The 115343-nt window shown below is 32.8% G+C and carries 98 protein-coding genes, 1 pseudogene and 1 riboswitch (1 of these 100 running past the window's edge); of the genes and pseudogenes, 23 read left to right on the forward strand and 76 right to left on the reverse strand.

The genetic code is table 11. From position 1 onward, the window contains the following. The 4 genes from CN692_RS04395 to CN692_RS04410 all read right to left on the reverse strand — a co-directional run. Positions 1–473, reverse strand: a 473-nt coding sequence (locus CN692_RS04395; protein ID WP_179865426.1) for a substrate-binding domain-containing protein, incomplete at its 3' end; no start/stop codon positions are given. 248 nt (positions 474–721) lie between these two features. Next, entirely contained in the window at positions 722–1948 is a 1227-nt protein-coding gene (locus tag CN692_RS04400; protein WP_098117933.1) for a Zn-dependent hydrolase, read from the reverse strand. A gap of 208 nt (positions 1949–2156) precedes the next feature. Continuing rightward, positions 2157–2624, reverse strand: coding sequence for a toxin-antitoxin system TumE family protein (locus CN692_RS04405; RefSeq protein ID WP_098117934.1), 468 nt, complete (start codon positions 2622–2624; stop codon positions 2157–2159). After that, positions 2621–3379 carry a helix-turn-helix domain-containing protein gene (locus CN692_RS04410; RefSeq protein ID WP_098117935.1) on the reverse strand — a complete coding sequence of 253 codons (759 nt, stop codon included), beginning with the start codon at positions 3377–3379 and terminating at the stop codon, positions 2621–2623. Before CN692_RS04410 ends, CN692_RS04405 begins: the two co-directional genes overlap by 4 nt. A gap of 390 nt (positions 3380–3769) precedes the next feature. Between CN692_RS04410 and CN692_RS04415 the strand changes: the two genes are divergently transcribed. Beyond that, a complete protein-coding gene (locus CN692_RS04415; RefSeq protein ID WP_098117936.1) occupies positions 3770–8194 on the forward strand; it encodes a pullulanase X25 domain-containing protein in 4425 nt (1474 codons plus the stop codon). A 205-nt stretch (positions 8195–8399) separates the two neighbouring features. On the opposite strand, the gene CN692_RS04420 is transcribed toward CN692_RS04415, so the two are convergent. From CN692_RS04420 to CN692_RS04430, 3 genes are all read right to left on the reverse strand, one after another. After that, positions 8400–9374, reverse strand: a complete 975-nt coding sequence (locus CN692_RS04420) for a tRNA dihydrouridine synthase (protein ID WP_098118156.1) — start codon at positions 9372–9374, stop codon at positions 8400–8402. Between the two features lie 264 nt (positions 9375–9638). Continuing rightward, on the reverse strand, positions 9639–11027 hold the full coding sequence (rlmD, locus tag CN692_RS04425) for a 23S rRNA (uracil(1939)-C(5))-methyltransferase RlmD (protein WP_098117937.1): 1389 nt from the start codon (positions 11025–11027) through the stop codon (positions 9639–9641). 13 nt (positions 11028–11040) lie between these two features. Then, positions 11041–11901 (reverse strand): DNA-3-methyladenine glycosylase family protein, encoded by an 861-nt coding sequence (locus CN692_RS04430; RefSeq protein ID WP_098117938.1) that lies wholly within the window; start codon positions 11899–11901, stop codon positions 11041–11043. 556 nt (positions 11902–12457) lie between these two features. Between CN692_RS04430 and CN692_RS04435 the strand changes: the two genes are divergently transcribed. Next, positions 12458–15187: a CDP-glycerol:glycerophosphate glycerophosphotransferase gene (locus CN692_RS04435; RefSeq protein ID WP_098117939.1), complete on the forward strand. Its 2730-nt coding sequence runs from the start codon at positions 12458–12460 to the stop codon at positions 15185–15187. 93 nt (positions 15188–15280) lie between these two features. On the opposite strand, the gene pdaA is transcribed toward CN692_RS04435, so the two are convergent. The 4 genes from pdaA to CN692_RS26010 all read right to left on the reverse strand — a co-directional run bounded on the left by pdaA (position 15281) and on the right by CN692_RS26010 (position 18847). After that, entirely contained in the window at positions 15281–16081 is an 801-nt protein-coding gene (gene pdaA / locus CN692_RS04440) for a delta-lactam-biosynthetic de-N-acetylase (protein WP_257131600.1), read from the reverse strand. 188 nt (positions 16082–16269) lie between these two features. After that, positions 16270–16479, reverse strand: coding sequence for a hypothetical protein (locus CN692_RS04445; RefSeq protein WP_098117940.1), 210 nt, complete (start codon positions 16477–16479; stop codon positions 16270–16272). A 514-nt stretch (positions 16480–16993) separates the two neighbouring features. Then, positions 16994–18517 carry a fumarate hydratase gene (locus tag CN692_RS04450; protein ID WP_098117941.1) on the reverse strand — a complete coding sequence of 508 codons (1524 nt, stop codon included), beginning with the start codon at positions 18515–18517 and terminating at the stop codon, positions 16994–16996. A 162-nt stretch (positions 18518–18679) separates the two neighbouring features. Further along, the gene (locus CN692_RS26010) at positions 18680–18847 is read right to left on the reverse strand and encodes an SE1561 family protein (protein WP_098117942.1); all 168 of its coding nucleotides are present in this window, start codon (positions 18845–18847) and stop codon (positions 18680–18682) included. 199 nt (positions 18848–19046) lie between these two features. On the opposite strand from CN692_RS26010, the gene yfkAB reads away from it, so the two are divergent. Next, positions 19047–20162: a radical SAM/CxCxxxxC motif protein YfkAB gene (gene yfkAB / locus CN692_RS04460; RefSeq protein ID WP_098117943.1), complete on the forward strand. Its 1116-nt coding sequence runs from the start codon at positions 19047–19049 to the stop codon at positions 20160–20162. Between the two features lie 84 nt (positions 20163–20246). Further along, positions 20247–20567 (forward strand): hypothetical protein, encoded by a 321-nt coding sequence (locus CN692_RS26590; protein WP_257143966.1) that lies wholly within the window; start codon positions 20247–20249, stop codon positions 20565–20567. 48 nt (positions 20568–20615) lie between these two features. Here CN692_RS26590 and CN692_RS04465 read toward each other — a convergent pair whose 3' ends face one another. From CN692_RS04465 to cax, 3 genes are all read right to left on the reverse strand, one after another. Further along, positions 20616–21419 (reverse strand): YfkD famly protein, encoded by an 804-nt coding sequence (locus tag CN692_RS04465; RefSeq protein WP_098117944.1) that lies wholly within the window; start codon positions 21417–21419, stop codon positions 20616–20618. Between the two features lie 90 nt (positions 21420–21509). Further along, a complete protein-coding gene (locus CN692_RS04470; protein WP_306659813.1) occupies positions 21510–22118 on the reverse strand; it encodes a YczE/YyaS/YitT family protein in 609 nt (202 codons plus the stop codon). 25 nt (positions 22119–22143) lie between these two features. Then, positions 22144–23202, reverse strand: coding sequence for a calcium/proton exchanger (cax, locus tag CN692_RS04475; protein ID WP_098117945.1), 1059 nt, complete (start codon positions 23200–23202; stop codon positions 22144–22146). A 245-nt stretch (positions 23203–23447) separates the two neighbouring features. Here cax and CN692_RS04480 point away from each other — a divergent pair, with 245 nt between their 5' ends. Beyond that, the gene (locus CN692_RS04480) at positions 23448–23858 is read left to right on the forward strand and encodes a pyridoxamine 5'-phosphate oxidase family protein (RefSeq protein WP_098117946.1); all 411 of its coding nucleotides are present in this window, start codon (positions 23448–23450) and stop codon (positions 23856–23858) included. A gap of 1204 nt (positions 23859–25062) precedes the next feature. On the opposite strand, the gene CN692_RS04485 is transcribed toward CN692_RS04480, so the two are convergent. From CN692_RS04485 to CN692_RS04525, 9 genes and pseudogenes are all read right to left on the reverse strand, one after another. After that, on the reverse strand, positions 25063–25590 hold the full coding sequence (locus CN692_RS04485) for a VanZ family protein (protein ID WP_098117947.1): 528 nt from the start codon (positions 25588–25590) through the stop codon (positions 25063–25065). 22 nt (positions 25591–25612) lie between these two features. Further along, the gene (gene galU, locus CN692_RS04490) at positions 25613–26488 is read right to left on the reverse strand and encodes a UTP--glucose-1-phosphate uridylyltransferase GalU (protein ID WP_142317494.1); all 876 of its coding nucleotides are present in this window, start codon (positions 26486–26488) and stop codon (positions 25613–25615) included. Positions 26489–26623: 135 nt separating this feature from the next. Further along, positions 26624–27328, reverse strand: a pseudogene (locus CN692_RS04495) (ATP-binding cassette domain-containing protein); the annotation flags it as partial. Positions 27329–27456: 128 nt separating this feature from the next. Next, the gene (locus CN692_RS04500) at positions 27457–28257 is read right to left on the reverse strand and encodes an ABC transporter permease (protein ID WP_098117950.1); all 801 of its coding nucleotides are present in this window, start codon (positions 28255–28257) and stop codon (positions 27457–27459) included. Next, complete coding sequence (locus CN692_RS04505; RefSeq protein WP_098117951.1) at positions 28254–29537, reverse strand: nucleotide sugar dehydrogenase; 1284 nt, start codon at positions 29535–29537, stop codon at positions 28254–28256. The genes CN692_RS04500 and CN692_RS04505 overlap by 4 nt, the downstream gene beginning before the upstream one ends. A gap of 85 nt (positions 29538–29622) precedes the next feature. Continuing rightward, complete coding sequence (locus CN692_RS04510; RefSeq protein ID WP_098117952.1) at positions 29623–31671, reverse strand: CDP-glycerol glycerophosphotransferase family protein; 2049 nt, start codon at positions 31669–31671, stop codon at positions 29623–29625. A 33-nt stretch (positions 31672–31704) separates the two neighbouring features. Beyond that, the gene (locus tag CN692_RS04515) at positions 31705–34443 is read right to left on the reverse strand and encodes a bifunctional glycosyltransferase/CDP-glycerol:glycerophosphate glycerophosphotransferase (protein WP_098117953.1); all 2739 of its coding nucleotides are present in this window, start codon (positions 34441–34443) and stop codon (positions 31705–31707) included. A gap of 47 nt (positions 34444–34490) precedes the next feature. Next, positions 34491–35816: a glycosyltransferase gene (locus CN692_RS04520; RefSeq protein ID WP_098117954.1), complete on the reverse strand. Its 1326-nt coding sequence runs from the start codon at positions 35814–35816 to the stop codon at positions 34491–34493. Continuing rightward, positions 35809–37023, reverse strand: coding sequence for a glycosyltransferase family 4 protein (locus CN692_RS04525; RefSeq protein ID WP_098117955.1), 1215 nt, complete (start codon positions 37021–37023; stop codon positions 35809–35811). The genes CN692_RS04520 and CN692_RS04525 overlap by 8 nt, the downstream gene beginning before the upstream one ends. 268 nt (positions 37024–37291) lie before the next feature. Here CN692_RS04525 and CN692_RS04530 point away from each other — a divergent pair, with 268 nt between their 5' ends. Continuing rightward, complete coding sequence (locus tag CN692_RS04530) at positions 37292–39922, forward strand: CDP-glycerol glycerophosphotransferase family protein (RefSeq protein WP_098117956.1); 2631 nt, start codon at positions 37292–37294, stop codon at positions 39920–39922. A 47-nt stretch (positions 39923–39969) separates the two neighbouring features. Here the strand turns inward: CN692_RS04530 and CN692_RS04535 are convergent, their stop codons facing one another. The 8 genes from CN692_RS04535 to CN692_RS04570 all read right to left on the reverse strand — a co-directional run bounded on the left by CN692_RS04535 (position 39970) and on the right by CN692_RS04570 (position 52341). Then, positions 39970–41994 carry a DUF6270 domain-containing protein gene (locus CN692_RS04535; RefSeq protein WP_098117957.1) on the reverse strand — a complete coding sequence of 675 codons (2025 nt, stop codon included), beginning with the start codon at positions 41992–41994 and terminating at the stop codon, positions 39970–39972. 55 nt (positions 41995–42049) lie between these two features. Continuing rightward, positions 42050–44704: a CDP-glycerol glycerophosphotransferase family protein gene (locus CN692_RS04540; RefSeq protein WP_098117958.1), complete on the reverse strand. Its 2655-nt coding sequence runs from the start codon at positions 44702–44704 to the stop codon at positions 42050–42052. A gap of 319 nt (positions 44705–45023) precedes the next feature. Beyond that, positions 45024–46010, reverse strand: coding sequence for a UDP-glucose 4-epimerase GalE (gene galE / locus CN692_RS04545; protein ID WP_098117959.1), 987 nt, complete (start codon positions 46008–46010; stop codon positions 45024–45026). 39 nt (positions 46011–46049) lie between these two features. Then, positions 46050–47036, reverse strand: coding sequence for a UDP-glucose 4-epimerase GalE (galE, locus tag CN692_RS04550; protein ID WP_098117960.1), 987 nt, complete (start codon positions 47034–47036; stop codon positions 46050–46052). Between the two features lie 244 nt (positions 47037–47280). Further along, positions 47281–48384: a non-hydrolyzing UDP-N-acetylglucosamine 2-epimerase gene (gene wecB, locus CN692_RS04555; protein ID WP_373604953.1), complete on the reverse strand. Its 1104-nt coding sequence runs from the start codon at positions 48382–48384 to the stop codon at positions 47281–47283. 416 nt (positions 48385–48800) lie between these two features. Next, positions 48801–49784: a glycosyltransferase gene (locus tag CN692_RS04560; RefSeq protein WP_098117962.1), complete on the reverse strand. Its 984-nt coding sequence runs from the start codon at positions 49782–49784 to the stop codon at positions 48801–48803. Between the two features lie 12 nt (positions 49785–49796). Beyond that, positions 49797–51914: a CgeB family protein gene (locus CN692_RS04565; RefSeq protein ID WP_098117963.1), complete on the reverse strand. Its 2118-nt coding sequence runs from the start codon at positions 51912–51914 to the stop codon at positions 49797–49799. A gap of 10 nt (positions 51915–51924) precedes the next feature. Beyond that, positions 51925–52341, reverse strand: coding sequence for a hypothetical protein (locus CN692_RS04570; protein ID WP_098117964.1), 417 nt, complete (start codon positions 52339–52341; stop codon positions 51925–51927). A gap of 242 nt (positions 52342–52583) precedes the next feature. On the opposite strand from CN692_RS04570, the gene CN692_RS04575 reads away from it, so the two are divergent. Next, complete coding sequence (locus tag CN692_RS04575; protein WP_098117965.1) at positions 52584–52940, forward strand: hypothetical protein; 357 nt, start codon at positions 52584–52586, stop codon at positions 52938–52940. Positions 52941–53060: 120 nt separating this feature from the next. Here the strand turns inward: CN692_RS04575 and CN692_RS04580 are convergent, their stop codons facing one another. The 21 genes from CN692_RS04580 to CN692_RS04680 all read right to left on the reverse strand — a co-directional run bounded on the left by CN692_RS04580 (position 53061) and on the right by CN692_RS04680 (position 74930). Beyond that, positions 53061–55238: a CDP-glycerol glycerophosphotransferase family protein gene (locus tag CN692_RS04580; protein ID WP_098117966.1), complete on the reverse strand. Its 2178-nt coding sequence runs from the start codon at positions 55236–55238 to the stop codon at positions 53061–53063. Between the two features lies 1 nt (position 55239). Continuing rightward, positions 55240–56376, reverse strand: a complete 1137-nt coding sequence (locus CN692_RS04585) for a glycosyltransferase family 2 protein (RefSeq protein ID WP_257143967.1) — start codon at positions 56374–56376, stop codon at positions 55240–55242. A 423-nt stretch (positions 56377–56799) separates the two neighbouring features. Continuing rightward, positions 56800–57813 (reverse strand): dTDP-glucose 4,6-dehydratase, encoded by a 1014-nt coding sequence (gene rfbB, locus CN692_RS04590; protein WP_098117967.1) that lies wholly within the window; start codon positions 57811–57813, stop codon positions 56800–56802. 3 nt (positions 57814–57816) lie between these two features. Continuing rightward, positions 57817–58686 (reverse strand): dTDP-4-dehydrorhamnose reductase, encoded by an 870-nt coding sequence (gene rfbD, locus CN692_RS04595; RefSeq protein WP_098117968.1) that lies wholly within the window; start codon positions 58684–58686, stop codon positions 57817–57819. A 1-nt stretch (position 58687) separates the two neighbouring features. Beyond that, a complete protein-coding gene (gene rfbC / locus CN692_RS04600) occupies positions 58688–59251 on the reverse strand; it encodes a dTDP-4-dehydrorhamnose 3,5-epimerase (protein WP_098117969.1) in 564 nt (187 codons plus the stop codon). A 13-nt stretch (positions 59252–59264) separates the two neighbouring features. Beyond that, positions 59265–60143 (reverse strand): glucose-1-phosphate thymidylyltransferase RfbA, encoded by an 879-nt coding sequence (gene rfbA, locus CN692_RS04605; RefSeq protein ID WP_098118160.1) that lies wholly within the window; start codon positions 60141–60143, stop codon positions 59265–59267. Positions 60144–60378: 235 nt separating this feature from the next. Then, positions 60379–61311, reverse strand: a complete 933-nt coding sequence (locus CN692_RS04610; protein WP_306659891.1) for an LCP family glycopolymer transferase — start codon at positions 61309–61311, stop codon at positions 60379–60381. A gap of 362 nt (positions 61312–61673) precedes the next feature. Further along, positions 61674–61865 (reverse strand): hypothetical protein, encoded by a 192-nt coding sequence (locus CN692_RS27115; RefSeq protein ID WP_098117970.1) that lies wholly within the window; start codon positions 61863–61865, stop codon positions 61674–61676. A gap of 83 nt (positions 61866–61948) precedes the next feature. Further along, positions 61949–63115, reverse strand: a complete 1167-nt coding sequence (locus CN692_RS04620) for a nucleotide sugar dehydrogenase (protein WP_098117971.1) — start codon at positions 63113–63115, stop codon at positions 61949–61951. Positions 63116–63327: 212 nt separating this feature from the next. Then, entirely contained in the window at positions 63328–64404 is a 1077-nt protein-coding gene (locus tag CN692_RS04625; RefSeq protein WP_098117972.1) for a glycosyltransferase, read from the reverse strand. 395 nt (positions 64405–64799) lie between these two features. Then, positions 64800–66209, reverse strand: coding sequence for an oligosaccharide flippase family protein (locus CN692_RS04630; protein ID WP_098117973.1), 1410 nt, complete (start codon positions 66207–66209; stop codon positions 64800–64802). After that, complete coding sequence (locus CN692_RS04635) at positions 66196–67329, reverse strand: polysaccharide pyruvyl transferase family protein (protein ID WP_098117974.1); 1134 nt, start codon at positions 67327–67329, stop codon at positions 66196–66198. The genes CN692_RS04630 and CN692_RS04635 overlap by 14 nt, the downstream gene beginning before the upstream one ends. A 17-nt stretch (positions 67330–67346) precedes the next feature. Continuing rightward, complete coding sequence (locus CN692_RS04640) at positions 67347–68276, reverse strand: glycosyltransferase (protein WP_098117975.1); 930 nt, start codon at positions 68274–68276, stop codon at positions 67347–67349. A gap of 4 nt (positions 68277–68280) precedes the next feature. After that, positions 68281–69558, reverse strand: a complete 1278-nt coding sequence (locus tag CN692_RS04645) for an O-antigen ligase family protein (RefSeq protein WP_098117976.1) — start codon at positions 69556–69558, stop codon at positions 68281–68283. 211 nt (positions 69559–69769) lie between these two features. Then, positions 69770–70255 carry a PssE/Cps14G family polysaccharide biosynthesis glycosyltransferase gene (gene pssE, locus CN692_RS04650; protein ID WP_098117977.1) on the reverse strand — a complete coding sequence of 162 codons (486 nt, stop codon included), beginning with the start codon at positions 70253–70255 and terminating at the stop codon, positions 69770–69772. Then, positions 70252–70707, reverse strand: a complete 456-nt coding sequence (pssD, locus tag CN692_RS04655; protein ID WP_098117978.1) for a PssD/Cps14F family polysaccharide biosynthesis glycosyltransferase — start codon at positions 70705–70707, stop codon at positions 70252–70254. The genes pssE and pssD overlap by 4 nt, the downstream gene beginning before the upstream one ends. Before the next feature lie 113 nt (positions 70708–70820). Continuing rightward, positions 70821–71501 (reverse strand): sugar transferase, encoded by a 681-nt coding sequence (locus tag CN692_RS04660; protein ID WP_373605020.1) that lies wholly within the window; start codon positions 71499–71501, stop codon positions 70821–70823. A gap of 15 nt (positions 71502–71516) precedes the next feature. Continuing rightward, positions 71517–72392: a UTP--glucose-1-phosphate uridylyltransferase GalU gene (gene galU, locus CN692_RS04665; protein ID WP_098117979.1), complete on the reverse strand. Its 876-nt coding sequence runs from the start codon at positions 72390–72392 to the stop codon at positions 71517–71519. Positions 72393–72734: 342 nt separating this feature from the next. Further along, positions 72735–73508: a tyrosine-protein phosphatase gene (locus CN692_RS04670; RefSeq protein WP_098117980.1), complete on the reverse strand. Its 774-nt coding sequence runs from the start codon at positions 73506–73508 to the stop codon at positions 72735–72737. Beyond that, the gene (locus CN692_RS04675; protein WP_098117981.1) at positions 73505–74200 is read right to left on the reverse strand and encodes a CpsD/CapB family tyrosine-protein kinase; all 696 of its coding nucleotides are present in this window, start codon (positions 74198–74200) and stop codon (positions 73505–73507) included. The genes CN692_RS04670 and CN692_RS04675 overlap by 4 nt, the downstream gene beginning before the upstream one ends. Position 74201: 1 nt before the next feature. Beyond that, positions 74202–74930, reverse strand: coding sequence for a YveK family protein (locus CN692_RS04680; protein ID WP_098117982.1), 729 nt, complete (start codon positions 74928–74930; stop codon positions 74202–74204). Positions 74931–75354: 424 nt separating this feature from the next. Here CN692_RS04680 and CN692_RS04685 point away from each other — a divergent pair, with 424 nt between their 5' ends. Then, positions 75355–75504, forward strand: coding sequence for a BH0509 family protein (locus CN692_RS04685; protein ID WP_172446925.1), 150 nt, complete (start codon positions 75355–75357; stop codon positions 75502–75504). Between the two features lie 257 nt (positions 75505–75761). Here CN692_RS04685 and CN692_RS04690 read toward each other — a convergent pair whose 3' ends face one another. From CN692_RS04690 to CN692_RS04725, 8 genes are all read right to left on the reverse strand, one after another. After that, positions 75762–76451, reverse strand: a complete 690-nt coding sequence (locus tag CN692_RS04690) for a winged helix-turn-helix domain-containing protein (protein ID WP_098117983.1) — start codon at positions 76449–76451, stop codon at positions 75762–75764. A 302-nt stretch (positions 76452–76753) separates the two neighbouring features. Continuing rightward, the gene (locus CN692_RS04695) at positions 76754–77716 is read right to left on the reverse strand and encodes a phosphotransferase enzyme family protein (protein WP_098117984.1); all 963 of its coding nucleotides are present in this window, start codon (positions 77714–77716) and stop codon (positions 76754–76756) included. A gap of 92 nt (positions 77717–77808) precedes the next feature. Next, the gene (locus CN692_RS04700) at positions 77809–79359 is read right to left on the reverse strand and encodes a response regulator transcription factor (RefSeq protein WP_098117985.1); all 1551 of its coding nucleotides are present in this window, start codon (positions 79357–79359) and stop codon (positions 77809–77811) included. Next, the gene (locus CN692_RS04705) at positions 79337–81166 is read right to left on the reverse strand and encodes a sensor histidine kinase (RefSeq protein ID WP_098117986.1); all 1830 of its coding nucleotides are present in this window, start codon (positions 81164–81166) and stop codon (positions 79337–79339) included. Before CN692_RS04705 ends, CN692_RS04700 begins: the two co-directional genes overlap by 23 nt. Positions 81167–81287: 121 nt before the next feature. Further along, positions 81288–81806, reverse strand: coding sequence for a hypothetical protein (locus CN692_RS04710; RefSeq protein WP_098117987.1), 519 nt, complete (start codon positions 81804–81806; stop codon positions 81288–81290). A 154-nt stretch (positions 81807–81960) separates the two neighbouring features. Beyond that, positions 81961–83232, reverse strand: a complete 1272-nt coding sequence (locus CN692_RS04715) for an ABC transporter substrate-binding protein (protein ID WP_098117988.1) — start codon at positions 83230–83232, stop codon at positions 81961–81963. Positions 83233–83361: 129 nt separating this feature from the next. After that, on the reverse strand, positions 83362–84192 hold the full coding sequence (locus tag CN692_RS04720; RefSeq protein WP_098117989.1) for a carbohydrate ABC transporter permease: 831 nt from the start codon (positions 84190–84192) through the stop codon (positions 83362–83364). Then, positions 84192–85130: a carbohydrate ABC transporter permease gene (locus tag CN692_RS04725; RefSeq protein WP_257131602.1), complete on the reverse strand. Its 939-nt coding sequence runs from the start codon at positions 85128–85130 to the stop codon at positions 84192–84194. The genes CN692_RS04720 and CN692_RS04725 overlap by 1 nt, the downstream gene beginning before the upstream one ends. Positions 85131–85690: 560 nt before the next feature. Here CN692_RS04725 and CN692_RS04735 point away from each other — a divergent pair. The 3 genes from CN692_RS04735 (at position 85691) to CN692_RS04740 (ending at position 86886) form a co-directional block, all read left to right on the forward strand. Next, positions 85691–85873 (forward strand): hypothetical protein, encoded by a 183-nt coding sequence (locus CN692_RS04735; RefSeq protein ID WP_098117992.1) that lies wholly within the window; start codon positions 85691–85693, stop codon positions 85871–85873. Between the two features lie 227 nt (positions 85874–86100). Further along, positions 86101–86274 carry a hypothetical protein gene (locus CN692_RS26020; RefSeq protein WP_179865430.1) on the forward strand — a complete coding sequence of 58 codons (174 nt, stop codon included), beginning with the start codon at positions 86101–86103 and terminating at the stop codon, positions 86272–86274. A gap of 264 nt (positions 86275–86538) precedes the next feature. Continuing rightward, entirely contained in the window at positions 86539–86886 is a 348-nt protein-coding gene (locus tag CN692_RS04740; RefSeq protein ID WP_098117993.1) for a hypothetical protein, read from the forward strand. An 81-nt stretch (positions 86887–86967) separates the two neighbouring features. Here the strand turns inward: CN692_RS04740 and CN692_RS04745 are convergent, their stop codons facing one another. Beyond that, a complete protein-coding gene (locus CN692_RS04745; protein WP_098117994.1) occupies positions 86968–87312 on the reverse strand; it encodes a DUF805 domain-containing protein in 345 nt (114 codons plus the stop codon). Positions 87313–87590: 278 nt separating this feature from the next. On the opposite strand from CN692_RS04745, the gene CN692_RS04750 reads away from it, so the two are divergent. Further along, positions 87591–88007, forward strand: a complete 417-nt coding sequence (locus CN692_RS04750; RefSeq protein WP_179874370.1) for a VanZ family protein — start codon at positions 87591–87593, stop codon at positions 88005–88007. Between the two features lie 41 nt (positions 88008–88048). On the opposite strand, the gene CN692_RS04755 is transcribed toward CN692_RS04750, so the two are convergent. From CN692_RS04755 to CN692_RS04780, 6 genes are all read right to left on the reverse strand, one after another. Then, positions 88049–88411: a DUF805 domain-containing protein gene (locus tag CN692_RS04755; protein WP_098117996.1), complete on the reverse strand. Its 363-nt coding sequence runs from the start codon at positions 88409–88411 to the stop codon at positions 88049–88051. Positions 88412–88728: 317 nt separating this feature from the next. Then, positions 88729–89775, reverse strand: coding sequence for a LysM peptidoglycan-binding domain-containing protein (locus CN692_RS04760; protein WP_098117997.1), 1047 nt, complete (start codon positions 89773–89775; stop codon positions 88729–88731). A 203-nt stretch (positions 89776–89978) separates the two neighbouring features. Beyond that, positions 89979–91250, reverse strand: a complete 1272-nt coding sequence (locus CN692_RS04765; protein ID WP_098117998.1) for an ABC transporter substrate-binding protein — start codon at positions 91248–91250, stop codon at positions 89979–89981. A 9-nt stretch (positions 91251–91259) separates the two neighbouring features. After that, positions 91260–92090: a carbohydrate ABC transporter permease gene (locus CN692_RS04770; protein ID WP_098117999.1), complete on the reverse strand. Its 831-nt coding sequence runs from the start codon at positions 92088–92090 to the stop codon at positions 91260–91262. Next, positions 92090–93022, reverse strand: coding sequence for a carbohydrate ABC transporter permease (locus CN692_RS04775; protein WP_098118164.1), 933 nt, complete (start codon positions 93020–93022; stop codon positions 92090–92092). The genes CN692_RS04770 and CN692_RS04775 overlap by 1 nt, the downstream gene beginning before the upstream one ends. Before the next feature lie 88 nt (positions 93023–93110). Next, positions 93111–94055 (reverse strand): DMT family transporter, encoded by a 945-nt coding sequence (locus tag CN692_RS04780; RefSeq protein WP_098118000.1) that lies wholly within the window; start codon positions 94053–94055, stop codon positions 93111–93113. A 121-nt stretch (positions 94056–94176) separates the two neighbouring features. Between CN692_RS04780 and CN692_RS26025 the strand changes: the two genes are divergently transcribed. Further along, complete coding sequence (locus tag CN692_RS26025; protein ID WP_179874371.1) at positions 94177–94329, forward strand: hypothetical protein; 153 nt, start codon at positions 94177–94179, stop codon at positions 94327–94329. A gap of 144 nt (positions 94330–94473) precedes the next feature. Here CN692_RS26025 and CN692_RS04785 read toward each other — a convergent pair whose 3' ends face one another. After that, positions 94474–94710 (reverse strand): hypothetical protein, encoded by a 237-nt coding sequence (locus CN692_RS04785; protein ID WP_098118001.1) that lies wholly within the window; start codon positions 94708–94710, stop codon positions 94474–94476. A gap of 63 nt (positions 94711–94773) precedes the next feature. Then, positions 94774–95439, reverse strand: coding sequence for a nuclease-related domain-containing protein (locus tag CN692_RS04790; RefSeq protein WP_098118002.1), 666 nt, complete (start codon positions 95437–95439; stop codon positions 94774–94776). Between the two features lie 555 nt (positions 95440–95994). On the opposite strand from CN692_RS04790, the gene CN692_RS04795 reads away from it, so the two are divergent. Then, positions 95995–97914, forward strand: coding sequence for a heavy metal translocating P-type ATPase (locus CN692_RS04795; RefSeq protein WP_098118003.1), 1920 nt, complete (start codon positions 95995–95997; stop codon positions 97912–97914). A gap of 312 nt (positions 97915–98226) precedes the next feature. On the opposite strand, the gene CN692_RS04800 is transcribed toward CN692_RS04795, so the two are convergent. The 3 genes from CN692_RS04800 to CN692_RS04810 are packed head-to-tail and all read right to left on the reverse strand — an operon-like array spanning position 98227 to position 100155. Then, positions 98227–99108 carry a YihY/virulence factor BrkB family protein gene (locus CN692_RS04800; protein WP_257143968.1) on the reverse strand — a complete coding sequence of 294 codons (882 nt, stop codon included), beginning with the start codon at positions 99106–99108 and terminating at the stop codon, positions 98227–98229. A 17-nt stretch (positions 99109–99125) separates the two neighbouring features. Beyond that, the gene (locus CN692_RS04805) at positions 99126–99665 is read right to left on the reverse strand and encodes a hypothetical protein (protein WP_098118004.1); all 540 of its coding nucleotides are present in this window, start codon (positions 99663–99665) and stop codon (positions 99126–99128) included. A 13-nt stretch (positions 99666–99678) separates the two neighbouring features. Then, positions 99679–100155, reverse strand: coding sequence for a low molecular weight protein-tyrosine-phosphatase (locus tag CN692_RS04810; RefSeq protein ID WP_098118005.1), 477 nt, complete (start codon positions 100153–100155; stop codon positions 99679–99681). 289 nt (positions 100156–100444) lie between these two features. After that, positions 100445–100549, forward strand: a riboswitch (TPP riboswitch). 131 nt (positions 100550–100680) lie between these two features. Here CN692_RS04810 and thiT point away from each other — a divergent pair. Together thiT and CN692_RS26030 are read left to right on the forward strand one after the other, a co-directional pair. Next, positions 100681–101262: an energy-coupled thiamine transporter ThiT gene (gene thiT, locus CN692_RS04815; RefSeq protein ID WP_098118006.1), complete on the forward strand. Its 582-nt coding sequence runs from the start codon at positions 100681–100683 to the stop codon at positions 101260–101262. A gap of 748 nt (positions 101263–102010) precedes the next feature. Further along, on the forward strand, positions 102011–102166 hold the full coding sequence (locus tag CN692_RS26030; protein ID WP_179865431.1) for a hypothetical protein: 156 nt from the start codon (positions 102011–102013) through the stop codon (positions 102164–102166). Positions 102167–102593: 427 nt separating this feature from the next. Here the strand turns inward: CN692_RS26030 and CN692_RS04825 are convergent, their stop codons facing one another. Next, entirely contained in the window at positions 102594–102824 is a 231-nt protein-coding gene (locus tag CN692_RS04825) for a hypothetical protein (protein WP_098118008.1), read from the reverse strand. Between the two features lie 202 nt (positions 102825–103026). Between CN692_RS04825 and CN692_RS04830 the strand changes: the two genes are divergently transcribed. The 7 genes from CN692_RS04830 (at position 103027) to opp4A (ending at position 110353) form a co-directional block, all read left to right on the forward strand. After that, positions 103027–103458, forward strand: coding sequence for a hypothetical protein (locus CN692_RS04830; RefSeq protein ID WP_098118009.1), 432 nt, complete (start codon positions 103027–103029; stop codon positions 103456–103458). Positions 103459–103698: 240 nt separating this feature from the next. Then, on the forward strand, positions 103699–104151 hold the full coding sequence (locus CN692_RS04835; protein WP_142317496.1) for a Dps family protein: 453 nt from the start codon (positions 103699–103701) through the stop codon (positions 104149–104151). A 564-nt stretch (positions 104152–104715) separates the two neighbouring features. After that, complete coding sequence (locus CN692_RS04840; protein WP_098118010.1) at positions 104716–105741, forward strand: ABC transporter ATP-binding protein; 1026 nt, start codon at positions 104716–104718, stop codon at positions 105739–105741. Continuing rightward, on the forward strand, positions 105722–106648 hold the full coding sequence (locus CN692_RS04845) for an ABC transporter ATP-binding protein (protein ID WP_098118011.1): 927 nt from the start codon (positions 105722–105724) through the stop codon (positions 106646–106648). The genes CN692_RS04840 and CN692_RS04845 overlap by 20 nt, the downstream gene beginning before the upstream one ends. 15 nt (positions 106649–106663) lie before the next feature. Then, positions 106664–107629 carry an oligopeptide ABC transporter permease gene (gene opp4B / locus CN692_RS04850; RefSeq protein WP_098118012.1) on the forward strand — a complete coding sequence of 322 codons (966 nt, stop codon included), beginning with the start codon at positions 106664–106666 and terminating at the stop codon, positions 107627–107629. Between the two features lie 14 nt (positions 107630–107643). Further along, positions 107644–108549: an ABC transporter permease gene (locus tag CN692_RS04855; protein WP_098118013.1), complete on the forward strand. Its 906-nt coding sequence runs from the start codon at positions 107644–107646 to the stop codon at positions 108547–108549. A 25-nt stretch (positions 108550–108574) separates the two neighbouring features. After that, positions 108575–110353, forward strand: coding sequence for an oligopeptide ABC transporter substrate-binding protein (gene opp4A / locus CN692_RS04860; protein WP_098118014.1), 1779 nt, complete (start codon positions 108575–108577; stop codon positions 110351–110353). Between the two features lie 1092 nt (positions 110354–111445). On the opposite strand, the gene CN692_RS04870 is transcribed toward opp4A, so the two are convergent. The 3 genes from CN692_RS04870 to CN692_RS04880 form a co-directional block, all read right to left on the reverse strand. Then, complete coding sequence (locus CN692_RS04870) at positions 111446–112852, reverse strand: amino acid permease (protein WP_098118016.1); 1407 nt, start codon at positions 112850–112852, stop codon at positions 111446–111448. Between the two features lie 264 nt (positions 112853–113116). Then, complete coding sequence (locus CN692_RS04875) at positions 113117–114403, reverse strand: Glu/Leu/Phe/Val family dehydrogenase (RefSeq protein ID WP_098118017.1); 1287 nt, start codon at positions 114401–114403, stop codon at positions 113117–113119. Between the two features lie 15 nt (positions 114404–114418). Next, positions 114419–115343 carry the 3' portion of an ornithine--oxo-acid transaminase gene (locus tag CN692_RS04880; protein WP_098118018.1) on the reverse strand. 287 nt of this gene lie beyond the right edge of the window, so 925 of the gene's 1212 nt are visible here — the last part of the coding sequence; the start codon falls outside the window, past its right edge; the stop codon is at positions 114419–114421.

Below are 115343 nucleotides of genomic sequence, written 5' to 3' on the forward strand. Positions count from 1 at the left end.
CCGCCAACTTCTTTCCAGTTCGTTACTTTTCCAGCGAAAATATCTTCAATTTGTTGAAGTGTAAGTGAATCTACACCAACATCTTTATTTGTTACCATTGAATAACCAACACCAGCAACTTTTGTTTCTACTAAAGCACTTGCTTTTGATTTGTCTTCTAATTTTTCTGCAGCTGGTACGTCTGAGTTACCAATTTGAATAGCACCAGTAGATACTTGATTTACTCCAGTTCCACTACCGCCACCTTGTACTGTAACTGACACTTGTGGGAACTTAGACATAAATTCTGTAGCAGCTTCGTCAGCTAGTGGTTGTAACGCTGTTGATCCTGCAGCACTAATTGTACCTGTTAGTTCAATCTTTTTATCATCTGTGCTTGCTTTACCAGTAGTCTTGTCATCTTTATTATTACATCCTGCTAGCATACCTGTAACGACCATTGCTGCAAATGTTAATTTTAATCCACGTTTCATTATTGTTTGTCCTCCTAAGGAAAATTATTATTTTCTACATCTCTAACTATAAAAAAGAATAATTAACCTAGTTTTAAAGGATTGTAAATAATTCGTAAAGTTGGGATAGGAGGATAAATTAATGATAAAAATAAGACTCTCTATTTACTTTTAGATTTCCTTTAGAATTTATACAAAAAAATGAAAATAAACGAATTCATTCGCCCATTTTCATTTAAACTACTTCTTAACTGTTTTAAATTACAACACTATTTGTTCACTTTCTCAAAGCATAATTTCAATACAGCATTAAGCAAAACGTCAGCCCCTTTAGCACAATCCTCATATGAAGTTAATTCATCCTCTCGATGACTATATCCATTTATACTTGGAACAAAAATCATTGCCGTTGGGATATAAGAAGCGATGAATTGAGCATCATGTCCAGCACCACTGTACATGCGATTTTCTTTATACCCTAACTCTTTGCAAGCAGAATCAACTGCGTTTATTACTGTTTTATCAAAATCAACGGTATCTCGATCCCATAAGCGTGTAGATTTGATTGGGCAGCCATTTAGATTAACAGGCAGTTCTTCCACCATTCTTGTTACTTCCGCAATGACCCCAGGGTCCTTATGTCTTGCTTCTAAAGTAAAGGTTACGTCGGAAGGAATGACTGTATGAATATTTGGATATGCATTTATACGACCGATTGTGTAAACAAGATCTGAATCTAGGCTCTGTAGTTGCTTTTGTAAATCTACCACCACATTAGCAGCAGTAAACATTGGATCTTTGCGCATGCTAATTGGCGTCGTACCTGCATGATTCGATTCGCCAAAAATTGAAATTTCATAGCATACCATTCCTAATACACCTTCTACTACTCCAATATCTAAGTTTTTCCGCTCCAAAACTGGACCTTGCTCAATATGTAGTTCGATATATGCGCTGCCCTCTACTAATCGATTTGTTTCAGAACCTTCAAAGCCGCTTTCCGTTAATGCTTGAGCGAATGACGTTCCATTTTTATCTGTTGAAGCAATCATTTTCTTTTTATCAAATTTACCAGACAACACACCTGAAGACATAAGCGATGGCTCAAATCGAGCTCCTTCTTCGTTCGTAAAATTGACAATCATAATCGGATAATCTAATTCGATATTTTTTTCTTTTATTGTATAAACAGTCTCTAAAGCTGTAAGTACGCCTAGCACACCATCAAACCTCCCCCCTTTAATGACGGAGTCCAAGTGAGAACCTATTACGATTGGTGGCAAGTTTTGTTTACCTGGTAATGTTGCATACATATTTCCCATGTCATCATACTTTACTGTCATTTCAGCCTCTTCACATAAAGCTTGAAATCTCTTTCGTGCCGCAATATCTTCGGCGGATAATGCAAGTCTAGTCACACCATTATTTTCTGTTTTTCCGTACTCACTAAATATTTCAAGTAAATTTTGAAGCCGATTAGCATTTGTTTTAATCATCTCAGGGGCCTCCCTTTAACTATCAACGAATGTGTTAATGATTAAACTTACGCTAACAATTACGAGAATATTAATACCGATTGCTATAAAGCCAATGTTTATATCATTTATTTAACTTGGAATAATTGAGAAACTATTTAAAGGTAGTCATTGTATTAATTAATACGTGAGAAACTCTAGTTATAATACTTGCTATTGTATATTTGATTTATAAAGGAGTAGTGTGCGGAGTAGAACTTGATGTTGAATTAAGAATAGGGGATCGGTATTTTTTACCGGTTAATATGTAGCTTGATACAAAATCTAAAAAATCTTCAACTGAACGAACATTATAGTTATTGTCATAAGGTTTTCGGTCATTAAGCACTGGGTGAGTATGGTGTGGATCTGTTTCTACGCCATGATTATGTTCATTTTCAAAGGAACATATATTTCCCGGAGGATCTCTTTTTTCTTCCCAACAATAGCGATATTGTATTAATTGTCCATTCGAATTATACCACTCTCTAATTCTGGCCTTCGATTTTCCAAACTGAGGATGTGGTATTAAGTCTATATTAAGTTGAACCTTCATGACTCCATCATTAAGAGGGACAAGATTTAACATCGGAGGAGAAGTTCGAAAAGCCCCTTCATATTTGATAAACAATGTGTTGAACTTTAAAGGATTAATCATTCTTTTCCTCCCTTTCGCTTCATTAATAAATTACGCTTTTCTTCCTCTAACTCTTTCCAATCAAATATATCAACGGATTCCGATGAACGATCAATATCTTCATCAGTATAGCTTCCGAAAAGTTTGTAAAAATTATCTCCAAATTGTTCTTCATATTCATAGATTAGTTCATTTATCATTTCGATGCGTTCGTCAATTGTTTGAGTTCTGATTCGTTTCATTTGATAGTTCCATTGAATTTGAAAAGCCATTACAGGATTTTTCCAAGCTTCAATAGCATGTTTAGGTATTTTTTGTTGCCCTTTTTCACCAACCGCTTCTAAGCCTCTTTCAATATATTTGTAGACCATTTGACGTGATACAGCTAACTCTTTTGACGCTTGAGTAATCGTCATCAATTCTCTTAAATCATAATCAAAGACTAATATGCCTTCTGAAGTAATCTGATAAAACCACGTATCAAATTTAATTTTCACATTATTAAAATCCATTTTTTCTTCATGAATTTTTGTTGAGATTTCCATCATTTCTTTCAAAAGTGTAATTGATTCTTCTTTTTTAATTAAATCTGGCCCTAAATTAAATTTAACCTTCTTTGGCATAACGTATCGTAGAATGTCATCATAAACTTCACTCATACTAACAGCCAAGTTATTCATTAAAAACAATGATTCTTTCTCGTATCTTACTACATCTTGTTCATGAATCGCTTGCTCAAGTTGTTCCTCTGTCAATTTTAATGTCATTGTACTCATTCTCATTTCACCTCACGCTCCTATCATAGCATGGTTTACACTTATCGCATATTGTATACTTAACGATTTTAAAATATTGTCACATTTTGTGCAACTTTAATAATTTTATTCCAGTTGTTTTTTAACAGTGAAGCAATGTAGACATTTAATCTTCTTGCTCGTCTTCTAAAATTTGAAACTCTATCTTAAATGAACATCAATTGTATTTAATTCAGAAAATTTGTATTATTTTGCCATTTACCATTGATTTGTGTTGATAAAAAGTTATAATTATTTTGAAAACAATTTATGCAAACGGTTGCAATAGATTAGCATTACCTACATACATATTTTTATTGCATCTTTTGTATAAACGTTTTCCTAATTTAGAAAGAGGAAAGGGGTTTATTCATGAGGAGAAAACAAAGATCAATATTATCGCTGGTAACTGTATTAGGATTAGTACTCCAGATGTTTCCGGGACTAATTACAAATGGATCTGCAAAAGCAGCAGAAACGGTAGCTAAACAAGTTGTACTTGTTGGTAGCATTCAAAGCTTGTTAGGCAATCCAAGCGATTGGGACCCAGCTTCGGCCAAAACGGAAATGGTGTACAAAGGTAATGGTCTCTATACTTTTACTGGTACTTTACCGGCCGGTGAATATGAGTATAAAATCGCCATTGGTGGAAACTGGTCGGAAAATTACGGTGAAGGCGGAAATCCAGGTGGCAACAACATTAAACTAGTACTTTCCGAACAAAAAGATGTCACTTTCTACTATAATGATAACACTCATTCAATTTCAGACAGCACTCATTACACTCCTTTAGCAGATGAAAGACAACCACGTCTTGTTGGAACGATCCAGCCTGCAATTAATGCAGGGGCAGCTTGGAGCCCAGCGGAATCAACAGCCTTTTTAAAGGATGACAATTTTAAAAATATCTATTCCTTTACTACAAAGGTGCCAAGTGGTACATACGAATACAAGATTGTATTAGGCAAGGATTGGAACGAGTCCTACCCTACTTCCAATTTAAAATTAAATGTAATCTCTGAAACTACTATTACATTTTTCTATAATAATCAAACAAAAGAAGTTTATACAGATTATAAACCAACAGGCTCTGATGGCTTGATTGATCAAAGTGCCCTATATCATGATTCATGGGATCAAATCTACCGAAAGCCATTTGGGGCGGTTCCTGCTGAGACACCTGTCATATTCAGGATATCAGCTAAGAAAGGTGACCTGACAAGTGCAAGCCTTTATGTAAAAAACTATAATTCAGGTACAACAAAAGTCTTGGCTATGAAAAATGTTGGCTGGTCAAATACAAGTGGCAAAGGTGATCTTGAATACTGGGAAGCCACTTTTACTCCTGCAGATAAAGGTATTCATGGATATAAATTCATTGTAAGAGATCAAGATACAACGGCAGAATATGGAGAGGACACACAAGAAGGCCATACTGGAAAAGCAGAAGATAAAAATGCAGGTCTATTCCAATTGACAGTTTATGACCCTGAATATCAAACTCCAAATTGGATGAAAGAAGCTGTAGTCTATCAAATCTTTCCTGATCGCTTTTTTAACGGCAACAAGACAAATGACCATATAAAGGATAAAGTTGGAGCTCGCGGTAGCCAACCAATCGAACATCCCGCTTCTTGGTCAAGCTTACCTGATAATCCTTATGAACAAGGAACTGGTTCATATAATGGGGACGGAGAGTTTAGTAATGATTTTTATGGAGGAGATATTGCTGGAATCAAAGCTAAGCTTGATTACCTTCAATCACTTGGAGTTAACACACTCTATATAAATCCGATTGCTCTTGCACCATCTAACCATAAATATGATGCAACCGATTACAAAGAACTTGATCCGATGTTTGGCACAGAAAAAGAATTTAAGGATTTCACAAAAGAGTTATCGAAACGTAATATGCATTTGATTTTGGATGGCGTTTTTAACCACGTCTCTGACGACTCAATCTATTTTGACCGCTATAACAAATATAAAACAGTTGGCGCATATGAATATTGGTCTCGTGTTTATAATTTAATGAATGATGAAAAATTGACCGAAGCTGCTGCTAAAGAGAAAGCAAAAAAACAACTTATCTCTGAAGGTCAATCCTTTAGCCCGTACGGTTTTGAAAACTGGTTCCATATTGAAAATGTTAAAGTTCCTAATGAAAAAGTAAACGGCATTTCAAATGGAGAACATTATAAGTATGAAGGATGGTGGGGCTACGATAGTCTGCCAGTATTTGAATCAGTTGAAGGATCAAAGGTTGACCACCTTAGTGAACTTAACAACACTGAATTGGCTAATTATCTAATGTATGAAAAGGACTCTGTAGGAAAATCATGGATCGATCGAGGTTCTTCCGGCTGGCGTCTAGATGTAGCAAATGAAGTGGACAGTTCATTTTGGCAGGAATTCCGAAAAGAAATGAAATCCAAGACTATGACAGGATCCGGAAGCACGCTTCAAAAAGATGAGAAACCACTTATTTTAGGGGAAATTTGGGATGATGCTTCCAAGTACTTCTTAGGAGATCAATATGATTCCGTAATGAACTATCGTTTCCGAGGAGCAATCTTGGATTATTTAAAGAACGGTAATGCAGAAAATGCACAAAACTCACTCGAAGCTGTTCAAGAGGACTATCCTAAAGAAGCGTTTTATGCACTCATGAACTTAATGGGATCTCATGATACTGCACGCGCTATATTCCTGTTAGGAAATGGAACAGATACGTATAACAGAGCTGAACAGGATCCGAACTATAATTACAATGAAGGTGTGAAGCGATTAAAATTAGCTTCTATTCTTCAAATGGGCTACCCTGGAGCGCCGACTATTTATTATGGAGATGAAGCAGGACAAACAGGATCAAAGGATCCAGATGATCGCCGTACGTATCCATGGGGAAATGAAAACCAAGATTTAATTAAACATTATCAAGCGATTGGTAAAATTCGTAGTAAAAATTCCGATCTATTTAGCTATGGAAATCTTCACCACATTTACGCAAAAAATGATGTATTAGCTTACACTCGAACAAAAGGATCAAAATCTGCCCTTGTTATTATCAACAGAGGGAATACTTCACAAACTGTTGAAATTGATACAAAAGGACTTATTGCGAATGGCGTTCAATATGTAGACCAATTAGATACTAAGTATTTAGCTACAGCAAAAGATGGTAAGCTTACATTGACCGTTCCAGCTGAATCCGGAAGAATGTTACTATCAAATAATGAAGTAAAACAACCACAGTCAGTTAAAAGTGTAGTAGGTACAGTAGGTTCTAAACAAATTACTTTAAATTGGACAGGAAATGGAACAAAATTCAATGTCTACCAATCCAATATTGCTGGTGGATTATGGACAAAAGTGAAAGAAACTACTGGTAAATCTGTTGATATTTCAGGTTTGAATAATGGGCGTACCTATTATTTTGAAGTGACAGCTGTAGATTCTAATGGCAACGAATCTGAGCCTGTAGCCTCAGCTGGTCTCGTGCCACATTATGATGTTGCGAATGCTAGCCCGAGCAACCTGACTACCTTATCTAATGGGGAGTTGAACTTAGCGCTTGATTCTACTGTTAAAGCATCTTTTTACTTGTCAGGTGCTACTGAAACCGGCCCGGCCGAGGGAATCACAGCCGAGCTTCAAGTAAGAATTAAAGGCCAAACAACTTGGACAACATATCAAGCTCTATATACTGGTCAAACTCAGGAAAATAAGGCAAATGAGTTTCAAGGTAGCTTTACACCATTGGAGGCAGGTACTTATGAATACAGAATGTCCTTTACTCCTGATTTAGGTAAAACATGGGTATCTACTTCAACAGCAGAAGTAAATTATACACGGAGCACATCAGATACGACTCCTCCTGCTAAAGAAGTCACTTTAGATACACCAATTCAAGAGTCTGGTCAGGTTAACTTAAACTGGAACCTTAAGCAGCCAGATCAGCCATATAAAACGATTATTTATCGTGACGATCAATTACTTACATCAGTCAATGGAGACACTACCACATTCCGTGATTATCAGGTAGCTAACGGTACAACTTATAAATACAAAATCCGTGTATTTGATCAAGCTGGGAATTATGTGGACTCTAACACGGTAACTGTGACACCTGATATCGTCATGGTACAAATCACTTTCAAGGTGCATGCACCAGATGATACTCCATTATCTTCTCAAATGAATATTCCAAACAGCTTAAATGGATGGAATACAGGCGGCTGGTCAATGAGCCGAAATGGTGCCGTTACACCTGATTGGGAATATACAACTGAACTTGAGGAAGGAACTGAAATTACGTATAAATACACGAGAGACAACTCTTGGGATCACGAAGGTTTAACAGACCACACACCATCTGATTCATCGGATGATGATATCAGTTACTATGGTTACGGTGCGACTGGAACTGATATGAAAGTAGTCGTCACAAACCAAGGTGGCAACAAAATGGTTGTCCAAGACAAGATTTTACGCTGGATTGATAACCCACTTGTAGTAAGCCAAATTGATGTGAAAGGTTCGACTTTAACGATCAAAGGAAATAGTATTAAAGGTGCTAACCTCACCATCAACGGGGAAAAAGTAACTGACTATAATGGAATGAATTTCACTCAATCTATTAATCTAAGCGAAGGTCAAACGCAAGTTCCAGTACACATTGAACCAACTGATACTACCAAATCCACGATTTTTAAAAGTGATGGTGGTTCGATAGCTAAAAATACAAAGAACTACGTGATTGATGTAATTAATAAAACGATTATTGAATCCAAGTAATTAGAAATAGAGAAGGTCTGCTGAGTAGTTCGGCAGACCTTTCATCTTATAGTGTAAATCAAAATTAAATATGAATCTAAAAGTCACTGAAGTGTCGTCTCCGTCTAGAAAAGAAAAAGAAGAGCACAGACTAGATCAGCATCCTATGCAAATACCAATGCAAAAAAGCCCCAGCAAAATACTGGAGCCATTTAATTTGGGAATTCTATTCTTCGCTTATCCCAATAAAGTTCTTTGCCATAAATTTATCGAGCATATCACGCACTTCATCTGTTGATTCTGTGTTCATTAATTGATTTCTTAATTCGCCTGCTCCTCTAAACCCACGGACATAAATCTTAAAGAAGCGATGAAGAGCTTTGAACGAGCGCAGTTCATATTGATCATGCAGATCCAAATGCAATCTTAAAAGATTAAGCAATTCCTCACTACTATGTTCTTTTGGCTCCACTTCAAAAGCAAACGGATTATGGAAAATTCCACGTCCAATCATAACTCCATCAATACCATATTGTTCAGCAAGCTTTAAGCCAGTTTGTCGGTCAGGGATATCTCCGTTGATTGTCAACAGTGTATTCGGTGCTACTTCATCACGAAGTTTCTTAATCTCTGGGATTAGTTCCCAATGCGCATCTACTTTACTCATTTCATCTCTAGTACGCAAGTGAATAGATAAATTGGCAATGTCTTGTTTCAAAATATGTGTCAGCCAGTCACGCCATTCGTCTATTTTAGAGAAACCAAGCCTTGTCTTAACGCTTACTGGCAGGCCTCCTGCTTTTGCTGCTTGTATTAGTTCTGCTGCAACTTCTGGGCGAAGGATTAGGCCGCTCCCCTTCCCATGTCCTGCCACATTAGGTACAGGACAGCCCATATTGAGATCTATACCTCGAAAACCAAGTTCCGCCATACCAATACTCATTTGCTTAAAGAATTCAGGCTTATCCCCCCAAATATGTGCTACTAGTGGCTGCTCATCTTCTGTAAAAGTCAAACGACCGCGTACACTTTGGTGCCCTTCTGGGTGGCAGTAACTCTCACTGTTTGTAAACTCCGTAAAAAATACATCAGGTCTGGCTGCTTCACTTACAACATGGCGAAACACAACATCCGTCACATCTTCCATTGGAGCCAGTATAAAAAAAGGTCGCGGTAATTCACGCCAAAAATTATCTTTCATTTTCAACTTCAAATCCTCTCATGATGGGAAACTAGGCCAACCACTTATCCGAAAATTAAAAAGTAAGATGACCATGATTATTCACTTATTATCAAACTGATCAAAAATGTTAATCAGTGTTTGCTAAAATTCTCTCCAATATTTCTTCAATTAGAAGAAACCGAATTGCCAAGAGTTTAACAGAAAAAAGCCCCCGAATTCGAAAAAAGTACTTTTTAACGAATTTAGGGTGGCTAATGTTTATTTAAACTAGCAGAGCATTTATTAATTAGACATCTTCAATTCCAAATTCGCTACAACTTCTACATGTGCAGTATGCGGGAACATATCTACTGGCTGCATATACTTCACATCATAACTCTTACTTAATACCTTTAAATCTCTAGCCAAAGTAGAAGGATTACAAGAAACATATACTAATTTCTTCGGTTTAATTTTTAATACAGTATTTAAGAACTCCTCATCGCAACCAGTTCTCGGTGGATCAGTAATAATCACATCCGGTTTCCAGCCTTCTTTTAACCATTTTGGTAATACTTGTTCAGCATTACCTGCTTCGTAATGAGTGTTTGTAAAGCCGTGGCTTAATGCATTTGTTTTCGCATCGATAATTGCTTCTTTTGTTACGTCCATGCCACGAACTTCTTTTGCGTCTTTAGCAAGCCATAATCCGATTGTACCTACTCCACAATAAGCATCAACGACTTTTTCCGTACCAGTAAGTGCCGCTGCTTTTTTCACTTCATCATATAGCTTAACCGTTTGTTCAGGGTTTAATTGGAAAAACGCTCTAGCCGAAAGCTCAAATGATAAGTCACCAAGCTTTTCTTCGATTACTTCTTCCCCTGCTAAATAAACAGTTTCACGACCAAAAATCACTGAAGTCATTTGATTGTTAATATTTTGCATTAAACTAGTTACTTCAGGAATTCTCTTTTTAATTTCACTAATTAATTCATTTTTCTGTGGAAAATCTTTCGTACCAGTTACTAGAACTAATTGAATTTGACCTGTTTGTAATCCGACACGGGCAACAATTGTTCGAATAACCCCTTTATTTTTTCGTTCATTATAAACAGGAATATTTAAACGAGTTAAAATCTTCTTCACTTTACCTGTGATTTTATTTAAATCCTCATGTTGAATTGGGCAATGGCCAATATCGACAACTTCGTGTGAGTTTTGTTTATATAATCCAGCGATAATCTTATTTTTTTCAAGTCCAGTTTGAAGCTGACTTTTGTTGCGGTAATTCCAAGGATTTTCCATACCAACCGTTTCTTTAATTGGTGTTTTTTCAAGTAAATCTTTCGCATACTTTTCCATTGCTTGGATGACAATGTCGCGTTTATATCGAAGCTGCCCTTCATATGAAGCATGCTGAATTTGGCAACCACCACATTTTTCATAGATTTTACAAGTCGGATCTACACGGTCTGGCGATGACTTACGAATACGTTGAATCTTCCCTTCTGCAAAGCCATTGCGAACATTCGTTACTTCAGCAACTACTTCCTCACCAGGTAATGCTCCTTTAATAAAAACAACTTGTCGTTTGAAGTAACCTACACCCTCACCATTAATTCCGATACGTTTAATTGTAATAGGAAAGGATTGTCCTACTTCTAATTTATTTTCTAACTGATTGCTCATATATACAACTCCATTATTCTATGCTCTTCCAAAGATACAGAGCAGCGTAGCTTCCAAACGGTGAAACCTGCTCTTTAACATACTCCATTATTTCTTTTGAAGGCTTTTCATCTAAATTTAAAAGCTTTTGAAGTGCGATTTGAATGCCAACATCACCAACTGGGAAAATATCTTTTCTTCCTAAACCAAATAATAAGAAGTTTTCAACCGTCCAGGGACCGACCCCTTTAAGCTTAATTAGCTCCTTAGAAATTTCCTCTGAAGATAATGTTCGATAATCTTGATGACTTAAATCTCCTTCACTCCACGCTTTAGCAATGCCGATCATATATTCAGCTTTTCTAGTACTAAGCTGCAAATCTCTTAACTCATCAATCGTTAACATGGCAATTTTCTCAGGCGAAGGAAAAAACCACGCATTACCAATTCTCTCACCATACATTCGAACAAATCGCTTTGTGACTTGAATCGCAAAAGTACGCTGAATTTGCTGATGAATAATACATGTAATTAAACAGGCGAAAGGATCATTAGAAACAGTGATTGGTGTATGTCCAAAAAGGTCTATTAGAGGCGATATAGTAGTTTGTCTTAAATGAAGATGTAACTCTTCAAATTCAGTTTGCCATTGCAAAATTGTAGCAATTTCCTCGAGAATTTTAGCTTTATTTAAATGTTCACTAATAACTTCAAATCGAACCGGAGCATCATCTATTTTCTTAACCTTTACAACTGCATGCTCTCCCTCAATATAAAGTGGAATGCTTAACCGCTTTTCAGCAGAATGCACCGTAAATGTTGGCTCATGCTCTAATCTCTTTAAAACCTCTTCCCATTGATATGGAGTTTCTAAAGCAACCTCTTCCTTCCACATTCTCCCGTTCCTCCTTAATTACTCTGAAGTGTATTATAGCATAATCAGTACCGGTTAAGAAAATTTGTGTGAAACGCAAAAAAACTAGAGAAATAATCTCTAGTTACATGCTTAAAAATTTTATTTTTAGAAAGCTCTTACAGCCTGAAAAACACAAAAAAAGCTTGGGGACTAATCAAGCTTTTTTTGACACATTAAATTTTAAGGGAATGGGGAAACTTTCAAGTCCAATCAGGTTTTAAAACTTATCAAATATCGCTACAGCGGGTTTTGATATTTAATATATTTAAATGATAACGATTATCATTATCAAAGTCAATAGGTTTAATAAAAATTTACTAAAGTAATTGCCTCTTTTTTAAAACTACCATTAGTCAATTTTAGAAACTCTGCATCTACTACCCCTCTTAATAAATATCTCCATCAAATATTGGAGAAAATACTACTACAAAAACCACTTACCAAGCGTAAATTAATATATGATGGAAGACACATTAATTTATAATTTATGATAAACTATTTAATTGAAAGTAGAGACTAGTGAGGTAAGACTATTATGGAAAAAGCAAAAATAAGTATAGTCGTTGTCGCACATAATCATGAAGATGTCTTAAAAGATTGCCTTAACAGTTTACAAGGTCAATCCTTAACTGATCTTCAAATTATCGTGATTGACAACGGTTCAACAGATAATAGTAAAAAATTAATTGAAGAATACTCAAATTCACATAAAAATTTCCAATCCGTATCAATCGATTTTACGGCAAAAAATAAAGCGCGTAACATAGGCTTACAAGAAGCTAATGGTGACTTTATTGCCTTTATCGATGCAGATGATATTGTAAATTCTTCATCTTATGAAAAACTATATGACGGTGCTACTAAAGCAAATGCTGAGATTGCTTTAGGAAATATCCAATTATTTAATGGTACAAGAAAATGGGAGCACCATGACTTAAAATCCATTTTCAAAAAAGATTTACCGCAAATACGCCAATTTGACCAACAGCCAGAACTACTTTTAAATCCTTCTATTAAAAATATGATGATCAAAAGAAGTTTATTGAGCGACAATCAAATACAATTTAATGAGAATATAACTGAGCAACAAGATTTATTATTTACTCAACAATCCTTTATTTGTTCGAATAAAGTTTATGTCACTTCAGACATCGTCATAAATGTGAGAGATTTAACGAATAGTGATGTTATTAAACAAACTAGTACTTTAGATTTTTTTAATGACCTTCTTATTACTCAATCAGAATTACGGAACTATTATAAACAAAAAGATGTTACCTCTCATTACGCTCATATTGAGAAAAAATTATGGGATTATTATTTAACATCTTTATTAACTAAAGCGTACTATTTCCCTTCTGAGCAGTTCGATGAATTATTAACGATTTCATCTAACTTTGCAAACAACATGTCAGAAAATCAAATAGAACATAATACTTCTAAAATTAGTAAGGTATTCTACACAATATTTGTTAATAAAGTTTCAGAAGAATTTAATTTACTAATGCGCTTATTATCTGATCGAACATTACAAAAAGGTGCAGTTAAAATCGAAGGAAAATATTATCACTACTTTGCAAAATATTTTCCAAATTATAAAGAATACCTAGAAATAAAAGCATTTAATCTATATCAAAAAATTGAAATCCTTTCATTACGTGAAGATCGCTTACAAGTAGGTGGCTTTGCCTTTATTGAGGAAATTAATAATGATGATTCTATTAAAGAAATACAGTTTACGAATAAGTCAAACGGACAAGTCATTACAGTTACACTTGAAACACTTGAACGTTCAGATTTATCTTACTTATTCTCAAAAAATAGTATCAATTATAGCGATGGTGGCTATAAAACAACGACGATTGAATTAAGTAAAATTTTACCTGATGGTGATTATGAAGTGTCAATCTCAGTAACAGTCGAAGATATTACGATAAAAAAACCACTTCATATCTTTTATTTTTCAACAAAAGCAAATTCAAAACCAGCAACTACTAAAACACACAGCATAGTGCCATATTTTCCAAAGAAGAATTTGCATATTCGAATTAAAAAAACAGGCCTATTAGGAAGATTAAAAACAAAAATACAAAAATCCTTCCGCGATTTAGTCTATGAATTTGGTTTACTTGTACTAAGGAGAGAATGGAAATCCTTCCTTATCTTTTTCTTATACCGCTTAACACAAAAGCACTATCGAAATAAACATATTTGGCTAATTGGAGAAAGAAAAGATACGGCACAAGATAATTCGTATCATTTATTCAAGTATATACAGAAAAATAATCTAAGAGAAAACTGTTACTATTTAATCGATAAAAATGCTAAAGATTATGAACATATAAAGGAATTCGGCAACATCGTACAATACGGAAGTATAAAGCACACACTCTACTTATTAACTTGTGATAAAACAATTAATGCATATTCCGAACGTGCTAACATGTACACCCATGAATACCTACAAGTTTTAAAATGCCATCCTGAATGGCAGCAAAATCAAAAAATCCTTATTCAACATGGCGTAATTGGAGTTAGTCGAGTAAACCATGTACTAAATAAAAATCGAATGGGCTATTCATTATTTATCGTTTCATCTGATTTTGAAAAAGATCATATCGTGAACGAATTTGGATATGCCGAAAATGAAGTTGCCGTAACTGGACTAGCTAGATGGGACGCCCTTGAAAATACAGGGAATGGGAAAACGATTCTAATTATGCCAACGTGGAGAAACTGGAATAAAAGTACGCAGCAATTAATGAACTCTGAATACTTTAACCGTTATTTATCTTTACTTAGTAATCCTGATTTACATCAAATATTAGAAGATAACGATTTAAATATTATTTTCTATCCACATTACCAAACTCAGGTTTATATGAAAGATGTTCCAGACTTCCATAAACGAATCAAAGTAATCCGTCAAGGTGAAGAAACCGTTCAATCACTTTTAAAACGATCCGATTTATTAATCACTGATTACTCAACAGTTTCCTTTGACTTTTCATACATGGAAAAACCAGTTATTTTCTACCAATTTGACTATAAACGATTCTATTACGAACACTATAACCAAGGACCAATCACACAAGAATTACTTTTTGGAGAAGTAGTGTCAGAAGAAGAACAAGTTCTTAACGGAATTAAAAAATTCGCAAATAAGGACCAACAATTCTTAGAAAATACAGTCGAAAATCCATTCGTAATTAAAACGTCTAAACAACACGCAAAATTAAACTACGAGGCAATCGCAAACCGATAAAGAAAACTCACCGCTGCCAATTTATACTTTCTAAATGTGTAAAAAAAGCTAATGATTAAAGCAGTTTTACTAAACTACTCAATCATTAGCTTTTTATTTTTTAGGAAGATAGAAATTTGGATCAAATCCACTTCTCTCCATCATTAACTCATCTAAACTGCCAAAACGATATCCTCTTTTATGTAATCCAGTAATAATCGCATCCATCGCCTCTGCATTATCCTTCGATACAGTATGCATTAAAATAACCGCTCCTGGATGAATCAAATCCATCACATTATCATAAGCATATTTCCAACCTCTTTGCTGATCAACCTTCCAATCAACATATGCCAATGACCAAAAAATATTTTCATACCCCTCTTTATTGACCAACTTCAAAGTACGCTCACTAAAAACACCTCGTGCAGGTCTAAAATATCTCATATCTGTTCGGCCAGTTAATTCTTGGTATGCCATTTTAACTTGTTCCAATTCCTCAACAATCTTCTGATCACCAATCGTTGTCATATCAGGATGACTCCACGAATGATTTCCAACTATATGCCCCTCATTTACCATCCGTTTTACTAACTCAGGATTCTCCTTAATATAATGACCCGTTATGAAAAAAGTCGCATGAACACCATGCTTCTTTAACACATCCAAAAACTTCGGCGTAAATCCATTTTCATAACCATTGTCAAAAGTTAAATAAACATCCTTTTTCGTAGTATCACCTAAATACACTGACCCCGTATTAGATAACAAATTATTAAGCTGCTCACCAGCATCTGGCGGAACCTCATTCTTCGTACGAACAATCCCCCAGCCATGTGGCGTATTACTATAAGCAAAAGTAGTACTAGGAAACACTAACAAGAAAGCAAGAATCGATACGATAAACTTTTTCAACTCACTCACCTCACTTAAAATTAGTATCTGTAAATAAATTAGAAATATGAATAAAATTGGTGCATTTTTGAAATAAAACTAAGTTTTTCTAGATTAGGATTTTGTGTCGGCTCAGGGATTGAAGTTTTTTAATGAATATAGGGGTTTTTCAATCCAAACCATTCAATTTTGCTTAATTTACCCTAAAATTAAACTTTTTCTTCATGAATTAACGCCTTATTTGCAGTATTGAGAAGGTTATTTACAGTTTTGAAACTTTTAATTGTAGATTTGGTAATTTTATTTGCAGATTTCGTAATTTTATTTGCAGTTTTGCCATTTTTATTTGCTATTTTCGTGATTTTATTTGCACTTGGGAATTTAATTGCAGTTGCTGGGGCCTTATTTGCACTCCTCATGTTTTTATTTGCAGGTTTTCTTCGTTTATTTGCAGATTACATTTTCTTATTTGCACTCGTAGAATTTATTTGCACTTGGGAATTTAATTGCAGTCGCTGGGGCCTTATTTGCACTACTCACGTTTTTATTTGCAGGTTTTCTTCGTTTATTTGCAGATTACATATTTTTATTTGCACTTGGGAATTTAATTGCAGTCGCTGGGGCCTTATTTGCAATCCTCATGTTTTTATTTGCAGGTCTTCTTCGTTTATTTGCAGATTACATTTTCTTATTTGAACTCGTAGAATTTAATTGCGGTGATTCGGCTTTTATTTGCACTACTCACGTTTTTATTTGCGGGTTCTCTTCATTTATTTGCAGGTTTCAGGTTTCATTTTTCCTATCCACTCCTCGAATTTAATCGCAGTACCCCCGCTCTTATTTGCACTTTTCATCTCCTATTTACACCAACAAATAATCTCCCCACAAAAAAAAGCAATGCCATCAAATGACATTGCCCCTAAATCTCAACTATTAAAATACCTTCTCAGCCATAGTAGCTAATTTCTCAAGTGAGCTCTTATCTACATCTTGATGCAATGAGTTACCGTGAGAGTCCATTGTTACAACTGCTTTGAAATCCTCAACTTGTAAGTGCCACATTGCTTCTGGAATTCCGAATTCTAAATAGTTTACGTCTTTTACTTCTTTAATACATTGTGAGTAGTATTGTGCTGCTCCACCAATTGCATTTAAGTAAACACCGCCGTGCTCTCCTAATGCTTTTAATGTTTTTGCACCCATTCCGCCTTTACCGATTACAGCGCGAATGCCGAATTTTTTCATGATATCGCCTTGGTATGGCTCCTCACGAATACTTGTTGTTGGACCAGCTGCTTTAATGTGATATTTGCCTTCTTCATCTTTTAATACAACAGGTCCACAGTGGTAAATAATTTGACCATTTAAGTCTACTGGACAGTCATGGTCTTTTAAATGATGGTGGATTGCGTCACGGCCAGTGTACATCATACCACTAATCGAAACTACATCTCCAACTTTTAAATCACGAATTTGTTCTTCAGTAATTGGCGCTACTAATTTCACTTCACGAGGTGCTTCTGCAGTATCATCAGCTTCATTTGTAAAGCTAATTTCTTCACCATCACGATAGATCCATTCTGAAACTTCGCCAGTCTCAGGATTAATTTTCATACCTAAACGACGGAATGCCCAGCAGTTATAAGCTACTGATACGAAGAAGCTTGCAGGTAAACGGTTCATTACGCCGATTTTACAACCAAGTAATGTTGTCTCTCCACCAAATCCCATTGTTCCTACGCCTAGCTTGTTTGCATTTTCCAAAATATAATCTTCCATTGCTTTAAGCTCTGGAATTGGATTTTCATCTTCAGTTAAACGGAATAGTTGATCTTTAGCAAGCTCATAACCGCTAGTACGGTCTCCGCCGATACCAACTCCGATGAAGCCTGCGCTACAGCCTTGTCCTTGTGCTTGATATACGCTGTGTAAAATACATTTACGGATACCGTCTAAATCACGACCAGCTTTACCAAGTCCTTCAAGTTCACATGGTAAGCTATATTGGATATTTTTATTTTCACATCCGCCACCTTTTAAGATTAGACGAATATCGATATAATCGCTCTCATGTTGCTCAAATTTCACAACAGGAGTACCCGGTCCTAAGTTATTTCCGCTGTTTTTACCAAATAAAGAATCTACAGAGTTCGAACGAAGCTTACCATCTTTTGTAGCTTGTTCAATCGCAGCATAAATTGCTTCTTTTATCACAAGCTGGTTTACACCAACTGGAGTTTTTACTTTAAACGTTGGCATACCAGTATCTTGGCAAATTGGTGAAACATCGTTTTCAGCCATCATAATATTATTTGTAATCGTTTCCAACGCGATGGCACTTCTAGTTCCAGAAGTTTCATTTGCTTTAGCTTGTCTGATTGCTTTACGTACGTCCTTTGGTAGATTCGTTGATGTTTCAACGATTAATTGATAAATACTTTCCTGTATGTTTTGCATTGCTGCTCCCCCTCAACCCTTTATAAAAAAGACAGAATGTTCCCCTTCTCATTATAATACAATTTTTAATAAACGGAATAAAAAAAGCCCTGACAAATATGTTTCTTTATTTAGCTGTCATATCGCTTTTTCAATAAATAAAAAAAGCCCATTTTAATGGACTCATTCAGGTTGATTAACTTCACGACATTTAGTTTCTATGTCATCTAAAACAGATAATAATTGATCTAATTCTTCTAAGCTTACTTCATCAGCTTCTAAAGATTCGATTGTTTCCATTACTGTGTTAAAACGCTCTTTAATATAAGATAATTGTTCTGTGCTTGACATAAATAACTCGTCCTTTCTTAATACAATTCATTTTATATTATACCCTTCTTCGACTATATATCGTAAAACTTTCGACATTTTTTTATTTTTTAAGCATTTATTTCTATACAATGATTAACTTTCTTTCTTATAATGGTTGAGGAAAATTAAATTTATCTTATACTTATGGGTGCACTTTTGTGCCTGAAGGAGTTTTTTTATGAAAAATTTATTACAACAAATAACACCTACATATGACCCTTGGGAAGCATATTTAGATGTTGAAGAGTATGGTAAAAACATACTAACAAATGTAGAATTTACAACGACAACAATCTGTAATATGCGATGCGAGCATTGTGCTGTCGGATATACTTTACAACCGAAGGATCCAAATCCATTACCGATTGAACTAGTACTAAATCGCTTAGAAGAGATCGAAAAGCTTCGTTGCATAAGTATTACCGGTGGAGAGCCGATGCTTTCTAATAAAATGCTGAACGGCTATGTAGTGCCATTATTAAAGTATGCCCATGAGCGCGGTGTCCGAACTCAAATTAATTCAAATCTAACATTAGATTTTGAAAGATATGAAAAAATCATTCCTTATTTAGACGTACTACATATCTCACATAACTGGGGAACAGTTGATGAATTCGTTGAAGCAGGATTTGCCATGATGGATCGCAAGCCAACATATGAGCAACGTGCAAAATTATTTGAAAATATGATCGAAAACAGTCGCCGCCTTGCTGAAGCTGGCGTTATGGTATCTGCTGAAACAATGCTAAATAAACGTACTCTTCCATACTTAGAAAAAATTCATCGTCAAATTATTGATGAAATGAAATGTCAAAGGCACGAAATACACCCTATGTACGCAAGTGATTTCGCTAGTACATTAGAAGTTTTAACGAAGGATGAACTACGTAATGCAATCTCTACTTTACTAGATGTCCGCGACGAAAACATTTGGATGCTATTTGGTACTCTACCATTTTATCCATGTAGCGATGATCAGAAGGATTTAGATATTATTCAAAGGCTATATAATAGTAAAAATGTAACACTTCGAAATGACCCTGACGGCCGTTCTCGCTTAAATGTAAATGTATTTGATGGAAGCATTATCGTAACTGACTTTGGTGATGTACCTCATCTTGGTAATATTCAAACTCATACACTTCAAGAAGCATATGATACTTGGTCATTATCAAAAACTGCAAAAGAACTAAGCTGTCATTGTCCAGCAGTTAAATGTTTAGGGCCTAATATTCTAGTGAAGAATAGCTACTATCGTGATACTGATTTTACTGGTAGAAGTTCAAAGCTTTAAGAGTTAAGCATGTCATTTTTGTGGCATGCTTTTTTTTTGATTAGATCATATTTAATTGTCTCCTATTGAAAATACGAACACAATTTGAACAATATTGATAAAGTTGTGAACTCCGTTGATATATGGTTAATTCTCGTTGATATATTGCCGTTCTTCGTTGATATATTGCCGTTCTTCGTTGATATAGCGCCGTTCTTCGTTGATATATTGCCATTCTTCGTTGATATAGCGCCGTTCTTCGTTGATATATTGCCATTCTTCGTTGATATATCGCCGTTCTTCGTTGATATATTACCATTCTTCGTTGATATATTGCCGTTCTTCGTTGATATATTGCAATTCCCATCTCTAAATCTCGTTAATTTAGTGCCGCTCTCCATTAATCACGTTAATATAGCGCCGTAAAATAAAAAAATCCACAAGCAAAATTCACTCTTGTGGATTTAACATATTTTATCTAGGCTGTGGCGAAGCTAAATACCCAAACGATACATAATCTTGAACAGGAATCCATGCGCCTACACCTTGCGACACGACATTCTTCACTTGAAGTGATCTTTTATTACCCTTTAAGATTAAATATACTTCTCCAAATGTTACTTTTCCTTTTTCATTAACAGCTGGTGCGTATGCGTATAAATAGCCTAGTTGCTTTGGTGGTACATTATATACTCGTTCGTTTTTCGTACCTGCTCCAACTACTGTTTGGTATGCTAGTGGCAAAGTTGTTTTTTCTGAAGCATCATGCATCATTAGGTTAATAACATCATCTGAGTCTCTAACTTTTGCAGTTAAACCACCGCGAATAATTTGCTGTGTGTTTTGATAGTACTTCATACGTTTGTACGTTTTTTCTCCTCGATTATCGAGAAAGTTTGTATTGATTTTTTTATATTGCCAATTAATTGTTGTCTCATTTGACTCATAATTTAAAGGCCAAACACCTAGGAAAATCTTCGCGTTATACCCAACAGCAAATGGTGCTTTACTTACTGAGGATTCATTAAACATACGAATTAGATTAGGATTCTCTATTTTTACATTCGATGAATCTAATAACTGCTTAGCCAGTCCACCTGGTTGTAATTCTGGCAAGTCTTGAGTTGGATTTGGATAAGTGTTTTCCTTTGTTACATTTGCTGCCGAGCCTGGGACTCTTATTTCTGAATTTGCTGCAAAAGTTGTTTGTCCATTATTTAAAGAAACAAATAAAATGACTATATTTAGTAGAACGAATGGTTTTAACCATTTAGACATGTTCATGCCCCTTTCACAAATAAGGAAATTATTTACTCTTAGCATGAACATTTTATTTAAATATATGTATTCCATAAATGAAATATTTCGTTATGAACTTAGCTTAGTATAAAGCTTTTCAATTGGAACTCTAATTTTTTGTAGTATTGGCCCGATACTGAAAGTAATTACTACAGTACCGATTCCAATTGGACCTTTTAGAAGAAATGCCAATACTAAGGCAAACACTTCCCCAATCGTTTTAGCTACGCCTAAGCTTACGCCAAATCGTTTACTGAGTGAAATCATTAGATCATCAATTGGACTTAATGGAAACTTTGCTTGTAAATAAATAGCAATACCAATTGTCATGCTTAAAATAGCTAGTACTAATTGGATGTATCTAGTAATAATATTTGCGTCAAATAAATGTTCTGATTCAACTGTTAACCAAAAATCTAGAAACCGACCAATTAATATAAACGTAATTGCTGCAAGCCAATCAGGTCGTTTTTTTTGTAAAAAGGCATTAACAAATAAAAGTACTGACGAGTTAATGATAATCCAATTCCCCACAGATAAACCGAATGTTTTCGATTCGCCGACTGCAAGCGCATCCCATGCACTTGCACCAAGTTCAGCTTTAATCGCTAAACTAATTCCTAAAGTTAAAAATAGTAATCCAATTAAATAAAATACAATGCGTATTAATATTTTCAACTTTTACCACCTTCAATTTTAATTTTTATAATAAATAGAAGCCGATCCCCATGATGAAATAGGCAGCTAATAAAGTTAGCCCTTCAAACCAGTTCGTATCACCATCGTTCATTATGGCAATTGTTAAAAATACGGATGTAATCATAGAAACCAATTCAGGCATCGAGAAAATTAAAGGCATTCTCTCACCTATAAATAATGAGCAAATAACTAACACAGGCGCAACAAACATTGCAATTTGTAGTGAAGAACCAACAGCGATTTCTACTGAAACCCCTACTTTATTTTTAAATGCCATCACAATTGCAGACGCATGCTCAGCAGCATTACCAACGATTGCAACAACGATAATACCGATAAATAGCTCAGTCCATCCAAATTTGTCGCCAACGGTCGTAAATGTATGAACAAGCTTCTCAGAAACATAGCCCACTGCTATAGTAGCTAAAGCTAAAACAATCATAGCTTTCGTTGTTCCCCACTCAGCTTCTTCATGTTCCTCTACGATCTCTTGATTTTTTGCAACATAAACTCCACGATGCGTAACTAATTTAAATAATAATGCCGCTAAATATAAAATCATTAAAACAATTGAAACCCCTACACTAAGCGTCATCGTTTCATTAGCGGTCATCTTAACTGAAAAAATTTCTGGAATGACAAAGGCTAGTACAACTGCAAAAATTAGTAAACCTGAATTATGCCTCGCATCATAAACATTAAAGCTTTGTCGCTTGTACTTTAATCCCCCAACAAAAAACGATAGACCACCTACAAGAAGTAAATTTCCAATAACAGAACCCGTTAACGATGCCAAAACTACTTCTGATAATCCATTTTGCAATGCAAATATCGCAATAATTAACTCTACCGCATTACCAAATGTCGCATTTAAAAGTCCCCCAATTCGTGGGCCAGCTGCGATCGCTAAGCTCTCTGTCGCTCTTCCCATAATGCCAGCTAATCCAATAATCGTTATACAGTAAATGATAAATAAAAGAATTTCACTCCAATGCATCAAGCTCCCAATTACCGATAATGGAACACCGATAAAAGTAACAATAAAAAACAAACGATGAGCCATAATAACCTCCTAAATAATTTTCCTTACTAAATATCATATGCAAAAGGATTAAAAAAATAGGTTTAAATGTAAAACAATTAACAAACACTTAAACTGTTGATGAGTAAATGCAGATAAAAGTTTAGTTTTACCGAAATTAAGAAAAGGATTATAACCTCGAGAACTAGAATTACTAATGTTGGAGATGAACATGGTAGAATCCAGCAACCAGCTCATCTTTCGAACTTGAAGGGAGTTATTTAAAAATGATTCAACAAAATATTATGAAAGTATTAAAAGCGAAGCAATTAGGTCTATTTACGACCATTCGCGAAGACTTTCCACATAGCTGCTACATGATATTTTTCTTTAAAGGCCTAACACCTTATATCGCTACTAATAAGAATTCACAAAAAATAGATGATATAAAAAATAATCCAAATGTACATATACTACTAGGCCACGACGGAGATCGATTAGACGACAACTTTGTAGAAATGTTTGCAAAAGCCGAAATAATTGAAAATCCAAGTGCCGAAGAAAAAGTTTGGTCTGAAGAATTGTCTAAATGGCTAGAAGGTCCAGAAGACCCTAACTATGTACTGGTTCAAATGAATCCTGTTAAAATCGGCTATGTAGAAAAAGCTTGCACAGAACCTAATTTCATTAAATTGTAAGAGATGGAATCTTATCTAACTGGAGGTTAGATAAGATTTTTTTGTGTGCGGGAATCGGTTAGCGAAGGATCTAGCATTGTCTGTCAGGCTAGCGAAAACGGCGCGATGCAGCTGGAAATAGCGAACACTTTGTGTACTTTATTGATAAAGCTGTGAACTTTGTTGATAACGCATTGGTTTTTGTTGATATATCGGTTTTTTTGTTGATATAACATTGGTTTTTGTTGATATAGTAGTGGTTCTTGTTGATCATCGTTTTTTTGTTGATATGATACTTGGCAACACTGCAAAAAAGCCATTAGATAATCCTCTAATGGCCTCATAATATAGACAATGCTTATTCTTTAGTTTTTTTCGCCTTAAAACCACTACCAGTAATCTTTAAAGTTAATGCACATGATAATATAATTCCTACCGCCCATAGTGAAGCACTTAATAATGACATCATTCGTTCCCCCTTGTATGTAATAAAGCAACTTAATTTAGGAAATATTGGAAACATTTCCCTTTCCCATTATAAGACACATTTCCATTTTTTGTAAGTGGATAACTGCTGGATCTAGTTGGATATGCGAACACTTTGTGTACTTTATTGATAAAGCTGTGAACTTTGTTGATAAAGCATTAGTTTTTGTTGATATAGTACTGATTTTTGTTGATATATCGGATTTTTTGTTGATATGATACTTGGCGGGCATTGCAATCAGTGGGTTTGTGCGTAAATCAGCGGATTTTGTGCGTAAAAGAATGGGTTTTGTGCGTAAATGAATGGATTTTGTGCATAAATCATTGGGGTTTGTGCGTAAATGAATCGATTTCGTGCATAAAGCCACAGGCTCTCGCCTATTTCATCAGATTTCGCCCATAAAATCACGGCTTTCTGCCTTTTTCATTAGATTTCGCCCTCAATGTCACAGCTCTCTACCTATTTCATTAGATTTCCACCTCAACGCCACAGCTTTCTGCCTTTTTCATTAGATTTCCCCCTCAATGCCACAGCTTTCTGCCCATTTCACTAGATCTCCTCCATAATGCCACAAGTTGCTTCTGCGTTAATCACTAGATTTCCCCCTCAATCCCACTGCTTCCACGTAATTCACTAAATCCCCTCCACATTCCCCCAACGTCTACATAAATCACTGAATCCCCCCACAACCTCCTCCGTCTAGTAAAACCCAAATCAAACAACAAAAAAACCATTAGATTAAACTCTAATAGTTTTCTGTACTCTAGCATTATGCCTTTTATTAATAAGATAATACAAACAAGCCCCAACCATTGCGCCGATGCAATCAATTACGACATCTTGAACTAGCGGCGTACGACCCGCTGTAAAAGATTGGTGGAATTCGTCGCCCATTGAGTAGATGGCTGCGATAAGAATTCCTACTAGGTAATATCTTTTGAAATAAAGTCTTGATAGTCTTATTGAAAAAAATGCTAGTAGTAGGTAGATGGTGAAGTGGGAGAGTTTTCGGATAAAGAATTCTGTAAATCCTGGGACTCCCAAGCTTTTGATACTTACCTCTTCTCCAGCATAATTAAAGTGAACAAAGTCGAAATGCTCCATCATGTCATATAGAAATTTCATATGACTGATTTCTGGTCTTATGTCTTGCTTTTCGTACGGTGTAGCCGAAGAATAGAATATAATACCGGCTATTAGAATAACTGGTAACCAATATTTGATTACAGTGTTAATAGAACTATTTTTCTGCATATGAAACTCCATACGAATTAGTTTTTAATTTTGTTTAGTTTTCGATTTCATCGATTTTTTGTTTTATATATGCCATTAAATCGTGTTTTAAGTCATCGCGTTGTAGTGCGAAATCGATTGAAGTTGTGATGAATCCTAGTTTTTCACCAACGTCGTAGCGTTTGCCTTCGAAGTCGTATGCAAATACTCTTTGGATTTTATTCAGCTTTTGAATTGCGTCAGTTAATTGGATTTCTCCACCTGCTCCTACTTCTTGTTCTTCTAGGAATTCAAAGATTTCAGGTGTTAATAAGTAACGTCCCATGATTGCTAAGTTTGATGGTTGTGTACCTTTAGCTGGTTTTTCAACGAAGTTACGTACTTGATAGCGGCGGCCATCTTGTTCAACTGGGTCAATTACTCCATAACGGTAAGCTTCGTCTTCAGGTACTTCTTGTACACCGATCACTGAAGAGTGTGTTAACTCGTATTGATTAATTAATTGTTCAACACAAGGAACATCTGATTGAATGATGTCATCGCCAAGTAGTACTGCGAATGGCTCGTCACCAATAAATTTACGAGCACACCAAACTGCGTGACCTAAACCTCTTGGCTCTTTTTGTCTAATATAGTGAATTTCAACTTTAGATGGTGCTTGTACTCTTTCAAGTATTTCGAATTTCTTTTTCTCTAATAAGTTTTGTTCTAATTCGATTGAAATATCAAAATGATCTTCAATAGAGCGCTTTCCTTTTCCTGTTACAATAATGATATCTTCAATTCCAGCTGCAATAGCTTCTTCAACGATATATTGAATAGTAGGTTTATCTACGATTGGTAACATTTCTTTCGGCATTGCTTTTGTTGCAGGTAAGAAACGTGTTCCTAGTCCTGCTGCTGGTATAATTGCTTTTCTTACTTTATTCAAGAGTATACTTCCTCCTATGTTCCATTCGAAACTTTTTGTTTATTTTTATAAATATAATTAGGAAACCAATTATATTGGTCTCCTAATTTTTATTAATTAACTAACAGTTAATTTCATATGCTTTTCTCGATCTAATTCTCTTTCTTCAGCTGAAAGTTTATTGTATTCAGTTAGAAAACTTTGATAATTTTCACATGTTTCTGCACATTCACCATATTCACGAACTGTACCATAGTGCATCCACAGTGCTTTTGTACAAAAACTTTTCACTTGGCTTAGAGAATGACTGATAAAGAATATTGTCTTTCCTTGCTCTTTGAATTCATTCATTTTATCTAAGCATCGTTTTGTAAATGTAGGGTCACCAACAGATAATGCTTCATCGACAACCATAATATCTGGGTCAATATTTACTGATATGGCAAATCCTAGACGAGAACGCATTCCACTTGAATATGTTTTTACAGGTTGATTAATAAATTTACCGATTTCTGCAAATTTAATTACTTTAGGAATAATTTCATCGATTTGACTTTTGCTTAATCCCATCATTAATCCTTTTAAGCGAATATTCTCAAGTCCAGTTAGTCGGTTATCTAATCCAGCCTGAATAGCAATCAATGTTGCCATCCCGTTTACTTCAACTTCACCTTCGTTCGGAATTGTAACACCTGCAATTAAATTTGACATTGTACTCTTACCTGAACCATTCAATCCAATGATCCCGACGATTTCGCCTTGATTTACTTCAAAAGAAACATCTTGAAGTGCATGAAAATATTCTCCACTTTTACCACCAAAGAATAAATCTTTTAATTTATCAGTTGGCTTACTATACATTTTAAATTTCTTCGACACATTACGAAAAATTACTTTTTTGACCAATTTTCTCACCTACGATCCGAGCTATTTAATTTAAAACTACGCTCGACTAACTCTCTACTTATTCATTAAACATAGAAAAGTTTTTATAAAATATCAACAAATGATTTTCTAAATTTAATATGAATTACAGCTCCAAAAATTAATAAAGCTAACATAAAACACCAAAAGTAAACTGAATACAATGAAAAAATCATATGATAGTCATTATATAGTATCGATCTACGATAGCCAGTTACAATATAGTAGTACGGATTTAACATCATAATTTTTTGAAGGGTTCCTCCAGAACGAGGTACCCATAAGATTGGCGTTAAGTATAACAACATTCTAGTTGTAGACTGGATTAATAAGTGAATATCACGTATTAATGTTGAAAGCGTTGATGAAACTAAAGCTAAACATGTCGCAAATAGTAAGTTTACGAACATAAAGTACAGTAAAGAAAGTACATTGATATGTCCAAAACCTTGACTAAAAACTACGCTAATTAATAATAACGCAAGCATAAACAAATGTGTATAAAATCTCGAAAGTATAACATATGTCGGGATAATACTTAATGGGAAATTCATTTTTGACACTGTATTAAGTCGATTAAAGATGGCACTAGAGCCTTGTAAAATTGACGAACTAATGAAGAACCAAGGAATTAATCCACATAGCATCCAAAAGATGAATGGAATCCCGTCAACAGGTAGTCCCTTTCTAATACCAGTACCGAATATTAACCAGTATACACCAATTTGTAGAAGAGGATTAATAAAAGCCCAGACCGTACCTAATTGGCTATCAGCGAATTCCTTTTTCATCTCATAATTGGATAAACGTCCAATCATATAGAAATTGCTAAAATGCTCTTTAAAGATTGTAGTTAAATTCTTCATACCTCAACCACGTTCTCATTTGTATACTTATATAAATTCCCAAAATTTACATACGCTAACTCCCCACCGTTAACTGGCGGAACACAGTTTTTAGTATCAAACAACATTCTATTTTCCATCTGTTTCGAGATTGATTCAAAGTCCATATTCTTAAATTCATTATGATCCGTTAAGACTAAGATTAAGTGAGCACCTTCTACTGCTTCCTCCATCGAACTTAATTGAATCTTGTTTGAGTGTACATGTGGATCATGAATTGAAATGTTCATCTCTTCATTATTTAATAAATCAATGATATCCATTGCCGGACTTTCACGAATATCATCTACATTACCTTTATAAGTAATTCCAAATACTGCAACTTTTGGATTTTCTATGCCTACTAATAGTTTTTTAACACTGTCTACTACATATTGTGGCATAGATACATTTGTGTCACGAGATAGTTTGATAATATTTGCTAAATCTGGTGATTTTGCAACGATAAAATATGGGTCAACAGCTAAGCAATGTCCACCAACACCAGGACCTGGTGAATGAATATTTACTCGAGGATGCTTATTAGCCATTTGAATCACGTCTAATACGTTAATGTCTAATGAATTACAAACCTTTGTTAATTCGTTAGCAAGGGCAATATTTACATCTCTAAATGTATTCTCCATTAATTTGGACATTTCTGCTGTTTTTGCATCTGTTTTAATAATTTCGCCTTTTACGAAAGTGCGATATACATTCGCCCCAGCTTCTGAACAAGCTGGTGTAATTCCACCGACAATTCGATTATTATTGATTAATTCATCCATAATCTGTCCAGGTAAAACTCGTTCTGGGCAATGTACTAGGAAAATATCTTCGCCCACTTTAAAGCCAGCTTCCTCTACAAGTGGCTTAACGAAATCATCCATACTTCTTGGTGCAATTGTTGATTCAACAATTAAGACATTACCTTTTTGTAAAAATGGTATTGTCGATTTAACCGCTGATAATACAAAGCCTAAATCACAAGATTTATGTTCATCTTCAATGTTTGGAGTCGGTACTGCAATAATGAATGCATCAGCGTGTTCAGGTTGTAAAGAAGCTCTAAAGTTCCCCTTATTAACAACATCTTTTACAACTTCACCTAATCCAGGCTCTTCTATATGAATTTCCCCTGCATTTAATTTATCAATAACACTTTTATTAATATCCACACCTACTACTTCATTACCATATTTAGCGAACATGGCAGAAGTTGGTAATCCTATATATCCTAATCCAATTGTACATATTTTCATAAATTCTACCTCTTTCAATTGAAATCACTCAATCAAAACAAAGTCGTTGTAATCAGTTTGAACACTGAATCGACTTTGATCTATTTCACATCTTATTTTCTAGTACATCGTATAATAGATTAACACTATTTTGATGACTATTCACTAAATGTAAATAGCGACTGTAAGTACGTTGATCAAGTATAAAATCTTCTTCTATATATTTGTTCATCCTTTGGAGAACTTCTTTTTCAGTTTCAAAGAAAACATCAGCTAATGTACTATTCATATAATCTCTACTAACTGAATAATTAGCATTAAAATAATCAAAACCATACATTATAATCGGTTTTTTTAAATAAATAAAATCAAATAAAATACTCGAATAATCTGTTATCAACATACTACTATTCTCAATAGCTTGTTTCACATCTGTTTCTGTCAGCTTTTCCAATATGATTCGGTTATGTAGTTTAGGCATTAAATCAACATATTCGATCATTCTTGGATGAACTAAGACTTTTAATGAGACATTGTTGGATTCTAACTTTTTTAATAACTCTTTGTTAAGTAACAAACCTTTTAATCTATAGAAGAATTCACTTTGTAAAAAATCTTCTTTACTTTTTATTTCTGTTCGCCAAGTAAACATAACTAGTATAACTTTTTCAGTCAAATGATTCATTAAATATGATGTACGTGGCAAACCTGTAACAAAAACATTATTCGGTTCATATCCAAAGTGTCTAATAAAGATTTCCTTCTCTTGATCCGTAGAAACAATTATTTGATTAGCTACTCCCCTACTTGCATGATAAACATGGTCAACCTTTTTAAATAAGGTTACACCATGACCAATAAATACAAGATTAGCATGACTAATGTCCCTAAGTTCTTTTGGAATTAATATTTTTACATTATCTGTGCTAATAATTGTCTTAGCGAAAATAGAAAAGAGAAAATGTTTAAAGCCATTATATGGAATTACATTACCTAATTTCTTTATCTCATTATAATTTTTTGCATCTTTTCTTAGTAGATAATAAATATTACTAGCATCAGAACTTTCACGACAATATTGAAAAAATGCAAAGCCGTTATCATTTGTACTATCAGCTAATTTTTCACTGATAATTGTAAACTTTCGGTTACCTATTGTATAACCAAATAACTCAATAAATATGATAATGATAGCAAAATTTATCTTTTCCCTTGTGGAGTTGTTAGGATTATGAAAAAATCTTGAAATCAATATCTTTTTTTCTTTACTACGTGTAATTACATTTTTTATAACGCTATTAACAAAAGACACAGGTTCTATTTTAAAAGAAAAATGTGATTTATGTAATAGATTAAGTTTTAATTTTTTATTAACAATCGTTAAATTATTGTTAAATTGATAATTTTTTCTCACATTGATTGCATATTTTAACTTACTTTTAATAACTCGTCCATAGCAAACCGTTTCAAGTGTCACATCGTAATTGCCTACATTAGAAAAATCATCCAAATTAATATGGAATTCATAACCACCTGCGCAATAATTATATCTAGAACTATTGAAATAGTTTGTGCGTGCCCTTTTTATCTGAATAGTTTTTGACTTATTATTTGAATCCTTAATGATTAATTGATGCTCAATATCTTCATCATTTATTAAATTAATACCTTGAAAAAAAGCATTTCCTCTAATTACTAGTTTATTCTCCAATTTTTCAATATCGATAATCTGATTTTCAAAATGGGCTTTTTCCAACCAGTCTGATATATCAACTTCTACTAGTTCATTACCATAAGAAAAAGTAAACAATACTGTTGTATTTATTTTCTTAATCTTAAAAATAGAATAATCTAGATCAGTAGTATATTGGTCTAAACTATTTATTAACTCAGAAAATGTAACTGCTTCTTTAAACTCTTTTTGTAAAATTAATTTTGCAAAAACATAATCGTAGACAAAGATTTGACTTAAATCATACTGACTAAATGTGTCTTTTAATATGAAATATAAATCTTCAATATATATATTTTTTTTCTTTATATTAATTAAATGAAAGATATCAAACTCTACTTGCTCTTCATTCATTATGAACTTTTTAAACTCTTCAAACGCTAACTTTGGATCTTCGTTTAGTGCTCTAATAGCCTTTTGCATATAAAATAAGAATATCCCTCCTTGTACATAGAATCATGTTCTTTTCAAAATTTCATGAAAGATTGCTTCAGTATGTAATGAGTTATTTCGATTCATAAATTTATTACTCTTGATCAGATAATCCTCATCAATTTTCATGTTGTGATTAATGATACGTTCTAACTCAGATAGCACTTCGTCTTCTGTATCGCACGCTTTTCCAAATAGATCCGTTTTATGATTGATCGGACCTTCATTATAATGTCTTGAGTAAAATTCATCATAATCAAATTGATAAAATATGACTGGCTTTTCCATATAAACAAAGTCAAATGAGACAGTTGAATAATCTGTAATTAGCAAGCTATGACGCTTTAATAAATTTTGAACTGTTTCTTCACCTTGTTTGACAATATGAATACGTTCATGGAAAAACGGTAATTCTCCCCAAAGAAGCTGTGTTTGATAATGTGGGTAAAACGTAATTGTCTTATTGTATTTTTCTAATAGATGATGAAGTTTTTTATTACTTAAAAATAATATTAATGACTTCATATATCTTGAATCTTCAAGTGCATCTCTAGATTTAATCCAATTGCGCCAAGTTGGCATGAACAAAATTTCGTTTCCGGTACTAGTGTCCTTTAACGCATCCCATCTTGCCAATCCTGTAACCACTACTTCATCTTCTTTATAGCCAAATTCTTCAATAATATGGTTTCTTTCAAATTCAGATGATGTAACAAACAATGAATAGCCATACTCATTTTTATTAAGTGCTTGATTTACTCGACTCACCCCTATGACACCATGTTGAATAAAAATCTTTTTATTCTGCTGCCATTCAGGATATTGCCTATTCACATTTTTATAAGTTTGAGTGTACATATTTGCATGCTCAGCGTAACTATTAATCGTTTTGATACAAACCAACATATAAAAACTATGAAGGAAACTACCAAATTGTATAATATTTCCTAAATCCTGAACATGCCGATAATCAGGAGAATTTTTATCAATAATGTAATAACAATTTATTTCTGGATGATTTGTTCGAATATATTTATATAGATGATATGAGTTATCCTGAGCAGTGTCACGTCTTTCCCCGACCAACCATATTTTTTTACTTCTAAAATACCAACCAAATAATTTATAAAGAATGACAGCAAATAGACTATGAAAATCTTTTTTTAATAGGAAAGCTGCATCACTTCTTACTGTGCGCTTCATATTAGAAATCCAAAGATTTAGCCCGTTCTTCGCTGTTTTATTTCTTATTAATATGGATAATTTTAGGTTACGGAATTGTGCAATCAGCTGTTTTCCTGAAACTGTTGTTGGCTTCATTTTGTTTCGATGTTGCGTTAAAAAAACAATGACAGGCTGTTCAACTACTAGTCGGTCTTTTTTTAATCGGATAAATAAATCCCATTTTCCGTTCCCTAAAACTTCTAGTAAAGAAACGTCAACTGTCTCATAACCTGCCCAGTTATAATTGCTTGTATTTTTACTTTCCATAAAGGTAACGTCTGTTCTTAACATTGGTCGAAGCTCAATTATTTTTTCATTACCCTTTTGATTTCGAAAAACAAATTCCTTCTTAACATCCTCTGTTGATAGATTCTTAATAAACGCATATCCTCTAATCGTTAAACGATCACCATGTAAACTGATATCTTCTAATACATGATTAATAACAAGATCATTGATGATTAACTGATCTTTATATTGTGGAAAATAGTTTATCAAATAAGAGTAAATTTTATCTCCAGCAATCACATTTTCTTTTTGAATCGATAGATCATTTATGATCTCAATCCACTTTTGTAAACTAATACCATCGTTTTGATTCATTAAGTGACATAAAAATGCTTTCGTCTCATTTAATTCATTTACTAGTAATTCCTGATTCGTAAGAGCTGCTAAATACTGTTGTCCAGCTTGAGCTAACGCTATTTTTTCATCATCAGGTAAGCGATTCCCTTTTAGAAAAATAGAATCTATGAAGAACTGTAACTGTCGACGTTCAATATGAATTAATTGATCTTGTATTTTATGTGACTTAAAATACTCAGATAATTTTTGTTGTAAGTCAACAAGTTGGATAAAGAAATTGATGCTACCGGCCTTAATCAGGCTTGAACTTGAATCATTTACACGATAACCAATCACATCAATATCTTTTACAACTGTTTTATTCGATTGAATTAGTCCTTTTTGCGTAAATAATAAATCTTCACCAACTCGTAAATCGGTATCAAATAAAATTTGATTTGAAACAATCATGTCTCTTTTAAATAACTTATTACTTGCAGAAGGAGTTTTAACTAACTCAGAATTTTTTAGAATCTGTCGGACTACAGGAAGCTTTCTTAAAAACAATTCATTCATATAGTTTAATCGATAGGACTTCATTTCATTAAAACAAAGTATATTACCTACAGCACTATCCGCTTGATGCTTTTTAGCGAGTTTATATAACTGCTCATAAGCATTTGGAAATGCCCAATCATCTCCATCTAAAAACGCTAAGTATTCACCTGTAGCATTTTTAATTCCATTGTTTCTAGCCGCACTTGGTCCACTATTTGCTTGTTTCACTAGTTTAAAATTCTTATGTTTTTCAACAAATTTTTCTATTATATCTAAGCTTCCATCAGTTGAACCATCATCTACAATAACACATTCAATCTGATTGAGTGACTGCTTAGCAACGGATCGTAGGCATTCTTCGATATAGTTTTCTTTATTATAGTTAATTACAATGACACTAACCTTATAAGCAGTCATTCAAATTGCACTCCTTAGGAGGAATATTTCATCACTAGTCTAATCAATTAACTAGCTAACTGTTTTTGCTTGTTATTTAATACTTTATCGTATATTCCAATAAATACTTTCTTCTCTTCATCCCAATTATATTTGTGTCGAGCTACTAAACAATTTTGGCTCATTTCATTTCTTTCTTCAGGATGATCTAATAAATAATTTACACCTTCAGCAATTGAATTAATATCATGTGAATCTACACACACACCAGTATGTTCTCCTTCTGCAACTTTTTGAATTTCAGGAAAACTACAAGCTACTACCGGAACACCACTCATCAGATATTCAAATAATTTATTTGAAGATGCAGAGTAATGGTTAAAGTTAATATTATTTAAGATTTGGAAACCTAAATAAGCATTTCTTGTGTAGCTTAACAATTCATCTACTGGAACTTTATCGATAAATTTAATACGATCATGCAGTTTTTGCTCATCAACCATTTGTAATAGTGTTGGTTTAATTTTGCCGTCACCAATAAAAACAACTGTCCCTTTTTTAAATAACGGTGTTGCCTTTACAATCAGCTCTAAACCTCTACCTTTTTGAATACCACCTTGATACAACAAGATTGGTTCATCTTTCGGTAAACCAAGTCGTTCATTTAAATTAACTGAAAGATTTTCCTCTGGTTTTGAAACGAAAGGATAGTTGTGAATTACTTCTGGGTATTCAATATCATAAAGATCTTGAGTATATTTCGCTCTCGTATTATTTTCATGAATCATAATATCAATATATCGAATGCAGAACTTTTCAATTTTACCAAATATCGGATTTTCATAGCCTGATCGACTTGATTGCACTTCATGAGAATCGTAAATTAATTTACTTTTTTTAAATAACTTTGCACAAATAATTCCTTGTGGTAAAGTGTTTAAATCGTTCGCATGATATACATCATAATCTTTCTTTAAGCCATATCCAATCATTTGAAGAATATTATATCCTCTTGTTAAAAGCACTTTCATATAACGATTTCCAAATAAACCAATTATAATCGCAATAATAATTGTAGGGATCGTCGCAAAAAACAAACCGGCTAATACAAGAAGTACAGCTAAAATTTTCATTGCTGAACTTTTCTTTATTGCGTTCATAATTTTACCGGTAAAATAGACTAGATGGTAAATTCCAAAAGGTAAACGATTATTCACGCGAATAACATTAAAACCTTCTTCACGTCGCTCTTTTTTTGGTAAGGTTGGCGAATCATCATGCAACGCGATTAAATCAACTTCATATCCTACTTCTGCTAAAGCAGAACATTCTCTAAGCACCCTTGCATCATTCGTAAAGTGATTAAATACAAAAGCACACACCTTTTTATTCATGGATTTCCTCCAATAATCTAGTTAATACAGAAATATTTGTTTTCCAACGTAAGTTTTCAAATGCGTAGTTATATCCGTTTTCACCGTATTGCTTTCTAAGCGCTCGATCGTTTGCTAGAATTGTTATATTTTTTACTAATTCTTCTACAGTGTTTACATCTGAAACAATCCCACAATCAGCAGAACGAATAATATCACTCGCATAGCCTGAAACATCACCAATAATCGGCTTTTTCACACACATATAATCAATGATTTTACCAGGTAGTACTGTTTTAAAAACATCTTGATCAACTAAGCTTACATAAGCAATATCAGAATTTGATACTAAATCTAATGTTTCTTTACGCGATTTCGCAGAATGAATCGTAACATTCGTTAAATTCTTTTCATTAATTATTCTTTGCAAGTCATTCGAATGATAGCCGTAACCTAATATAATAAATCGAACTTTCGATTCATCTTTCATTTTTTCAATGACTTTGATTAACTTTTGAATATCTTGTGCCATACCAAGATTCCCAGTATAAATGACATTTACATGATCGCCTTCTGACTTTACTACTGGCTCATTGCCATTTAACTCTTCTTCTGTTAATGAATTAGGCATAAATGAGATTTTCTCTTTCGGCACACCTTTTCCAGTCATATAATTAACAAAACTTAGACTATTAACGATAATACGATCTGCTTTTTTATAAAGAATTTCTTCTACTTTATAAGCTGTATTTAATATAAAACGATTTGTAAATAATTTTACACCTGTTAAAGACTCTGGCCATAAGTCTCTAATGTCTACTATTAAAGGCGCTTTTAATTTCCATTTTGCAATTAACCCTGCTACCCCAACAAAAATAGGCGGTGATGTTACAAAAACCGCGTCATACTCCTTGCGTAATAACAAGATTGAAAAAATAAATCGAATCATTACTTCTATGTAAAGATATAGTCTTTTTACTATGTTACCTGAATGTGTTTTTATTGAAGGATCAATTCGAATAAAATCAGATTCATCCATTAACGGTTCATTCCAAAAGCTCTTGTCCTCGTAAAGCTCACGACTAGGATATCTAGGTTGTAACGTTAACACCTTTACTTCATAATTTTTTTCTTTTAATTCTAAATAAATGTTTTTTAATCGATTTGCCGCACTCCCTATTTCTGGATAAAAATGCTGGGAAATCAACAGAATCTTCTTTCTATACAATTTATTTCGTACACCTCCAAGGTCATAAACAATCCTAATTTAGACATAATTCTACATGTAAATTGCTTTAACTATTTTATCACAAACTTGTTTTTCCTGAAAGAAATGTCATAGTTGAAAAGCTAAATTACTTTATATCATTTACTAAAATTAATAATTAGAACACTTTAATGTAAAGAAAGTTTAAACACTCTGTAATGAAATCACAATTACTAAGACAAAATAGTATTAAAATTAGATATGAAATCTTTTTGGAGGTCTCTTTTTTATGGAAAGTATTTATGTGGAAAAGTACACATTTATAGATAATACAATCATTTTGAGAATAATGAATCCTATTCAATCATTAAATGAAATGAAATTAATTTTGGTGGATAGTGAACAAAAATTTCAGCAGTCATTGCCTATAGGTATCAAGCAAATTGATTTCATATACGAATTAACGATAAATTTAAATGAACTAAATTTCTCTAAAGATTTTAAATATCAGTGTAAATTATATTTAACTGACTCAAATTCAATTTTTTATCAATTACTTTTTAATCAAAAATCTAGGAACGATCGATTCACTTATAGCTCGTCTGATGAATCTAGGTCAATCCTCTATCTAAATGAAGATAACCAACTTTCACTATTACATGGTCCAACATATGATCTCACAAGACAATTTAACGAAATTCATAATTTTAAATTTAATACTCAGTTTGAAATTAGTTCATTTTCGATTAAAAAAGACAGTTTCCATTTGAAATTATTAGAAAACCACCTGTTAAAAAGAGAGCATGTTACATTCTTCTTGCGTGAAAGAAATTCATCGATTTATTATGATTTACCCTATCAATTACTAGAAAATAATGAAATTCAAATGAATCTCATACCGTTTGGAATGGATTTCATAAATGTCATTTCAAGATGGGATTTATATATTGAATTTCAAACTGACAATTTGATCATCGAAGGTAAGCTTGTCTGGCTTGATAAAATGGTGGAATCAAATTCAGAAAGATATTTACCATATCTAAATTTTGAAGGAATCTCAGAAGTGTCTCAAAATGAAGGCGGGCTAGTTAATTCGAATATTATCACTCCTTATTTAACGTTAAAACAAGAAATAGCAATCGTTATTCGACCATTACAATTTCTTTTTAACGAAAAATATAAAAGTAGAATTTCAGTTTTAGACTTGAAGCTAAATAATAGCAATATTAATATTCGGATGAATTTAGAAATATTAGAACCAGTAGACTACACTATTAAAGAAATAAGGTTAAAACTTCGAAATAAAGCAATTGAATCCGAATATAGCATTCCAATCAGTTCAAAGAAAGAAATTAATAATATAAATGAAATTATGTTTAGTTTCGACTTTACGAACTTTGATTTTATCCCATTTTATTGGGACTTATTTGTAATCGTGACAATCAATAATGAAGATGTTTATATCAAACTAAAAAATCCAGTTCCTGAGCTAAAATATGCAATCAATAAAAACATTCTTCGATATGAAACTGTACTACAAGATCAATATATGATTTATCCATATGTGGCTGGGGATAACGCAGTTGCGTTTTGCTATCGAGAAAGAGCAGACTATGAAACAGCACCATATAAACGAAAAGAAAAGCTAGCTTACTTTACGTATAAGCTTTTTAAGCCATTCTTTGATAAAAAGGATATATGGCTTGGATATGAGAAGTTTTCAAGTACTGCCCAGGACAATGGATATTATTTCTTTGATTATTGTTACAAACAGAATAAGCATAAAAATTTTTATTATATTATTAAAGAAGATGCAGCTGACATTGTAAATTTAGAGGACAAAAAAGATAAAGTTTTAAAATTTATGAGTTTCAAATACATGCTATATATGTACGCTGCCAAGTTATTGGTTTCTTCTGAATCAAAAGGACATAGTTATGATATTCGTATTCAAAAAGGACATTTGAAGATAGCATTAGATCAAAAACGTTTTGTCTTTTTACAACATGGTGTTACAGCATTAAAACGAGTTGATTATGTATTTAAGAAGACAAAGCAAAATGCCGTAGATTTATTCGTTGCGACATCTGATTATGAAAAGAATATAATCAAGGACTATTTTGGATATGACGAGGACGAAATCATTGTGACAGGATTTTGTCGTTGGGATGTACTTCAGGATAAATCAGTGCCTGAGGAAAAAGAAATTTTCTTAATGCCAACGTGGCGTTCTTGGATGGATGGGATTCCAGAAGAGGAGTTTGTTCAAAGTGATTATTTCAAGAATTATGTTGACCTACTAACATCATCTAAATTGAAGCAATTGCTAGAAGAATACAACGTAACATTAAACTTCTTCTTACATCCGAAGTTCATGGAGCATTTACATCATTTTAAAGCAACAAACGATAAAATTAATATTTACCAATTCGGCGAAATTAAAGTAAATGAATTCTTAATGAAATCATCCATGCTAATTACAGATTATTCGAGTGTAGCATGGGAGATGTACTACCAAAAGAAACCAACATTATTTTTCCAATTCGATATTGATAAATATACAAAATTCCAAGGTAGTTATTTAGATATGGAGAAAGAATTATTTGGAGAACGTTCTTTAACTGTTCAAGATCTAATTGTACAGATTGAAAAGTATATAAAACGTGATTTTAAGGAAGAAGAAAAGTATGCGGAAATGCGTAAGAAATACTTTAAATATATTGACCAAAACAATTGTGAACGCACATTTAATGAAATAAATGATAAAAAAGAGTATTTATACAGTAAGAACAAAAATAAAACATTGTATATACGCTTAAGAGAAAACGTCATTCTAAAAGAAATTTATCGTAAAGGTAAAAGCAATCGTCTTACAAGCAAAGTATTTATAAAAACGAAAAATGCCTTACAAAAAGATTAATCAATAAAAAGAGGAATTATTAATCAATTAATAATTCCTCTTTTTTATTATTTTTGTTCGGTAAATGTAATAACCTTTCCTATTTCAGCTACTAAGCTCTTATAGTAAGAATGTTCAAAGTGATGTGGCCCCATGCTGATCGGGTGATGATGACTTGATTTATAATTATAAGCATTCATATCAATCACTTTTGCATTTGGTACTTTCGATAAGAAATAATTATTCATTCGATTCCATGACGTATTAAAGTTTGTGATTTCTTTCTTCACAAATTGATTTTTCTCATAAAAAGTATGAGGTAATCCTTTTGCATCAAAATATTCTTCCGTTAATCCACCAATATTTAAAATAACCTTATCTAAAGGGATTATTTCTTGTAATCGATCGATAAATTGGTCACATGCCTTTCTCCATTCACTCATAAACGCTGGATTACGATAATCAAATTGCTCCGTGTCCTTCAGAATATGATTTTTGTAGTAGGCTGATTTATGCATATCACCATTTTGTCCAAGATATCTTCCATCTTTTAACTTTCTAGCACCATGAAGCGCATCGACAAAGAAATCGATTAATAGGTAGTCCACTTTCGCATTTTTTAATTCTGTAAATAATGTTTTCGAATATTCTCTTTCAATATTTCGAACTACTTTGTCCGGTATATCTGAAAAATTACTTCTATTATATTGGATTGGTTCACTTACTGAGCTTAATAAAGAAACCCAGAAATAACTGTAGCCAATATTAAAGTAATTTTTATAATCTTTATTAAAATATGGATCTACACTATTAAAAGCGGACCTTGTAAAACAAGTACCTAAAATCCCTAGGTTAATCGCTTTACTTGTCGTCGGTTTTAATGAAAGTGATACATTTTTCTCACATTTTATTGCAGAAGTTGTAAGGTCTCCTGTATATGAATCCATAAATTTCTCATTTGCTGATAGATTATATAATAATTTTTCATTTCCTTTGTTTACTTGTAAAAACAATTGATACTTTTGCTCATAGTTCGTTTTTATTCCTTCGAACAATAAGCTTAAGTCACTATTTAAACTAAGCAAACCATTTTGACGGGCCATTTCGATCTTTTTAAATTCTACAAGATCTTCTAATTTGTTTGGTAGTTCATTTACTCTATACCAAGCTGCTTCTATATCGCTATTTTGTATACCACTTAAAGACTTCTCATTTATTTGGATGATTAGTCTTTGATTGTCCAATATACACTGTTCTACAACGATTGATGGATGCAATCTATCGATTTTTAATGCTAATGTATTAGAAGCTGTAGTATATAATTCAGATGATGATAAATCTAAAACAGAATCTAAATTTAATTTTTTTATGATCGAGTCCGTTTTACATAATGTCTCAATTCGAGTATTTTTTTCTTTTACTCTCAATTTAAAATCAAAAATAGTACGTTCATCCAATGCAAAATCTGCAAATTGGCCTAATGGTAATTCAAACAAATTATCTTTTTTGTGTAATAAACGAACTTCATCATTATAAAGAAGAATACTTTTATGCGTTCTTTTTCTAAGGTAAACTTCAAAATTCTTTACAGAAATTTCTACATTCTTAATAAATCCGTTTACTTCAAATAATAATGAATTTTGTACTTGTTCTTTAAAGGTAATGTTAGACTTAATCGGATTTGCAGCTAATTCAAGTCCAAGTGTTTTATTTCCTCTATATAGAAGTCGCATCTCAAAATATGCATTAACAGGAATCTCTTTTGTTTCTTGAACATCTTTTTTAAATTTTTCATTAATCTTACATTCAAAATACTGTCCGTCACTTTCAATAAAGAACCAAACGATTTGTTTCTCCATATTCGGTGCCGGTAAGTGAGAAGTGATGCTTTCTAATGGTAGTGACAATATAAATCGATCTGATTTTTTCTTCATTGGTACAGAAAAATACTCATTAAAAGCCCCAACAACAAATCGTTCCATATCTTTAAAACGTACTTCGAAGTTTACATTTTTTGATTTTACTTTTGTTTGACTAATTAATTCCAGATCGAGTTGTCCATTGTTAATTTTGAAACTTGTTACTTCAAACAAATTAATTCCTCCATCACTAATCGTAAAAGATTTTTCTACACGAATTATTATTTTTTTAAGAAATTCCTTTTAAAAGATTTTTAGTTTTTAATGAAAATTTACTGATTAATTTATTCTTTTTACCAACATTCCATATTGCTCGTACAAGTTCATTTTGGCTAATTTTTTGATAGAAAGAAACCTTTGTACCTACATAGGTATTTTTTATATATAATTTGTCTTTGTTTTCTAATATATAATCAAATGTTCTTAAAGAATTATTTTGATCTATATATTTAAAGTATTTCTTACGCATTTCTGCATATTCTTCTTCTTCTTTAAAATCACGATTTACATACTTCTCGATTTGTTGAATAAGATCTTGAACAGTTAAAGAACGTTCTCCAAATAACTCATTCTCCATATCTAAATAACTACCTTGGAATTTTGTATATTTATCAATATCGAATTGGAAAAATAAAGTTGGTTTCTTTTGATAATACATTTCCCATGCTACACTTGAATAATCTGTAATTAACATAGATGATTTCATTAAAAACTCATTTACTTTAATTTCACCAAATTGGTAAATATTAATTTTATCGTTTGTTGCTTTAAAATGATGTAAATGCTCCATGAACTTTGGATGTAAGAAGAAGTTTAATGTAATATTTCTTTCTACTAGTAATTGCTTCAATTTAGATGATGTTAATAGCTCAACATAATTTTTGAAATAATCACTTTGAATAAACTCCTCTTCTGGAATTCCATCCATCCATGAACGCCACGTCGGCATTAAGAAAATTTCTTTTTCTTCTGGCAGTGACTTATCCTCTAAAACGTCCCATCGACAAAATCCTGAAACAATAATTTCGTCATCGTCATACCCAAAATATTGCTTTATGATATTCTTTTCATAATCTGATGTCGCAACGAATAAATCTACAGCATTCGTTTTTGTCTTTTTAAATACATAATCAACTCGTTTTAGAGCCGTAACACCATGTTGTAGGAAGACAAATCGTTTTTGATCTAGTGCTTTCTTTAACTGCCCTTTTTGAATACGAATATCATAACTATGCCCCTTCGATTCTGAAGATACTAATAGCTTAGAGGCATACATATATAGCATATATTTAAAGCTCATGAACGTTAAGACTTTATCTTTTTTATCTTCTAAATTGACGCGGTCAGCTGAGTTTTCTTTAATAATATAGTAAAAATCCTTATGCTTATTGTGTTTATAACAATAGTCAAAGAAATAATATCCATTGTCTTGGGCAGTACTAGAAAACTTCTCATATCCAAGCCATATATCCTTTTTATCAAAGTAAGGCTTAAATAGCTTATACGTAAAATAAGCTAGTTCTTCTTTTAGTTTAAAAGGTGCCGTTTCATAGTCAGCTCTTTCTCGATAGCAAAACGCAATTGAGTTATCCCCTGCCACATATGGATAAATCATATATTGATCATTAATCATATACTCATATTTTAATATTTTTGTATCTAGTTTTTTGCGAACTGACCAAAATGGATTTTTTACTTTTACATAATTTTTTTCACCGTTCACATTTACAATTACATATAAATCCCAATAGAATGGCATAAATTTAAAATCTTCTAGATCAAAAGAAAACTCAATTTCTGAATTATTCTCCGAAATCTTTCGTTCAGTTGCAGGAATGCTGTGCTCAAGAATTGTCGCTTTATTACGGAAACGAAGATATACTTCGCTAACTTTAAAGTCACTTAATTCAATTACTGATAAGTTTGCCTTAATTGAAACGATGGATTTCTTCATTTTAAATTTGGTTACAGATATTTTCGTTTTAAACTTTTCATTAAATAAAAACAGCTCAGGACGAATCACTATTGATAATTCATTTTTTGACGTAGTATACGGTGTTACTACATTCGATAAACCTGTATCGTCCAGATCAGATTCAGTTAATTCATTTTTAGAAAGCTTTACATCAAACGATTTAAAGAATCGATCATAAACTTTAGGGACTTTTTGATTAAATTCACTGATTTTCCCTTCAACCAAAACATTTTCATTTTTAAATGTAGCAACTGCATCCCATCTCGAGATTTTCTCAATATGGTGTGAAGCAAATTCATTTAAATCAATTTCGACTTCATTTTCTTGATTAATTTTAAAGTTAAGTATGAATACTTCCTTTGTCGTTCTTTCTCTTAGAAAAAATTCTAAATCTGGTTTATTAAGAATCAGAGCCTTTGATATATTAAAACTAACTTTCGGTCCTTCAATTCTTAAATTTTCAATTTCAATAATTGAAGAAAATTTATAATGATTGATCTCACTAAACATCTTTGTTACATGTTGTTTTTTACCTAAAGTTAGGGCTACTAATCGATTTTCTAAGTGACTGATTACAACAAACTCTTCACTTAACTCATGACAATTAGTATATTTATTAGGCTCAACTGTTAATGGCGATCCCATCATATAATATGATTCATTATTCGAATCCTTCGCAACGACTAGAAATTGACTAATTTCATTCTCTAGTTGAAACTCTTCAATCTTTATTTTGAAAACGATTTCGTCTTTATTTAATGTAAATGTTGATTCGAGTCTCTTCATTATTCCACTAGACTTATTCTCTAAGTAAAAAGATAGATCGTTCTCATGCACTATTTCTTGTTTAGTGATTACTTCTAGTAAACTATCTTTTAGTCTAAGTCCTTGTATTACAATGTTATTCATATACGTCTCCCTTGTGTGTAGCAATTATCAAATAAAATTAAAGGTTATATTTCTACATATTTTGCAATAAATTATACCACTTTTTACGAAAAGTGTTAATGACAAACACATTGCAATTTAGGGACAAAAAAGCAATTTACTGATGAAAAATCAGGAGGCTTTAAAAATAGTTAATAAATGATCGAAAACTAAACGAAACTTTTAAATTGGCGACCAAACTATACAATTGCAAAAGGTCTAATAAATAGTAAAAAAAAGAACTGCACCGTTGTTTCCAACCATTAGGCGCAGTTCTTTTTTATACGTTTAAATCATCTATTTATTTTGTGAATCCTTCAGGATGAGATTGATGCCAATTCCAAGCCGTTTGAATAATTTCTTCTAATTTATACTTAGTTTTCCAACCTAGTTCATCATAGATTTTTTGTGATGACGCAACTAGATTTGCTGGGTCTCCAGCGCGACGCTCTCCCATGATGATGTTCGCTTTTCGGCCAGTTACTTTTTCACATGTTTCAATTACTTCTTTTACAGAGTAACCTAATCCATTACCTAAGTTGTAAGTACGTGTGAATTTGTCTTCTTCAAGCATTTTCTTTAATGATGCAATATGAGCACCAGCTAAGTCAGTAATATGTATATAATCTCTTATACATGTTCCATCAGCAGTTGGATAATCATCACCAAACACAGTGATGCTTTCTCTTTGACCTAAAAGGTGCTGAAGGATTAGTGGGATTAAATGACTCTCAGGTGTGTGGTCTTCACCAATTTCACCAGTTATATGTGCACCCGCTGCATTAAAGTAGCGTAATACAACATAGTCCATACCATAAGCAGTATGGAAATCACTTAATACTTTTTCAATCATTAATTTTGATTGACCGTAAGGATTGATTGGATTCGTTTTTGTTTCTTCTGTAATTAAGTCTACATCTGGAATTCCGTATGTTGCAGCTGTAGATGAGAAAATGAATTTCTTCACTCCATACTCTAACATACTTCCTAGTAATGTAATCGTTGCAGAAACATTGTTTTGATAATATTTAAGCGGGTTTACAACAGATTCTCCGACTAAACTATTTGCAGCAAAGTGCATAACTGCATCAATCGATTTTTCTGTGAAGATCTCTGATAATAAAGTAGCGTCACCAAGATTTCCTTCAATAAATTCTGCACGAGGATCAACCGCATTACGGTGCCCTGTTGTTAAATTATCTAAAACAACTACTTCGAAATTTTGATCTAATAACTCTTTTACAGTATGACTACCAATATAACCTGCTCCACCAACTACTAATATCATAAAGTTGTTCTCTCCTATATAAAAAATACGTTTACAATTTTATTTACGACTTACTTCAATTTTACTTAATCGAAAATTCCAATCAGATTTGATGATATCTTCGAGAGTATTTTTCACATTCCAGCCTAATTGCTCAATAACTTTATTGTTAGATGCAACGATTGCAGCCGGATCGCCCGGGCGTCTGCCACTATACTCAACTGGAACTTCAATGCCGCTAACTTTTTCCACCATATCTATTATTTCTTGTACAGTGTAGCCAGAATTAGAACCAAGATTAAAAATACCACTCTGTTGTTTCGTTGTAAATTCTGCTCCTAATATATGAGCTTTTGCTACATCAGTGACGTGGATATAATCACGTATGCATGTACCATCTTTTGTTTCATAGTCTGTTCCAAATACAACTAATTTATCTCTCAATCCTAATGCAGCTTGGATTGTTACTGGTATCAAATGTGTGAGATTATCTTTATATAAACCAATTTCTCCTGAAACATCTGCTCCGGCAACATTAAAATATCTCAAGATACAATAATTCAATCCATATGCCTTAGCAGACCATTGAATTAATTTTTCAGCTGCTAATTTTGTTTCACCATATGGATTAATTGGTAAACAGAAATCTTCTTCAGTACATATCGAGTTTTCTGGCTCTCCGTAAACGGCTGCCGTAGAAGAAAATACAATATTATTTACTTTATTTGCAACCATTGCCTCTAATAGAACTTTAAGCCCGAAAACATTATTATCATAATACTCAAATGGTTTTTCTACACTTTCTGGGACAATGAGCTTTGCTGCAAAATGCATGACTACATCAATATTATTCTCTTTTTTAAATACTTCATTTAAAGAATTTAAATCCCTAATATCAGCTTGATAAAATGTAGCAAGTTCATGAATGTCTTCTTTTCTACCTGTTGATAAATTGTCTATTACTACTACTTCATGATTTTCACGAATTAATTCATATACTGTATGAGATCCAATATATCCTGCCCCACCTATGACTAAAACTTTCACATGAACCCTCCTATTGTGTAGAATAGAAAATTAAATATTGTTTAAAAATCTAATTATATCATACATTCTAAAAGAAGACTGTTTTTAGAAACCTGTCTTGGACACTGCAAAATATAGTCCTTCACAAAATCTACGATCGTCTACTTCTATTGTTTATATAATGCATTAAATTTATTAATTTTTCCTTTAAATGGACAAAAAAAGACTATCATTGAAAACTTTTCAAAAATAGTCTTTTTTTAGATTACTTAACTTTATTTTTAAAATGTTTAATAATGACTTCAACGATTCTTCTAGAAGCTTCTCCGTCTCCATATGGATTCGATGCTTTAGACATTTTTGCGTGTGCTTCTTCATCTGACAGCAATTCATCAGCTAGTGCAAAAATGACATCTTCATCAGTTCCCGCAAGCTTTAATGTACCAGCGTCAATTCCTTCAGGACGTTCAGTTGTATCACGTAAAACAAGAACCGGTACGCCTAGAGAAGGTGCTTCTTCTTGTACGCCACCAGAATCCGTTAAGATTAAATGAGATCTTGCCGCAAAGTTATGGAAATCAATTACATCCAAAGGCTCAATTAAATGGATTCGATTGTCATTTCCTAAAACATCATTTGCAATTTCACGAACAACAGGGTTCATATGTACAGGATACACAACTTGAATATCATGATGTTTTTCGACTAAACGCTTAATCGCTTTAAACATATTTCTCATTGGTTCCCCTAAGTTTTCACGACGATGTGCAGTCATTAACACTAAACGGTCATTTCCGATTTGATCTAACACAGGATGAGCGTACTCTTCCTTTACTGTTGTTTTTAGCGCATCGATTGCTGTATTACCAGTAATAAAGATTGTTTCTTCTTTTTTATTTTCAGCTAATAAGTTTTGAGCTGATTTTGTTGTCGGGGCAAAATGGAAATCCGTCATTACACCCGTTAATTGGCGGTTCATTTCTTCTGGATATGGTGAATATTTGTCCCAAGTTCGTAAACCTGCCTCAACATGTCCAATCGCAATTTGATTATAAAAAGCTGCAAGACTAGCAATAAAAGTAGTAGTCGTATCACCGTGAACTAATACAATATCAGGTTTTACTTCTTGCATAACCCTATTTAATCCTTCTAAACCTCGAGTTGTTACATCAATTAATGTTTGACGATCCTTCATTATATTTAAATCATGGTCAGGCGTAATATCAAAAATCTCAAGTACTTGATCAAGCATTTGTCGATGCTGAGCTGTAACCGTTACAATTGATTCGATCTGATCAGGATGTTTCGCTAATTCAAGCACAAGTGGCGCCATTTTTATCGCCTCTGGTCTTGTTCCAAATATAGTCATTACTTTAACAGTCAAAATTCTTTCCCCTTTCAAAATGAATCGGTTTTTTCCTAATATGTATCTATCTATTGTATCTTAACTATGAAATAAAAACATTTATTATCACGAAAAATGTAAATTTATTCCACTATTTTTCGTGACTTCTCGTCACATTTTATAGCGATAATCTTTTTCCATCCGTATTAGTTAGTTTCCCACATATTAAAACCATTCATACACGATGTATATAATATAGATAAAGAAAACTCACCGATTGGCGAGCCTTTTAGGTGGAGACAGAGGCGTAGTTGCACTTATACTTTATTCCTAAAATTGGCCACCACGTCGAAATAACTTCCTCGTTGCCAATTTATGCTTTCTTAAAGTGAGAAAAAAGCACAGATCCTCCTTTTGGGATTCACTGTGCTCATACCTTCTTAATGAACTAAATTACTTTGTAACTCATCAATTAGACTCAAAATCTCTGAACACATTTTATCCATACAATAATGTTTCTTAACGAATTCAACTAGTTTTTTTCCTGATTCTTTTTTTGAATTGGCGATGAATTCCGCTGCTTGGTCGATTGTTTCAAAAATGTACTCATCAGGGAAGATTGTTCGAGCTCCTTCACGATTTAAGACAATTGGCACAGCGCGAGAAGCCATCCCTTCCATAGGAGCTAAGTGAAAGCTTTCATAATCACTTACTGATAAAACATAACCGATTGACTGAAGCCATTCCGCTGAATCTCCCCACTCTTCAAATTGAATTTGATTACTATAGGGGGATTTATCAATTTTTCGAAATACATTCGTATAATAATCATGCTCTTGTTGATTATTCCATACCCACGAAAATTCTTTCGGATGCTTTCCTTTAATCGAAAGAGAGTATCGACTGTCTTTTTCACATATTTTTTCAAAAATAGCAAGCGCTCGATCTAACCGTTTTAACTTCGGCACATAACCAAGTAAGCCAATACGGAAATTTGCGTCATACTCCTTAGGCAAATGAAATCTCTCTACATCAACACCATTTGGAATGACAACCATCTTATCTCTAGGAATTTTCGCAACTCGATGAAACTCCTCAAATATATAGGAAGAAATCGCAATGACCTTATCAATCTTCGTAAAGTCAAATCGTTCTGGAAATGGCGTATTCATTTCAAAACGATGCATTCTGACGATTAATACTTGGTGTTCTTTTTTATGCTCCTGGTACCAAACGACATTTCCAAGTCCCCACTCACAAAATAGAACATCCGCCCAATTGACGATTTCTATGCTTTTTGTAACCTGGTGAATTGTATGGCCTTCCCATAAATCTATTTTAATTTCGATGTCTTCTCTTGCTTCAAATCTCTTAATCGCATCGTTTATAAATTTCAAATCATGCCCAATAATCGCCAGTTTCATAAAGACAGCTCCTTATACTAAAATTCTCTCGATTTCGTCGTGGTCAATGGCTTTTTCATAGGCATTTCGATAAAAATTAAACTCATCAATTTCAAAAAATTGAACGCCAGCTTTTGAAAAATGATCAATCGTTGATTTCGTCTCTAAAAGCCTCATAAATTCATTAGGATGAATAAATCTTGTCGCCTTTGTACAAATCAAAGCTTCGTCAATACGACAACTATTCACATAGCTATAGCTATTTTGATTCCCTTTAGCAATGATCGTATCATTTGTATATTTTGTAGCGAGCATCAAATCTCTTAAATAATTTTCTCCGTAATAATGATCTAAATGAATTGGAACAAGATAATTCGAATCAACGAGATCATTAATACTAAAGTAATGATGGCAGTAATCAATCAAGTATGTTTTCACATTCCCATGATTGTTTTGATTAAAAATGTCTAAATAGCCATCAAATAAGTCGAGTAAAATAACTAGCTTTTTCTGTTTAATTCCTTGTCGATTGTAGACTGTCATTAGCTTCTCATAATCTGCATTACTTCGAACAATCCCTACTAATGTAGCAGTCTCTTCATTTCTTTCGTACGGCAATTTAATAAGATCGAGCAGCTCCTCCACACGATTCGTGTAAGTATGCTCTTCTAATACTTTTCGTAATGTGAGTAAACGGTTTTTCTTATAATAAGTCTCATCTGTATAATAATTAGCAAGACGTTCCTTCATCACTTTTTCATTGTCGGTAGCCGTTACGATCTCACCAAACATTCTATGAATCCCTTCTGAATGGGAACTAATAATTGGCGTATTACTTGCCAGCAACTCAAATACTCTCCGGGCAAACATTGTCGGAGATTTAGTAATACTATTCACATTAAGTGCTACTTTATATCCTTTATAGGCAATGTCGATTTCATTCTGTTTTAAGTTTCCAACAATAAACGGTCGATACTCTTCTGGAAATTGATTTGGACTTGTTGGATTATGATAGTTTCGGTCATAAATATCGAGTCCATATTCTTTTGAAGCACTTACTAGCTTCTCCATCGCTCTTGTCCGTTCAGGGAATTTTTTACCGTAATATGCTCCAGCAAAAACGACCTTTTCTTTACGTGGAAGATATTCAATTGGATTGTGAATTTTCGGTTGAGCTGCAAAAGGTAAACAATAAACATTTTCGCAACCTTCTGCCTCGTAATGCTGAACTGATTCATGATCAGTCGTGAACACATAATCAAAATGCTTCGCAGTATCAATAAAAGCTTGATAATGAAACGGATCTTCTTTATTCCAAAACACTGTCGGGATGTAGTGCTCTTTACACCAATAAACTAACTTTAATAGTTTCGTATGATCCCGATGATTTTTCGTACCAATCTTATCCTTCCAAGCCCCTTCGTTACCAAGCCATGCAGACTCACAAAAGAAGAAATCAATTCGATGCTTTTTAAACTCATCTAACCAATTCTCAGGCGTGATCTTTATTAGTTCAAACTCATAATCAAAACAACGCGTCGAAAATTCATCTGCAATAAACCCAACTCGAAAATCTTTAATTTCCTTTTTTTGTTTCTTCAAGTAACTATTGTCTATTTTACTTTCTTTATATGAACCCATTAATTTAGCATGGAAAAGATGCAATGTACCTGCGCCAGTCATGTGAATTGAAAAAGAGACCGATTGAAACTCGTTTTGAATATAAGGAGTTAAATCCACTAGCTCATCTAATTTAAAATTCAATGTGCTAATGTGATCCTCATGGTCAATAAATCGTAATTCAAAAACAACTTCACATTTACCACCACTGACGAAGCCTGTAACACCAAATTTCGTAAATAATTCACTTCTACCTTCATTAAATAATAGCGTCATTAGATTATCGCTCTTTACATAATCAATAATAGCAGTCTGCTTAATTAGTTTGTTTTGAATTAAAATTTCCTTTTCCTTTTGGATCTTTTGAACACCTTTACTAACAGTGAAATCATCAGCTAAAAATGAAAATAACTCATGGTTTTGAAAATAAAAAGGTTCATCCACATTCATTAATTTCTGCAGCATCATTTTTGTATCAAATTTCTCATTACGTAGTCGCGTGATTTGTTTTTCGATTGATTCTTTTAACATGAATGTCCCCTCATTTTCTTTTTAGATACTTCAAAAGCTTCCAGTACTTCCTTGCCAATTTCCCAAATTTCGAATTCCTAAATGTTTCATAGTTTAATTGTAGCCTTTGATATTCCTCTTGCAGCTTTTCATATTCATATGAACCAAAAGATTGCTTTACTTCGTTTACAAGAACATAATCATCGAGCCCCATCATAAATTCCTCATGCTCTACAATTAAATCCAGCTGACGAAATAACTGCTCTTCCATTCTTTTTTCCAATTCCATTACCTTATTCGAAAGGAACTCATTTTGCTTTACTAACAATTCATTTTGAAGATCTATATTCGCATCGAAATCCTCAGTCGTAACCTTTATTAAACTTGGCTTAAAATTTAAAGTTGTCGAATCAACATGATTATTACTCAATAATTCACTATTCTTCATTTCAAACCTCCAGAAATGATGTGTTTATTCATAAAGAAGATATTTTTATTAATTTAAGATTAACTTTTTAATGTGAATCTAAATGTGTATCCTTGTTAAAAAATTGTAAAAAAACTTTAGTTAATCGTTAATAAAACAGCTGGGATTTATATTTAGAAAAAATGAAAAGATGCATATAAATTCTTTAAAATAAAAATAAACATAAATTAAAGGGGTACCCAATTCAAATTAGGGGGATAAAGATGGCAGTATTAAAAGTAGGGGAATTTTATGTATGGACTTTAAATTCACATGAGAAACAGAAAGTAATTCGTAAGAAAGTAGAGCTTGTTAAAGTTACCGAAGAAGTGATTGATTTTGAGGAGTCAGGACAAGTTTTTACTGACGATGTCTTCCATTTTTTAGTATGGAAAAACGGGAAAGCAGTCGAGCTTTTTAGTGAAAGAAGGACTCTTGTTGGAACTTTAACTCCGATAGAAAGAAGAGCACGTTGCTATAAATGTAGTTATCCTTTGGAAAGAAAAATACATGACATTTGCGAGGATTGTGGTTGGATTAAATGTCCGATCGAAGGTGCTTGTGGTTGCAAATATCTATAATTGTGTTTTATAAAATGTGAATTCCAAATTTAATAAAATACTTGTACTATTTCCTTTGTATATAAGAAGATTTGAACAACAAAAAAGGCATTGCTCTTTTAAGCAAATGCCTTTTTTGAATTATTCAACGTTCTTTAATTTTGAATTATGGTAAGACCTTTCAATCGATTCAAAAATTCTCTTTGAGTTATTTGTGTCTTTATATTTAAAAATTCTATTCGAATTTCGTTGATATTGCTTTTCCGTTGTAAAACCTCTATTTGAAATTTTTATAATTTCATCAATTAATTTTTCCTCATTATTCACAATCTTTCCTAGATCACTATATTTAATCTGTTCAGTAGGTGCATGATGATTTTTATGTGGATCAAATTGATAAAACACTACTGGTTTATTCATGTAGAAGATATCACTTGAAACAGATGAATAATCTGTCAATAACAACTTTGACTCCTTCAATAAGTCTGATACCTTGGCATCTTTTTTTAATAAGAATTCAATATTAGGGTGATCTACAATGAAGTTTTCTAAAAATCGTTGCATCTGATGATGAATATAAAACTTAACCTGGATATTTTTCCTACTAATAAAATCTTGAAATTCTTTATTTGATATTAGATTTTTGTAAGTCTTAAAGTATTCGGAATTTGAGAATTGTTTTTTATTTATTTTAAATAAATGACGTCTCCAAGTTGGCATAATTAATATTTGCCTTTTTGTTTTAGCATCATGTAAATTATCAAATCTAGCTAATCCTGTTACTTCAACTTCATCATTTGAATAATTAAGAGTTTCCATAATTATTTCTTTTTCAAATTCTGAACTAGCTATAATTAAATTTTGATTGTACTTTTTCTTTGATAGATATGGAGATATATTATGAATAATAACACCATGCTGTATACATACTTGAAACTTATTCTTTAATTGCTTTCTAAATCTTGATCTGAAATCTTTCGAAGGATTAGGGTAACCACTTTCATCAAATGTCCAAGCACTAACAAATACATCCGCTAAAAGTGTATATATTTTATGTTTAAAGGAAGAGTGATGAATAACATTTCCTAAATTGGCAACTTTGGCATAATGCGGTGAATTTTTCTCGATTATATAATAAATTTTCCTGTTAGGCTCTTGCTCTCTGCAATACTTAAAAAAGAAATATCCATTATCTTCAGCTTGATCAGCTCTTTCACAAATTAACCATACTTCTTTATTTACATAAAGAATTTTATAGATAGCCACAATTAGCAGTAAAAAATATTTAATAATAAGTCCTGTTGCTTTGCGAATGGCTGGTTTTATTCTGCGGAATGGCTTTGTCATTTTCCATGTTAAATCTTCGCTTGGATCAGTTGGATTCTTTTCCAAATAGTTACTGTATTTGTTTGCTACATGATATTGGTATCTCTTACTCCTAAATAACTTCATATAACTTATCGCTTCAGAATATTTCTTCAAACTTAAGATTGAAAAGAATCCTTTATAACCTTCTAGTTTAATTTCCTTTAATACTTCTTCTAAATTTATCTCTTTTGTTATTAAGCGTAAAAGTTCTAATAATTTAATTTGAAGCTCTTCATCTAATTCATCTACAAATTTCTTCTTATCTATTAAAAACATTAATTGCTTAATGTACAAACCATATGCATGCTTTTGAAAATCCACGTTAGACTCTTCTTTTACTTTTAAAAACAAATTATCAATTTCTTTGATTTGATTTATAAAGTACTCATCATCAATTTCATTATTTTCAATTGACAATACATCATTCGTTCCAATTTTTTTATTTGTAATATATTGCTTAATTAAATAATACTTTAATCCAAAATAATCTATTTCTTGAGTCTTAGTTTCTATAAGATACTCTTTTAAGGTAGCAGTCCTTAGTAAATTCATACTCATTAAATCAGAATATGTAAATTCATTAAAATTAATTGGATTAACTTCTAATTTTTTTTCCTCTTCAGTAGAAAAAATGCAATCGTATTTGCCAGAATCAGCAATTCTTAAAAATACTTCTAATAAGTGTTGGTTGAGGCTAATTTTACGATCATAAATAAAAACATATTTACCATTAAGGTCATCTAACTTCAATTTTGTATTTACCAATTTTAAGTTTTTAAACTGCTGGGATAATATTTCTTCAGTCTCTTCAGCCAATAACTCATTTTCTGTATTATAAAGGATTAATTCAATTTGATCTTGCTTAATACTTTGCTTCTTGATTGAATTAATACAATCTATTACTTTATTAATCTCCTCATTTATATATGAAATTATGATGCTAAATTGCAAGTTACGACACCCTCTTTACAAGTCTTATAACTTTTCGTAATGGACTTGTCACTTTCCAAAAATTGCTATTCTTTATATTTCTCGACTTCCTATAATCTTTCGCTAATTCAACGTTGACTTTATACCACCATCTTCTAGAAATTAATAAAAGATTATAATCTAAAGCTTCCTCAATATGTCCTGAGCTAAGCAAACTAAGAATTGGCTCTTCTACTTCCATGTAGTCTTTAGCTAAATCAGGATCATATCCAATCGCTACATCTTTTACTAAATTAAAAAGATAATGCTGTTGTTCTATTGGTAAATTTTTAAAGTCTGCGTCACCGGTTTTCCAAAAAATTGATCTAAATACGTTAATCTGAAAATATTTGAAATCTTTTTTTGAAAGTAAAGGCTTTATTAATAAAGCCGATTTCACATCATTTTGGACTGTACTAATAATATCTCTTTGTGTTAAAGATAGATTTTTCTCATCGTTTCTTCCGCGATATAAATAAATTACTTCAGGAATATAGCTGAACTTTTTAGCTTTAGAGAATAATTGAATATCATAATATTTATCTTCTCCATTTTTCATACCCTCGATAAAATTAATATTATTTTGTCGCAAGAATTCAGTTTTTACTAGTTTTAAATAAACTGCTGTTTTAACTTGATAGAAAAAAGGAGCATCCTCTATATTCACATCGATATATTTCTTTTGTAATTGATATTGTTTAAATGTAACATGTTCGTGTCTACGCTTCGTTTGATCATCAAAGCTGATCATCTTACCCATTACAAAATCAGACTCACTATTTTCAATTACATTTATTAATTTTTCGTATGCATCTAAAGGTAAAACATCATCCGGATCTAAAAAGATCGTATACTTACCTGTTGCATTTTCAATTCCAACATTCCTAGGTTTACCAGGAGCACCAGAATTCTCTGTGAAATGAATTCCTTTAAAGTTTGGATACTTACTTGCAAACTCATCAATCATAATTGGGGTACGATCGGTCGAGCAATCATTCACCATAATCACTTCTAACTTTTCATACCCAATCGTTTGATTTAATAATGAATGCAAACATTCATTGATATAACTTTCGACATTATAAATAGGTAAAATAACAGAAATTAATGGTTGATTCACCCGTTGTCCCCCTTTATTAAAACTTAATTTCTCCCACCATTTTAACTTTCTGAAAAAAATCACATTAATTTATTTTTTGATAAAACAAACTATTTAGAAAATTATTCTAGAGTAAAATAAAATATTAAGTTTTTGTAATGTTTTTAATAAAAATTGTAAAATAAATGTCATTTTATGATACAAAATGTATTATAACATAAAAAATGTCACAAAAAATCAGTACTTTTTAAAATTAAATTTCAGTTAAAGTTAGATTAGTATAATATCAAGTGAAATATTTCTCATATTTAAAAAATATAAAAAACAAGAATAAGAATTTATTCCAATGGCTAATTGTCGATTAACGAAATTGCTTCTTAAGGAACAAAATATAAAAAAGACGCTTTACTTTTTATAGTAAAGCGTCTAAAAATGACACGATCCTTATTCTATAGAATACTGCTCAGCAAAATACTTCCTATACTCACCAGAAACAATCGCTTCCCACCATTCCTTATTATCCAAATACCACTGAACAGTTTGAGCAATTCCAGTATCGAATTGATAAGTAGGCTTCCATCCTAGTTTTTCTAATTTACTAGGGTCAATTGCGTATCTCTTGTCGTGACCTAATCGATCTTGAACAAATTCAATTAGGTCTTCTGATTTACCAAGAGTTGAAATGATTGTTTTAACAACCTCTAAATTTGTGCGCTCGTTATGCCCGCCTATATTGTAAACTTCTCCATTTACTCCTTTATGCAAAACTAAATCGATTGCTGCACAATGGTCTAGTACATGGAGCCAGTCTCGAATATTTTCTCCAGTCCCGTAAACAGGAACCTTTTGGTTATTTACAACACGTGAAATAGTTAGTGGGATTAGCTTTTCTGGGAAGTGATATGGACCGTAGTTATTTGAGCAGCGTGTGATATTCATAGGGAATCCGAATGTTTCATGATAGGCACGAACTAGAAAGTCAGATGATGCTTTGCTTGCGGAGTACGGACTATTCGGTTGTAACGGAGTCTCTTCAGTAAAAAATGTTGTAGGATCAAAATCCAATTCACCGTACACTTCATCGGTTGATACGTGAACAAATTTCTTAATGTTAATTGTTTTAGACGCATCTAATAAAACTTGAGTTCCTAAAACATTTGTTTTAACGAATATTTCAGGCTCGGCAATTGAGCGATCCACATGGCTTTCCGCTGCAAAATGGATGACATAGTCGAACTTTTCTTTATTAAATAATTTTACAATCTCTTCACGATTCGTAATATCGACTTTTACAAAATGATAGTTCTCATTTTTTTCGATGTTTTTATGCTTCGTTACATCGCCTGCATATGTTAAAACATCTAAATTATATATCGAATAGGAAGGATAGTTACTCAACATATATTGAACAAAGTTGCCACCGATAAATCCGGCACCACCTGTAATTGCTACTTTCATTTATTACTGTACCTCGTCTCTAATTGAACTAGATTTCAATTGAACTAAAAATCTTGCTAATGCGTCTTGCCATGAAGGTAAAGGCGTAAAACCGTTTTCAACTAGCTTTTGTTTCGATAATCTTGAATTCTTTGGTCGAGAAGCCCGAGTAGGGTATTCTTCAGTTGAAATCGAATTTACTAACATTTTACGGTCGGCTTGTTTGAAAATTTCTCCTGCAAATTCTGCCCAGCTAGTGTTGCCCTCATTCGTAGCATGATATATTCCGTATTTGTCAGTTTTGATTAATTCTACTATTAATTTAGCCAAATCAACAGTATATGTCGGTGAACCTATTTGATCACCTACTACATTTAATTCATTTCTAGATTCTGATAGTCTTAACATCGTCTTTATAAAGTTATTCCCATTAATCCCGAATACCCACGAAATGCGAAGGATAAAATACTTTTCGATTAAAGATTGAACAATTTTTTCTCCTTCATACTTTGTTAAACCATAATAACCAATCGGTTCGGGGTAATCCTCTTCGGTAAAAGGATTTTCACCTTTTCCATTAAATACATAGTCTGTACTAATATAAACAAATTTTGCATTTTGCTTTTTTGCAGCTTCAGCTAAATATTTCGTACCTTCAACATTTACATTCCAGCAATTTTCTTTATCATCTTCAGCTTTATCGACCGCTGTGTAAGCAGCACAATGAATAATCGCATCTGGTTTATATGAATCTACTAAAGAGAATACTGATTCTTTCTTGGTAATATCCAGCTCTTTTCGACCACAGCCTTTAACATCTATACCGTGTAGCTCACATTCCTTTACGACATCGTAGCCGAGTTGCCCACCGTAACCAGTTACTAAAATCTTCATTTCATTGCTCCTTATAAACAAAATTATTTTCAGCATCCTTTAATAGTGGTGCAGTTTTGTCTTTTGCTGATAATAATGGAGAAATATTGATTGGCCAATCGACCTTTATGTCGGGATCATTCCAGTTGATCCCTCGATCACATTCAGGTGCATATAGCTCATCTACTTTATACTGAACTTCCACATCATCAGTTAATGTCATAAAACCATGAGCAAACCCTTTTGGTACTAATAATTGCTTTTTATTTTCAGCACTTAATTCAATCCCAAACCATTTTCCGTATGTCGGACTCTCTTTTCGAATATCAACGGCTACATCAAAAATCGAACCCCTTGTACACCGTACTAATTTCGTTTGTGCTTTTGGAGATAATTGATAATGCAGGCCACGTAAAGTTCCCTTCATCGCAGAAAAAGATTGATTATCTTGAACAAAATGTAAATCTATGCCAAAATCCTTCATTTTTGAATCATTATATGTTTCCATAAACCAACCACGGTGATCACCAAAAACGGTAGGTTCAATAACTACAATACCCTTTAAAAAAGTTTCTGTAATCTTCAAAGGTAATGACCCCTTAATATTTTATCTCGCCGCTCGCAACTTTTCGTAAATATTGACCATAACTCGTTTTACTCAGTTGCTCACTTAAACGTAATAATTGCTCCTTATTAATCCATCCATTAATATAAGCAACTTCTTCTGGAGCAGAGATTTTAATCCCTTGATGCTCCTCAATTGTCTTTACAAAATTCGTTGCTGAAACTAAACTCTCATGCGTTCCAGTGTCTAACCACGTATAACCGCGCCCTAAAAGCTCTACATCTAACTCGCCCAAACTTAAATACGCTTCATTTACAGAAGTAATCTCTAACTCACCACGATGAGACGGTTTTACATTTTTAGCAATTTCAACAACACGATTATCATAAAAATACAAACCAGTCACCGCATAATTCGATTTTGGAGCCACAGGCTTTTCTTCAATACTCAAAACTTTCCCAGACGCATCAAATTCCACAACCCCAAATCGCTCAGGGTCCTGGACATGGTACCCAAACACCGTCGCCCCGGTTTCTTTCAACGCTGCTTTTTTCAAAATACTACGCAACCCACTACCATAATAAATATTGTCACCTAATATCATCGCAACAGAATCACTTCCAATAAACTCTTCGCCAATAATAAACGCTTGAGCCAGCCCGTCCGGACTAGGCTGTACCTTATATTGCAAAGAAATGCCAAACTGAGACCCATCACCTAACAACGCCTCAAAACGAGGCAAATCCTCTGGAGTCGATATAATCAAAATCTCTCTAATCCCCGCCAGCATTAAAGTAGATAACGGATAATAAATCATTGGTTTATCATACACAGGCAATAGCTGCTTACTAGTCACCATCGTCAATGGATAAAGTCGCGTACCACTACCACCTGCAAGTATAATGCCTTTTATCGTCAAGACCTCCTAAACATTTTTACTCATAATTTTAGGAATATATATATTATTATGTTGATGGATAAGGGTGTGTGTAGGTAAAACTCTAATTTGGGAGGAATGAGCATTTTGGAGTGAATTTTAGAAGAAATTAGTAGAGTCATAAAGATAAAAAGACATAAAAAAATAAACACCGCTAAAAGTGTAAGTTTTTAACGGTGTTTATTTGAAGGTTTCGTTACTTATTTACTTCTTAAGGTAATTCCAAATGTTGACGTAATTCAGTCGATACTTTATCTTGTTCTTCCTTCGATACAATTACGTACCAGATTCCGTCAATCTTCTTACTCTCACCTGTAACTTGAGTTTCAGTAACATTTTTCGCAGCCGTACGATAATCTTTTTGGATTGAAACCATATCCTTTAAACTAATATTCGTAACTACATTTTTTTGAATAGCTTGTAAAACAGATTGATAATTTGTTAAAGATGAGACTGTTGCTCCTTTTTTGACTACCGCTTCAAGAACTTGTCTTTGTCGAAGCTGACGGCCAAAATCTCCTCGTTTGTCTAACTTACGCATACGAGAAAACTTTAACGCATCTGTACCATTTAAATGAAGTTGACCCTTCGTAAAATGCACACCTTCATAAGTAAAGTCTAAATCGTTATTCACGTCCACGCCATTAACTGCTTCTACGATATCCTTAAAACCCTCCATATTTACTTCAAGATAGTAGTCAATCGGAATGTTCAAGAAATTTTCAACCGTATTCACAGACATTTGGATTCCACCAAACGCATAAGCATGGTTAATTTTATCTACTTTATCTTTTCCAACAATATCAGTTCTCGTATCACGTGGAATACTTACCATTTTAGTCGTATTTGTTTTCGGATTAACTGTTAACACAATCATCGAATCCGAACGCCCTTTATCACCAGGACGATGGTCAACACCTAATAGTAAAATTGAGAAAGGCTCTTTCTTTTCAACACTAAATTCATCTTTACGTTTGTCGGTTTTCTTTATTCCTTGATAGATTGCATCTGATGTTTTATTTATATTGTGGTAAATTGACCCACCTATTCCTAAAACAATTACAACTATTGCACTAACTACGATTAATAGTACTTTTTTTGCTGTGGACATTTTTTTCTTTGAGTGTTTTTTTGTTCTGGACAAGGTTATTCTCCTTCTAAATATGTAATTAACTTGGAAGTAAATCAGAGTTGTCTTTTTCAAAATTTTAATAAAAAAATTACACGACATTCTTAAAAAAGGCCGTGTTGTTAAAAAAATCTGCATTTATTCTCTTACTGATCAAATCGACTTAATACATCTCTTTTAACTGCTTCTAATTTTTCACTGCTATTTTCTAAAGAATTTCCTTTAACGCCATACCTGTTGGTCTTAATGCATTCCATGACCCATCTAATAGATTAATTCTACTTCAAGCTGAACTACGAAACTAGTTAATGCATCTACTTCTGCAGGGGGTAGTTATCCACCATCAGGGCCGTATACCTTGAATCCGTTTATTCTGATTAATTATAACTTACCCTTAGTACAATACCACTGAATACCCCTAAATAAAGAACGGCAAATGATAAAACTGGTGTTAGGTATAATCTTTCAAATTTACTTTGTTTTTCAATGAACCGAACTAGCCCTTCTGATACTTTTATTACTGTGAATAAGTATAGACGGTTTGTTCCTGCGCCTAATTCTTCTCGCATGTAAATTTTACCGAATTCTGGTTTTTGTATAGGCTGATTCTATTAGTTTTGATTTGATTTAAATTGTTCTAGTAGGATAATGATCAATCTCTGCTGAATAAGTCTCTCGTATATACCTTAGGCTCTACATTTCTTAAATCATCCGATAATCTATTAGCCACGATTATATCGGAAACTTTTATAAACTCGTCTAAATCATTAATTACTTTAGAATTAAAAAAATCCTCTTCATTTAATGTTGGCTCATATACAATAACTTCGATGCCCTTGGCCTTAATACGTTTCATAACGCCTTGAATCGCGGACTGTCTAAAGTTATCTGATTCTGTTTTCATGGTAAGTCTGTAAATGCCTACAACCTTAGGAGTTTTATTAATTATCATATCTGCTATATGGTCTTTTCTAGTTCTATTTGCATCAACTATAGCTGTCATAATATTATTTGGGACGTCCGAATAATTGGCTAATAATTGTTTTGTATCTTTAGGTAAGCAATAGCCACCATATCCGAAGGAAGGATTATTATAGTGGTTCCCTATTCGTGGGTCAAGGCCAACGCCATCTATAATTTGTTTCGTATCTAATCCTCTTATCTCTGCATAAGAATCTAGCTCATTAAAAAAAGCGACTCTCATTGCAAGATAAGTGTTGGCAAATAGTTTAATAGCTTCAGCTTCTGTTGAATTAGTAAATAAAACATCTATATTTTCTTTTATTGCACCTTCAACTAATAAATCAGAAAATACTTCTGCTCTTTCGGATTGTTCTCCAACGACAATTCTTGTAGGATTCAAGTTATCAAAAAGTGCTTTTCCTTCTCTTAAAAACTCTGGGGAGAAAATTATATTCTCTGTATCAAACTTCTCCTTTACTAGCTCTGTATACCCTACTGGAACTGTTGATTTTATAACCATTATGGCATCTGGATTAATCGATAGTACATTAGCAATAACGGCTTCAACAGATCTAGTATTGAAATAGTTCTTATCAGGGTCGTAGTTCGTTGGTGTAGCAATGACTACATATTCCGCATCTTTGAAAGCTGAATAACTATCTGTAGTTGCAATTAATTTAAGTTCTTTAGTTGCCAAAAATACTTCAATTTCATTATCAATAATAGGAGATATTCTATTATTAATCATATCTACTTTTTCTTGAATAATATCAAGTGCTATTACTTCATTATGTTGGGCTAGTAGAATTGCATTTGATAATCCAACATAACCTGTTCCTGCAACAGTAATTTTCATTGATTCATACATCTCCATAACTTTTATTTTCATTTTTATAACGTTATTGAAAAGCAACAATAAAGCTAGTTAGTTTCGAAAGAAAGTTCCAAATTAAAATTATAGCTCGACACCAGTTCTACCTTCTCAATAACAAGTTCATAAACCTATTAATCTTTTAGCAAAGTAATCCGATGTATTATCGGAAATTACCATAAATAAAGACATCGAAATTAAATAAATGCTTTAATTAGAATCATTTTTACATTTTGCTTTTCAAAATTTGCTGCTGTTTCAATTGCCTTTTCTTTCATAAATACTTTTTTATTTTGACTAAGCGTAAAATATCTAATAATACTACTTCTTAAACTATTAATGTCACCAGGTTTAGTGAGGATACCATTTTCCATGTCTTTCAAATATGTACTTATTCCACCAATATCACTACCAATAACAGGAATACCACAACTCATTGCTTCTAATCCAACTAAACCAAGGCTTTCTTGCAACTTTGTGGGAAATATGAAAACTGACATCAAATTATACATCTTGCATAGTTCTGAGTGGGAAAGGCTATCAAAATGATATACATATTCAGTTAAATTTTTATCTTTTATTTTACTTTTTAGTTGCAAGTACTCTTTTCCACTACCTACTATTAACAATTTAACATTAACAAATTCTTTATTTTTTACTATTAATGAATATGCCTCTATTAAATCATCCCAACCTTTTCCATATTCAATTCGTCCTACATAACCAATATATTGAAAATTAGGATTTAAATTAAACTTATTGAAATTACTTTCTGATGGGAAAAATATAGAAGAATCAATTCCGCCTGATGGATATATGACAATCTCATTTTGAAGGTCATACTTCTTATTAACTAACTCCTTAAAAAAAGAGGAAGGAACTATTACTTTATCCGATTTTTTTAAGATCTGCTTTACTAGTGGCTGTAAATAAGATTGAAATCTTGTTTGTGGAACAACGTCACTACCATGAACGTTTGTATATACTCGTATGTTCTTTTTAAAGAATTTACAAAATAAAATCGGAAAAGCAGTGTGTGAAGCATAATGTACATATATAATGTCATAACTCTTTATTAAAAGAGAAAATATAATACGCAAATAAAATAGTATATATTTAATGATTTTGTTTAGAGAGCCTTTACTTTTAGTTAATACAATTTTACTTACATCAATATTATATTCCTCTAATACATCCGAACTCTTCTTAACAAATATTCCATACGAGGGAAATTCCTCATTAGGATACATATTTGATATTAATAGTACTTTCATTTAACCTCACCTTACCTATGTTTTTTTATCCATTTACTTAAATTAGCAGTAAAGTAATTAGTAGAAAGCCCTTTTTATGACTAGAATTAGTTGTTTTGCTATTTTATCTGTCAAAGAAAAGGTTTACCTAGAATCGGTCCATTATGATCAACATTATTTTCAGTTCAAATGCATAAGAAACAAAACTATTAATAGAATCCTCTTAAATAAAAAGCACTAATTAAAGTTGTAAATCAAAGAAATGATAAATATATATTTCAAAAATATGCTGACTCAAAAAGAATACGGCATGTTTCTAATTATAGTATTAGAAGCATGCCGTAACGTCTTAGTATTCAGTTTATACTTTAATATACCAATATTAATTTTCAGGTAAGAAAGTATTATTATTTATCTTACAATATTTTTGACTTCAAAAACCTTTTTTTTATAGTCTCTGTGATTTCTACAATTGTTTCCTTATTTATTAATAAAATAAAAAACAATAGTAGAACTTGGACCATAAATTCATAGGTAATATTAAGTTGGAGTATACCAATTTGAAAAAAAATAAGTATGAGAGTAAAAGAAAATTTCATAAAGTTTACTTTTATATGAACAAACTTTTTCGTATCAATTATTCTTAAATACCAGATTACAGCGAAACTTATCATTGTAGCAATAGAAGCACCGTTTATTCCAATTAGTGGAATTAACAATACGTTTAAAATAAGATTAATAAAAGCACCAACAATCGATGTTTTAAAAACTCCCTTTGTATCCTTGGCTGCAATATAATTTGTTCCTAAAAAAGCTGAAAAACATGAAAAAACTACTCCAAGAAATAAAAAGGGAGAATATTTCCATGACTCATAAAATTGTTCTGCTACAAAAATCTTCATTATAAATTTTAATAAAACTATTAAAATCGATGTAGATATAAACATTAAAGATGAAATTATATTGAATACTTTACTATAAAATATTGACTTATTATTCGAATCCGCCTCTTCTATAGCTGACATTTGCCAAGCTTGGAAAAAAATCGAATTTATTACATTTAGCAAACTTGGAATTTTATTGGCGACTGCGTATAAACCATTTGCGCTTATACCTACAAAATAAGTTATCATATAACGGTCAGATGCATTCATAACCCACCACATCATAGCATTAGGTATTAGTGGTACACTGTACAACAACATCTCTTTTGTTATTTCTGGTTTTAAATTTGTAAAATTAATAAATTTTTTAACATCTCCAAAAATAAAAAGGATAAAACAACTTACTAAATTTGATGCAATTAATGAGATAAAATAGCCATCTATGCCCATATTAAAAATCAATAGTAGTACTGACGCTGTGATTAATAATATCAAAGCACTAATAATTCCTGTAAATGCAAAAAGTTTTACTTTCCCAATACCCCTAATAAACTGTAGCAATATTGTGTTTAGTAATTGACAAAATAACAGAATATAAAAATATATAATAAAATGTTTAAATGGTTCTAAATTATTGAGCAAAGGATAAAAGAGGATAAAAAAAATAAAACAAAAAAACATTACTATTATACCATTAGAAAAAACTTCAGTTTTACTGTAGTTTTTATCCATTGAAAATCTTAACATAGCATCGTAAATACTGAGTGATATTAGGGGTAAAAGTAAACTTATAGTAGTTGTAATTAAATCAGTTGATCCATATTGTTCCTTTGACAATGAGTAAGTATATATTGGTACTAAAATAAATGATATTAATTTAGTTCCTAAATTCCCAATAGCAAAAACCGCGGAATTTTTTAGTAACCTACTATACACGCTCATTCTTTACACCAGTTACTTTCCTCTGAATGTAACTATTTATTAATTTATATTTGTCTTTAAACGGATTTTCATTAATAGATTGACTATTATTTTTATGAATTAGTAACTCCGCCCTTTTTATAATTTCATTTTTATCTTCAATTTCATTTACTTTTAGAAATTGGACGTTGTCTTTATTTTGTAACCAATCTAAAAAGGTACATTCAATCTTATGGTTAGAATTTTTAAATACTATGCATGGTGTATTGGTTATCACGGCAAAAATCATACCGTGTAATCTATCAGTAATAACAAGTTCAGAAGATCTGAAACTATCCCAAATTTGACTAAGTTCTTCCTTCCTCTGGTTAGGGTAGATTTTTTTCGGAACAGATGTATCACTCACAGTTACTTTTCCAAAATGTTTTTTTAAACTTTCTAATAGCATTTCCTTATGTGAGTGATTAATTACTTTTTCCTTATCATTTCTAAAACATGTTAAGATACCTTCTCGTTTCATATCTGAGGATTCATTTAAAGATAATACTATATCAGGTGTCAATACTACCTTCTCTTCCCCAAAATATTTCTTCATTGCATTATAAGATTGTGTTTCCCTCGCTACAATGAGCAACATTGGATTTTTATTATATATGCTTATAGACTTTTTTAACTCTCTCTTACCAATTGATGTATCACTAAAACTAATAGTTTGAGGAAATGAAACTATTTTTGTACCTTTAAATGTCTTAATAATATATCTTCTTAAGTATTCTTCTGAGAGATATAAATCCCCCATATTTCCTCCACCATGAATTCCAATGACATCATCACCTTCAAGTACTTTTTTAATTTCCTTAGTATCTTTGATTACATCTTCAAATGGAACTTCTATATATTCATAACCTTTAAAATTATCTTCAATGAATCTCTTTTGGGCATAAGCTATAGCTTGATCTCCTAAATTACCATGAGTCGGTGTTTGCATAACAAAGAATTTCTTTTTACCTTTATATTTTCCATACTGAGTTTTTCCCTCTTTTGATGAATTTAATATAAAATTTTTTAAATAGAATTTAGTATTAAATTTAATATATTCAGAATAACTTAAACTATTTTTTTTCTTGCTTGTAGTAGACATAATAAATGATTTCCCTTCTAAACAGTTACTCGTTTCATAACCTCTCTTATGAAAGTTTTTAAATCCACATATGAATTTAAATTTTTTGTTAACAATTTTAATCGCTCACTTTTCAAATCAAATTCATAAAAAAATAATGAGGTATATAGAATGTTTTTTCTTTTTTGCAAAAATCTCCAAAATTCGCCTTTATCTTTTTCTACTTTTTGTAAATCATTAAATATGTTTATTATCATAATTATAGATTCAAAAGATTTAACGTTTCTTCCAAGGCTTTTAGTCATAATAGAGTTAGCTCTATATCTTCTTTGAAAATATTTACTTGAATCATACATTATTCTATTACACTCTTTTAATAATTGAACCGTAAATAATTCATCTTCATGAAGTAAATCTTTTTTAAAAGTCAAACTTTTTTCCAAAACAATTGAAGATTTGATAAAATATAACCATACCGGTGGCATAAATCTTTTTCTAACTAGCCTTAGATACTCATCCTTTGAATAAATAACATTTTCTTTTAATAACTTTGAAGTATCATAGTTACTCATTTTGAAATTTCCTTCAATATCACAAAATGGATTAGCATCAAACTTAACTAAATCTAAATTATTTTCTTCGGCCAGTTTAACTAGGTTTTCAAAAGTATTAGATAAAAGATAATCATCAGAATCCAAAAAATATAAATATTTACCTTTAACATGCTTTAAACCTGTATTCCTAGCTTCAGAAAGCCCTTTATTCACTTGGGTAATTACTTTAAAGTGTTTGAATTTATTTTTATATTCAGATAAAATCGAAAGACTATCGTCAGTGCTCCCATCGTTAATTGCTATAATTTCAAAATCTTGATACGATTGATTCAATAATGAAATTAAACAGTCTTCTAAATATTTTTCGACATTATAAACCGGTAAAACAACAGAAATCATTTTTTCATTTAACATATTTCTAACCTCGTTCTTGATCTTTCTTACATACTAATTGAGCACACACAATTCCTAATAAGGTTGAAGATAATGCAGAATATAAAACATGTCCAGCAAAAAATGAATATAAAATTAATATCCAAAAACTTACTGAATAAATACCGATAGTTCTCTTAACGGATAATAAAAAATATTGGAAATAGCTAATAAGTACAATACCGATTCCAATTATTCCGAGTGAAAAGAATGTATCAAACATGTCCATTTCCACTAAATCTCCATTTCCCCAGTTCTGTATCCTATACTTAAAGCCACTGCCGAAAATAAATCTAATTATTTTCATAGGTTCTTCGTCTAATCTCATGTATGCCTCTCCTAAGAAGATACTCCTAGAACTTGATATAAATTGAATTAGATTGCCTGAATATAAATTATAAAAATATAAAAATCTTTCATAAGTGTTTAACAATGGCTCAATAAAAATATTCTTAAATATATATATTGATAAAAATAGAATCAAAATTGTAATAACTAAAACCTTTATCCTGTTAACAACGGAAGCTTTCTTATTAAAAAATACTGTTTTTATATATAGGAAAAGGAAGCATATTATACCAAATAAAATACCAGTTTTTGTACCTATTAATATCAAGGAGGAAAAATTAGCGAAATAAACAATTCCATTTAATATATATTTTTTTCTATTAGTAATTGATTGAAAAAAAGTAGACCCCATAAAAATATTGAGCAATAAAAATACAATTGTTATATCATTGGTAGCAGAAAAAAAACCTTTATATCCACCACCATTATTATATGTGCTTGTTCCAAGACCCAAAAAATATGGTATTAATAATAAAACCGGAAAAATAATAGAATATATAAATAGTATTTTATTAAAGTAATTCTTTTTAGATTTTCCTTTGATAAACTTTTTACTGAATTCAATAATATACATTGATAACAATAGCTTAAGTACCACCGATATATCACTTGTAAAAAAATAAGGATTACCGTGTAGAAAAAAAGTTTGAATAAATAAAACAAAAAATAATAGGAAACTAGCAATATAAATTTTTAATAGCCCTTGGTCATTGTATTTATAAAAAATAGAAAGGCTTACTAATATAAAAATAATAAAGAATCCCCGATAAAACATACCAATTATCTGAGGACCTCCAATATTAATTAATAAACCATTTACAAAATCAATTAAGGGCATTAAAATTAGCAAACAATAAAAAATTTTAATTAATAACTCAATTTTGTGTTTATTTGAGAGTATTAAAATTATAATCACTCCCTTGTTTATAATTTCATATAAATTATTTTTTTATATGTTTTTTTAACTAAAAGCTGGTTTGGAATCTTTATCTACTCAAAGTCTACCGAAAAATACTTATAATATAATTTTTGTTGATTACAAAAAGAATTAATTTTAAATCTATAAATATAATATTCACTGAAAAAGCTATTGGATATATAGTAAGTTTATATAATTGTTATATAGATTAATTAATGCTCGATAAATATCCTTCTAATATATTAATAATATTATTAGTATTGGACTCATATTTTCTAAATTGCATATCCTTTACTTTATTAATCGCAATTTCTAATTCACTTAAATCAGAAATCCCATATATCATATTAGAATTTGTAAACTGTTCAATTATTTCAAACTGATGGTTATCTACATGTTCATCGTATTGCACTATCCGAGGAACACCAATAACTTTCTTTTCTTTTTTCACTCCATTAACTATAGAGCCTGTTCCACCATGAGTGACAATTATTTCGCTCTTTTCAATAACATCTAAAAACTCCTCTTTATCTAAGAACTTCTTATATGAATATAAGCGAGGTTCATACGTCGAATAGCCGGTTTGAGCAAATACTTCATTAAAATCTATTTTCTTTTCCTCAATTAATCGATCAATTTCTTGTAGCAACCTGTTAAATTGAAATTTTTGGGAACCTACTGTAACAAATATCAATATAATCCCCCTCCAAAAGTTGCATTTGGATAAACCTTTTTCATTTCTTCCCATTGAACTAAAAATAAATCAGCATATCTGTACATCAATTTCCCTGTAATAGTAGGTGAATTTATCTTAGAAAAAGATTCAATAAATATGAGTTTTCTCTTAGTAAACTTTGCTAATAAACACACTGGTATCGTAGATAATGCACCAGTGGAGATAACAACATCTGGTTTTTCTTTAATGAAAATAATTAAGGTTTGAATAAGTAAAACTAAAAACTTATAAACAAATGTGAATTCTCTTCTATTTATCTGGATAACATCATAACACTTAATATCTTTTGAATTAAATCCATAGTTTGTTTTTTCTGTCAGAATAAAACTATCGTGTTTTTTCATCATTGGATAAAGCATCAAAAGTTGTTCTAGATGTCCACCAGATGATGCTGCGAAACATAACTTCAATAAACTCACTCTTTCATTAATTTGTAGGAAAAACTAGTTAATGTAATAAAAATTATTATTGGATCTACTAAAAACTTTAAATAAAAAAAATTATCGCTCTAAATAACAATTTATTAAAAAGCGTTCTTAGATCCTAATAACACTCCAACTGTTTTTAAAATAATCTGAATATCATAAATAATTGACCGGTTACATATATACGTTAAATCCAATTGCACCATTTCATCAAAGCCAACACTATTTCGGGCACTAACTTGCCATAGACCTGTACATCCTGGAGTAACTAGTAATCTCTGTTTATCATAATCTGTGTATTCAGCTACTTCTCTGGGAAGTGGTGGCCTTGGCCCAACTAGTGACATATCACCAAATAAAACGTTAAAGAACTGAGGCAACTCATCAATCGATGTTTTTCGAATAAACTTACCAATCCTCGTAATCCTTGGATCATCCTTCATTTTAAACATTGCACCTGTAACTTCATTATATTGTATAAGCTCTTTTAGTCGTTCTTCTGCATCAGTTACCATTGAACGGAATTTGTACATTTTAAATTCTTTTCCATTTTTACCGACTCTAGTTTGATAAAAGAAAACTGGACCTTTTGGATCTTCTAATTTAATAAAAATTGCTACTACAATAAATACTGGTAATAATACTAATAGACCCAAAAAAGCGCCTAATAAATCCATTAAGCGCTTAGTAAATAAATACATCCAATTTTTTTCAACAGTTCCCTTCGATAAGAGTGGTTGCGAAGCATATTCTGATTCTTCAAATCTCATTGCTTTCAATCTGATCATCCATCCTTATTTAATATTTACTGTTAACATGTCATGTAAATACTTCAATAAATCATCTCTTAAATCTTCATGCTTTAATGCAAATTCAATTGTCGTTTTAATAAATCCTAATTTTTCCCCAACATCATGACGTTTCCCTTCAAAGTCGTATGCAAACACACGTTGAATTGAATTTAATTTTTGAATCGCATCCGTTAATTGAATTTCTCCACCTGCACCAATATTTTGTTCTTCTAAAAACTTAAAAATTTCAGGTGTAAACACATAACGACCCATGATTGCTAAATTAGATGGAGCAGTACCTAGTGCTGGTTTTTCAACGAAGTTTTTTACTTCATATCTTCTACCCTCTTGCATAATCGGTTCAACAATACCATATCGATTTGTTTCTTCTTCAGGTACAGTTTGTACACCAATTACTGAAGAATATGTATTATCGTATTGATCAATTAACTGCTTTAAGCCCGGTGTTTCAGCTTCAACTATGTCATCACCAAGTAGTACCGCAAATGGTTCGTTACCGATAAAATTACGTGCGCACCATACTGCATGTCCTAATCCTTTTGGTTCTTTTTGTCGTATGTAATGAATGTCGATATTAGACGGAGCTTTTACTTGCTCTAATAGTGCATATTTTTCTTTTTCTAATAAATTGTGTTCGAGCTCAAATGAAAAATCAAAATGATCTTCAATTGCACGTTTCCCTTTACCTGTTACGATAATGATGTCTTCAATTCCCGAGGCAATCGCTTCTTCAACAATGTATTGAATTGTTGGCTTGTCTACGATTGGTAGCATTTCTTTCGGCATTGCCTTTGTTGCAGGTAAAAAACGTGTTCCTAATCCCGCAGCCGGGATGATTGCTTTTCTTACTTTCTTCATTTTCTAATTCCCTCCATCGTTTCTTTCCCCAATATAATAAAGTTTCTACTTCTATATTCACGTGAATAAATACACAAAAAGAAACTCTATTTCTCTTTATAATAAATTAAATTTAGGGCATCTAACCCTTCCTCACACTATACCTTTGACGACTAGCGTCTAAGCAGATAATCTTTAAGATTTTCAATTCCCTTTCTAGTATGCATTTAGCCTGTTATGTTTGAGTTCTTTCAAGAGGTCTTTTTGCATTTAGATATACGGAAATCTACTGAATTAATCATCTACCACAATATAGTCGAGTACCTCCATTTGTAACGGTAAGGAGATATCACCAATCATTAACTAAATCCTTAGTAAACGACTAAAAATATTTTGTTTTAATTTGAGAGGTTGTTCTGGATAAAGAATGTCACTATTCACAATTGAACCGACATTTTCTTTCAGTAAGAACTCAGTTTCGATCCCAAATTTCTCACGAATGATTTCATAAGCTTCTGATAATTGGAAACTTCGACTTCCAGTATTATGTGCATCCGATGCAACCGTATGAGCCAAGTTACTCTCAATACACTTAAACGAAAACTTCTGAATTTTTTTACCGAATTTACCTGTTAATGACGAAGCGGTGATTTGAGTTAATATGCCTTTTTGAACAAAGTCATAAAGTATATCTGGCTCATTTATAAGAACTTTGTTTCGTTCAGGGTGAACAAGAATAGGTGTTATACGATTTGCTTGCATCTCATAAAATAATCTATTGGCGAAACGCGGTATATGGGATGATGGAAGCTCGCATAATGCATAGCGCATTCCATCATTGATTGAAACAATTTGATTTAGCTCAAAATCTTGAATCAATTCACCATATAGTCTTATTTCTTGACCAGGTAGAATAGTTAAATGTATTTCATTTTCCTGTAATACATGATTTAACTGTTCTATTTTTTCTAAAATTGTTTTTCTGTCTGTATTGTAGCGTCCATTTTGATGATGAGGTGAGGCAATAATCGTATGAATACCGTTTGCTACTGCAGCACGGGCCATCCCTATACTTTCCTCCATTGTTTTAGGACCATCATCTAGACCAGGTAGAATATGACAGTGTAAATCGATCATTTTTCGTTACCGTAGTAATAGTAATAACCGTCTTTTTCTTGTTCTGCTCGATTTAAAACAACCCCAAGAATATTCGCATTTACTAATGTTAATAATTCTTTTGCTTTTTTAATTTTTTCTTTTGATGCATGTCCTCTACGCACAACTAAAATCGTTCCGTCACAAACCTGCGAAATGATTTGAGCGTCAGTAACAGCTAACAATGGGGGTGCATCAAAAAGAACAATGTCAAATTGTTCGTACATTATTGCAATCAAATTCTTCATTTTCTCTGAAGATAATAATTCCGATGGATTTGGTGGAATTGGTCCAGAAGTTAAAATTGATAAATTATCAATTTGGGATTTTTGTATAAAGTCTTTTAATGACTTTTCTTGTGCAATGGCAGTTGTTAAACCCTTAAAGTTTTCTAATTTAAAATCAGAATGTAACTGAGGTTTACGTAAATCTGCATCAACTAAAAGAACTTTTTTTCCTTGCTGAGCGTAGGTCACAGCTAAATTAGCAATCGTCGTTGTTTTCCCTTCAGATGGTTCAGAAGATGTTACTAAGATCGACTTTACTTTTTTATCAATTGATGAAAATTGTATATTAGTACGTACTGTACGATATTGCTCCGCAAATGGAGATTTAGGGTTTGTTAATGTAATAAGAAATCTTTTTAATGTTTCTTTAGCAGTCTTTTTAGACATTTTACGCACCCTTTCTCAGTTTAAATTTTTTAAGCTTAGGTTCAACATTTCCCTGTGACACTTCAGAAATTACTCCTAAAATCGGTAATTCTAATAACTCTTCAAGCTGTTTCTCCGTTTTTACAGTGTTATCTAAAAACTCAAGTAAGAAAGCAATACCTACAGAAAGCATTAACCCAACGGCAAAGCCAATCGCCACATTTAATTTCTTGTTAGGTTTAATTGGGCTCGGATTGTCGCCTAACTCTGCTTTAGCTAAAACAGTTACATTGTTTACACTCATAATTTTTTTAATTTGTTCTTGGAATACATTTGCAATCGTATTCGTAATCGCTTGTGCTTGCTCTGGATCTTTATCTTGTACAGACACAGTAAATACTTGTGAATTCGTTTCACTTGCAACAGTAATTTTATTAGTTAATTCTGCAACTGAATAATCTAAATTTAATTGTTTAATAACTTCGTCTAAAATGGCCTGACTCTTAATAATGACGTTATATGTATTAATCAATTGAACATTTGTTTGAACCTGATTATTCTGATAAATTGAAGAATCTTTCGTCTCTTTTTGGTTAACTAAAAGTTGAGTAGAAGATTGGTAAATTGGGGTTAAAAATAGATAGCTAATGACACCTGCAATAACTGTGGCTAAAACTGTAATACTTATTATCATAATAAGACGTTTTTTAATAACGCCGAATAATTCCTGTAAACTAATTGTCTCTTCCATGTCTACCTCCTTAAATAATACCTTTACTATTCTATTAAAATATCATTATACATTCAACCGACCTAAGTATAACAATTACTTAACATATTGTTAAGTATTCGTTAATTAACAAATGTTAAATTTTAGTTAACAATTCAGAAAAATCTAGGTTTTTCGCGCCTCCAAAAAGGTAACCATAAATAACCATTTTCGAGGTTCTAAATATATTACAATCATTAAGTAAAATTGTAATATTCTATATTATATCAGAATAATAATTCATCGTGTAAAAGAGTTTATTTTACTAAAACACCTAATATATTTTTTACTCTTTTAGTAAAAATCTCTAGCACATTTTATTTAAACTGTTATATAATAATTATTAATCAAATACACTGTATTAAAACAGTTTTAAAACTATTATAAACTTAAAGGAGTGTTGTTAATGATGAGTAGAGAAGAGCGTAAAAACATGGTTCAATTCTTGGAATTAACCAAAGGATTTTCAACTGAGGACTTGGTATTCATGACGGATGCTGATTTAGAGCATATTTACGATGCAGCATATACGTACATGTTACATCACGCTGAGTAAGATCTTACAACATTTGGTTTACAGCACTTATAAAAATAAAAAACTAGGTGAACACCTTTTTAAGGTTTCACCTAGATTTTTCCAATTGATGCATTTCCTTCCTTTTTTTGACATTTCAAATCTCGTCACCGAACGACTGCATTCCTCAAATTAAGACAAATAAATTTAAAGATGTATTCTGAATATTTGTTTTTGCTATATTAACATTTTAATATATACATTTTTTTCCAAATTATATAATTGTAATTTCTTACCATTTAAACTAATGTAAGCGTTTCAAAACGATACCCTTTTCCCTTAATTGTTTTAATATATTTGGGGTAATTTGGGAATTCTTCAATCTTATTTCGTAAACTATGAATATAAATATCGATCAATCTTCTGTTTTTATAGACGCAAATTACGTCCATTAGCTCCTCTCTTGTTACGATAAAGTCAGCTTTTTTTACTAAAAATAGTAAAATTGCGTATTCTCTACCGTTTAATTCGATCCTCATTTTGTTTTTATAAACCTCTTCTCTAGTTAAATAGAAGGAAATATCTCCAAAATGTAAAACAGTTTCTCGAATTTCTTCTTTTTTTTCACTGCAAATTCTGCGCATAACTGCTTTTATTCTTGCTGATAGGTCTCTTGGATGGATCGGATATTTTACATAATGATCCGCTCCAGCTTCAATACAGATTGCTGCTTCGTATGAATCATAAGTTTCAACTAATAAGATGATCGGTATTTCTGTTATTCGTCTTATTCTCATTATTATTGGAATAAACTCGTCCAATACATGACTTTTCATTAGTACTATGCACCCTTTTAAGAAACCAAGGTGAACTTCTTCGTTAAACTCTTCATATGGAAATGTGCTTATTTTCACCAAACCGAATTGATTACTTTGTTGAAGCACATTTTCAATCTCATTTTGATCTTGGATGATGACAATTTGCTCCACCGCATATCTCTCCCATTTTTACTGTGTATACGGTCATTTTAATAGGTTATTAACAAAAAAGGGGGACTTTCACTATACCTTTACAAATTCTTTACGTAGGGTTAAAAGCAGGTTAACTTTTGTAGGATATTGTAATACATATAATAGAAGAAACTAGTCAAAAACCTCAGATTCAACTGAGAACTTTTGCAACTATTTGAGTTGTAAATCATATTGATTTAAGCACTTCTATAATCGTTTCTCCCCCAAATTTAAATAAAAAAAGAAGCTACAATTCATATTTGAATCGTAGCTTCTTTTAATTAAATCTCAACAATCGTCTTCCTATTAACAATCCGATCCTTCAACTCTTCACAAAGCTCAATAACTCTCGGAGTTTTTTCATCATACTTCATATTCAATACATGATACAGCGTAATATCACGACATTTTAAGAAAGAAGGAATACGGCTATACCATACTTCGTCTAAAACATATTCTGTTTCATACCCTTTTCTAAAAATCTCTAGCTGTCTTTTTGCGAAGTTTGATTTTTCTTCGAATGATGCTTTGCTTCCCCAAGCTGTGTAATACAAGACGATTGCGATATCTGAAATGAAGTAATTATATTGTAGGTCATCGAAATCAAAGGTTGTTATTTCGCCTTTATCATTTACGAAGAAATTATGAAAATGTAGATCACTATGGATTAGCCCATATGAATCTTTTTTTCTTTCATAGCTTTGAATTTCTTCGATTAGTTCTTTCGTATATATGCCAAGTTCTTCGTCGGCTACCATTTCATTCAAATAGGCTTCTTCATCCCAATGCTCACGATTAGTGACAGGATAATTTACTGTTAACGCGTGTAGCTTACCTATTGTTTTACCCCATGTATACATTAGATCGTCATTCCATACAGTTGGGTTTGTTCGATCAACTAATTGACCGTCTGCCCATTCAAACATTGAAGCATAGAAGCTTGTTCCATCGCTTGCATTTTGAACTTCTACTAGATTACCGTTTAGTGAAGTTAAAGAACCTGCTGCATTTGCACCATTTTCTCTAGCGTATTTTAAAAATTTCAGCTCTGCTTCAATTTCTTCTTTTGAGCGATGTGATGAGTGCGTTAATCGTAAAATGCGATCAGTACCATCTGCCAGTTGGCCCTTAAAAAGATAATTCTCGAATTCTCCAACTGGTTTTTCTTCTACTGTTATGCCAAATTGTGACGCGGCATTTTTTAAAATTTCTTTCGTAAAAACTCTTTCAACAGCTTGTTCCATCTTTTAATCCCCCGAAACATAAAATGAGTAACTAATTACTTATTTCTCATTTACCCAGGAATTTCCTGCAACTATTTTACTAAATATTTTCACTAATTCAAGTTTCGGAATTCATTTGGAGTCATGCCGACGATTTTTTTAAACACTTTTCTAAAGTACTTATCATCTTGATAACCGATTTTGCCCGCTATTTCATAGATTTTTAAATTCGGAAATTTTAGTAATTCTTTCGCTTTTTCGATTCGAATTGAAACAATATAATCTGAGATGTTCACACCATATATTTGTTTAAATTTACGTGATATATACTCACGGCTTAAGTAAAATTTCTCTGAAAACTCCTGAAGTGAAATCTCTTCAGCATAGTTTTGATGAATATAATTTGCGATTGCTTCTATGCTGTTAAGCTCTTGATTTGTTTTGTTTTTCTCTTGAATAATTGATTGTACTCTTTCTCTTTGAGTAGCTACATATTCACCTACTTCAAAATGCCCTCTCGCATTCCAAAATAATTCGATGTTCACTTCCTCAATCGTTTGAAGTGAAAGCTTATTAATCCAATGGTTAAAGAATATAAAAAACTCTTGGTGCAATGAAAGTAACTGAGCAAATGGAAGATACTTTTGCTGGGTGATTCGTTTACTAAAAAGTTGAATGACTTCGTCGTAAATATAAATATCCTGTTTCTCAACCATCTGTTCAAATAAGTTAACGATTTCAACTAGATTAATCGGATTATATTCTTTTACATCTGTATAAGAATAAACCGGTAAATCTCGCTTCTCTAAAATATTCATATGTTGTAGAACATTCACTACCTCTTCGTATCCAAATGGAATTGATTCGACTTGGAGCTTTCTACTAATTGCAAAGTGAAACGGGAACGGCACTACTGTTGATAAAATTTTAGCGATATGCTGAACATTGTCAGTTACTTCATCTCCCCAATAAAGTAAGCAGATTTCCTTTGATCCTTGTAAATTTTGAAATGCAATTCCTTCATTATGTTTTTGAAGTACTTCATTCACAATATTTAAAAGGGCAAAGTAACATAAATCTTCAGGCCAAATATCCCGGAACGTCTCTAAATTTCGTAGTTTTAGTAAAGAAACATGCAAAGTTTTACCTTCTTCATATCCTAATGGCACTAAGAAGCTTCGATTAAATTCTTTCCCTAAAATTGCATTCGTCAATTCCTTGTCTCGGTACACAGGTAAGACTTCCTGAAGCATACGAAAATCATTTAATGCTTCAATTCGCTCTTTTTCTTGTTCATTCCAATCCGATACTACTTTTAATAATGTTTCATTTAAAATATCTGGATCGATTGGTTTTAGTAAATAATCTGACGCACCGAACTGGATCGCTTCTCTCATGTAATGGTAATCATCATATCCAGTTACTACGATTACTTTGCTTTTTATATTTTCTGTGTGAAGCCATTTTAGTAAACCTCGACCGTCTAACTCTGGCATCATTAAGTCCGTAAAAATAATGGTAGGTTGTTCTTTTTTAATTATTTCTTGAGCGATTGCTCCGTTTTCTGCTTCTAATATTTCTGTAACGCCAATTACATCCCAATTTGCAAGAAGTTTTACCCCTTCTCTTACGTGCTTTTCATCATCTATTAGTAGAACCTTCATGATTAATTTCCCCTTTAGCCATTTCAATCGGTATGATGATAGTTACAACAAAGTTTTCGTACTTCACACTTTCTATTTTCAATTGCGCCTTTTTACCGTAATAAAATTGAATACGATCAGAAATATTTTTTAAACCGATACTCTCAGTAGTGTGTAAGCCATCGTCTGATAGCGATGCAGTGATTTTTTCTACTTCCTCTTTTGTTGCTCCTTCACCATTATCAGCTATTACAATTTTTAAGCTAAAATCTGGTTGTTTATGAATTGAAATATTTAATACACCAAGTATTTGCTTTTTTTCAAAGCCATGTTTAAAGAAATTTTCCACAATCGGCTGTAAAATCATTTTCGGCATTTTTACTTTGTTTAACCCTTCGTCCACTTCCAGGTTATAGACAAATTTTCCGTCATAGCGCTCGTTTTGCAGCGCTAAATAATCTTTTATATGATTTATTTCATCTTTAAGCGTTACAAAATCTTCATTATTTTTCATGCTATATCGCATGATTTTTGAAAGTGACATAATTAATCGATACACTTTAATCCCGTCATTTTTTAATGATAGTGTTCCGATTGACTGCAGGGCATTGTATAAAAAGTGCGGATTCACTTGCGACTGAAGTACCTTTAATTGATTCGTTTTATTCTCGATTTGAAGCTTATACTCTTTTATATACAGATCGTTTAATGTATCGACCATCGAAGTAAAATGCTTCCCTAATTGACCGAACTCATCATTCCCTAAACTATCGAATGAAACGGCAAGTTCCCCTTTCTCAATTCGCTGCATATCTCGAATTAAGATGCGGATTGGTCTAGTAAATCTGAAGGAAACAACGATCGTTAAAATGATGACCAATAAAACGGAAATAGCCCCTAAAGTAACTGTAATTTTCAGCAACTGAGTAGAATTATAATAAAGATTTTTATAAGGAATACTTTTAATGACAGTCCATCGTTGATGATTGCTCATCATTTTGTCATACACATAAACCCCGCTAAAATCTTTACCCTTCCATTCAAAACTAGTATCATCTGATCTTGCTGAGCTAATTTTCTTATACCATTTCGTGTCTAGCTTTTTCCCAATTAACTTCTTCTCAGATGAATATAGAACAACATTCCCATCACCTACAACGTAAAGATGTTCCTCTCCCTTTTTATAAATACGATCAAAAATTTCTTTAATTCTACTTAGTTCAATATCAATTGAAAGGAAACCTAACCATTGGTCAGAAGTAACATTGTTTAAAAAATAATGAAGTGAAACAACTTGCTTAGGTGGCGCGATTCGAAAATCAGATAAATTATTATAGTTTTGTGTCGGATGAGTAGGTTGAATATAGTATGAACCTCTCGTAAAGCTTAAATTTCGATACGCAGGCATTTGATTGAAATTATACATTTTTCCTCGACTACTTACTTTTGCATTGTATACAGTGTAATCATCCTTACCCTTTGTAAAATACAAATTCAGTTGCACGATTTCTCTTCTCGAAAAATATAGACCTAATAAACTACGTTGAATTTCAGCTGAATTTTGTTCAATATAAGTAGTAGCCCCGTTTTCTAAAACAGACAAAAAAGGTCTATTACTATAGATTGACAATGGAATACCGTATATCTCATTGAAATAATTCAATAAATCATTCCCGCTACGCTTCAGCAAATCATGATTTGTATCTACAAATTCCTTCGTAACAGTGTTTTTCGTATAAAAATAATTCGCTATAATCGATAATCCAAACGGAATAATCGTAGCGATCAATAATAATATAATAAGCTTACTTCTAATACTATTTTTCATGATAACATCCTTTGCGGAAACGTTTGCACTCTTTACTATTTAGTTTATCAGAAAATTAAAAAATTAAATATAAAAACAGGAATAAAAACAGCGATAGTCAGACGACCACCGCTGTTTTTATTTAAATAGAGTCATTCCACAAAACTCTTCTAAACTTTTCATCTATATGATTAATCTGTTCTTCCACTTTTTGCTGATTTACTAAATTGTGATACGCCGAATCAATAACTGCTACTATACGTAATTTTAAATAATCTCTTATTGCAGTAGCAGGATTTAACCCATTTATATATAGAAATTTCGGAATTACTAAAACAGATAACATCGTTTGATCTTGAATCGTCAGCAATTGTGCATTCATCCCTTGATGAAACATACCTATTTTCATTCCCGAATGATAAAAATTCCGAATGACTGTATCTCTTTCATTCATCAAATTAGAAAAGTTTTGGTGCAAATCGGGATAGATTGCTCTTAAATCATTTAAAAATAGCCCCGTTTGAGCCAGAATACACGAACACAATATGTACATTGTTGATAAAGTTGTGAACTTCGTTGATATAATGGCTATTTTTGTTGATATATTGCTCATTTTTGTTGATAAATGCCCTATTTTTGTTGATATATCGCTGCGCTCCACATTTCATTCATCATCATAGCCTAATGTTCGCCAAAACCGCGGCTCAATCATCTCAAAACCAGCTCTCCCCACCCTTTCATCCCCCCAAAAACATAAAAAACCCACAAGGAATTCCTTGTGGGCTATCGAGGTATTTTAGGGAAGCCTCAATTTATTATTTTTTTAATTTCATCCAAGAATCTTCAAGAGATTTTAACATTTCTTGAGAAGATTTTTGTTTTCCAACGTAAGCTTGCATTGCTGCGCCAAACTCGTTAGTAGCTCCATCAGGGTACTTGAACCAGTTCCAAGATAATGTTTTGCCTTCGTTTGAGTATTTTATTAGATCGTCAGCGATAGGTCCTAAGTTTTTACCTTGAATTGTTTTTAAAGCTGGGATGAATTTGAATTTTTCAACAATGTATTTTTTACCTGTGTCAGAAGTAACCATCCATTCTAGGAATTTTTTAGCTGCTTCTTTGTTTTTAGAGTTTTTGTTAACTACCCAGTTATTTGGTACACCCATTGGTAATTTGTCCATTGCTTCTTTGTCGTCGTTGATTGGAATCGGTAATACTCCTAAGTTCATGTTCGGAGTAATTCCATCAAGCATACCTTGGATCCAGTTACCTTGTTGGATCATAGCAGTTTTACCTTGAGCAAAGTTTGTAACTTGAGTGTTGTAATCAGTTGTTAATGGATTTTTGTTACCGTATTTAACTGTTAAATCAAATAGTTTCATAAACTCTTTGAATTTTTCGTTGTCTTGGATTTTCACTTTACCTGAATTCACATCAGCCATGAATTTATCTGGATCTTGTTGTTGAGCAAAAGGAATATTTAATAAGTGAATTCCTAGGATCCACCACTCACCGTAACCGATTGAGAAAGGAGTGATCCCTGCTTTTTTAAGCTTTTCTGCTGCTGCAGTTAATTCGCTTAAAGTTTTTGGTGGCTCAGTAATGCCAGCTTTTGCGAATAAGTCTTTATTGTAAATAAATCCATAACCTTCAGTATTCATCGGCATACCATATAGTTTGCCATCGATTGTCATTGGTTTTTCAGTACCTGGATATAAATCTTTTACCCATGATTGGTCAGAAAGATCTTCTAATTTGTCTTTCCATGTAATTGCTTCTTGGAATCCACCGTTGTTGAAGATATCCGGCTCGTTACCTGAAGCAAATTGTGCTTTTAATGCAGCACCGTAGTCAGCACCGCCACCAACAGTTTGAATTTTAACTGTTACGTTTGGATTTTCTTTATGATAATCCTTTGCCATTTGTTCTAAATCTTTTGCAATCTCAGCTTTAAACTGGAATACGTTTAATGTTACTTTTTTATCCTTTGAATCATTTGAACCTTTGTCTGAAGATCCTCCAGAACATGCAGAGAATAACATCACTGAAGTTGTTAATGCTGCTGCAACCTTTAGCATCCTTTTCATCCTAAAAACCCCCGTCTCAATATTCTATATTTTGAATACGCTTTCATTATACATTTAAAAATTCTTAACTAAGGATAGCCTATATTGACATGATGGGTGGAATATATTGATAGCTTCCACCCAATCACGTTATTTAATTGAACCGCTCGTAATTCCTTTAATGATATGTTTCTGTGCTGCAAAGTAGAAAAGTAGTAATGGAGTGATCCCTAAAACAAGTCCAGATAACGCTAAGTTCCATTGTTTTGTATATGCTCCAAAGAAATAGAATGTAGCAAGCGGAATCGTTCTTAACTCCATGTCTCGTAAAACAAGTGATGGTAATAAGAAGTCATTCCAAATCCATAACGTATTTAAGATCACAATTGTAACCGTAATTGGTTTTAATAGAGGAAACACAACTCTCCAGAAAACCATCGCCGGTGAACAACCATCAATAATTGCCGCTTCTTCTAACTCAATCGGAATCGTTTTAATAAATCCGTGATATAGGAAGATTGATAAAGCTGAACCAAAACCTAAATACATGATTATTAATCCCCAATGACTATTCATTAAATGAAGAGTACTTCCAACCTTCACTAATGGAATCATAATTGATTGGAACGGAATAACCATTGTTGCTACAAAGATAAAGAAAATGACATTTGAAATCTTACTTTTCGAACGAACTAATTTATAAGCTGCCATCGAACAGAAGAATACGATTACCACATTACTAATAACTGTCACGATTAAAGAATTCAACAGTGCCTTCCAAAAATCCATTACTTCAATTGCTTGTTTATAGTTTGTAAAATCTAAGCTTTTTGGAAGCGAAGATGTATTTTGCAAAATATCAGCAAATGATTTAAACGAGTTTCCTAATACATAATAGAAAGGAACTAAGAAGATGAGAGCAAGTATGATTGCCGCTACTTCTAATATAAAAGTTAGGCTAGTATATCGTTCTTTTAGCATTATGCCTCAACCTCCTTCTTCTTCGTAAGGTAAACTTGGATTACCGAAATTAAGGCAACGACTACGAAGAATACAATCGCTTTCGCTTCACCTAATCCATAACGGTTATTAACAAAAGCCTCAGTATAAATATTTAATGCCAACATTTCCGTAGACTTAAACGGTCCACCATTTGTTAACGAAAGGTTTGTATCAAACACTTTAAACGACCATGAAATCGTTAAAAATAAACAAACAGTTACAGCTGGTGCTACCATTGGAATAACAATTTTACGTAACACCTGGAATTTATTCGCACCATCAATTTGAGCTGCTTCAATTAATTCCTGTGGCACACCTTGCAGGGCCGCTACATAAATAACCATTATGTAACCTGCACCTTGCCAAACCGCCACGATTACAATCGCCCAAAACGCACCCTTTTCTTCTCCTAAAAGTGCTCTTTGTAAAAAGTCTGAATGTAATAACTGTCCAACCGAAATTAAACCTTTATTAAAAATGAACTGCCAAATGAATCCTAATAATAAACCACCAATCAAGTTTGGTAGGAAAAATATCGTTCTTAAAATATTTCTTGTTTTCAATGCTTGAGTTACAATCAACGCTAAACCAAAACCAATGACATTGGTCAAGATTACTGCGAAGAATGTATACTTACCAGTTAAAAGAAATGAATGAATAAAATCTTTATCCTGTGTAAAAATGTATTTATAATTTTCAAGTCCGACCCACTTCGCAGAATTCGCTACCCCATCCCACTCAGTAAACGAATAGAAAAACCCTATTAAAAATGGCGTTAACACGATCGCTGCAAATACAATACCTACTGGTCCTACAAACGTAAGATAATTTGAAAAATCTCTTAATTTTTTAGATGACTTCTTCTTTGTTTTGGCATCTGATAAATTTGAATCAATCACTTTTTTCGTTTCAATCATCTGTAACACCTCCACTATCATCATAAAATACCTCTCCACTTGTGAAAACGTATTCATTTGAACAGTAGGGTGGAATATATTGACTAGATTGTTCTGATGTATTGTATTTGGTGAAAATCATGATTTAATTATCGGCTTCTTCGTATGGCAATATTGGAAAAAAGAAGGTGATCCAAATGAACCTTATTAAATTTTTCTTTATAAATTTAGTGCTATGCAGTGCTATATTCCTAACTGCTACATACTCAGACAGATATATTAGCAAACCCTATACTCTTATAGATTTAGTAACGCTAATAATTAGTTTAGTAATATATTATATAGTTTTTACTCTCTTCAATAAGGTGAAAAAGGCTATAAAACACGGTCGCTATGAAGTTTTAATATTTATATTAGCTATTCTTACTGCTGCAATTATTACAGGTGCTTTTCTGGGGACGTGAAGTTTTAATCTTTCAAACAAGGAGTCGATGATCATCGGCTCCTTTCTTTTAATTAAAGGTTTATTAAAAAAACTGTGGAATTAATTTATTAGCGCTGACAAATTTTTGGAGGAATATATGATTTCGAAAAAGAGCATTTATGTATATTTGCTATACGCATTTTCATTTGCAATATCGTATTTTTTAATTAGAGTTTTCTTATTCCACGCCGAGACTAACTCAGCTTTAGCCGGTTCTATTGGTGGCGGATTTGTAGGGTTTTTAGTGTCTATTATCCTGGCTAAACCGATTAAAAAATGAATTTCTGACTAATCCGGAGATTGAGTTTGAGCGTAAGACATTCAAAAAAAAGGGAGAAAATATTTCCATTCGTTCCATATCCAACTGGGAGCCAATCACAGATCCAATTCTACTTTCTGACATTTTGATGGTATAAGAATGACCAGTGGAAGAAGACTATAAAATCGAAAGCATTATTTTTCGATTGGCTCTAGTCGATCAGTATGTATGGAAAGGATGATTAAAAAATGGACATAGATGTTCCTAATGATGATGACATTGAAATGCAAGAAAAAGTGGAGCTAAGTGGTAGTCTCGATAAATTAACAGAGCATCAAGTTTGGGGCGCACAAGGCTTCATGGATATTCCAACTCCGGGTAAGGATTATAGAAGAAGATATTTAGGCAATCGATATCAATGATTTGATTTATGCGTTATTTAATTTGGGGCTACTTCGGTGGTCCTTTTTTAATTAAGTGGTAGGTGCTATGGAAGGGGCGTCCGAAATTAAAAAACCATCTTTTTCAAGACGGCTAATCTCAATCTATAATTTCCCCTTACCTTTAAGTTTAGTATTGAGATTGTCCATAAAACTTTCAATTTCTCCCTATCATCTATAAATAATTACCATTTTAAAAATGATAAAATATTAATAAACCTGGCAATAAGAATGGAGAAATATTCGATGAAAAAAAGAAAAAAGAAGCTTATTTTTACAGCCCTTTTTCTAATCATTATTATATTTTTTGTTGCGCACAAGCCATCTACATTACATAAGGGATTCCCAGTTCCGTTAACTGCAATTCAGTCCAAAGTTGACCATAAAAATCGATATGAAATATACAAATGGAAAATGGCATCTTTTGAAAAGGGTTTACCAAAATCTTATAAATTAATATTAAAAATGTGGGGTTGGAAGGAAGTAAAAAAAGAAGCTCTTGGTGCACGAAAGGTTTACATAAAGAATGGAGACGTGATACATATCTATTCTCTTACTGATAAGATTATTGTAGATTTTGAAAAAGAAAGTTAACCCTCATTAAAGGGTGTTCATAAATAGACGACAAAAAACCGCCTTATTCAAGACGGTTAATCTCCACTCTATAAGTATCCCTTACTCTTTCGGATTTCCACCAAATCGATTATCTCCCTCTTCACTATCCAAACAGAAGAAAACAATAAGAATTATCGTACCAATAAACGGAATCAAACAAAGTAACAGCCACCAACCACTCTTACCAGAATCATGTAATCTACGTGCTCCTACTGCTAAGTTTGGTAACAAAGTTAAAAGACCATAAATTAAAGTTAAAACATTATCTAGACCGGCAATGCTTTGTAAAATTGAAAGTATAATAGAGATAATGGCACTAAACAGGAAGAACATCCAATACTCTGTTCTTCTAGCTCTTCCATTGAATACTGCGTAATTCTTTAATACTTTTAAATACCATTCCAAGAAAGATCCCTCCTAAGAAGTAAATATGGTACATTTAAGTCTATTCCTGGCATGCCATTAACATTATTAATTTTTAATACTTGGACAATCTATTTTGAATTAACACAAAAAAACCACCTAATTTTTAGGCGGTAAGTAGTAGCTTTAGATTAATTCGGAGCTTGTATTAAATGGCTTTAGGAACACTTTATACAAATAATGCAAAATTTGTTGAGGAATTACAAAAAATATTACTGTATAATTACCTCGTAACTAAGCATTTTTTGGAGAGATTTATTTTGAAGCCAATTTTTATTAAATTTTTACTGTTAATTTTTTCACTTATGTTTATTTTTAGGTTTACTTTTTTTCCAGTCGCTTCTTTAGGAATAGGTGTTTCTGAAGGTGGATTAAATTTAATTCCATTAATCAATCTGTTTCATGCGTTTGGTTTTAAACAATTTATCGTTAATGTTTTTGGAAATATCCTGCTATTTGTGCCATTTGGATTTGTATTAACGACCATTAAGTACTCAAAAAAAGTGATAATAGTTGGCTTATTTTTATCGGTAAGTATAGAAGTTGTCCAATTTCTAATGTCATTTAGATGGTCAGATATAGATGACGTTATATTAAATACTCTAGGAACATACATCGGGTATAGGATTGCAATGATCCTTGGAACAGAAATTAAGAAACAACGTTCGAATACATAATTGGAAGAACCTGTATCCTTTATCTGATACAGGTTTTTTGTTTATTTTTTGTACTCATAACTTCTTGCTGGAACTGGTCCAAATCGATTTTCATGGTCTTCACTTTTAAAACAGGCCATTATTAATAAAATTAGTGATCCAAGAAAAGGAATTATACTAATTAAATACCACCAACCACTTCTACCTATATCGTGTAATCTGCGAACCCCGACTGCTATTAATGGGATCAAAGTTAGCAAACCGTATATTCCCGCAAACATTTCTTTTGTATTTGCAAAGTCGTCTACTAACGTAAATATAAAAGTAATAATTGCATTAATCAACATGAACATCCAGTATTCAGTTCGGCTCGCTCGACCATGAAACCCTATGTAGTTCTTTAACACTTTTATATACCATTGCACAACTGATCTCTCCTAAGAAATTAGTGTATATTTCCTTTTTAATATTCCCTGAAGAAGTCCAAATCACGTATTTTATTTAAAAAATATGTGATTTATCAATGGAAATTTAAAAATACCAACGAGTTTAAACGATTTATCAACGTGATCTGGAATATATCAACGAGCTTTAGCGATTTATCAACGAACTTTAGCATTATATCAACGGAGTTCACAGGTTTATCAATATTGTTCACTTAGTGTTCGCGTTTCAGCTACTTACTGCATAAAAACCAACAAAAAAAAGAGAAGTCCAAAACCTCGGACTCCCCTCATCAAACTTATTTATTCACATGTGTCAACGTAGCACCATAAGGAGTTACATCGAAAAAGTCTCCGTAACCAACAACAGTTCCGCTTCCGTTAGCAATGACTGATTTTCTAGATTTCCATGTATCTCTCCATTGTTGGTTAACGTCTGCAGCACGGCGGTTGACGATGATGTTCATTTTCTTCGTTTCAATTTGTTCTTTTGTTAGATTTTTTGTATCTATTTTTTTAAAGTCATCAAGGATTAGGTCTTTCGTTTTATCTGATATTGCACCACTTTGTACGAAGATATCAAACATTAGTGCGTATCCTCTTTTTGTCCATAATCCGAATGTTTGGTAATACTTTTCAGCTTGGTCGAAATACCATTTTGAAGCGTTAATTTGTTCATCGATACATTCTTTACTTGTTCCAAGGTTTTTAAAATATGTTTTCCACGGCTCAACAACTTGGTATTTATCTTTAGGATCCGTGATTGAATCTCCCCAAGCTACTTGTTCTTTTGTCGTTTTGTTCATGATGACATCTTTAAACGTATTATAAGAATCCGTATCTCCATTAAACGCTTTTAAAACGACGTCATTATGATTGTTAAACATATTTTTCATAATTGGTTGTATAGTGTTTGTTCCGAAATTTTCTTGAAGTGCACCAAATGATAAACCTTGTCCATCAAAATTACCGCTCGTTGTACCAAAAGCATCAGCTTCAGATGATGATGTTTCATACCAAGAAGTGATTTCTAGTGCCATCTTTTTAACTGATTCGCTTGCTGGAAGCTTTACTGGACTAATCGTTTGAGTAGCTGGCTTCTTTGGAGCAATTTTCGCTTTTACTGGAATATATAATTTTTGACCAATTCGAATTGAATTTGATTTTAATTTATTTTGTTTTTTAAGTTCTGCAACGGTTGTTTTATATGATTTTGAAATTTTATAAAGCGTGTCTCCTTTTTTTACTTTATAAGTAACAGATTCAGCATTCGCTGGCCCGACTACAGTTCCTAAAGAAAACACGATCGCAGTTGATAAAATTACATTTTTAATTGATTTTTTCATGTTATATTACTCTCCCTTACTATTAATCTATTTATCTAGGTTAAACTCAGGATTTCATTTAATTGATTTATGCAGCTCGATAATTACTATATCAAAATAATTATATAGATTCATCGCACAAATTCTTCCATTCCAAAATCAACCAAAAAAAAAGACAAACCTTATTCGGAAATTATTCCAAAATAAGGTTTGTCTTAGATTTATTATTTCTTCAACTTATTCCAACTATCCTGAATCGATTGCAGTAATTGTTTAGCATTTTTTTGTCCGCCAACATAAGCTTGCATAGAAGCACCAAATTCATTTGTTGCTCCATCTGGATACTTGAACCAGTTCCATGAAAGTACTTTTCCATCTGATGAGTACTTTTGAATATCATCAGCTATTGGTCCTAAGCCTTTTCCTTGAATCGATTTAATTGCAGGGATGAATTTAAATTTTTCCACGATATATTTTTTCCCTTTATCAGAAGTAACCATCCAGTTTAAAAACTTTTTCGCTTCTTCTTTGTTTTTTGAATTTTTATTAACTACCCAGTTATTCGGTACGCCGACTGGGATTTTGTCCATTGCTTCTTGATCATCATTAATTGGCATTGGTAAAAGTCCAAGTTTCATATTAGGAGTAATGCCATCAATCATACCTTGTGTCCAGTTACCTTGTTGCATCATTGCCGTTTTTCCAGAAGCAAAGTTTGTCACTTGTGTATTATAATCTGTTGTTAATGGATTTTTATTGCCATATTTAATCGTTAAATCAAATAATTTGATGAACTCCTTAAACTTATCATTATCAGGAATTCTTGCTGTGCCTGCATTTAAGTCAGCGATAAATTTATCTGGATCAGGCTGTTGTGCAAATGGAATATTTAATAAATGTATTCCTAAAATCCACCACTCACCATAACCAACTGAAAATGGTGTGATGCCAGCGTCTTTTAGCTTTTTAGCTGTCGCTTCTAATTCAGTTAACGTTTTCGGTAATTGGGTAATTCCTGCTTTATCAAATAAATCTTTGTTATAAATGAAGCCATATCCTTCAGTATTCATCGGCATACCTAATAATTTTCCTTCAACAGTCATCGGTTTTTCTGTTTCTGGATATAAATCCGCCACCCAAGTTTGATCAGATAAATCCTCGAGTTTGTCCTTCCAAGTAATGGCTTCTTGGTAACCACCATTATTGAAAATATCCGGTTCGTTCCCTGATGCAAATTGAGCTTTTAAAGCTGCTCCATAATCCGCACCTCCACCTACTGTTTGAACTTTTACAGTTACATTTTTATTTTCCTTCTGGTACTCATTCGCTAAAGCTTCAAGGTCTTTAGCAATCTCAGCTTTAAACTGAAATATATTTAATGTTACTTTTTCACCTGCTCCTGACTTTTTCTCTTCTTTTTTATTACTATTACATCCTGAAAATAACAACATACTCGTTGATAAAACAGCAATTGATTTAAATAATTTATTTTTCATTTTATCCTCCTACTTTATTGAACCGCTAGTGATTCCTCTAATAATTTGTTTTTGTGCCGCAAAGAAAAAGATCAATAATGGCAAAATGCCTAATACTAGTCCGGCAAGAGCTAAATTCCATTGTTTCGTATATGCGCCAAAGAAATAAAATGTAGCGAGTGGAATCGTTCGTAGCTCTTCATCTCGCAACACAAGTGATGGTAGTAAGAAATCATTCCATATCCATAAAGTATTTAAAATAACAATTGTGACGGTAATTGGTTTTAGTAAAGGAAACACCACTTTCCAAAAAACCATAAACGGAGTACAACCATCAATAATTGCCGCTTCTTCTAGTTCAATTGGAATCCCTTTTATAAAACCATGATAAAGGAAAATAGAAAGTGCAGATCCAAATGCTAAGTACATAACAACAAGTCCATAATGGCTATTCATTAAATGAAATATTGACCCAACTTTAACAAGTGGAATCATAATCGATTGGAATGGAATGACCATTGTTGCTACAAAAATGAAGAATATAATCGTAGAAATTTTATGTTTTGTACGAACGAGTTTATAAGCTGCCATCGAACAAAATAAAACAATCACGACATTACTAGCAACCGTAACAATTAATGAATTTAAAAGTGCTCTCCAAAAGTCCATAACAACAATGGCTTGAGAGTAATTCGTGAAATCCAAAGATTTTGGGAGTGAAGATGTGTTTTGTAAAATATCTGCAAATGATTTAAACGAATTTCCTAATACATAGTAAAAAGGAATTAGAAAAAGAATCGCTAAAATTATTCCAAATAACTCGAGCAAAAATGATAATCCAGTATATCGCTCGTTTTCCACTAAGCTTCAACCTCCCTCTTCTTAGTGATATACACTTGGAGAACTGAAATAGCTGCAACGACGATGAAGAAAATAATTGCCTTTGCTTCTCCCAATCCGTAACGATTATTTACAAATGCTTCTGTGTAAATATTTAGCGCTAGCATTTCTGTTGATTTAAATGGTCCGCCACCAGTAAGTGATAAATTTTGATCAAATACTTTAAATGACCATGAAATAGTTAAAAACAAACAAACCGTTACAGCCGGTGCTACCATCGGAATAATGATTTTTCTTAAAGTTGTAAAACGATCCGCACCGTCTACTTGAGCAGCTTCAATCAATTCCTGAGGTACGCCTTGGAGCGCTGCTACATAAATAATCATGATATAGCCCGCACCTTGCCAAATTGCTACGATAATAATTGCCCAAAAAGCCCCATTTGCAGTACCTAACATTGATTGCATCAAAGAATCCATGCCTAACGCTGCCCCTAATGAAGTTAGACCTTTATTAAAAATAAATTGCCATATAAATCCTAGTAACAACCCACCGATTAAATTAGGTAAGAAGAAAATCGTTCGAAGTATATTTCTTGTTTTAAGCCCCTTTGTAACTAACAGAGCTAGGCCAAAACCAATCAAATTCGTTAAGATAACGGTAAAAAGCGTATACTTTGCAGTAATAATAAAAGACTGCTTAAAATCCGCATCTTGCGTAAATATGTACTTATAATTATCAAAACCAACATAATGAATATTTCCAACTACTCCATTCCAATTCGTAAAAGAATAATACAATCCCATCAAAAATGGAGTTAGTACTAAAGCTGCAAAAACAAGAAAAGCTGGCCCAACAAAAACGATAAAACTTCCAGTATTTCGCCGTTTTTTCCGATTGGAAACCTTAAAATCAGTAGCATCATCTACTACCGTTTCAATTTCATTGTTCATTGTCTTATCAAACTTTGACAACTATGTACCTCCCTTCAACTAAAAAAAGCAACTCCACTTTATTATTTAAAAGTGGAGTTGCTTTTATTCAAGAAGCACTCTTCATATGAGAACTACGTTGTTCCTTTTGATAATTAACAATAATAATCCCAGAAGTGACCATCATTAAACCAATAAATACAAGATAAGATAAAACTTCATTCAGCATGATTGATGATAAAATCACCCCAAAAACAGGCACTAAAAATAAATACATAGATACTTTTCCAACTTGATTATATTTCATGACATTATTCCAAAGTATAAATCCAACAGCTGATAACATCGATAAATAAACTAACATACCAAACGTTTTCAAATCAAATTGGAACGGGAAAAACCCTGCCGTAAAGCCCCCGATTAACAACAAACCAACAGAACCAATCATCATTTGATACGCTGTCAAATAAGCAACATCCACTTTCTTTGCAGCTTCCTTAGCAAGCACATTACCATACCCACCAAAAGCCATTGCAAACAATAACAAAATCTCGCCAATCCCTAAATGTAAAGAAAGAGTCCCCTTCGTTATATTAACGATAATAACACCAACAAACCCAACCGTTACACCAACAATCTTACGCAAATTTAACCGATCATTCTTATACATAAAATGCGCAGCCAAAAGCTGAAAAAACGAAGTAGTCCCAGCAATAATCGAACCCTGAACCCCCGTAGAAAAACTCAACCCTATATAAAACAGCACATACTGTAAAAAAGTCTGAAACAACCCAACTTTCCCCACAACAAAAAAAGTATCTCGCCTAAAAGTTAACTTTCTTCCTATTAAAGTAAAAATGACCAAAATCAACAAAGAAGCCAAAAAGAAACGATAACCAGCAAAAATCATCTGCTTCCAAATCTCATTCTTCCCAATATGCAAATGCGCATAACTCAACTTAATAAACGGAAATGCACTCCCCCACAAAAAAGTCGTAACAACCGCCGACCCAATCACTCCCAAAGGATGCGTAAAAAATCTCTTAGCTGACATTGCTTCCCTCCATATGCCTTTTCTCTCTATAAATACAGTCTATTCTATCATTTATTTGGGGATTCTATCTATTTGTTTTTGAGTTTTGAGGGTATGTTTGGGGTGGATTGGGGTTTTGTTTATGAATTTGTGTATTAAATCGACGGAGGAGAGCAGTTTATCGACTGATTTACGCATTATTTCGACGAAGGAAAGCAGTTTATCTACGGATTTGCGCATTATATCAACGAAGCGAAGCACTTTATCAACGGATTTGCGCATTATTTTGACATAAAAAGCCGTATATCAACGAGGAAAAGCAATTTATCAACGGAGTCACCCATTATATCAACGGGAGATTGTAATATATCAACGGAGTTCACAGCTTTATCAATATAGTTCAAATTTTGTTCGCTTTTTCCGAGCTCGTCTACCCCAATTAGTCTTCTAATCGAAACAAGTATTTTGTACCTTTTTTATGTCCTGTTTGTTTTAAATTTAACGACTTTAATAAATTTGAGGCAATTGAACCGGATGATAGTTGTAAAAATTCTCTACATTGTTGATTCGTAATTGTTTCATTAATTAAAAATGCAAAATCATATAATGCCTGCTTATGAGCATCTATTGATTTGTATGAGCATACACAATTCCACTGCCCCAATTGACGCTTCATTTGATTACTGCACTTAGGGGAAATTACCCCTTTAAGAATTTCGTTTTCTAATATGTTATATTTCTAAAACACATTCGGGTTCAATGAAACATGGTACTTTAATAGAGCTTTAGAAATTTTTTTTATTTGATTACTTGAAAGGGACTGCTTTTCTACGATTTCATTAAGTTTTTGTACCTTTAATGGTAGGAGCTCTGTATGAAATACGTTTTCTAGAATCTTATTATTACGAAGTGTGGTTTTTATAACTGAAGAAGAATTACTAATCAGGATAAATGAGTAAATTGGAGGAACAACTAATTTGAGTTTTTGAAGAAAAGTTTGCAAATGCTTCTGTTGTCGATTTACTTGTAAAATAGGGTTTGGAAAATTCTCTTCCTTATCATCGTGAATTCGTATAAATTGATTGAAGTCTTTCTCGAAAATAATATTCCCCAGTATATTCTTCACTTCTAAAATAAGAATATAATTGCAAGTTAGCAGCAAAGTGTCAATTTGAAAGAAATGATTTTCTTCATTTTTTAATCTTATATTATGTAAAATACTGAACTCGTCTTTGGGTAATAGCTCTAAGTAGAAATCAATTTTTTTCTCACCTGTAAATCCTGCCTTCATTTTCATAAAATCACTCTCAATTTTGTATCTAGCTGGATGATTACTTGGCAACCTCCTTAAAAGAGCTTCCAGTTTCTTTAAAATCAATGGTGTTTTTCTCTCTTTAACAATCAAAACATCACTCCTCTACACTTTTATCACTACATCTTCATTATCTAATGAAACTAGGTAGCTTTTCCTTACGAATTGTGACTGTTTTTCAAATGATTGCCCAGAATTCATTAGCGTTAAATCAATGAATTTCTCAATTTCTCAATATATCAACGGGAATCAACAATATATCAACGACCTTACACACTATATCAACGAGTAAAGCTTATATATCAACGGAGTTCACAACTTTATCCATATTGTTCAAATTCTGTTCGCATCTTTACCAGGATCCACTCTTTCAAACCCTGTTCGCCCCGCCCCCTCACACTCCAAATCAAAAACATTAAAAATTTTTTAATCCAATAAGCAAATTTTTTCATCACAATTAAACTAATGTGTTAATATATAGTTAATAAGAATAATTTTAAATAAGTAAATAAACAACTTAGAGATTAAATAAATAGTAAGTCTTTATAAAATGTACGCTGCTGTCCTAGGACGGCAGCTTTCGTCGTTTTATAAGGGTAGTGAATTTGATTATTTTTCTCAATTGATAATATGAAAGGGGTATTTATTATGGAGGCAAGTCCAAAAGTTTCAACGATTCATACTACATATGAGGCCGAGCATGTGGATTCTTCAACGTTTCTTTCAAAGCATGGTGAGTTAATTGCTGCTTTAGTTTCTGGTGCTTTAATTCTAGTTGCTTCATTCGGAACAAAAGAACATTCGATGATGTCGATTATATTATATGTTTTAGCTTTTTGTATTGGTGGGTATGCGAAGGCAAAGGAAGGTATTGAGGATACGATTGCTGAAAAGGAATTAAACGTAGAAATGTTAATGATCATTGCTGCTGTTGGTTCGGCTGCAATTGGATATTGGACTGAGGGTGCCGTTCTGATTTTCATTTTTGCTTTAAGTGGCGCGCTTGAGACGTATACGTTAAATAAGACAAATAAAGAGATTTCTTCTTTATTGTCGATTCAGCCGCAAACGGCGATTCGTTTAGTTGGTGATGTTGAAGAAGTTGTTAGCATTAAAAGTTTAAGCATTGGAGATTCGATTTTGATTAAAGCTGGGGAGCGTATTCCTGCTGATGGTCAGATTATTAAAGGTGAAACTTTAGTTGATGAATCAGCTCTTACTGGTGAATCGATTCCGGTCGTTAAAAATTTAAAGGATGAAGTTTTTGCTGGAACAATTAATATTAAGGGTACGCTTGTTGTTGAGATTACTAAGCATAGTGATGAGACTCTTTTCCAAAAAATCATTAATCTTGTTCAAACAGCTCAAAGTGAACAAACCCCTTCTCAGCAATTTATTGAGAGATTCGAAGGGGTTTATGTTAAAGGTGTATTAATTGTCGTACTGTTTATGATGTTTTTACCGCATTTTGCATTGGATTGGTCATGGACGACAACATTTTATCGAGCAATGATTTTATTAGTTGTTGCTTCTCCTTGTGCACTTGTAGCTTCCATTACACCGGCTGTATTATCAGCAATTTCAAATGGAGCAAAATCTGGAATTCTCGTTAAGGGTGGTATTCATTTAGAGCGTTTAGGTGTTTTAAAGGCAATTGCGTTCGATAAGACTGGTACATTAACAATTGGTAAACCAGAAGTTACAGGTTTTGAAAAAGTAGAAAATTTAGATCGAACTGAGTTATTATCAATCGTTGCTTCTATTGAAAGATATTCAACTCATCCATTAGCTGCAGCTATTGTTGATTATGCGACGAAGGAAGGAATCACAGTTTCATCATCTTTCGAACAAATTGATGACCATCCTGGTTTCGGTGTTTCTGCTGTTTTAAATGGTACGGAATACAAAGTTGGTAAAAAAGAATTCGTTACGATGAAACAAAATCCATTACTACATTTTGAACAACAGTGGGAACAAGAAGGCAAAACAATTGTTTATGTTGGTACTGAGGATCAAGTCGTTGCGATTTTCTCATTAAAAGATTTAGTTCGTAATGAGTCAAAACAGGCTTTATCTACTTTAAATAAACTAGGTGTTCAAACAGTCATGATTACAGGTGACTCTGAACAAACTGCAAAAGCGATTGCTGCAGAAAGTGAAATCAATGAATACTTCGCATCTTGTCTACCGGATGAAAAAGTATCGATTGTTAAAAAGCTAAAAGAAAACTATGGCCAAGTAGCAATGGTTGGTGACGGAATAAATGATGCACCTGCTCTTGCGACTGCTAATGTTGGAATTGCAATGGGTGGCGGAACTGGCGTAGCTTTAGAAACTGCTGATGTAGTTTTAATGAAAAACGATTTAACAAAAATTTCAAAAGCGATCACATTATCAAAACGTATGAACAAAATTGTAAAGCAAAATATTATCTTTTCTCTTACAGTAATCGCATTTCTAATTTGCTCGAATTTCCTACAAATCATTGACCTCCCTTATGGAGTAATCGGTCATGAGGGTAGCACAATTTTAGTTATCCTTAACTCATTAAGATTATTAAGAGATTAAAAAAAAACGCATCGTACTCATACTGTACGATGCGTTTTTTTGACTGAATTGACGGTAATGAGCAATGCAAGCAGGCAAAGTGCGCATTTTCTCTTCAGTCTAAATATTAATGATAATCATTATGTCCGTTTGCAGATCCACTCGTTTTGTTCTTTGGATGAGAGCTACTTTTTTGCTTCTTATTAGATTTATCATTATGATTTTTCTTATTGTTACTCATACTTATTTTCCTCCCTTTATTGAAGTCTTTTTTAGTTTACCTGTTTAAAAAAAGACTACTCATGGAAGAAAACGCCATTATTATAGAAGAAACTATTTCGGGCCTTGCTGTTTTGGGTCAATTAATTTAGGTTTAGGTTTGATCTTGCCATATTGTCGTTCTTTGATTAAAGCATTTAATTCACCGCCAATTATGACAACCATCGCCGATATGAAAAACCAAATCATTAAAACGATAATTCCACCTAAACTTCCATAATGACTTGTGAAATTGCCGAAATTGTCTACATAAAAGGCAAAGCCAAACGAAGAAATAATCCATCCTAAAGTTGCAAAAAGTGATCCAAAGAAAACTTTTTTAATGTGGACAACCTTACTCGGTCCAATTGAATATAAAACAGTAAATACAATTAACAAGATTACAAAACTTAGTGTCCATCGAATGATGCTCCAAGTATAAAGGAAATCATTTGATATGCCTAAAAATTCAAATACAAATTTGGCAATAACTTTTCCAAATACCGGTATTAATAACGCAAACACGATCACAAAAATCATAATAATTGTTAAAATAATCGAAACCCCTCTTGTAACAAAGTAATTTCGTTTATCTTCTACATTATAAGCATCATTTAGTGCTCGAATGATTGCATTAATACCATTAGACGACGCCCAAAGTGTTGCGATTACCCCTACTGATAACACGCCACCATGTGATTGACCAATTATTAATTGTAAGTTACTTTTGATAATTGCCATTGCATCTGGTGGAGCATATTGACTTAAGAAAGACATAATCTCATCAGTAGTGAGTGGTAAAAAGGTAATAACCTGTGTTAGAACAATTAGAAATGGAAAAAGAGATAGCATTAGATAATATGCTAGCTCTGCTGAACGAGATGCTATTTCGTCTTCCATACACTTTTTCGTTAAATCCCAACCAAATGCTACAATAGAATTTTTTTTGTTAATCAAATTGACACCTTCAATTGTTATTCTTTAGATGTACTACCTGCCAATAAAATTGATTCAACTTTCTCTTGTACTTCATCTGCATTTTCTTCAGTAATATCTTCAATACCTTCAAGAGAAGCTTCTAACTGCTCATCTGTTTCAGAAGATTCGTTCTCGTGAGTTACCTCATGAGAAGTCGCTGAAATTTGCGATTTACCTTCTTCTAGATCGATTGAATCTTCAATTTTTTCTTCAACAGCCTCAACAGCCTTCTCAGAAACCTTTGTAGATCCTTTATCGAACTTATTTAATGTAGAATCTTTAATTTCGATCCACTTGTCTTTTACAAGCTGAACATTACCTTCTAATTTTTCAACTGAGCTTTGAACAACTCTCAATTGATTTCTTACAGCACCTTTTACGATTTCTGGATCTTCTTTAATTTGATTTAATTTGTTTGTAACGCTTCTTCCCTTACGTGAGATTTTCTCACGATTTTCCTTGTTAAGTAAGGAAACTCCTGCACCAATTGCGACTCCGACTAGAATATTGCGTAAAGCTTTGTTACGTTTTGACATTCTACATCCTCCTCTAAACTGTTAATTGGTGTTGCTTTAAAATATGTTGAAGTAAATGTGAACATCCTTCAGTTACGATGTCATATACTTCATTAAAATTACCCGTATAATATGGATCAGGCACTTCCTTCCACATTGATGCTGGAACATAATCTGAAAGTAGTGAAATCTCTCCTATACAATTATTTCTTGCTAAATTCACTAAATCCTCTTTATTCTGTGCATCCATAGCAACAATATAACTAAAATATTTAAAGTCATTATCTGTCACTTTTCGAGCTTTCATACCCTCGCAATTTATACCCTTTTCGCTTAATAATCCTTGTGTTCCCTTATGAGGAGGGTGACCTAAATGCCAATCCCCAGTACCCGCTGAGTCTATCATAAATTGTTTTTCTAACCCTTTTTCTGTCACTAAATGACGAAAAACAGCCTCAGCCATTGGCGAACGACAGATGTTACCTAAACAGACAAATAATACTTGTATCATCTCGATGTCTCCTTCAAATTATTTACACTTCTACCAAAAATTAGCTGTTTGTTCCGTATTCATTCTACCACGGTATATTTTAAAATGAAAAGCAAGCTATTGTGAATAATTTATGGACAGTATAAATAAGATAAAAGTTATAATGCTTATTTTTTACATAATAGCTATGTTTACACTTACTTTTTAAAAATAATTTTAATTAAAGCGTAAAAAATTTAATTTTTACAGATAAATTAATTGTATTTTTAAACCACCTTGACTATATTTAGTAGAGACAACTAAATGTACGCTGATCCACAAGGGGAGCCAATTGGCTGAGAGTGAATAGAATAGCTATTCTTACCCTTCGAACCTGTTAGTTAATACTAACGTAGGGATGTGGCACGATGAAAAGCAACACTGGGATCATCATGCTACCCGTGTTGCTTTTTTATGTATTTCAACTCGAAATCCCAAACTGTGGAAACGACTCTCAAAAAAGTGTTTCACTACATAAGTTGTCCACGAATAAAGGGGGAAATATAAATGAAGACATCAAAGATTCAATTAATGGCAGAAATAGCGATGTGTGCAGCACTTGCAATCGTATTCGACTTCTTACCACTATTTACTGCACCTCAAGGAGGATCCGTATCACTAACAATGATTCCAGTTTTCCTAATCGCTTTCCGTTGGGGATTAAAACAAGGCCTAATTACTGGACTATTACTAGCAATTCTACAACTAATCACAAAACCTTATTATGTACATCCAATACAAATATTCTTAGACTATATCGCAGCATTTACAAGCATAGGCTTAGCAGGTCTCGTATTTAAACAAGTAAAAAACAACTTAGCAAACGGCAAAAAAACAAGCGCAGCAGTTTACATTATTATAGGAACATTTATCGGCTCACTAGCTCGTTTCATCTGCCACTTTATCGCAGGAGTTGTATTTTACGGCTCATACGCACCAAAAGGCACTCCGGTTTCACTTTATTCATTAGTATATAACGCTTGGTATATGGTTCCTTCATTTATAATTAGTGCTGTTTTATTAATTATCTTACTTTCCTCAGCACCGATTCTTGTTAACGTTAAGAAAAATCGAAATCAAGCAGCTTAACACAGTTATATAGGAAGAAAAAATAAATTCAGACTGAAAATCACAAGTTTAGCTTGTGATTTTTTGTTTGTTTTGGTTAGTATATTCTCGAACTGGGCCAGTTTTTAGCAATATATCAATAAAATGGCACTTAATTAACGGCCGATGTCATATCTCAACGGAATTGAGCATTATATCAACGTGAATCTGCACTTTAACAACGGGATTGTACATTATATCAACGAGGATCTGCACTTTTTCAACGGGATTGTACATTATATCAACGAGAATAAGCATTATATCAACGAGAATAAGCATTATATCAACGAGAATAAGCATTATATCAACGAAGTTCACAACTTTATCAATATAGTTCACACTGTGTTCGTTTTTTCAATTTACCCACACTGTATTTCAACGCACAGCAGCTCCCCTTAGAGCCCCGAAACACTTTTATGCACAAAAACCTCTACTTTATGAACAAATCCCACCCATTTACGCACAAAAATCAACGTTTTATGCACAAAGTACACCCTGTGTTCGCTTTTTCAATTTCCCCCCACACTGTATTTCAACACAAAGCAGCACCCCTTTAGGGCCCGAACCACTTTCACTCACAAAGTACCTATCCCCCCTCCTTCACCCAGTTACCCCAAGCCCAAATCAAAATATTCCTCTAAAATTTGAACACTTTGTGAATTTTAGTTATCTGTCCTTTTCTTCAATCATATATATAAAATACAGAAAATTTTCGAAGGGGGTATTTACAATGGCTTACGATGTGCTCATCTTTTTCTTTTACGTGATTATTCTTTTAGGTATGATTGGTTCATTTTTCTTAGTATTAAAAAATGCGTTTAATGAGGATGATGCAGTTAGAATTGATCCTAAGCTTTCCCCTCACAATGTAAATCTGCATTCATAACTTAAGCGTGTTCGTTTTATTAAATGAATTAAGTCTGTTGACTTGTGTTTTCAATCAATTAAATAATCATAAATTCATGCTATTTAATAAATCGTAAACTGGGTGCCTCATCTGTCGGGATGTCTGACAGATGGGTGCCTTTTTTTGTGAAAATAAATAGAAAAAGACCTTAATATTAATTTCAGACCAAGGCAGTTTGGCTTGGTATGAAATTAATATTCGGTCTTTTGATTTAACGATGATAAGAGATTCCATTTTTTATCCCTTACTCCGGTAAAGAAATGGAATCCTCGTCCACTATTTTTAGTGTATATTTTATCAGTAAGTTTTTGAAACGACACCAATAAATGGTACCAATTTTGAACGTGGAATATTATTCCTTATCTATGAAAAGAAAACGATATTTTATAGGTTACAGTTACGTTATTTAAATAATATTACCCCAAACAATTAGTAAAATATAAAAGAATACCATAGCACTTACTTTCATTAATGATTTTCTATTTTGATAGATTCCGTAAATCCAAAGCATTGTAAAAAATACAAAACCTATTTTTCTTATAGGTGTTGGATCATTCAGCACTTCAAATGTGTTTATTATTAAAAATAATAAAATCATTAAAAAAAGGGCTATAATCAATACCCTATATTTTTTCAAGATTCTTACCACCTTTATTTAACAGTCGTTTTTTAAATTATACATTATATTTTTCTATTAAAAGGAGAAAGAAAATGAAGAAACAATTACACTTTTACTAACGGGCTCTTTACCATTTACAGTAAACGCAGAGGAAAATACTGCATTAGAAAGTTGGGAAAACGTTATTGAAGAAGCGCAAGAACAAGAATTTTTCTCTAGTGTGACAGAGATTGCTGAATATGATGAAAACCAACAGCTTGTGGCAAAAACAATTATTGAAGAAGGCTCACCAAGCCATCCGTTAATACAATCACGTGTGGTGGTTAATGAAGGAGTTAGTATGAATTATAAATTAATTGATACATTTACTGGTTCTTCAAAAGTTATAAGTAGTTTAAGTGATTGGACATACAGTTTTGCATCTGCATATATTCCAGAAAAATTTCTAAAAAAAACATGGTCTAAGGCTGCAGCAACAGCAACACTTAATGCTTTATATAATGCTTCAGCTATAAAATATTACACAATAAAGATCTACCAAACAAAAGATTCTATGTATTACTATGGTAAGGCTATATCCTATGAATATTCAGACTCCGCAAAAACTAAGTTAGCAAAAACAATTACACATCTTTCAAAAGTAGCAAAATGAATTAAATTCGTTCAATAAATAGCAGACCAGTTTAACTAGTTCTGGCAGTCTTATTTTTTTGAACTTCCAATCTTATTGATGGTTTTCTATTTTAATATAATGCTACCTACCAATTTAACGTTAAATTTACTAATTGTTGTCTTAGCTATCAAATATTACCATGACTATTATCGGTCATTATCAGTTAAGATTGTGTATATGGTTTTTTAATCTTTTACATCATTTAGAGGAGGTATTTTAATGGAAACATCATCCATCTCAAAAACGACTGTTGATGTGCTAAACAAGCAAATAGCAGACTGGAATATTCTATTTGTAAAGTTGCATAACTATCACTGGTATGTAAAAGGTCCAAATTTTTTCACTCTACATACTAAATTTGAAGAATTTTACAACGAGGCGAGTTTACATATTGATGAGCTAGCGGAGCGAGTGTTAATAATTGGTGGAAAGCCACTTGGAACAGTGAGAGAATATCTTGATACTTCATGTATAAAAGAAGCGAATACAAATGTTACTGCTGATGAAATGGTACAGGACATTGTTAAAGACTTTAAATACTTAATTGAAGAATTAAAAGATGGTATGGAAATTGCAGAGCTTGAATCTGATTCTGTAACCCATGATTTATTATTAACAATTCGAGAAAAGCTTGCTAAGCATGTTTGGATGTTAACAGCTTATTTAAATTGATCATTTGTAAAACTTTAAGGCTAAATTAAGAAAAACAGAGTAAAGTAAGTTGGAGAGTTGACCATTTTACTTCACTCTGTTTTTTCTTTTCTTATATTTTTACTAAAATTATAGTTTAGTTGACCCCCATTTTTTAACTAAATTCTTATTTTCCTATATAAAAACGGGTATAAAGTACTAGGAATATCAAACTACAAAATTTCCCTCTATATTATATTTTCCACAAAATTCTTACAATTTACGACAAACTTCTTCTTTTTTCTATCTTTTTTTCAAACACATCTTATTGACTATTTCAACCATATAAATGTAAACGTTTTCATAATTAACAAATCCTACTGCCTCTTATTTTAATTAATATATCAACCTTTTTATCGTGTCCCCATTACAAATTTTCCCTATTTATTGACTAGTTGAACAGGTTTAAATTCAAATTCTAGTTAAAAAGGACTATTTATTACAGGCTTTGATACCGTATTGAAACATTCGCGTAATAATATTATACTTATAAAAATTCTAAATAAACCAACAATTTGCTCATGATATCGCGAAAGGAGATACGATATGTCAAAACCTCTTTTGGAAATCGAACATTTAACGACATCGTTTCGAATAAACAACCAATATTATCCTGCTGTAGATGATGTGTCATTGACTGTCCATGAAAATGAGATTCTCGCAATTGTAGGTGAATCTGGCTGTGGTAAAAGTGCACTAGCCCTCTCAATTCTTGGACTACATTCAAATAATCGTACAAAAATGAATGGATCAATCTCTTACAAGGGTACGAATTTACTAACACTAAATGATAGTAAATTAAATAAGATTCGAGGTAAGGAAATCGGAATGATTTTCCAGGAACCTCTAACTGCTTTAAATCCGCTAATGACGATTGGTAAACAAATTGAAGAGAACTTAGATTACCATACTGATTTATCAAAATCACAGAAAAAAGAGCGTGCACTAGAGTTACTTAATCAAGTTGGTATTCCGAAACCAGAGGTTACTTACAAACAGTACCCACATGAATTATCTGGTGGGATGAGACAGCGTGCAATGATTTCGATTGCAATTGCTTGTAATCCGTCATTCATTATCGCTGACGAGCCTACTACCGCTTTAGATGTAACGATACAAGCTCAAATTTTAGATTTACTAAAAGAAATTCAAAAGACAACGAAACTTGGAATCATTTTAATTACTCATGATTTAAGTGTAGTTGCTGAAGTAGCAGACCGAGTTGCTGTTATGTATGCTGGACAAATTATTGAGACTGGTTCAGTAGAAGAAATACTAAATAATCCATTACACCCATACACACGATCACTATTAAACTCTATTCCTACTACTCATTCAAAAAATCAAAGACTTCATATTATTGAAGGCACTGTGCCACCATTAGACAAACTACCTAGAAACGGCTGTCGATTCAGCCACCGTATTCCTTGGATTCAATCTTATGCTCATGAAAATCAACCTAACTTGCACGAAGTCACACCAAATCATTATGTACGTTGTTCTTGTTATAAGCATTTCCATTTCAAGAACGAGAAAGGAGCACCGATCGTAAATGTCTCTATTAAAGGTTGATAACTTAAAAGTACATTACCCTATTCGCGGTGGTATCTTTCGAACAGTTGTAGATCACGTTAGAGCTGTTGATGGAATTTCATTTGAACTTAGCGAAGGCGAAACATATGGCCTAATTGGAGAATCTGGTAGTGGAAAATCTACTGCGGGTAAAGCGATTTTACAATTAACGAAGGCTACACATGGAAGTATTGAGTTTTTAGACAAAGACTTAATAGAGTTAAATAAAAATCAATTACGAGCATTTCGCCAAGAAATTCAAATGATCTTTCAAGACCCATACTCTTCTCTAAATCCTAAAAAGCGAATTATTGATTTAGTTGCAGAACCTTTAAGAAACTTTCAAAGTTTAACGCCGGATGAGGAGCGTGAAAGAGTTCTTTATTATCTAGATAAAGTAGGTCTATCACCTGAGTCTCTGTACAAATATCCGCATGAATTTTCTGGCGGTCAACGTCAACGTATTGGGATTGCTAGAGCCTTAACTTTACAACCAAAGTTAATCGTTGCAGATGAGCCAGTTTCAGCATTGGACGTTTCTGTACAAGCACAAGTACTTAACTTCCTACAAGATTTACAGGAAGAATTCAAATTAACTTATTTATTTATCGGTCATGACTTAGGTGTTATCCGCCATTTATGTGATCGAATTGGTGTTATGTATCGCGGTAGACTTGTTGAAGAAGGCACTACTGACGATATATTAAATAACCCGCAACATATCTATACTAAACGCTTAATCGCAGCAATACCTGACATTCGTCCAGAAGTTAGAGAAGAAAAAATTATTGCAAGACAAGTAGTTCGAGAAGAATACCAACAAAACTTTTCTTCTTACTTTGATGAAAATGGTCGACCATTTGATTTAAAGGCAATATCAGATACTCATCGAGTAGCATTACCATAGAAAGGAGTAACGAATATGTTGAAATTTATCATCCGACGTATACTCATCATGATTCCACAGCTTCTAATCTTGAGTATACTAATCTTTGCACTTGCAAAAGCCATGCCAGGTGATGCTCTAACTGGTCGATCAATTAACCCAAAAGCTAATCCACAGGAAATTGAAAAGATTCGTGAAGAAATGGGCTTAAATGATCCTGCTTATGTTCAGTATTATCATTGGATTAAAAACGTAGCAAAAGGTGATTTTGGTATTTCATATACACACAAAATCAACGTAGTCGACGTAATTGGCGACCGTATTGGCAATACAGTATTACTTGCTTTATGCGTATTTATTGTGACTTATTTATTAGCTATTCCATTTGGGATTATTAGTGGACGGTGGAATGACACCTGGGCCGATAATCTAATAACCGGGTATAACTATGTAGGTTTTGCTACCCCACTCTTTATTTTTGGATTAATTATGTTATTTATTTTCGGATTTTATTTAGACCTATTTCCAACAGGTGGTAGCGTAGACCCTCAGATTGCTGATGGGACATTTGCTTATTATGTAAGTAAATTAGATCATCTTGTTTTACCAACTTTATCAGGTGCACTAATTTCAACTGTAGGTATTTCTCAATACTTACGCAGTGAAATTATTGATACAAAAGTTAAAGATTTCGTAAGAACTGCAAGATCAAAAGGTGTTCCTGAATCAAAGGTTTATTCTAGACATATTTTACGTAATTCATTCTTACCAATCGCTGCATTTCTAGGTTATGAGATTACTGGTTTAATAGCTGGTTCAGTATTTTTAGAATCAATTTTTGGATATCCAGGAATTGGACAGCTGTTTGTTAAATCCGTTATGTTACGTGACTTTACCGTTGTAAATGCACTTGTTTTAATGACATGTCTTGCAACACTTTTTGGAACATTAATCTCAGATATTATTCTAAGCATCGTGGATCCACGTATACGGATTGATTAAGGTAGGTGACACTTATGGAATTAAAAATCGAAAATCAAAATCATATAGTTGAGAAGCGAAAAAGTTCATCTGGATTTAGTGTTATTTGGGCAGAATTTAGACGAGATAAGTTAGCTTTAGGTTCTCTTATCCTACTTGGCTTAATAATATTATTCGTGTATGGTACTTCGCTTGTACTAGATCAAAACCAAATTGTTAAAGTTGACTTTCTATCAATCTATCAGCCCCCTTCATCTGCTCATTGGCTAGGTACTGATTACGGGGGACGTGATATATTCGGGCAACTAATAATTGGGACTAGGAATTCCTTTACAATCGGATTTTTCATCACAATTATTACGAATATCCTAGGCCTAGCACTAGGATTAGTAGCTGGTTACTTTGGTGGTTGGGTTGATGGAGTTGTCATGCGTATTATTGACTTCTTCTTATCTTTACCAACACTAATGTTAATTATCGTATTCGTTACTGTTGTGCCTACATTCTCAATCGTAAATTTCATCTTAATAATGAGTCTATTTTTATGGACAGGTAAGGCAAGATTAATTCGTTCAAAAGTATTATCAGAAAGCGAATTAGATTATGTTGCCGCTGCTAAAGCAATTGGCACGCCGAACTGGAAAATCATTATTTCACACGTTTTACCAAATGTAAGTTCATTAATTATCGTTGCATTTACGTTAAACCTAGCAGGAAATATTGGAATTGAATCTGGGTTAACATTCCTTGGATTTGGTTTACCAGAAAGTACTCCAAGTTTAGGAACACTAGTAAGTTATGCAACAAACCCTGATGTTTTACAAAACAAGCTGTGGATTTGGCTACCTGCATCGTGCATGATTTTAGTGCTCATGCTGAGTATAAATTTCATCGGTGAAGCGCTAAAGCGTGCTGCTGATGCAAGACAAAGAAGAGGTTAAGAAACCATTAAAGGAGAGTGGAAATATGAAAAATGCAAAAGGATTTTCTAAGGTTTTAAGCGCAATGGCAGTATCTATGTTAATTCTATCTGCTTGTAAGGGCGGGGACACAAAAACAACGTCTACAACTGCTAAAGTAGATCAAGCTGCTTTCCCAATTAAAGTAACGAATAACAAAAAATCAATCGCAGGTGGCACTTTAAAATACGGTTTAGTATCTGACACGCCATTTGAAGGTATTTTAAATACAGTTTTCTATGAAGGCGATCCAGATTCTCAAGTTCTTCAATTCTTTGATGAGGCACTTCTTTCAACAGATGAAAACTATATTTATGACCAAGATGGTGCTGCTACATACAAATTAAGCGATGATAAAAAGACAATTACTTTAACAATTCGCGATAATGTAAAATGGCACAATGGTGACCCTGTAACTGCTTCAGATTTAGAGTACGCTTACCTTGTAATTGGTAGCCCGAAATATACTGGTGTACGTTATGACTCACAAATGTCTATGATCGAAGGTATGGAAGATTACCATAACGGTAAAGCAAAATCGATCTCTGGGGTAAAAGTAATTGACGACCACAACATCTCAATTACATTCAAAGAAGCAAACCCATCAGTACTTACTGGTTTATGGACTAACCCACTACCTAAAAAATATTTAGGAAATGTACCAATCGATAAATTAGCATCATCTGACCAAATTCGTAAAGCTCCAATTGGCTTTGGACCATTCAAAATCAAAAAGATCACTCCAGGTGAAGCTGTAGAATTTGAAGCGAACAAAGATTATTGGAATGGTGCTCCAAAACTTGACGGTGTACTTTTAAAAGTTGTTAACCCAACAATTGCTACATCATCATTACAAAATGGCGACATCGATATCGCGTCTGTTTCAGCTGACCAATACGATCAAGCTAAAAAATTAAAAAATATCCAATTAATCGGTAAAACAGAATTAGCTTACTCTTACATTGGATTTAAATTAGGACATTTCGATGCGAAAAACGGTGTAAACGTAATGGATAATACAAAATTCTCAGATAAACGTTTACGTCAAGCAATGGCTTATGCTATTGACAACAAAGCAGTTGGGGAAAAATTATACAAAGGATTACGAGTGCCTGCAACATCTGTAATTCCACCATCATTCCCTAAATACTTTGATAAAGCATTAAAAGGATACACTCATGATCCAGCAAAAGCTAAACAATTACTTGATGATGCTGGTTACAAAGACGTAACTGGAGATGGCTTACGTGAAGATCCAAACGGTAAACCATTCAAAATCAACTTCGCTTCTATGAGCGGTGGCGATATTGCTGAACCATTAGCACAATTCTACATCCAATCTTGGAAAGATGTTGGCTTAGATGTTCAATTATTAGATGGACGTTTACATGAGTTCAACTCATTCTACGATATGGTAGAAAAAGATAATCCAAAAATCGATATCTTCGCAGCAGCTTGGGGAACAGGTTCTGACCCAGACCCATCTGGAATTTGGGCGAAAAACGCACCATTTAACTACGTTCGTTGGGTAAATCCAGATAACGATAAGTTATTAAAAGAAGGTATCTCAGCTAAAGCCTTTGACGAAAAATACCGTCAAGACGTATACGATCAATGGCAAGAGCTTGTAAATGAAGAAGTACCAGTTATCCCTACTCTATTCCGCTTCGGTTTAGATGGAGTTAACAAACGCGTTAAAGGCTTCGACCTAACTGCTGGTCAAGGCTTCCAAGGTCACTTACAAGACATCTCTGTAACAAGTGCAGAGTCTGAAAAAAATAAATAAGCTTTAAAAATAGGACCGTCTCTTTTGAGATGGTTCTTTTTTTGAGTGTGGATAAGTTGCTGCTCCCCTTTGCTTTGGGATGGTTTCTTGGAAGAAATACGAACACATTGTGTATTTTTCTCCCTCTGAGAGACAAATACTGTGAGTGTGTTGCCAAAAATGCGAACACATTGTGTATTTTGTTGATAAAGCTGTGAACTTTGTTGATATAGTAGGGATTTTTATTGATAAACTACTGATTTTTGTTGATATATCGATGATTTTTGTTGATAAAATTTTTGGGTTCTTTTGAGTGGCTGCTGTGCGTTGAAATATGGCTAGGGATTTTTTGATAGAACGTACATTTTTTGAGGTTGGTTCATAAAACGGTGGCTTTTGTGCATAAATCGTTGGATTCGTTCATAAAGTGCTGAGTTTTGCGCGTAAACTACCTCGGGGTACTTCGGTGCGTTGAAATATAGCGAGAATTATAGATGGCACGTATATTTTACGAACTCTGCTCAATTATCACTTGATCAGGTAGATCCGCTTCCCCTTCTGAGTGACGATTACTTGTAAGTGCTTTGCCAGAAATGCGAACAGATTGTGTAATTTGTTGATAAAGCTGTGAACTTTGTTGATATAATAGGGATTTTTATTGATAAACTACTGATTTTTGTTGATATAATGATGATTTTTGTTGATATAACTCTTGGACTCCTTTTGAGTGGCTGCTGTGCGTTGAAATACGGCTAGCATATTATTGATATCACGTACATTTTGTGAGCTTGGTTCATAAAACGGTGGCTTTTGTGCATAAATCAATAAGTTTCGTTCATAAAGTGCTGAGTTTTGTGCATAAACGACCTCGGGGTACTTCTCTGCATTGAAATATAGTATATTTAAACTCAAAAAGCACGAAAGCTCCATAGACATTATTGATAAAATAGCTAATTCACCAATAAATCCCTTCAATGCACCCTAAAAACCGACCCCAAACCAAATTTACTAAAAAACAATCACACCGCAAATAAAACAAAAAAACCCGCCAGGAAGCCTAACCTCCTCGCGGGCTCTATCTAATTAATAAAATCAGTCTCAAAAACCGAAATATTAACTTACCTTCCTACCTTCTTCTTGCTCATGCTTTTCAATCTTATGTCTAGCGGAGAAATGGTAATAGATTAAACATAGAATCATAAATGGAATACCACAGTACAATGCAATGCGTTGGTCTGGGATAAATGCAAGGCTGATCATTACAGCCACATTTAACACTAGTGCGACAATTGGAACGATTGGGTATAGAGGAGTTTTGTATTTTAAGTCCTCTAATTTTCCACCTTCTTGAATGTATTTCTTTCTACCTAAAAGATTTGATAATGCAATGCTTGCCCAAACAAATAGGCAGCCAAATCCTGCAATTGATAGTAGCCATAGATAAACTGTGTCTTCTGCGTAAATACCACTTAATAGAGATAAGCATCCAAAAAACATACTAAAAGTTAAAGCGTTTAAAGGTACACCATTTTTAGTTAGTTTTCCTAATTTCGAACTAACCATTCCTTTTTGAGCCATTGAGTACATCATACGTGATGTTGCGTATAAACCTGAGTTAGCAACTGATAGAACCGCTGTAATAATAACAAAGTTCATAATATCTGCTGCATATGGAATACCGATGTTATCAAATACTACTACGAATGGACTATCTACTAATCCAGCTTTCTCCCAAGGGAATAAGCCTGCTAAAACAAATATTGATAAAATAAAGAATACTAGAATTCGCCATACAGTGTTATTAATTGCTTTAGGTACAGCTTTTGCTGGATCTTCACTTTCACCAGCTGCAATCCCTACTAATTCACTTCCCTGGAATGAGAAGTTAACTGCAACCATTGTGACCATAATCGCTAAAAAGCCATTCGGGAAAAGTCCGCCGTGGTCTGTAAAGTTAGAAAGCATTGGAGCCTTTGACCCTTCCACAGGTACAATGCCAAACATTACTGCTCCACCTAAAACTATAAATAGAACAATTGTCACTACTTTAATACTAGCAAACCAAAATTCAACTTCAGCAAAACTTCTAGTTGAAAGTGCATTTATTGCGAATAATATTACCCCGAATACTACACACCAGATCCAAGTCGGTACATCTGGAAACCATCTTTTCATTAACATACTAACTGTAATTAACTCTAAACCGATTGTTACCGACCAGTTTAACCATGCCATCCATCCAACTACATAACCTGACGCTGGTGAGATATATTTAGTTGCATAAGTTTGATAAGAACCAGCATCTGGTAAATTAACTGCTAATTCTCCTAAACATAGCATAGTTAAGTACATTACGAATCCACCTACTAAGTAGGCTAATATTGCTCCACCTGGGCCAGCTTCACTAATTGTATAGCCTGATCCCATAAACAAACCTGTCCCAATAACTCCCCCAAGAGCAATCATAAACAAGTGTCTACTTTTAAGCTCTTTCTTTAACCCTTGTTCTTGTTGTTTCATGAAAGTCCCTCCTCTAGATGCAAATTGTGCGCATAAGTTAAAATATTCTGATATAACAGAATGCAGACTCCCCCGAATCCCATAATGAACACTAAAACGCTTTAAATTAACATGTTTTAAGACTAAATTTTCAGATACTAATTGAAAACGCATACAAATTATTCTATTGCAATAATACTTAATTATAAAAATAGATTTTATTATCTGTCAATACAATATAAGTGCTCCAGATGGAAAACCACCTGGAGCGAACCTATTAATCTATTAAACCCATCCGCGGAAACGAGATGCTTCTGCCATTTTACGAATACCAACCATGTATGCAGCCAATCTCATATTTACTTGACGATTAACTGAAGTTTGATAAACACTGTCAAATGAACGCACCATTTTTTCACGTAGCTTTTCAGCAACTTCTTCATCAGACCAGTAGTAACCTTGGTTATTTTGAACCCACTCAAAATAAGAAACAGAAACTCCGCCAGCACTTGCTAATACGTCTGGAACTAATAGAATTCCACGTTCTGTTAATATTTTAGTAGCTTCTAGAGTAGTAGGACCATTTGCAGCTTCAACTACGATTGTTGCTTTAATATTGTGAGCATTTTCAATTGTAATTTGGTTTGAAATTGCAGCCGGAACTAAAATATCACAAGGCATTTCAAGTAATTCTTTATTAGAAATTACATCAGTAAACTGGTTAGTTACTGTACCGAAGCTATCTCTTTTTTCTAATAAACTATCGATATCTAAACCATTTTGATCATATAATGCGCCAAGTGCGTCTGAAATACCAACTACTTTTGCACCTGCTTCAACCATGAATTTAGCTAAGAAGCTACCCGCATTACCAAATCCTTGAACAATGACACTAGCACCCTTTAAATCGATTCCTTTACGCTTCGCAGCTTCTTCGATACAGATTGTTACACCTTGAGCTGTAGCTGTTTCACGTCCTGCTGAGCCACCTAGTACAAGTGGTTTACCAGTAATAAATCCTGGAGAATCAAATTCTTGAATTCTACTATACTCATCCATCATCCAAGCCATAATTTGAGGGTTTGTGTATACGTCTGGTGCAGGGATATCTTTCGTCGGACCAACGATTTGGCTGATTGCGCGAACATATCCTCTACTTAAACGCTCTAACTCATATATTGACATCTTTCTTGGATCACAGATGATACCGCCTTTTCCCCCACCGTATGGTAAATCAACGATACCGCATTTTAAGCTCATCCACATTGATAAAGCTTTTACTTCATCTTCATTTACCTCAGGATGGAAACGAATTCCGCCCTTTGTTGGACCTACAGCATCATTATGTTGTGAACGATAGCCAGTGAAAATTTTCACTGAGCCATCATCCATTCTTACCGGAATTTGTACTGTTAAAAATCGTAAAGGTTCTTTTAATAACTCATAAAGTTCTTTTGAATAACCAAGTTTATGAAGTGCTTCAGAGATTACTTCTTGAGTTGACTCAATTAATTCTCTGCCTTCTTCTTTGATTTTGTTTTGTACTTCATTTTGTGGGATTGTAGTTGTCATTTTTAATCGCTCCATTTATACAGTTGCTTTATATTGGCTAAATACTTCGTTAATTTGTTGAATTGACCAGTCTAAATCTTCTTTAGAAATAATTAATGGTGGTGCAAAACGAATTACAGTATCATGTGTTTCTTTACATAATAAACCTTGTTTTTTCAATGCTTCACAGTAAACACGTGCAGGAACATGTAGTTCAACACCAATAAATAATCCACGTCCTCTAACTTCTTTAATATGAGGATGCTCGATTTCTCTTAATTTTTCCATAAAGTAATTTCCAAGCTCATTTGAACGCTCAGCTAATTTCTCTTCTTCAAGTACATCTAATGCTGCTACAGAAACAGCACAAGCTAATGGGTTTCCACCAAATGTAGATCCGTGAGAACCTGGCTCAAATACACCTAGGATTGAACGATTTGCAGCAACACATGAAATTGGGAATACGCCGCCTCCAAGTGCTTTACCTAAAATATACATATCAGGAATTACTCCATCCCAATCACATGCAAAAGTTTTACCAGTTCTGCATAGACCAGTTTGAATTTCATCTGCAATAAATAATACGTTTTCATTTTTACAAACTTCAGCTACTTCGCGTAAGAATCCTTCTCTAGGAATATTAATTCCAGCCTCACCCTGAATTGGCTCGATTAAGAATGCAGCAGTATTAGGCGTAATAGCTGCTTTTAATGCTTCCATATCGCCATAAGGAATTAACTTAATTCCTGGTAAGAATGGTCCAAATCCACGTTGATAGTCTTTTTCTGATGATAAAGATACTGCAGCCATCGTACGTCCATGGAAATTACCAACACAAGCAATAATTTCAGCTTGGTTATCTTCAACACCTTTTACATCATAAGCCCATCTTCTAGCAGCTTTAATTGCTGTCTCAACAGCTTCAGCACCAGTGTTCATTGGTAAAATCATGTCTTTGTTT

It is taken from the genome of Bacillus sp. AFS002410, from assembly GCF_002556365.1.
Lineage (GTDB): Bacteria > Bacillota > Bacilli > Bacillales > Bacillaceae_G > Gottfriedia.

What these genes read in the sequence shown, in the direction of transcription:
- CN692_RS04875 (WP_098118017.1), bottom strand. Translation starts at nt 114,403, where the DNA reads ATGACAACTACAATCCCACAAAATGAAGTACAAAACAAAATCAAAGAA.
- CN692_RS04845 (WP_098118011.1), top strand. Translation starts at nt 105,722, where the DNA reads ATGTCTCTATTAAAGGTTGATAACTTAAAAGTACATTACCCTATTCGC.
- CN692_RS27115 (WP_098117970.1), bottom strand. Translation starts at nt 61,865, where the DNA reads ATGCGAGAAGAATTAGGCGCAGGAACAAACCGTCTATACTTATTCACA.
- CN692_RS04670 (WP_098117980.1), bottom strand. Translation starts at nt 73,508, where the DNA reads ATGATCGATTTACACTGTCATATTCTACCTGGTCTAGATGATGGTCCT.
- CN692_RS04720 (WP_098117989.1), bottom strand. Translation starts at nt 84,192, where the DNA reads ATGCTAAAAGAACGATATACTAGCCTAACTTTTATATTAGAAGTAGCG.
- CN692_RS04620 (WP_098117971.1), bottom strand. Translation starts at nt 63,115, where the DNA reads ATGAAAATTACTGTTGCAGGAACAGGTTATGTTGGATTATCAAATGCA.
- CN692_RS04640 (WP_098117975.1), bottom strand. Translation starts at nt 68,276, where the DNA reads ATGTTAAATGAAAAAATGATTTCTGTTGTTTTACCGGTTTATAATGTC.
- rfbD (WP_098117968.1), bottom strand. Translation starts at nt 58,686, where the DNA reads ATGAAGATTTTAGTAACTGGTTACGGTGGGCAACTCGGCTACGATGTC.
- CN692_RS04520 (WP_098117954.1), bottom strand. Translation starts at nt 35,816, where the DNA reads ATGAATAAAAAGGTGTGTGCTTTTGTATTTAATCACTTTACGAATGAT.
- galU (WP_098117979.1), bottom strand. Translation starts at nt 72,392, where the DNA reads ATGAAGAAAGTAAGAAAAGCAATCATCCCGGCTGCGGGATTAGGAACA.
- yfkAB (WP_098117943.1), top strand. Translation starts at nt 19,047, where the DNA reads ATGAAAAATTTATTACAACAAATAACACCTACATATGACCCTTGGGAA.
- CN692_RS04855 (WP_098118013.1), top strand. Translation starts at nt 107,644, where the DNA reads ATGGAATTAAAAATCGAAAATCAAAATCATATAGTTGAGAAGCGAAAA.
- CN692_RS04780 (WP_098118000.1), bottom strand. Translation starts at nt 94,055, where the DNA reads ATGTCAGCTAAGAGATTTTTTACGCATCCTTTGGGAGTGATTGGGTCG.
- CN692_RS04740 (WP_098117993.1), top strand. Translation starts at nt 86,539, where the DNA reads ATGAAAAAAAGAAAAAAGAAGCTTATTTTTACAGCCCTTTTTCTAATC.
- CN692_RS04705 (WP_098117986.1), bottom strand. Translation starts at nt 81,166, where the DNA reads ATGAAAAATAGTATTAGAAGTAAGCTTATTATATTATTATTGATCGCT.
- CN692_RS04575 (WP_098117965.1), top strand. Translation starts at nt 52,584, where the DNA reads ATGGCAGTATTAAAAGTAGGGGAATTTTATGTATGGACTTTAAATTCA.
- CN692_RS04870 (WP_098118016.1), bottom strand. Translation starts at nt 112,852, where the DNA reads ATGAAACAACAAGAACAAGGGTTAAAGAAAGAGCTTAAAAGTAGACAC.
- CN692_RS04775 (WP_098118164.1), bottom strand. Translation starts at nt 93,022, where the DNA reads ATGAACAATGAAATTGAAACGGTAGTAGATGATGCTACTGATTTTAAG.
- CN692_RS04635 (WP_098117974.1), bottom strand. Translation starts at nt 67,329, where the DNA reads ATGTCTACTACAAGCAAGAAAAAAAATAGTTTAAGTTATTCTGAATAT.
- CN692_RS04570 (WP_098117964.1), bottom strand. Translation starts at nt 52,341, where the DNA reads ATGAAGAATAGTGAATTATTGAGTAATAATCATGTTGATTCGACAACT.
- CN692_RS04505 (WP_098117951.1), bottom strand. Translation starts at nt 29,537, where the DNA reads ATGAAAATATGTACAATTGGATTAGGATATATAGGATTACCAACTTCT.
- CN692_RS04540 (WP_098117958.1), bottom strand. Translation starts at nt 44,704, where the DNA reads ATGAATAACATTGTAATACAAGGACTTAGACTAAAAGATAGTTTACTA.
- CN692_RS04760 (WP_098117997.1), bottom strand. Translation starts at nt 89,775, where the DNA reads ATGAAAAAATCAATTAAAAATGTAATTTTATCAACTGCGATCGTGTTT.
- CN692_RS04480 (WP_098117946.1), top strand. Translation starts at nt 23,448, where the DNA reads ATGATTCAACAAAATATTATGAAAGTATTAAAAGCGAAGCAATTAGGT.
- CN692_RS04515 (WP_098117953.1), bottom strand. Translation starts at nt 34,443, where the DNA reads ATGACTGCTTATAAGGTTAGTGTCATTGTAATTAACTATAATAAAGAA.
- CN692_RS04715 (WP_098117988.1), bottom strand. Translation starts at nt 83,232, where the DNA reads ATGAAAAGGATGCTAAAGGTTGCAGCAGCATTAACAACTTCAGTGATG.
- CN692_RS04700 (WP_098117985.1), bottom strand. Translation starts at nt 79,359, where the DNA reads ATGAAGGTTCTACTAATAGATGATGAAAAGCACGTAAGAGAAGGGGTA.
- CN692_RS04485 (WP_098117947.1), bottom strand. Translation starts at nt 25,590, where the DNA reads ATGGAGTTTCATATGCAGAAAAATAGTTCTATTAACACTGTAATCAAA.
- CN692_RS04795 (WP_098118003.1), top strand. Translation starts at nt 95,995, where the DNA reads ATGGAGGCAAGTCCAAAAGTTTCAACGATTCATACTACATATGAGGCC.
- CN692_RS04450 (WP_098117941.1), bottom strand. Translation starts at nt 18,517, where the DNA reads ATGCAAAACATACAGGAAAGTATTTATCAATTAATCGTTGAAACATCA.
- CN692_RS04675 (WP_098117981.1), bottom strand. Translation starts at nt 74,200, where the DNA reads ATGTCTAAAAAGACTGCTAAAGAAACATTAAAAAGATTTCTTATTACA.
- CN692_RS04445 (WP_098117940.1), bottom strand. Translation starts at nt 16,479, where the DNA reads ATGAGGAGTGCAAATAAGGCCCCAGCAACTGCAATTAAATTCCCAAGT.
- CN692_RS04530 (WP_098117956.1), top strand. Translation starts at nt 37,292, where the DNA reads ATGGAAAGTATTTATGTGGAAAAGTACACATTTATAGATAATACAATC.
- CN692_RS04680 (WP_098117982.1), bottom strand. Translation starts at nt 74,930, where the DNA reads ATGGAAGAGACAATTAGTTTACAGGAATTATTCGGCGTTATTAAAAAA.
- CN692_RS04835 (WP_142317496.1), top strand. Translation starts at nt 103,699, where the DNA reads ATGGAAACATCATCCATCTCAAAAACGACTGTTGATGTGCTAAACAAG.
- CN692_RS04405 (WP_098117934.1), bottom strand. Translation starts at nt 2,624, where the DNA reads ATGATTAATCCTTTAAAGTTCAACACATTGTTTATCAAATATGAAGGG.
- CN692_RS26030 (WP_179865431.1), top strand. Translation starts at nt 102,011, where the DNA reads ATGGCTTACGATGTGCTCATCTTTTTCTTTTACGTGATTATTCTTTTA.
- opp4B (WP_098118012.1), top strand. Translation starts at nt 106,664, where the DNA reads ATGTTGAAATTTATCATCCGACGTATACTCATCATGATTCCACAGCTT.
- cax (WP_098117945.1), bottom strand. Translation starts at nt 23,202, where the DNA reads ATGGCTCATCGTTTGTTTTTTATTGTTACTTTTATCGGTGTTCCATTA.
- CN692_RS04840 (WP_098118010.1), top strand. Translation starts at nt 104,716, where the DNA reads ATGTCAAAACCTCTTTTGGAAATCGAACATTTAACGACATCGTTTCGA.
- CN692_RS04725 (WP_257131602.1), bottom strand. Translation starts at nt 85,130, where the DNA reads ATGATTGAAACGAAAAAAGTGATTGATTCAAATTTATCAGATGCCAAA.
- CN692_RS04785 (WP_098118001.1), bottom strand. Translation starts at nt 94,710, where the DNA reads ATGAAGCGTCAATTGGGGCAGTGGAATTGTGTATGCTCATACAAATCA.
- CN692_RS04415 (WP_098117936.1), top strand. Translation starts at nt 3,770, where the DNA reads ATGAGGAGAAAACAAAGATCAATATTATCGCTGGTAACTGTATTAGGA.
- galE (WP_098117959.1), bottom strand. Translation starts at nt 46,010, where the DNA reads ATGATATTAGTAGTTGGTGGAGCAGGTTATATTGGTAGTCATACTGTA.
- CN692_RS26010 (WP_098117942.1), bottom strand. Translation starts at nt 18,847, where the DNA reads ATGTCAAGCACAGAACAATTATCTTATATTAAAGAGCGTTTTAACACA.
- CN692_RS04810 (WP_098118005.1), bottom strand. Translation starts at nt 100,155, where the DNA reads ATGATACAAGTATTATTTGTCTGTTTAGGTAACATCTGTCGTTCGCCA.
- CN692_RS04630 (WP_098117973.1), bottom strand. Translation starts at nt 66,209, where the DNA reads ATGAGCGTGTATAGTAGGTTACTAAAAAATTCCGCGGTTTTTGCTATT.
- CN692_RS04430 (WP_098117938.1), bottom strand. Translation starts at nt 11,901, where the DNA reads ATGTGGAAGGAAGAGGTTGCTTTAGAAACTCCATATCAATGGGAAGAG.
- CN692_RS26020 (WP_179865430.1), top strand. Translation starts at nt 86,101, where the DNA reads ATGGACATAGATGTTCCTAATGATGATGACATTGAAATGCAAGAAAAA.
- CN692_RS04400 (WP_098117933.1), bottom strand. Translation starts at nt 1,948, where the DNA reads ATGATTAAAACAAATGCTAATCGGCTTCAAAATTTACTTGAAATATTT.
- rfbB (WP_098117967.1), bottom strand. Translation starts at nt 57,813, where the DNA reads ATGAAAGTAGCAATTACAGGTGGTGCCGGATTTATCGGTGGCAACTTT.
- opp4A (WP_098118014.1), top strand. Translation starts at nt 108,575, where the DNA reads ATGAAAAATGCAAAAGGATTTTCTAAGGTTTTAAGCGCAATGGCAGTA.
- CN692_RS04695 (WP_098117984.1), bottom strand. Translation starts at nt 77,716, where the DNA reads ATGGAACAAGCTGTTGAAAGAGTTTTTACGAAAGAAATTTTAAAAAAT.
- CN692_RS04435 (WP_098117939.1), top strand. Translation starts at nt 12,458, where the DNA reads ATGGAAAAAGCAAAAATAAGTATAGTCGTTGTCGCACATAATCATGAA.
- CN692_RS04565 (WP_098117963.1), bottom strand. Translation starts at nt 51,914, where the DNA reads ATGTTAAAAGAATCAATCGAAAAACAAATCACGCGACTACGTAATGAG.
- thiT (WP_098118006.1), top strand. Translation starts at nt 100,681, where the DNA reads ATGAAGACATCAAAGATTCAATTAATGGCAGAAATAGCGATGTGTGCA.
- CN692_RS04625 (WP_098117972.1), bottom strand. Translation starts at nt 64,404, where the DNA reads ATGAAAGTACTATTAATATCAAATATGTATCCTAATGAGGAATTTCCC.
- CN692_RS04410 (WP_098117935.1), bottom strand. Translation starts at nt 3,379, where the DNA reads ATGAGTACAATGACATTAAAATTGACAGAGGAACAACTTGAGCAAGCG.
- rlmD (WP_098117937.1), bottom strand. Translation starts at nt 11,027, where the DNA reads ATGAGCAATCAGTTAGAAAATAAATTAGAAGTAGGACAATCCTTTCCT.
- CN692_RS26025 (WP_179874371.1), top strand. Translation starts at nt 94,177, where the DNA reads ATGAATTTGTGTATTAAATCGACGGAGGAGAGCAGTTTATCGACTGAT.
- CN692_RS04765 (WP_098117998.1), bottom strand. Translation starts at nt 91,250, where the DNA reads ATGAAAAATAAATTATTTAAATCAATTGCTGTTTTATCAACGAGTATG.
- CN692_RS04805 (WP_098118004.1), bottom strand. Translation starts at nt 99,665, where the DNA reads ATGTCAAAACGTAACAAAGCTTTACGCAATATTCTAGTCGGAGTCGCA.
- wecB (WP_373604953.1), bottom strand. Translation starts at nt 48,384, where the DNA reads ATGACTATATTTGGAACAAGACCAGAGGCGATAAAAATGGCGCCACTT.
- CN692_RS04735 (WP_098117992.1), top strand. Translation starts at nt 85,691, where the DNA reads ATGATTTCGAAAAAGAGCATTTATGTATATTTGCTATACGCATTTTCA.
- CN692_RS04685 (WP_172446925.1), top strand. Translation starts at nt 75,355, where the DNA reads ATGATGAGTAGAGAAGAGCGTAAAAACATGGTTCAATTCTTGGAATTA.
- CN692_RS04420 (WP_098118156.1), bottom strand. Translation starts at nt 9,374, where the DNA reads ATGAAAGATAATTTTTGGCGTGAATTACCGCGACCTTTTTTTATACTG.
- CN692_RS04510 (WP_098117952.1), bottom strand. Translation starts at nt 31,671, where the DNA reads ATGCAAAAGGCTATTAGAGCACTAAACGAAGATCCAAAGTTAGCGTTT.
- CN692_RS04560 (WP_098117962.1), bottom strand. Translation starts at nt 49,784, where the DNA reads ATGAAACTGGCGATTATTGGGCATGATTTGAAATTTATAAACGATGCG.
- CN692_RS04500 (WP_098117950.1), bottom strand. Translation starts at nt 28,257, where the DNA reads ATGAAGAATTTAACTACAATCTTTAAAGAGCATTTTAGCAATTTCTAT.
- CN692_RS04465 (WP_098117944.1), bottom strand. Translation starts at nt 21,419, where the DNA reads ATGTCTAAATGGTTAAAACCATTCGTTCTACTAAATATAGTCATTTTA.